We start from the raw sequence: 115,343 nt of genomic DNA, 5'->3' as shown, positions 1-115,343 counted from the left end.
AAAAACTGGTTGGAACACTGGCCTTATATGAGGTGGTGGAATGGTTTAAGGGTGCCACTGATCCGCGAAATTCATGGCAACATTATGTGAAACAGATCATGAGTCGTCGAGTTGTGAAAGTTGATCCATTACAACCGATTCAAGATCTTGTACCTTATTTTGTTGAAAAATCTTTTAATTATATTCCTGTGGTCGAAGAGCTACGTTTAATTGGAATTATTAGTCGGGCTGATATGATTGCGGCCTTGCATCAGCAAATCAAACAACAATCTTCAGTATTTTGAGCAAAAAAAAGCTACGGTTGTATTAGGGGTAAATCAACCGTAGCGACCAACAGAGGAAAGTGGGATTAGCGTTTTATGTGTTGATCTTCATCAACTGTCTTAACAGGTGGATGATAGCCTTGTACATGCTCAACCCGATTCGCCTGTCTTTTTGGAATGACTAACCACATGATTAAATACACCAAAATACCTGGGAAAGCGGCGCTCATAATTGAAATAATCACAAAGATTAAACGTAGTAAATTCGCATTCCAACCAAAACGTTCCGCAATACCGCCCATTACACCAGCGATCATGCTTTGTTGGTTTGAGCGGTATAAACCAGAATTGGCCATTTAATTTTTCTCCAAAAATATTTGATACAGCAACGGAATGAGACTTCATTCATGATAAATCGCTGTTAATAATGAGATAGGGATGAACTGGTTTTTTTAAAGTTTAAACAGATGGGAGAATCGTTACGGTGTGTAAAAGGCTGATGGAAAAAACGACAGTATCGCCTAAAATGCACCGACTTAAAGCATATGGCTTGGGTTAATCGAAATTTCGCTCTTATCAAAATACTCCACGAATGGACTTTTGGAGGCATATAACAAAACGGTTCAATCGTTTTGATCTTTCCAAAAAGTTTATTTATTGGAATGGTGAGGTGAAATGGTCACGATATCGATGTTAGAGATTTATGGATATGCAGTTCAGGTTATTCTTATCGTGGTTTAGCGTAGGTGCTCTCTTGAGCTTTGGGTTGAGCGCCTGTGATAGCCATCACCCTGAATCCGCTAAACAACAGGCCCAGACGCAACCGAGTCATGAAATCATGGAATCAGACCCGCAGCAGGGGATGTCATTAACCCAGGTTGCTGGACAGGCCACCCTGCCTCGTCCTGTGACACACAAGCATACACCGACTAAACTGTCTGAAACTGAACTGGCCTATGTGGGGCGTTATCATGCGCGTATTCCATGTACCGATGCTTTCGCGGGTTGTGTCAATAACGAGAAAGAAGCGGAATATATTATGAACTTGCTGGAGGATGGCTCTGTCTACTGGACCAATACCAGTTTCGGTCGTCTGGGTTCAGATTTATCGCGTAATGTTGCCAAAATTGAGCAAACCTGTAAGCAGGTGCAGTGGCATGTTGAGCCAGTGGAAAAAGAGATTGTGGTGCGCTGTGCTGCCGCTGACGTGAATTTATATTACCAGATCAATCAGGACCAGAATCTTGTGATGGATCTGGATAAAATCTGGAATGGGGATCAGGGCCGCAACCGCAAGTTCTTTAAAGAATATCCATTTCCCAAGAAAGCCTATGTTTTTGAAAAGTCGGAATAAAAAATTGAGAATAAAAAAAGAGCGCATCGAGCGCTCTTTTTTGTCAGTGCAGATTAGTAATCAAAGCTGAAGTGTTCTGGTACAAGTGAAGTCAAGGTACGAGAAGTCGAAACCATTGATTCTGCATGACCTTGCGCACGTGGCAACAAACGGTCAAAGTAGAATTCAGCAACCTTGATTTTTGCTTTATAGAATTCAGGAGTTTCAGCACCATTGCCTGCTTCCAGTTTTTCAGAAGCAACCACTGCCTGTTGAGCCCAGAAGTAAGCCATCATCACATAACCAGAGAACATCAAGAAATCATTAGAAGCAGAAGATACGATGTCACGGTCTTTACGTGCTGCAAGCATGATGCGAACAGTTAATGTGTTCCATTGAGCGCAAAGCTTCGTTAAGTCCCAAGCGAAGCGACGTAAGTATTTGTTACGAGCGTGAGTTGCACAGAACTTCAGGATTTCAGCAGTATAGTCACGAACAACTTTACCTTTTGAGCTTAAAAGAACTTTACGACCTAATAAGTCAAGTGCTTGGACACCCGTTGTACCTTCATACAATGTTGAGATACGTGCATCACGTGCGATTTGTTCCATGCCCCATTCTTTGATGTAACCATGACCGCCGTATACTTGGATACCATGGTTTGCAGCTTCCAAACCTAATTCAGTCAAGAAACCTTTAAGAATTGGAGTATAGAAACCAAGTTTGTCATCGGCAGCTTCATAAGCAGCCTGATCACCACTTGCCAGCGCATCAGCCATTTTATCTGCAAGTTTGGCAGCATGATAAATCATTGCACGACCACCTTCAGCTACAGCTTTTTGAGTTAAAAGCATGCGGCGAACGTCTGCGTGGTGAATGATTGCATCAGCAACACGCTCTGGCTCTTTTTTACCAGAAAGTGCGCGCATAGACATACGGTCTTTCGCATAAGGTAACGCACCTTGGAAAGAAAGTTCAGCATGTGCAATACCTTGAACCGCTGTACCAATACGTGCAGTGTTCATGAAAGTAAACATTGCATGCAAACCTTTGTTGATTTCACCAATGAGGTAACCAGTTGCGTTATCAAAGTTCAATACCGCAGTTGCTGATGCACGGATACCCATTTTGTGTTCGATTGAACCACAAGATACGGTATTACGCTCACCTACACCGCCGTCAGCAGTTGGGATGAGCTTAGGCACGATGAATAACGAGATACCACGGGTACCAGCAGGTGCGTCTGGAAGACGCGCAAGTACGATGTGGATAATGTTTTCAGTTAAATCATGCTCACCTGCAGAGATGAAGATTTTTGTACCAGAGATTTTATAAGTACCGTCAGCAGCAGGTTCAGCTTTAGTTTTAACTTGACCTAAGTCTGTACCACATTGAGGTTCAGTTAAGCACATTGTGCCAGACCAAGTACCTTCAACCAGTTTAGGCATATAGGTATTTTTTTGCTCATCAGTACCGAACTGGATGATGGTGTTCATACAACCTGTACTTAAACCTGGGTACATGGTGAATGACCAGTTTGCAGTACCCATCATTTCAGACTTGATGAGGTTTAAAGACATTGGCAGGCCTTGACCACCAAATTCTTCTGGGTAAGAAAGACCTTGCCAGCCACCCATGACGAACTGGTCATAAGCTTCCTTGAAGCCTTTAGGTGTTGTTACTTCGCCGTTGTTAAAGGTACAGCCTTCTTCATCACCTGACTGGTTCAGTGGAGAAAGTACGTTTTCGCAGTAATCTGCCGCACCTTCAAGAATCATATCAACTGTATCTTTATCAGCATTCTGTCCACTTGCCAAAGTTTGGTAATGGGCTGGATAATCTAACATTTCGTTCATTAAGAAACGAATATCGCGGAGCGGGGCTTTATAAGCTGGCATAATCTTAATCCTGTATTTGAATCATTTTGGATTATCTGTTTCGATACTTTGATTATTCACAATGGTGATAAAAATACATTGATAAACACTATGGAAAAGACTGTCAGAAAAGCGAATTAATCAGATGAGAGAGGTGTGCAAAAGTCAACTTTTCGCTGCTGTTTGAAACTCATTTTAAATATGAAAATGATTAAATTTACAGTTGTAAATATAATGATATAAAGGTGTTTGGTAAAACTATGCGTTTAAAATATTTAACTTTATGTGTATTGGGGTTTAGTCTTTCTGCATGTTCTCAGCATGTCATTAAAACCAATTTTGCTACTGCAAACCTTGAACAGAAAGCCATTAACAGCATCAATGCGAGGTATGAATATCCCAGCTATGACTACCGTGGAAAATTTAATGTCCATGTTGATCTGGACCAAAATAAAAGCGTAAGCAAAGATGACAAGGCGGCTCTGGATGCCAATGTGAAGCAAAAGGTTGATCAATATCTGCGCGACCAGAAAGTCAACCTGAACACCGCACAGAAGCAGGCTTGATATGAAACCCTTGCCCAACAGCCAAAACAGTTTGGCGGCAGCAAGGCGGACAAGTTTACCCGTGTCATGGCCAATGTTCTGAATGACATGCAGTTTGAATATGAGGGTTCAGTGCATTACCGACAGAAAATGGGATCATTCAACCTTTTGACGACAAGCTGGGGCGGGCAGTGGGCCGTATTGTCAACGATGCCATGCGTGGTGATCAGGATCGTCAGGCCCTGAAAAAATTAAAGGCGCAATATAAACAGCCACAGCAGATTTTTGCCAAACAGTATCAAATCCAGTTTGAACGTGAAAATGGCGCATATCCTGAGGAAAAAAACGTGCTGGAACAGACAGCCAATATTTTGGGACAGGTTTATGTGGATGCACGTCAAAACAAGCTGTCTGAGAAGTCAATCAAGAACTTAAAGGCTGAACATAATGAATTTATTGATTATGAAATCTTTAAGGATGTTTACCAGAAAATGCTGAGCAGCAAATAATTGAGTGCCAAAAAAAGAACCTGCTGATTGCGTAGGTTCTTTTTTGCCGAATTTTACTGAGCGACTATAAAAAATCCTTGAGTTCAGGTTTGACCCCATTCCAGATTGAAAAGGCTTCGATCGCCTGTCCAACCAACATGCCAAAGCCATCGGTGGATGGAACCTGACGTGCCTGAGCCTGATCCAGAAAGCTGGAGGATTTGCCATAGGCCATTTCATAGGCGTGATGGAAAACCAGTGTTTCAGGAAGTTGCAACACATCGCCAGTTAAACTTGCTGATGTTGCATTAATCACAAAATCAAATTCACCTGAAAGCTGATCTAAAGCAATTGTTTGTAATTCAGTTTCAGGGACAGCCGTTTTTAAATCGTCAACCAGTTGTTCCGCACGGGCGAGGGTACGGTTGGCAATCACGATTTGTTTTGCACCTGCCTGCATCAGTGGATAGATCACACCACGGGTCGCACCGCCAGCCCCTAAAATCAGGATACGGCTGTTTGCAAGATTCCAGCCCAGAGCCTGAATGGCGGCAACTAAACCCTGACCATCGGTATTATCTCCAAACAGTTTGCCATCCTGCATCCACAAGGTATTCACGGCTTTGGCAATCTTGGCGCGTTCAGTCAGTTGATCACATAAGGCAAAGGCCTGCTCTTTAAAAGGAACAGTCACATTCATACCCACACCACCTTGAACAAAGAAGTCTTTGGTGGTTTTTTCAAAGCCATCCAGTGGTGCAAGAATTTTTTTATAGTTTAAATCAACTCCTGTTTTTGCTGCAAAAGCATGATGCAATTCTGGTGAGCGGGATTGTTCAATTGGATTTCCAATGACAGCAAATTGTTTGGTCATGATTAAAATCTAAAATAAAGAAAATAAAGGCAGTGTATAAAGGTGTGATTTAGCCGACAAGAGCGAATCATGGCTGATTAACATCTCTCATAAAATACGGTATTAGTCAAAATCCTTTTTTGAATTTTGACTTTTTATTTTTACTTCTCTAAACCCAACCAGTCTCTTGGTTTTAAATAATAATCAGTGAGACGTTTTTCAGGTGAGTTTTCATCCCATTCAGGACGATACGACCAGCCTGCAAGATTAGGTAAACTGACCAAGATCGATTCAATTCGTCCACCTGTTTGTAAACCAAACAAGGTGCCACGATCATAAACCAGATTGTATTCAACATAACGACCACGACGATACAACTGGAACTCGCGCTGAGCTTCGGTATATGGCTGCTCACGATGCTTTTCAAAAATTGGCAGGATTGCTGCTAAATAACCATTACCAACAGCCTGCATATATTGAAAACAGGTTTCAAAATCCCATTGATTGAGATCATCAAAGAACAAACCACCCACGCCACGCTGTTCATCACGGTGTTTTAAATAGAAATAATCATCACACCATTGTTTATGCTCGGCATAAACATTTTCACCAAATGGCTGACATAAGTCATAGGCAGTTTGATGCCAGTCTAAAATATCCTGATCATCTGGATAGAACGGGGTTAAGTCAAAACCACCGCCAAACCACCACACTGGGTCCTGTCCCTCAGGTTCAGCCACAAATAAACGGACATTGGCATGGGAGGTTGGAATATTTGGATTTTTTGGATGAATGACCAGTGACACACCCAAAGCCTGAGCCTTTGCGCCCGCAATCTGCGGATGGCGTTCAGTTGCGGAAGCAGGCAGCTTGCTGATATTGATGTGGGAAAACATGACCCCACCTTTTTCAATCACTTCACCATTTTGCAGAACACGGGAACGACCACCACCGCCTTCGGTTCGTTGCCAATCATCAATGATAAACTCAGCGGTGCCACCGCCTGCACGTTCCTGTTGTTCTAATCCTGCACAAATCCGTGCCTGTAGGTCGAGTAAAAACTCACGAACACGGTGAATATCAGCTGAAGTTGGATGCTGCATGATGATCCTCTTGAGGTGATCTGGGAATTAGCTACATCAAAACATAAATCCATAAAAAAAGTAAGGAATTTAAATCATTTCTTTTTCAACAGCAGCTTTTAATTCGGTGATTACCTGATTACGTTTCTTTGTGTAGATGAATGCACCGATAATACCTAAAATAGGTAATAAAATAAGTTTAATCATAAAGCTAATGACGATAATTCCTGCGACACCAGCCCAAAAGGGTTTTATATAATGATCTGATGCAAGTTGTCCAATTACAGGATCATTTCGCTGGAATTTCTTTAAATTTAAGTTATTAACAACTACATAAGGACCTTCTTGCTTATTTTCTGGAATCACCCATATTATTTGAATGCGATGACCTGTGCGTAAGGTGACATTCCAGTTTGATAAGGTGACATCATGCTCCTGACCATTATCATCCATGAGAAAAAATTGATCATGAATCGTGGTACTTGAAGTTACAGGAGCTGTACCGCCTGTCCCATTATAGGTTGCACCACCACCGCCATGTACCCGAGTTTCTCGTTGTTTATTATTATCAACCACTTCACCTGTAAATTGATAGATGCCGTAAGTTTTCCCCTGAATAGAAACAGTGGTCATATTATCCCTCTTCGTATGTTAATTTTAAAAATATATACAGAAGAGTAATTATACTCAAAAATCATCCTTTTGATAAAGATGATCCATACGCTCACGTTTGGTCTTTAAATAATGTTCATTGAATGGATTACGACCTACAGTGAGCGGAACGCGCTCGACCACATTAATTCCAAGATCAGTGAGTGCTTTTAGTTTGAGTGGATTGTTCGTCAGCAATTTTACTTCTTTCACTTGCAGATGATCGAGCATAATGCTGCACATATCATAACGACGCGCATCAGCAGGTAGATTTAACAATAAGTTTGCATCAACGGTATCATGCCCCTGATCCTGTAGGGCATAGGCACGAATTTTATTGGTCAAGCCAATCCCACGACCTTCCTGACGCAAATATAAAATCACACCCTGAGCCGCTTCATTGATCATTCGTTGTGTGGCTTGTAACTGAGGTCCACAGTCGCACTTCAATGAGGCAAAGGCATCACCAGTCAAACATTCAGAATGGATACGCACGAGTACGGGCTGATTTGGTGCAGTTTCTAGTCCTTTGGAAAGCGCCACATGCTCTTCGCCCGTTGCTGGGTCTTGAAACACGGAAATATTGAAGTCACCAAAAGCAGTTGGTAGCCTTGATGTTGCAACAAATTCAATTGGCACAGAACGCTCACTATGATAATAAAAACAGTCAAAGTATAGCTGAATGTGTGAAGATTGCGTGAATTGGAATTTCTGATTTTTCACATAAGTTTTTCTTTTTCATACAAAGCACACAATAATGGTTGATAAACAGTGACATAATTCAGGATAATCTGCCAGCCAGTCCCCGAGACTGGCATGAGAATGTTTAGCACGACATCATTTGCCCATGTGGCTGATTGAAGGTAGATCATATTTAATTGTATGATTGCCCCCATTTAACCCAGCTTCGGATTTGCCAGGCTTAAAAAGGCTTCGCCACATTATGTTGTATACCGAAATTCCAACTCAACGTCCTGTTACGCCATTGTTAGATGGAATTGATCATCCACAACAGTTACGTCAGCTCGAACAAGGCCTGCTCCCACAAGTGGCGGATGAGTTGCGTCAATATATTTTGTATGCGGCAGGGCAAAGCGGTGGCCACTTTGGCGCAAATCTTGGTGTAATCGAATTAACGGTTGCGTTGCATTATTGTTTTAATACACCTCAGGACCGTCTGGTTTGGGATGTGGGTCATCAGGCTTATCCACACAAGGTGTTGACAGGTCGCCGTGACAGAATTACCACGATCCGTGCCAAAGATGGTTTGGCTGCATTTCCTGCCCGTGAAGAATCCGAGTTTGATACTTTTGGGGTAGGCCATTCATCAACAGCAATTTCTGCTGGTCTTGGTATGGCGTTGGCACGTCGCTACCAAAAAGACCCATGCGATGTGGTTGCCATTGTCGGTGATGGTGCAATGACCGCAGGTATGGCCTTTGAAGCCATGAATGATGCGGTTGCCCATGATGCCGACCTGATTGTGGTGCTGAATGACAATGATATGTCGATCTCCTGCAGTACAGGCGGCTTTGCCAAGCATTTGGCGGCGATTTGGGAAACAGGTCAGTTGATTAATGTCAATGAACAGGGTGAAGCCTATGTTCAGCCACATCCGAAGTGGACTTATAACTCAAGGTTACATCAGTCTGCAACAGATGCAGCGGATAACTTATTTAAAGCGATTGGTTTTGATTATTTTGGGCCATTTGATGGGCATGATGTTGAACAACTCACACAAGTTTTCCATGCGCTAAAAAAACGTAAAGGCCCTCGTTTAGTGCATATTTATACCAAAAAGGGTAAAGGATTTGCGCCAGCTGAAGCAGACCCGATTACCTATCATGCTATTACTAAAATTGTACCTACAGCATCTGCTCCTGCAAAAAAATCACCGCCTAAATACTCAGACGTGTTTGGACAATGGTTATGTGATGAAGCAGCGCAAGATGATCGTTTACTGGCGATTACTCCAGCGATGTGTGAAGGTTCAGGGATGGTTCAGTTTGCAAAGCAATACCCTGAACGTTTCTTTGACGTTGCGATTGCTGAACAACATGCAGTGACTTTAGCCGCGGGTATGGCGTGTGAAGGTTTAAAACCTGTTGTAGCAATCTATTCGACCTTTTTACAGCGTGGCTATGACCAGTTGATCCATGATGTTGCGTTACAGAATCTGGATGTGACTTTTGGAATTGATCGTGCTGGTTTAGTCGGTGAAGATGGTCCAACCCATGCAGGTGCCTATGATTATGCCTATATGCGTACTGTACCTAACATGGTGATCATGGCGCCAAAAGACGAAAATGAATGTCGTCAAATGCTACACACTGCATATCACTATAATGGACCAACTGCCGTACGTTATCCACGTGGTGTCGGTACAGGTGCTGAAATCCAACAACAGATGACTGCTTTAGAAATTGGTAAAGCTGAAATCGTTGCGCAATTTAATCAGGACGCAGATCAGCAGATCAGTATCCTTGCTTTTGGTAGCCGTGTTGCAGCATCAGTTGAAGCAGCAGAATTATTTGCAAGTAAATATTCGGTTGCTGTATCTGTGGTCAACATGCGGTTTGTAAAACCATTAGATGAGCAGATGCTTCGTGACTTAGCTACTGACACAAAATTTTTTGTGACTGTAGAGGAACATGCGGTTATGGCTGGTGCGGGAAGTGCAGTAAATGAATTTTTAGCATGCGCTAAAATCATTAAGCCAATTTTAAATCTAGGTTTGCCAGATGCATTTTTAAATCAAGCAACTCATCAGCAAATGCTCATTGACTGTGGCTTAGATGCCAAAGGTATTTTACTTTCAATAGAACAAGCTTGGTTATAGATCGCTAACGCTTTGTAAATTAGAAAATAATCTTTCGCAAACATTTTTTACCTAAAAGCCCTTATATTTGATAGAATATAGGGGCTTTTATGCATTATTCTTTGTCAAAATCTTCAAATTTGTAGTGGGTGTTCAATGGAACCTATGGTGGTTATGGCTGCGCGTGCGGCTCAAACAGTTGGTCAAGAGCTTTTAAAGGCACATCAAAATCGTCATAAACTCGATTTACAAGTTGAAGAAAAAGGCATTGATGGTCCAGTAACGCGTGTTGACCGTTATATCGAACAACTTACAATTGATACGCTTCGTAAAAGTTATAAAAACCATAGCTTCCTTGGTGAAGAGTTTGGCATGCAAGAAGGTAAAGGTCACGATGCAGATTGGTGCTGGGTGATTGATCCTTTAGATGGTACTCAAAACTTTATCAACGGTTTTCCTCATTTCTGTATTTCTATCGCTGTACAACATAAAGGCGTAACTCAGCACGGTGTGATCTACGATCCAGTGCGTGATGAATTATTCTCTGCAAGCCGTGGCCGTGGTGCAGTCATGAACCAGCGCCGTATTCGTGTCAATCTAAAAGATTCCTTGGAAAATACTTTCCTTGCGGTTGGGCATCCTTACCGCGCAAAGCGCAACGGTGAAATCGTATCTTATGCAGAACAGCATTTCGCTTCTTTGTTGGCTATAACTAAATCAGGCGCGCAAATCCGTCGTGGTGGCTCTGCTGCTTTAGATTTAGCTTATGTCGCTGCAGGTCGTTTTGATGGTTTCTTTGAACTTGGTTTAAAACCGTGGGATATTGCCGCGGGTGAGTTGATTGTAAAGGAAGCGGGCGGTGCAGTCGTTGATGCACGTGGTGGTAATGATTCATTTGACAATGGTCAGGTGATTGCCTGTTCACTCAAGATGTTAAAACCGTTGATGCAGGCGGTTGTTCCAGCTTGGGGCGAAGCTGCAAAATAATTTATAGATTACTAAAAAGACCCTCAATATTTGAGGGTTTTTTATGAGGACTTGAGAATAATTAAAGAGCTATCTTGGTCATGATTTCTTTAGTAATCGCTCAGATACAAATAATAAAGGTGATTCAATAGAAAAACCTATTAAAAAAGGTGACTTTTAAAATTATTCTGCTATAATCCGCCCACGCACTTAAATTCCAGTTCATTACCTGAACATTCAGTTCTATTCATATTATGCGCTCGCTGTCCATAGAGAGGACCACATCTTGCGCCCAAATCGCTTAGCGATTCTTCAGGTTGAGGCAGTAATCAAGCGTGCGTTTAGTCCACATCGTCGTTATTCGGATTGCCACTGAATTGTATTTATATTCAGCTTGAGTCGCTTTGCCGCTTGTTGCCGATGTCTATTTTTTGTATTTATTAAAATGGAGCACCCATTAGGGTGAAACTCTCTATGAGCAAAACTTTTGCCGAATTTTCTTTACACGAAACCTTACAACAAGCGCTTGAAGGTTTAGGTTTTACCACACCAACTCCTGTGCAAGAACAAGCGATTCCCGCTGCTTTAGCAGGTAAAGATTTATTAGTTTCAAGCCAGACTGGTTCTGGTAAAACAGCTGCATTCTTACTCCCTACATTGAATGCTTTAGCTGGCGAAGAAGCTTTTGTTTCGTTTAAAGACCGTATGAAAGCCGTAACACAACCCACTATTTTGGTTATTTCTCCTACACGTGAATTGGCTCAACAAGTTAGCCAAGATGCGATTGCATTTGTACGTCACATGAAAGGTGTTCGTATTGCTGCAATTATGGGTGGTATGCCTTTTGGTAAGCAAATTCAACAGCTTAAAGGCGCTCAGGTTGTTGTCGCGACTCCAGGTCGTTTACTTGACCTTGTAAACCGTCGTCAAATTAAACTTGATAAAGTTGAATCATTAATTGTTGATGAAGCTGACCGTATGCTTGATCTAGGTTTCTCTGAAGACTTAGAAGCAATTGGTGAATTAGCTGCAAACCGTAAACAAACATTGATGTTCTCTGCAACATTTGCAGATCGTATTATTCGTCTTGCTGAGCGTATGATGAATGATCCACAACGTATTGCAATCGAAACTGGTCACAGCACCAATACTGATGTAACGCAAACATTACATTGGACTGATGGTTTCGAACACAAGAAAAAATTACTTACGCATTGGTTATCTGACGAATCAGTAGATCAAGCTGTTGTATTCGCAAGCACGCAAGAAGATACAGATATGCTTGCTGAAGAATTGGCTGAAGCAGGTCACTCGGTTGTTGCGCTACATGGTGCAATGCCTCAAACCGTTCGTAACCGTCGTTTACGTAGTATTCGTGAAGGCCGTGCAAAAATCCTGGTGGCGACTGACGTTGCAGCGCGTGGTTTAGACGTACCAACAATTTCACACGTAATCAACTTCGGTTTACCGATGAAAAATGAAGACTATGTACACCGTATTGGTCGTACAGGTCGTGCGGGTCGTACAGGTCAAGCTGTTACTTTGGCAACTTACCGTGAGCGTGGCAAAATCCGTGCTTTAGAAGATTATTTAGATGCACGTTTAAATGTATCTGAAATCGAAGGTTTAGAGCCATCTCCACCTCCTGCTCGTTCAGGTCGTGATGGTGGTGGTCGTGGTCGTGATGGCGGTGGTCGTAGCCGTGGTGGTCGTGATGGCGGCGGTCGTGGTGGTTTTGGTGGTGGTCGTCGTTTTGAAGGTGAAAGTAACTTTAAGCGTCGTGAAGGCGGTGATGATCGTCCACGTCGTAGCTTTGATGACAAACCTCGTGGTGAGCGTCCAGCGTTTGCTGGTGAAGACCGCCCACGTCGCGAGTTTAATTCTGATCGCCCACGCCGTGAAGGCGGTTTTGAAGACCGTCCAAAGCGTAGCTTTGGTGGTGAAGAGCGTCCACGCCGCGAGTTCAATTCTGACCGTCCACGCCGTGAGGGTGGTTTTAACGATAAACCACGTTTTGACGCGAATGATGACAACCGTGGCAACCGCGTAGACTATAAACCACGCCGTGAGGGTGGTTTTAGCGACCGTCCAAAACGTGATTTTGGTGATCGTCCACAACGTGAGGGTGGTTTCGGTGACCGTCCAAAACGTGATTTTGGTGATCGTCCACAACGCGAGGGTGGCTTCGGCGACCGTCCAAAGCGCGATTTTGGTGATCGTCCACAACGTGAGGGTGGTTTCAGTGACCGTCCAAAACGTAGTTTCGGTGGTGAAGATCGCCCAAAACGTAGTTTCGGTGGTGAAGATCGCCCAAAACGTAGTTTCGGTGGTGAAGACCGTCCAAAGCGTAGTTTCGGTGGTGAAGACCGTCCAAAGCGTGATTTTGGTGATCGTCCAGCACGTGAAAGTGGCTTCGGTGGTGACCGTCGTCGCAAAAACGATTTTTAATCGTTAAAAACCGATGAAAAGAAGAAGCCAGTTGTAAAACTGGCTTTTTTGTTTGGGATTAGTCAGGTAAAATTGTTAAAATGTGTGCTAATTCAAATTTTGCATAAGAAATAAAAAAGGCTTAATCAAATCAAAAGTCTTTTGAGTCAAATGTGGTTTTTCATATGAAATGATGGACTGCCATTCCTTTTTGTCATTTTGATGCTGTGTAATGGCCTGTTTTTCGCCTATGCACTTTTTGATGCCAATCACGCCGATTCCGTAAATGTCAATTCCAGCCAAACCACCAGTCAGGTCGTCTCAAAAAATAACTACATAAATTAACAATCTTCATACGTCGCTCATCAAAATAAAAACAACGATTTAGTCTTTCAGTGTATAGTATGCGTGCATAAAAAGTGCAGGAATGAATGCCATTATGAATAACAAATCTCCTCTCGATAGCGAAGCCCTAATTGAAGTTAAAAACCTGAGCTTTAATCGAGGAGAACGCGTCATTTATGACGATATCAGCCTTAAAATTCGACGTGGTCAAATTACTGCCATTATGGGACCATCAGGTACAGGTAAGACCACTCTATTGCGTTTGATTGGTGGACAACTGAGCCCCGATCAGGGCGAAGTTTTGCTGGATGGCAAAAATATTGCTGCAATGTCACGTCATGAATTATTCGCTGCGCGTGCCCGTATGGGCATGTTATTCCAGAGTGGTGCGCTGTTTACCGATATGTCGGTCTATGAAAATGTGGCATTCCCGATTCGTGCACATACCAAATTGCCAGAACACCTCATCTCAGAACTGGTGGCATTAAAACTTGAATCCGTCGGTTTACGTGGGGCTGAGCAGTTGATGCCAACTGAGCTTTCGGGTGGTATGAACCGCCGTGTGGCTTTGGCACGTGCCATTGCACTTGATCCTGAACTGATCATGTATGACGAACCCTTTGCAGGACAGGACCCGATAGTGATGGGGGTGCTTACCCGTTTAATCCGTTCCCTGCGTGAAGCGTTGGATTTAACGACCATTGTTGTCTCACATGATGTCTCAGAGACACTGTCGATTGCTGACTATATTTATGTGGTGGCGGAAGGTAAAATTCAGGGTGAAGGTTCACCTGAACAATTAAAAAATCACGCATCACCATTTGTGCGCCAGTTTTTAACAGGTTCGGTTGAGGGACCTGTCGAATATCAATTTACTCACCAAGCATATTTAGATAACGAGGTTCGTCCATGAATGCGATTGCCTGGCTAGGTAGACTCGTTATTGAGCGAATAAAGGGAATTGGTGCTGCGGCACTGATGCTGCTGCAAGTTTTATTTTCCATGCCATCTAAAGGTGGCTTTCAGCGTTTTGTGTACCAGATGTATCGTGTTGGGGTGATGTCCCTGCTGATTATCGCAGTTTCAGGCTTGTTTATTGGTGCTGTTCTTGGCTTGCAGATGTATAGCATTCTGGTCACCTTTGGCAGTGAGGCGATGCTGGGTACAGCAATTTCACTGACACTATTACGTGAACTGGCATCTGTGGTGGCTGCCTTGCTGTTCGCAGGCCGTGCAGGTTCAGCATTGACCGCTGAAATTGGTTCCATGAAGCAGAGTGAACAGCTTGCCAGTATGGAAATGATCGGGGTTGATCCACTTCGTCAAATTGTTTCCCCACGTTTATGGGCAGGGATTGTCAGTCTGCCAATGCTCACCGTGATTTTTGCAACCATTGGCATTATTGGCGGCAAGATGGTGGGTGTTGATTTCTTGGGCGCTGATGAAGGTTCATTCTGGAGTGGTATGCAAAGCAGCGTGCAGTTCTGGCATGATATTTTCAATGGCACCATTATTAAAAGTATTGTATTTGCCCTGATTTGTACATGGGTAGCGGTCTATCAGGGCTATGCCTGTGACCCGACACCTGAAGGTATCGCGACTGCAATGACCAGAACGGTCGTATATTCTTCACTTTGTGTATTAGGTTTTGATTTCGTGTTGACTGCGGTCATGTTCGGAGGGATTTAATGAAATCACGTACTAGTGAGCTGGCCGTAGGTATTTTTGTCATTATCTTCGGTATCGCTCTATTTTTTCTTGCGATGAAGGTCAGTGGCTTGGTGGGTACCAATTTACGTGACAGCTACAGCATGACAGCGCAGTTTGATAATGTGAATGGTTTAAAACCACGTGCCAAGGTAACCATGAGTGGTGTCACCATTGGCCGTGTAGAATCCATTACCCTTGATCCAGTGTCACGTCTGGCAACAGTCAAGTTTGACCTTGATGGTAACTTGACCAGCTTTAGTCCAGAGCAACTCAAGGAAGTGCAAAAGAACGCACTTGAAGAGTTGCGCTACAGTGCTGACTATGAGCAGGCCGATGCCGCGAAACAAAAAGAAATGGAACAGCAACTCATCCGCAACATGACCTCCATCACCAGCCTGGATGAGGATGCTTATATTATGGTTGCAACCAATGGTCTTCTGGGTGAGAAATATTTGAAAGTGGTGCCAGGTGGTGGTGTGAACTACCTTAAACGTGGTGATGTAGTTTCAAATACCCAGGGTACAATGGATTTAGAAGATTTAATTAGCAAATTTATTACAGGTGGTGCTGGTAAAGCCACAGCTGGCTCAACCGCAACAGAGGATTCAACTTCGCAGCCAGCCGCTGCTGAAGCAGAACCATCTTTCGCTGAGTAATTTAGGTTAGGAGATTGTCCGTGAACACATTATTGAAACAAACGCTAACAACCAGCGTATTGTTGGCTATGCTTGCAACCACAGCATTTGCAGCACCAACAGAAACTCCACCTGATTTTGTCAAGCGTGTCGCTGATGGGTTGATTACCCGTTTAAAGGCAGATAATGCGAAATTACAAAATAACCCAGCTTTGGTAAGAACGATTATTCGTCAAAATCTCGACCCCTATGTAGACTCACAGGCGTTTACACGTATTGTGTTGGGTACTTATGCCAATAACCAATATACCAATGCTGCACAGCGCGCCCAGTTTGAGAAAAACTTCCGTGAAGTGATCATCGAAAACTATGGTGGTGCTTTTGCGAAATACACCAACGAAAGCTATACCATGCGCCCTTATAAAGCGTCAAACAGTAAAAACCCTGTGGTAACTTTAGACTTCCTGCACAATGGTGAAAAGATTCCTGTGTCGTTCCAGTTAACGGACAAGGGCGATCAGTGGAAAGTACGTAATATCAATGTATCTGGCGTTGACCTTGGTTTACAGTTCCGTAACCAATTTGCGGCAACGGTTCAGCGTAATGGTGGTGATATCAATAAAGCGATTGCAACTTTTAAACCTGATGCAGATGCTGCAGTCACTAAAAAATAAGTAGGTGAAGGGTGATTCAGTATATTGATCAGCAACTTATCGTTCCTAAGACGATCGATTTTGAAAATGCAGAGCAGATTTACCAATCAGGCTTAGCGCATATTCAACAACATCAGCATTTTCCTTTGATTGTTGATCTTGCTCAGCTTGAACAGGGCAGCACCTTGTCTCTCGCTGTATTAGTGCAATGGTTGCGTCAAACCCCTGAAAGTAAAGGGCTGCATTTTAAAAATGTCCCTGAGAAAATGCTGAAAATCATCCAAGCTTGTCATTTAGAAGATGACCTTATTTTGATTTGATATTGTATGAATCGAAAAAAGAGCTTTTTTATAAAGCTCTTTTTTTATATTTATGATTTTGGAAAGGCTGAAAAAAGAGCCTGACAAGTTGGATATTTTGTGTGTAATTTTTTGAGATAATAAGATTGATCGTATGCTAAAAAACCATCTAGTAATTTTATGGATGTGGTGTGGTCATCATGACAATTATTATTTTTTCGGTTCCACGCTAGGAACGGTACAATTGGCTGGTCTATAGATAGGATATTATTTTGACACTGTAACCGTGCTAAAGAAGCCACAGTATAGTTGTGTGGTTTAGCTTGATCAGGGGCGTAGGCTAAGCCAATGATTAAATCATTCTTCTTTATATTTTTAAGTGGGAACTGACTCTGCCATTGTTTCGGCTTTGAACGCATTATCCATGTTCTAAAGCCTTGGAAGATAAAATGGGAATTACTTATAGTTAAGTGGTAATGATCTGTAGATGCTATCTTCTGAACAGCTTGAAGACGTGCAATAAACACGTCATCTGGTGAATACGGTGCACAAGCAAAAGCAGTCGGAAGGAATAGAATCGATCCTAGAATAGGCATACTCAAAAAAAGAGAATTGCCTTTCATGCTAAATCCATTTCTTCCAGCGGAAATAAAGTGTTGGTCCAGTTAAAAATGTTAAAACCAATGTAATCACAATCCAAAAGCTCGTATCCCCTTGCGCAAAAGGCAAAACATCGGTGTTCATGCCATAAATACTGGCAATTAACATCGGTGGCGCAAGCATACTTGGTAAAATTGAGAAACGTTTAAAGGTCTCATTCATTTCAGTATTTGCAAAACCAGTGGTGATATCGAGTAAGAATTTAAGCTTTTGAAACAGGAACGCATTATGTTCTAGTAAAGAACGAACATCCTCACTCATTTCTCGAATATCTGCATCATATATATGGCTACCCAAGGCGCGTGGACGTGACAGAAAAGACAACACACGACGTAAGTCTGTAAGACAGAGTTGTGCTTTTCCCAACATATCTTCTTGATGCGCGAGGTTTGTGATCATGTCGTCAAGATCAAGAATTTGTTCACGGTGATGATCATTCAGGACTTCTGCGGAGTACTCTTCAAGATAACGGTGGGTGTCTTCTAAGATATCTGAAAGTTCATCTAGTTTAGCTTCCAATAAGCCTAATAAAATCCAAACTGGATCTTTATAGTCCATCTCATAATCATTACGTCTCGCTCTTGCTCGAAATGCTCGAAATGCGACTAATTTTTCACCACGGAGTGTGATGAGTCGGTTTTTCTCAAGCAAGAAAGCAACTGTATGTACGGTTGCTGCAAGGGTATTTTCAAGATCTTCTTGTTCTCGATCTGACTGGAAATTTTTGTTCTTGGTGAGAAAGTAAGTACTGATATGTAAAATACCTTCATCATCACGATAAAAACGTGCTGATGAGGAAATGTCTTCAAGTGATTTTAGGGTGGGTAGATTGCGATCGTAGGCCTCGAGAACCCATTGTTGTTCTTCTTGGGATGGCGCAATTAGGTCAATCCAAACCAACTCTGGGTGTAGATCAAATCCACCATTGATTGTTGCATCTTCTAGACTACCGCGCTCTGTGGCATAAAAGGCTTCAAGCATGTCTTTTTTCCTCGCGCAGTCAATATAAGGCCTTCTGCATTTTACAGAAAGTCAGCGTGTATTTTAGACAAGGATGGGCTGAAAAACACTTGCCTAAACGTTATTTTGTTAAAAATCTTGTTACATAGTCTACTTTAGCAGCATGACAGTTATATAAAACGGTTTTAATTGTATAAATTCTATTTGGATGATCAGTCCACAATATTGGCACCACTGACTAAAGAGGTGGTGATTCCATGGTGTCAGCAAAACCTTGTAAGCTAGACTCACGATGTTGTGCGGCCGCCAAACACACACTATAGATTTGTTGGCAGCCGATTTGTTCCAATGCCTGTGACAAGGCGGTAATGGAACTTCCCGTAGTCACCACATCATCCACAATCAGCACTTTTCGATAGCGGATTTTTCCTGATGGATTGCTAATAAATTGCTGCTCAATGTCTTCCAGCCTCTCCAGACGCGAAAAGCCTTTTTGTGAGTGTTGTGCCAGACGTTGTACAGGCTGCCAGACAGGAATATTCAGGTTATGTGCCAGTGCTTTGGCCAGTAACAGGGTTTGGTTAAAACCTCGCTCTACCAAACGATCTGTGGAAATTGGCATTGGCACAATGGCCTGAACTCTGGGAAGTTTGAGTTGTAGCAACAGGCCATTCAATAAACGTTGATGATGCAGTTTTTGCTCATATTTAAACTGTTGAATAATGCGGTCAATCGGATATTGATAGTGACAGGCAACAAATACCTGTTGCTGGTTACGGGTAATGTGCTGTTTCAACCACGGCAGTTGTTGCCAGCAATTGTGACAAACACCAAAATGCTGTTTGATCCCAATGTCACACAGGCTACATGGCGTGCAATAATCAAAAACCTGTTGGACGGATGTGCCAAGTAATTTAAACATAAGCGTATCTTGGAGCTTCAGGCAACCAGCGTTTGAGCAGGCCGTCAGCATGTTGTGGATAATCCTTGAGGATTTGTGCCGCCACATAATGTGCCTGGCTGAGTAAATGGTCATCACGTTCCAGACGCGCCACGCGAAAGCCGATATCGCCTGTCTGTTTGGTGCCCAGCAACTCACCTGGACCGCGAATTTCAAGATCCTTTTCAGCAATCACAAAGCCGTCATTGCTTTCCCGTAAAATTGAAAGGCGTTCCTGTCCATTCTGTGACAATGGAGTTTTATAGAGTAGGGCGCAGAAACTTGCGGTTGCGCCCCGACCTACCCGACCACGGAGCTGATGCAGTTGCGACAGCCCCAGCCGTTCTGCATTTTCAATCACCATGATGGATGCATTGGGTACATCCACGCCGACCTCAATCACCGTGGTGGCAATCAGTAATTGTAATTGATTGTCCTTAAAGGCCTGCATAACCGACTGTTTTTCATCTGCTTTCATTTTACCATGCACCAGCCCAATGTTGATGTCTGAAAAACGCTCTTTAATTTCCTGATAGGTGGCCTCGGCCGCCTGTGCATCCAGCGTTTCAGACTGTTCAACCAGCGTACAGACCCAATAGGCCTGCTTGCCCTCCCGACAATTGCTTGCGATACGTTGCAGAACCTGCTCGCGCCGATCCAGTGGAATGGTCACAGTTTGAATGGGGGTACGTCCTGGTGGCAGTTCATCAATAATGGAGGTGTCCAGATCACCATAGGCACTCATAGCCAGCGTGCGGGGAATTGGGGTTGCAGTCATCACCAACTGATGGGGTGTGAACTGGTCTGTACCTTTGTTGCGTAGGGCAAGCCGTTGATCAACCCCAAAACGGTGCTGCTCATCAATAATCACTAGACCGAGTCTGGAAAACTCGACATTGTCCTGAAACAGTGCATGAGTGCCCACAATCAACTGGGCATGACCCTGCTTGATCTGTTGTTCGGCCTGAGCGCGTGCCTTACCTTTCTGTTTGCCTGACAGCCATGCCACCTCAATGCCCAACGGTTCAAACCAGCGTTTAAAGTTTAAGTAGTGCTGCTCGGCAAGAATCTCCGTCGGTGCCATCAAGACCACCTGCCAGTCCGCTTCCAGCGCATGACAGGCAGCGACTGCAGCAACTAGGGTTTTACCTGCCCCGACATCACCCTGTACCAGACGCAACATTGGCTGATCCTGTTTAAGGTCGTGCAATATTTCCTTGGAAACCCGTTTCTGGGCGTTGGTCATCTGAAATGGTAGACCATCCAGTAAGTGCTTTGCCAAAACCTTGCTGCTGTTAAAACGCGGGGCGGCAATCTGGCGGATATAGGCACGGCGCGTCAACAAACTGACCTGATGGGCAACCAGCTCCTCAAAAATCAGCCGTTGCTGTGCAGGATGGGAACCCTGATTAAGCTGCAACATATTGGCATCGGTTGGCGGCTCATGGATGTAATGCAGAGCCTCTTTCAACTCATAGCCGTTACTGTATTTTTTAGGCAGTAGTTCAGCCAGCTCATCACTATGGTACTGTAAAGCCTGACGTACATATTCCCGTAGTTTGGGCTGGGTCAGGCCCTCGGTACTTGGGTAGATTGCGGTAAGCTGGGTTTTGGGTAAGGCAGTATGTTGCTGGATCACCTGAATTTCAGGGTGATACAGTTCCAGACCACGTGCACCGACCCGAACCTCGCCAAAAATCCGCAGGCGTTGCCCAATCTTGATACGGTCGGTCAGACCCTTGTAAATATGATAAAAACGTAAAGTGACCTTGCCAAAATCATCCTGTAGCAATGCCGCCAGTGACTTCTTTTTGCCAGGTGGAAAGTCAACAGACCTGACTTCACCCTCAAGCAGGTAACTGCGCCCAACCACCAACTGATTCATTGGAATAATCGTGCTACGATCTTCATAGTCACGCGGAAGATGAAACAGCAGGTCATCCGTGCTAAAAATATGAAGTTTTTCGAGCAGGGCCGCTGCGGCAGCACCAACGCCTTGTAATTGCTGGACTGAGGTCATCTTTGGTCAGGGATATGTATGCATATTTTATTTATTGGTTATGGTAAAACATCTCAACGTGTTGCTAAACACTTATTTGAGCAGGGTCACCACATTAGCACAATTAGTCGCAGTGCAAAAACAGATTGTTACGCGACACATGAGATACAGGATATTCACCAGCTCGACCTGACCGCATTTGCTCCGATTGATGTGGTCTATGTGTTGCTTGCTCCGTCACAAAAGGGAATCGAGGCCTACCAGCACACCTATGTGGACAGTGTTGAGCCAATCCTCAAGGCCTTAAAGTTACATCCTGTTCAGCGCATCATCATTGTTTCTTCGACACGAGTCTATGGTGAAAATGCAGGGGAGAGGATTGATGATGAGTCATTGATCCAGCCTGCCGATGAGCAGGGCAAGCTGTTACGGAAAATGGAGTTGTTGTGGCAGATGCATTATCCACAGCAGAGCATCATCGTTCGTCCAACAGGGATTTATGGAACATCAGTGGCCCGTCTGCAACGAATGGCTGAGCAAACATCAACCTACCCAGCCATTCATTTGAGTAACCGTATCCATATTAATGATTTGGCAAGGTTTTTGGCTCAACTTATGGATGTGGAGAATGCACAGCCCAGCTATATCGTCACCAATAACATGCCTTTACCCATGCATGAAATCCTGCTCTGGTTCCAGCAACAGCTTGATTTGCCTGCGTTGAGGTTGCTCTCTGAACAGCAGACAGGGAAACGCATTTATGCCACCAGACTGATGGAAATGGATTTTAAATTTGACCATTTGATTTGCTTTAATGACTATGCGGCGGCCTTGTCGGCACATGGCAATCCAGAATAATTCGATCAAACTGCAAGTGTTGTGATGCGGAATATGGCCTTTATTACCATTGGATGTCAGTGTATCTTCAAGATGGCTTGAATGATGCACAGAGTTTGCAGCAAAGTGGGCAAAGGTCAGCGATGAAAAAAATAATATATACAGTGCTTCTCGGATGGATTGCGACAAACAGTTGGGCGAGTGAACAGGTCTGCTGTGTATTTGACCCTGTGGGGACTCAGGGCGATATTAGCCGCAGGTTGCAGGATATTCACCTGTATGCACAGCAAAGTCAGGTCCAGTTGAAATTTAAAACCTTTCAAATCAGCAAGGTTTCCCCCGTTAAACAACAAGAGAATCGGGATTCTTGAAAACAATCCGCCACAACAGGCATTGGTGCAGAGGGCTATGAGGCATTGTTGGCAAAAATCCGTAACCGCTATGTCGATTCAGGTTACTACGATGCCTATTTTATTGACCTGATCAGATGACTGCGTTGTCTGGACGATCTGCAATATCTAAAGTGTCGGAAATAAAAATACCTCAAAGCGAAGTTGCTTTGAGGTATTAATTGCAATATTAAGCTTTTTTACGTTTCAAGCGGCGTTTGGCCTGTTGTGAAGCCATTGCCTCCAGCGCTGTCGCCAGTTCCTCATCACTGAATGTGGTGATGTGCTGCAACATCTGCAAGGTCGCTTCGTCAAGCACCAACTGGGCACCTGCTGCCATTTCACTAAAGTTGTCATCATATTCAATCAAGCCCTGTTCATTATTGCGAATATAATTCTGCTGAGTCAGCACTTTAATAAAGCTTTGGAACAGTGCCTTGTCAAAGAACTCTGGTGAGTTGAACTCGTACAGCACAGACAAACGTTGACCCAATAAATGGCTCAGCTCCTCAACCTGTTTAGTGGAGATATTGCCAGAACCACGCTGGGTAATCAGCGCAAGCGTCATGTAATAACGTTCCAGGCTCTGTTTCACAGGCAATCCCAAGGTCACAAGTTTCTGGTGTTCTTCGCTATTTGGTGTTGGGCTGAACAGGTTGCCATCATGGTCCTGAAAGATCAGGCCAATCTGTACCAGCGCATTGATGTAGCTATCAATATGCTGTTGCAGTTCAGCTGGCTGCCATTTCATGAACAGTTCAGCTTTCAGGAATGGATACAGGGTACGGATGACGTTGCTTAAATCGGTCTTGTTAATTTTACCGTTGTGCTCAACCAGTGACGCAACCAGTGATGGTAGTACGAAAGCATGCAGGATATTGTTGCGGAAATAGGTGAGCAAGACCGCCTGATTGTCCTCAATTGCAATAATATCGCCCAACACATGCTGTACGCGCTTGATCAGTTTGAGCTTCATGCCATAGGCAATGATTTCCTTGCCCGATAATGAGGTGACTTGAGTGCGCTCATCATAAGGTTGCTGGGTGGCCAGATCACGGTAAATGTCGAGCTGTTTTGCACAAATCTCCTCATCCAGCGTATGTTTTGGCGTTGCCAACAAGATCAGCGAAAGCAGGGAAACAGGGTTGATCACCACCGCACGGTTGATGTTTTCCAGAATCAGGTTGGCTGAGCTTGACACCACACTGGAAATTTCTGCTGGAATTGGCGCATCATTTTTTTCGATCTGAATTTTATCTGCATTATGCTGCTTTAAAATATCATCAAGGAAAACAGGTTCACCAAAATTGACGTGTACCTTGCCAAAAATTCTTTCAATTTTACGTAAAGTTTTGACGATGCCAAAAATTGATTCTGCTTCTTTTGGCTTACCCTGCATCTCACCGACATAAGTTGAACCTTCCATCAGGCGTTCGTAGCCGATATATGTTGGAACAAAAACAATTGGCTTGGCGCGACCGCGTAAATGACCATGAATGGTCATTGCAAGCATGCCTGTCTTCGGTGGTAGCAAGCGACCGGTACGTGAACGACCACCTTCAATGAAGTACTCGATAGGCGTATTGCGTGATAGAATGCTGTATAAATATTCTTTGAGTACAGATGTATATAGTGCATTTCCGCGGAAAGATCGGCGTATGAAAAATGCACCACCTCCACGTAATAACTGACCTACAAAAGGTAGGTTTAGGTTATCACCCGCAGCAATATATGGAATCATCAAGCCACGTTTATAAATCACATAGGACAATAATAAATAGTCAATATGGCTACGGTGGCATGGTGTGTAAATAATTTCATAATCTTTCGCAAGTTCGCGAACCGTACTGAAATTATGAACTTCAACGCCGTCATACAGTTGTGTCCATAATCGTGTTAAAGCCATATCTGCGAAGCGTACTGCTGACGCTGAATAATCAGAAACGATTTCATTGACATAGCCAATTGCGCGGCGTTCTGCCTCAAGCATGCTGATTTTATGCTGAATGCTTTCACGACGGATGGCATCCTGTACATCGGGTGCCTTAATGATAGACTGCATCACGTTGCGGCGGTCTGACAAGTCAGGACCCAGTACCACTTCGCGTTGCTGGTCTAGGTAGCGATCTAGTGAACTTGCGATATACGTGGCAGGAGAGATGTTTGGATGATGTCTCTTGGCATAATCTACCAGTTCACGCAAGGATTGCGGTGCATGGAACTCTAAATAAGACTCACGACCATGTAGACCAATATTGACCAGTTGTTTGACTGTCCCAGGCGTTGCCCAGGTATCGGAGAACAACAGTTTAAACCATGAATCCTCTTTATCTGGTGAACGTCCCCAAAGTACTGTAACGGGAACTAATTGAACATCTACTTCTTGATTTTGTTCTAATGCTTCGATCAACTGTAGAAGGCGTGGGGGATATGTTTGAGTATTAAAAAAGTTATTTTCATTTTGATGTAAAAATAGAATCGAGTTTTTTTCATGATAAGTTCCAAAACTCATGGCATCTAAAGCTGGCTTTAGATGAAGGCGACGCGTTTCACCATCAACTACCAAAGCATTACTACGTGAATAATTTTGTAGTACATAGCAAATCACTTTATTTGAATCTGGTGTGCTTTGCTCAGTTGTTGTTGATTCTGTAGGAACTTCACCAAGAACATGTGGGGTGACCACAAGGTCAAGTAACTTACTCGAAAGTTGGCGATACATTTGACCAAATCCAGTCTTGGACATTACAGACTCCTAAATCATAATCCTGACAGTAAGCCATGATGAGCACGACATTCTGCGTTATTCTGACATAAAACGATATGTTATTTTCTGACAAAATATAGCGTATTTGGTAGATTTTATCGTTAAAAATCGTATTTTTAGCGGTTATAAACAAGAACAATGTGACGGACAAATCATTTTATCCTGAGTATATTTATGGGAATTTATGGCACAATCAAGTCAGGCTGCTCATAACGATTGATCTGAATTGTCCTGACTTTGCCCTGTGCATGAGCTAGAAACAGTGTTTTATTGTGGCACTATAGCTGTCCTTATGCCTGGGTTGATTTCTCCTCATTGGTGTTGGAAGGTGGTTACATGAATGCTTTGACTCAAGAACTCGTTGAATTATTGACGCTGGAACGGATTGAAGAACATATTTTCCGAGGCAATAGTCGCAATCTGGTCGGTAAACGGGTATTTGGTGGGCAGGTGCTAGGGCAGGCGTTAAGGGCCGCATCCTATACTACAGATCGTCCAGCTCATTCGTTGCATGCTTATTTTTTATATGGTGGTGATGTCGATGCACCCATCATTTATGAAGTTGATCCATTGCGAGATGGTAAAAGTTTTGCAAGTCGACAAGTGCGTGCGATCCAGCATGGACGTACAATTTTCTCGGCCATGGTATCTTTTGCCAATCCAGAAGAAGGCTTAAATTATCAACATAAAGAACCAGAGTATCCGAGTCCTGAAGAGCTGAAGTCTGAGAAAGAATTAAAAGAAAGTATGCTCAATTTCGTTCCAGAAAATGCACGTACCAGTTTTATGCGCGAACGTCATGTGGAAATCAGACCAACTCGACCAGTTAATCCTTTTCAGCCGCAGCCTGAAGCACCATATTATGCGCACTACATTCGTACCCATGATCGTATTGCAGAAAATGTTGATGACGTGTCATTACATCAAGCCATCGTTGCATTTTATTCAGACTTTACTTTGATGACCACCGCACTGCGTCCACACGGGTTATCTTGGATTTCGCCAAATTTACAATGTGCAAGCATTGATCACACCATTTATTTCCATCGCCCGTTACGTGCTGATGATTGGATGCTTTACGATATGGAAGCAACGATTAGTGCTAGTTCACGTGGTCTTAATTTTGGACGCATGTGGCAGAATGGTCAGCTGGTATGTAGCACTGTACAAGAGGGGTTAATTCGATTGAGAGAAATTGAAACCCAGTAAATTAGAGCTGAAAAACTCAAATTAAAGCCATCGTTTAGATGGCTTTTTTGTCATAAGGTTGTGAGAAAAATTGCTCGATTCTTCAATATGAGCGTGCCATAGTATCCATAAGCTAAAATATTTTATTAATCAGCATGAATTTAAATACACAAATTCTAATCGCAGCCGTACTGGGTGTTATATATGGGTTCTTCTTAACTTTGTATCCGCAGACTAGTTTTGCTGAACATAGTTTGTATGGGCTAGGGATTTTAAGCAGTATTTTTATTGGTTTACTAAAAATGTTGCTTATCCCACTTATTTTTAGTTCGATCGTTGTGGGTGTTTCAAATTTACAGGCTGGTGGACAATTTGGACGAGTTTGGAAAATTACAGCATTAAGTTGTCTCACGACAACAACCTTAGCTTTGATTTTAGGAATCAGTTGCGCACATCTATTTGAAGTAGGCAAAGGCGTAGATATTCAAATCTTCCAAGAAGCCATGCAAAACCACCAGACGCCAGATACGCTGACGCCTTCAAGCTTTCTGACCAGTTTTATCCAAAATACTTTGATTAATCCTTTTAAAGCATTGAGTGAGGGTAATGTACTTGCAGTTGTGGTTTTTGCGTTATTCCTTGGAGTCGCATTAGTCAAAGGGGGTGAAAGCTTTAGCTTGGTTCGCAATACCTGCCAACAATTCTTTGTTATGATGATGATGCTTGTGGGTTGGGTGATGAAGCTAGCGCCAATCGGTATTTTTGCGCTGCTGGCTAAATTGATCGCGACCGAAGATCTTTCCGTATTAAGTCGTTTAGTGGAATTCGCAGTGGTTGTCACAGGAACAACGATTTTCCACGGTGCTGTTGTTTTGCCGGCATTACTTTGGATTTTTGGCAAAATGAATCCAATCACTTTCTTTAAAGGTGCACGTACTGCTTTGGTCACTGCATTTGCGACCAGTTCAAGTTCCGCGACGATGCCACTCAGTATGAAATGTGCACAAGAAAATTTAGGTGTGCGACCACAGACGGCAGGATTTGTGATTCCTTTAGGAACACAATTAAATATGGATGGTACTGCACTTTATGAGGCAGCTGCCGCTTTATTTATTGCAAATTTGATGGGCTTGGACTTGAGTTTAACACAGCAAATTATTGTATGTTTAACTGCCATGATTGCTTCATTGGGAGCACCAGGTATTCCCAGCGCAGGTATGGTGACCATGATTATGGTTTTACAATCAGTTGGTTTGCCTGCGGAAGCGATTGCGATTTTATTACCGATTGATCGAGTATTAGATACTGTACGAACAGTAGTGAATGTACAGGGGGATATGATGATCAGCGTTGTTGTTGATCGTTATGCTAAGCAAGCAGAAGTTGAATCAAGTTGATGCGATTTAAAAAATAAAAAGCAGGAGAAGACTCCTGCTTTTTTATTGCAATGCTTATGCAGCTTGTTGTAAAGCGCGTTTTGCTGCTGGTGAATTATTTAAATAATTCACCAGCATCTTGAGTATTAGCTTCTTTCACAGGATTATACCAAGGCATGAGATAGTCGATTTGTTGAGCGACTAACCAAATTGGATTTGGTAAAACCTGATTATCTTGACGACCAATTTTGTACCATTCCATCCAAACCCATGGTCTAAATAAGCTCGGTTTTTTGTCGGCAAAACGAGGGTCTTGCCCCATGATATGTGCCGCGCCATCAACCCATAAACCAAGTACACCCACGATTACAGCTACACTCATGTAATAACTTTGTTAGCGGCAAAACCAGAACTCACCAGCAGGCAAAATATTATTGATTTCGTTAATAAAATAACTGGCAAAAGGCTGGTTGGGAATCCAGTCTACGGGTGTGTTTTCCCAGTCAAATTTTACCTTGCGTGGGAGAATTTTATAGTTAATCGAAGAACCAAGGACTTTGTTCTTCACAAATGATAATAATTTCATCGTTTAGTCCTAATCGATAGTGCAATGAACCAACACTAAGCAGTATATGAAAACTACCTAGTGCTTGTGTTTAGCAATACAGGACAATTAAAAATCATTTTATGCATCAAGTTGCATAAAATGCATTATTTATTCTTCTACGTCTATTTCTGAAGCTTCTGGGATCTGATCAAGGTCAAATTCTGCTGGTTGATCAAGTGTGAAATTTAAACGACCACCCATGACGCTTGCCAATTCTTCTAAACCAATTCGATTGAGTGAAGAGAATAATTGAATTGAGAAATCAAGTTTCATTTTCTTCAACTGCTGCTTAATTTCTAATAGTACTTTATTGGCAGGGCCACGGTTTAATTTATCTGCTTTAGTAAGCAGGATATGCACAAACAAATGACGTGAATGTGCCCATTCCAGCATCATTAAGTCAAAGTGTTGTAATGGATGTCGGATGTCCATCAAAAGTACCAAGCCTTGTAAGCTTTTACGATGGATTAGATAGTTCTCAAGTTCTTTCTGCCATACGATTTTCATGGCTTCAGGGACGGCTGCATAACCATAACCTGGTAAATCGACCAAACGTTGATCTGGACTACCTAAGCTAAAAAAGTTGATCATTTGCGTGCGACCTGGTCTTTTTGAAGCGCGTGCGAGTTGCTTTTGATTAGTTAAAGCATTAATTGCACTCGATTTTCCTGCATTGGAACGACCTGCAAATGCGATTTCATAACCTGTATCTTCTACGCACAAATCCAGTTTAGGCGCACTCATCAAAAATTCAGCTTGGCGTAACCAAGTCAAAGACTGCACTGCATATGCGGTTACAGCAGGATCAGTCTTTTTTTCATAACTGATTTTTTGTTTAGGTGCGAGTTTGGCTTTGGTGTCTTTCGATTTTTCACTACGACGCATAGAAGCTTACTTTTTGAATTGAAATAGCAACAAGTATTATAAAGGATGTGAGAGATTCGTGCGAATCTTGATGTTTAGGCTTTTTGAACGAGTTGTAAAAAATCAATATTTGAATTTGTAGAAGAGGGAAGAATGCCATATTGCACCACTTCTCCAAGGGTATATTGATCAAGGCTTTGATAAAAACATTCTAAAGCTTGATCCAAAATACTTTTAAGTCCGCAATGAGAGCGCAAAACGCAAGGTGGCGTATTACATTCTACGATTTGATGATTGCCTTGTAAGATACGAACAATCTCACCTAATTTTAGACTTTTAGCCTCTGGATTTAAACGAAGTCCACCACCTTTGCCGCGAATCGTTACAATCCAATGCTGTTTTCCCATGAAGTGAACGATTTTCACTAAATGGTTTTGGGATACATGCAGGTCCCGTGCAATATCTGCAATCGTATACGGTACATCACTCGGACGAGCGACATACATTAAGATTCTGAGTGCATAATCAGTAAACTTATTGAGTTGCATGGGTTTTCACTCAATTTATTGCTTTAAACAGAAAGGGCTAGTCTAACATAGACTAGCCCTATGCAAAACGCAGCACCGATTAGCTGAGTTTTACGCCACCCGTACCGAATGCTTCGCTATGGATATTTTCAGCAGGGATGCCACGAGCAACTAAAGCTTTATGCTGCTCTGCCATAAATGGCATTGGACCACACAGATAATAGTCTGCATTGATTGGCAGTAAAGCGGCATCCATCGCTGCTAAATCCAGACGGCCAGCAACGTCATAATCTTCACCTAGCACATCACTTTCATGTGGGAACTCATAGGCAGTAAATGTGCTCAGGCGTGGATATTTTGCTTTTAGTTCATGGATATGCTTTTTCATGGCATGCACTTGGCTGCTGCGGCAAGCATGAATAAAGCTTACAGGTTGCGGCATATCTAAAGTCACCAATTGATTGAGCATTGCAATCATTGGCGTTAAACCTACACCACCACTAATAAATACATTACGTTTGCTGCTATCAATTAAATAGAAGTTACCTGTTGGTGCAGAAACTTCAATTTCTGAACCCTCAGCCAAACCATGCAACGTACTAGATACCCAGCCACCTGCTAACTCACCCTTTTCATCTTCACGTTTAACTGAAATACGTAAGTAATCTGCTTGAGGGCTGGTTGAAAGCGTATATTGACGTGGTTGTCTTAAATTGAGTTCAGGCACAAACACGCGAACTGAAATATATTGACCTGCTTCATATTTTGGTAATTCACCACCATCTACAGGAGCTAGATAGAATGAAGTAATTTCATCGCTTTCAACTACTTTTTTGGCAATTTTGAAATTACGCCAGCCTAACCAACTGCCTTTGGTTTGTTGATGTTGATCATAAATGGCTTTTTCAGTGCTAATAAATAAGTCAGCTAATTGACCATAAGCGGCAGCCCATGCATCAATCAATGGATCTTCCATCGAGATATTCAGTACTTCACTGATAGAGTGCAGTAGATTCTCACCCACAATACTGTAATCAGGTGATTGAATATTCAGGCTGACATGCTTATGGGCAATGAGTTCAACCACAGGCAACAGCACAGATGGGTCCTCAATATTTTCCGCATAAGCTAGTACAGCACCCGCAAGTGCTTGTGCTTGTGCACCACTACGTTGATGCCCCATATTGAAGGTTTCTTTTAATTCAGGGTTATTACCTAACATACGGTTGTAAAAGTAACCAGTGAGTGCCACACCATTTTCACGGAGTACAGGTACAGTTGCTTTTACAAGGTCAATTTGCTGCGGAGTCATGGGTGATCTCTCTTGGCTATCATTTATAAGATGTATTTAAAATATACCTTATAAAATTTATTTGCAAGATCTGTTTTGACTAAAACCATAAAAAAACTAGGGGATAACTGATTATCCCCTGATTTTTAAAATAATAAAGATTTTTATTTGCCAAATAATGAACCCAGTAAACCGCGAACGATCTTTTGACCTGTAGAGCCGCCTAAACTTCGTGCTGCGCTTTTGGCAAAGGTACCCACAATATCCTGAGTCAGTTTTTCACGCTGTTTGGCAATGCGTTCTGCTTCTTTTTGCTGTTCGCGGGCTAGACGCTCTTGCTCGCGCGCTTGTTGTTTGGCGAGTGCTTCGGCTTCTTTAGCCTCTTGCTTGGCGCGTACTTCAGCTTCCTTGGCTTCAATTTTAGCTTGTTCTGCTGCTGCCGCTTGTTGCTGACGTTGCTCAACTTTTTGTTGCAACATTTCATAGGCGCTGTCTCGATCCACTGCCTGATCATAAACCCCTGCGACAATACTTTGCCCAATAATCACTTGGCGTTCTTCTGGCGTGATTGGCGTAAATGAAGAGTAAGGTGGCATGACCCAAGCACGTTCTACAATTTGCGGTGTGCCTTGTTCATCTAAACAACTAATTAATGCTTCACCTACAGCAAGTTCGGTAATGGCTTGTTCAACTTTAAATTCGGGATTGGCTCGAAAGGTATCCGCTGCGGTTTTGACCGCCTTTTGATCTTTTGGGGTAAAGGCACGTAGCGCATGTTGCACACGGTTACCCAGTTGGCCCAAAACGCTTTCAGGCAAATCCAGTGGGTTTTGGGTAATAAAATAAATCCCCACACCTTTGGAGCGAATCAGGCGGACCACCTGTTCAATTTTTTCTTGTAAGGCTGGGCTGGCATTATCAAACAATAAATGCGCTTCATCAAAGAAGAACACCAGTTTAGGCTTGTCCATATCACCCACTTCAGGGAGCTGTTCAAACAGTTCAGAGAGCATCCATAACAGGAATGTGGCGTATAGTTTAGGGGTATTCATCAATTTATCCGCAGCGAGGATATTGATATAGCCCTGACCATTGCTGTCTGTCTGGATGAAATCCAGAATATTCAGGCTGGGTTCACCAAAAAATTGTTCTCCACCTTGATCACCTAACGCCAATAAATTACGTTGAATCGCCCCAAGACTAGCAGGAGAAAGATTGCCATATTCGGCTTTTAATTCGGCTGCATTTTCGCTGACATAGGTCAGCATTGCTTTAAGGTCTTTAAAATCAATCAGCAATAAACCCTGATCATCAGCAATACGGAAAACTGCCGAGAGCACACCCTCCTGGGTGTCATTCAGATTCAGCATCTGCGCCAACAATAACGGACCAATTTCCGAAATGGTGGTGCGAATTGGATGACCCTGCTGACCAAACAAATCCCAGAACATTACGGGTGATGCAGCAAAAGGCACCGATTCAATGTTTAGTGTTTTGAGACGTTCACCAAACTTGGGACTGCTTACACCTGCCTTGGCTAAACTGGAAACATCTCCTTTTGCATCAGCCAAAAACACAGGCACCCCGAGACGGGAGAAACTTTCGGCTAGCACCTTGAGGGTCACGGTTTTACCTGTGCCTGTTGCCCCTGCAATCAAACCGTGCCGATTGGCAAATTGCGAATGTAAAACAATATCTTGGGTGGTATCTGTGGTTTTTTTAGCAATAACGATGGGTGTACTCATTCTTCACCTATTCTTTATCTCACTCGAGCTGTTTTAATGCGTTTTGAATATCTTGGATTAAATCTTGTGGATGTTCTAGTCCTATGCAGAAGCGAACCAATAAACCTTGTTGTAAATGTGTATTTTCTAGTTCTCGCATCTGTTTTAAATCATAAAGCATAACAAGGCTGACAGGGCCGCCCCAACTAAATCCCAACTTGAATAAGTTTAAGCTATCGCAGAATTTTCGAATCGCAGTAATATCAAATTCAGGTTTAAAAATAACACTGACCAAGCCTGCACTTTTGCCTGTGGTGCAAACCTCTGTCCAGAATGAATGACCTGCGGAATCTGGATAGGCTGGATGCAGTACCTGAGTGAATTGGGGTTGGTGTTTTAACCAGTCTAATAAGGCCAAGGCACTTTTTGACTGCTGTTCATAACGCAGTGACATATGCGCCAGACTACGCTGGATTTGTGCGGTATCATCACCTGAAACGGAGATACCTTGAGTGGCATGCATGCGATAGAGCTTGTGATGTAACTGTTGATCACAGGTCACGACTGAACCCATGAGAATATCGCCGCCGCCACTTGGGTATTTGGTGAGTGCATGCACGGTGATATCGACCGCTAAATGTTCATCAGAAAAATCAAAGGCATTAAAAGCCAGTCCTGCACCCCATGTGTTATCCAAAACAGTCAAAACATTGGCTTGTTGCGCTTTTCTAACCAGATTTTTTAAATCGGGAAATTCCAGCGTGACTGAACCTGCTGCTTCAAGCCAGATCAGTTTACTTTTTTCTGTTGGCTGAAAGCTATTCGCATCAATTGGGTTGTAAATCTTGACCTGAATGCCATAGCGGTCTTGCAGATTCTTTAAGTGTTCCAGATTCGGGCCATAAATATTATCTGCAACCCAAACTTCATCACCTGAGCTTAAAAAAGCACTGTTTACCAAATTAATTGCAGATAATCCGCTTGGAGCAAGTAGGCAATATTTTCCACCCTCAATCTGGGCAATATTGTCGGCTAAGGTGAAAGTGGTTGGAGTACCATGTGTGCCATAACTATAGTCGTAGGGATCGGTCCAGTGACGGTCAAAAAGGTGCGCCGTGGTTTTAAAAATAATAGTAGATGCACGAAATAGGGGAGGCTGGATGGTTTCTATGTATTGGGGAGCTTGGCGTGGTGCATGGATAAGATCGGTCTGAGCATGATTATGTGTCGTCATGGGGCAAAATCTAGGCAATATAATGGTTTAGGTTAAGAGAAAATACACAATCCTGCCAGTGGTTTGCATATTTTGTACAGAATCGGTACAGAGTGGGGAGTTAGCACAAAACTGGCTTTATTTTTGCTAAGACTAATTATCATTCTAACGATAACAGGTTTTGGCGCATGAAGTCGCATTTAAGAGTGCATTATTTTCAGCACATTGCAGGTGAGGGTTTTGGAAGTTGCTATAGCTTCCTGAAAGCACATAAAGCAAAAATTACCGCTACAGAATTCTTTGCTTTGCCCGTCGATTTACCCCTTGAGTTGGAGGCATTGCCCCGTGTGGATGAGGTTGACCTGTTGATCATTATGGGTGGAACCATGAGTGTCAACGACGAGGCAAACTATCCGTGGCTCAGGCTGGAGAAACGCTGGCTGCGTCGCTATCTGGCCGCAGGCAAGCCTGCGATAGGGTTGTGTCTGGGTGGGCAGCTCATTGCCAATGCACTGGGCGCGGCGGTGAGTCGTAATCCTCAGCAGGAACTGGGCTGGATGGATGTAGGGAGGGCATCTTCCGTTCCAGAAGATTGCTTCCAAATTCCCGAGAAGATTAACATTATGCAATGGCATAGTGAAACCTTTGAAATTCCTAAAGGTGGTGTGCGTCTAGCGGAAAACAGGGTGTGTCGTAACCAGCTTTATCAAATAGGACGGAATGTTCTGGGTTTCCAGTTCCACCCAGAAATGACACCACATGCATTACAGCTATTGATTGAAAATGAGGAGGATATGGCAGTATTTAAGGGGGAGTATGTGCAATCCATTGCAGAGTTGAAAAAATCCAATCAAAGCAAATTTGAACAGGGCAATACCCTGCTGAATCAGGCGATTGACTATGTGGTGAGCGCATAGGCGGGCTTTAAAACCAAAAAAAGAAAAGAAGAATTGCATAAGACTTAAACAGTCGCTATAATGGGCGACCCTCAAATGGAGGGCGTTTTCTACGAAGAAAGTAGTCAACGCATTACAGTCGTGGCATCGATCACGACCTTAGTGAATTTCACTGCCCTTGACACTTGCCGAAAGGTGAGGTGCGTCATGGGTGATTCTTTATATATTTGGCTTGGAGTTTACTGGTATGTCTAACCAGAGAATTCGTATCCGTTTGAAGTCTTTTGATCATCGCCTGATTGATCAATCTGCTCAAGAGATCGTAGAAACCGCTAAGCGTACTGGCGCACAGGTGTGTGGTCCAATCCCGATGCCTACTCGCATCGAACGCTTCAACGTTCTTACTTCACCACACGTCAACAAAGACGCTCGTGATCAGTATGAAATCCGCACTTATAAACGCTTGATCGATATCGTTCAACCAACAGATAAAACTGTTGATGCATTGATGAAGTTGGATCTTGCTGCTGGTGTTGATGTTCAGATCGCTTTGGGTTAAGGCTTTCGGTTAATTAACTCTAAGTTAATTAGGCCGCTTTTTTAGAGGTTTATGCACATGGCTATTGGTTTAGTCGGTCGCAAATGTGGTATGACTCGCATCTTTACTGAAGCAGGTGTTTCTGTTCCAGTAACAGTGATCGAAGTCGATCCAAACCGCATTACGCAAATCAAAACACTTGAAACTGATGGTTATCAAGCAATTCAAGTAACTACTGGTGAACGTCGCGAATCGCGCGTAACGAACGCTCAGAAAGGCCACTTCGCGAAAGCGGGTGTTGCTGCTGGTCGTCTGGTTAAAGAGTTTCGTGTTACTGAAGCTGAGCTTGAAGGCCGTGAAGTTGGTGGTTCTATCGGTGTTGACTTGTTTACAGTGGGTCAAATTGTTGACGTAACTGGTCAGTCTAAAGGTAAAGGCTTCCAGGGTGGTGTTAAGCGTTGGAACTTCCGTACGCAAGACGCTACACATGGTAACTCTGTATCTCACCGTGTATTAGGTTCTACAGGTCAAAACCAGACTCCTGGTCGCGTGTTCAAAGGCAAGAAAATGGCTGGTCACCTAGGTGATGAACGCGTAACAGTTCAAGGTCTTGAAATTGTATCTATTGACGCTGAACGTTCTGTTTTAGTTGTTAAAGGTGCTGTTCCTGGTGCAACGAATGGTGACGTGATTGTACGTCCTACCATCAAAGCGTAAGGTGAAATAGAATGAATTTAAAAACTGTTTCTGGCGCTGCGGTTGAATTATCAGAAGTTGCTTTTGGTCGTGAATTTAACGAAGCTCTTGTACATCAGGTTGTTACAGCTTACCTAGCTGGTGGCCGTCAAGGTACTCGTGCTCACAAATCACGTGCAGATGTTTCTGGTGGTGGTAAAAAGCCATTTCGTCAAAAAGGTACTGGTCGCGCTCGTGCGGGTTCTATTCGTAGCCCAATCTGGGTTGGTGGTGGTAAAACTTTTGCTGCTCGCCCACAGGATTGGTCTCAAAAAGTAAACCGTAAGATGTATCGCGGTGCAATGCAATGTATTTTGGCTGAACTTGTTCGCCAGGATCGTCTTGTATTGGTTGAAGAGTTTGCTGTTGCTGCTCCTAAAACCAAAGACTTGCTTGCTAAATTGAACGACTTGAATGCAACTCGTGCATTGATCGTTACAGATGCTGTAGATGAGAACTTATATCTTGCAGCGCGCAACCTTCCACACGTTGATGTGGTAGATGCAACTGCAATTGATCCTGTTAGCTTGATCGCATTCGATAAAGTTGTCATGTCTGTAGCTGCTGCTAAGAAAATTGAGGTAGAACTCGGATGAACAACGAACGTCTATATCAAGTCCTACAAGGACCAGTATTCTCAGAAAAAGCACAAGTTTTAGGTGATACTGCTGGTGTTCAGGTGTTTAAGGTTGCATTAAATGCAAACAAGCTTGAAATCAAGAAAGCAGTTGAACAACTCTTTGGTGTTGAAGTTGTTAAAGTAAACACAACAATCACCAAGGGTAAAGCAAAACGCTTTGGTAAGACATTGGGACGCCGTTCTGATGTTAAAAAAGCATACGTCACCCTGAAAGCTGGCCAAGATGTTGAAATGGCTGACTTGGGCGATACCGCTGACAACGCAGCGGAATAAGGACGAAAATTATGCCAATTCAAAAATGTAAGCCAACGTCTCCAGGACGTCGCTTTGTAGAGAAAGTGGTTCATGACCATCTTCACAAAGGCGCGCCTTATGCACCGTTGGTAGAAGCTAAAAAACGTACTGGTGGTCGTAATAACAATGGTCACATCACTACACGTCATGTGGGTGGTGGTCATAAACAAAACTACCGTATTGTTGACTTTAAACGTAACAAAGATGGTATTCCAGCGACTGTAGAGCGCATCGAATACGATCCTAACCGTACAGCGCATATTGCTTTGTTGAAATATGCTGACGGTGAACGTCGTTACATCATTGCACCTAAAGGCTTACGTGCTGGTGATAAAGTTCAATCTGGTAACGATGCTCCAATTCGTCCAGGTAACTGCTTACCACTTCGCAACATGCCAATCGGTTCTACACTTCACAACCTTGAACTTAAAATCGGTAAAGGTGCTCAGTTAGCACGTTCTGCTGGTACTTCAGTTCAATTGTTGGGTCGTGATGGTTCTTACGCTATCGTTCGTTTACGTTCTGGTGAAATGCGTAAAATCCACGTTGAATGTCGCGCTGTCATTGGTGAAGTTTCTAACCAGGAAAGCAACCTACGTTCATTGGGTAAAGCTGGTGCTTCACGCTGGCGTGGTGTTCGTCCTACCGTACGTGGTATGGCAATGAACCCAGTTGACCACCCGCACGGTGGTGGTGAAGGGCGTAGCAAGGGTATTCAACCTGTAAGCCCATGGGGTCAAAAAGCGAAGGGGTACAAGACACGTACCAATAAGCGTACGACTAAGATGATTATTCGCGACCGTCGCGTCAAGTAAAGGAATCTGACTAATGCCTCGTTCATTAAAAAAAGGTCCATTCGTCGACGCGCACCTGTTCGCTAAAGTTGAAGCGGCAATTGCTGCAAACAACCGTAAGCCGATCAAAACTTGGTCACGTCGTTCAATGATCCTGCCAGACTTTGTTGGTTTAACAATTTCTGTTCACAATGGCCGTAACCACGTTCCAGTGATTATCACTGAACACATGGTTGGTCATAAACTAGGTGAATTCGCGCCAACTCGTACCTATCGTGGTCACGGTGTTGATAAGAAGTCTAAACGTTAATAGGTGCTATGATGGAAGTAACTGCAAAATTACGCGGTGCCGCTATCTCGGCACAGAAAGCACGTTTAGTTGCTGATTTGATCCGTGGTAAATCGGTTGCGCGCGCGCTAGATATTTTAAACTTCAGCAACAAGAAAGCGGCTGTGCTTGTGAAAAAGGCACTTGAGTCTGCAATCGCCAATGCTGAACACAACAACAGCTTAGATGTTGATGACCTTAAAGTAACTACGATCTACGTTGATGAAGGCATGAGCCTTAAACGTATCCTGCCACGTGCCAAAGGCCGTGCAGACCGTATTACTAAGCGTACTTGTCACATCACCGTTAAGGTAGGGGTTTGATATGGGTCAGAAGGTTCATCCAATCGGTATCCGCCTGGGTGTTGTGAAACGCCATAACGCTAACTGGTATGCGAGTCCGAAACAATACGCTGAATACTTGCTTAAAGATCTTCAGGTTCGTGAGTTTTTAACTAAAAAACTTAAGAACGCGATGATCAGCAATATTCTTATCGAACGCCCTACAGGCGCTGCTAAAGTAACAATTAGCACTGCTCGTCCTGGTATCGTGATCGGTAAAAAAGGCGAAGATATTGAGAAATTACAGCGCGAACTCACCAATATTATGGGTGTTCCAGCTCAAGTTAGCATCAATGAAATTGATCGCCCAGACTTGGACGCACGTCTAGTTGCTGAAGCTATCGCTTCTCAATTGGAAAAACGTGTAATGTTCCGTCGTGCTATGAAACGTGCGGTTCAAAACACCATGCGTGCTGGCGCAAAAGGTATCAAAGTTGAAGTTTCTGGCCGTTTAGGTGGTGCAGAGATCGCTCGTACCGAATGGTATCGTGAAGGTCGTGTACCTTTGCATACGCTTCGTGCGGACATCGACTATGCAACTATGCGTGCAGAAACAACTTACGGTACGATCGGCGTTAAAGTATGGATTTTCCGTGGTGAGATCCTGGGTGGCATGAAACAAGTCATGAACCCTGCTCCTGCTGAAGAACGTCCAGCTAAACGTGGTCGTGGTCGTGGTGAAGGTCAGGAACAACGTCGTGGACGTCGTAATGACCGTGCTGCTGACAAGGGAGAATAATCCATGTTGCAACCTAAACGTACCAAATTCCGTAAAATGCACAAAGGCCGTAACACTGGTCTAGCGCATCGTGGTAGTACAGTATCATTTGGTTCGATTGCAATTAAAGCAACTGAACGTGGTCGCATGACTGCGCGTCAGATTGAAGCTTGCCGTCGTACCATTAGCCGTCGTATTAAGCGTGGTGGTAAAATCTTCATCCGCGTATTCCCAGACAAACCAATTACCGAAAAACCATTAGAAGTTCGTATGGGTAAAGGTAAGGGTAGCGTGGAATACTGGGTGTGTCAGATTCAGCCAGGTAAGATCCTGTACGAAATTGAAGGTGTGAGCGACGAGTTGGCGCGTGAAGCTTTTGAATTGGCTGCCGCTAAACTCCCGTTTAAAACCACTATCGTGACTCGGACGGTGATGTAATGAAAACTAAAGATCTACGTGAAAAGTCGGTAGAAGAGTTGAAAGCGTTGCTTGATGAGCAACAGCTTAACCAATTCCGTCTTCGTATGGCGAAAGCAACTGGTCAACTAGGCAAATCGCACGAAGTGCAAATTGCTCGTAAAACAATTGCTCGTATTAAGACACTCCTTACCGAAAAACAGGGGAACGGACAATGAGTGAAAAAACAGTCCGCACGTTAACAGGCCGTGTTGTAAGCGACAAAATGGACAAGTCTATTGTTGTGCTTATTGAACGCCGTGTTCAACACCCGTTGTATGGCAAATCAATCCGCCGTTCAACTAAACTACACGCTCATGATGAGAACAATGTTGCTAAAACTGGCGACTTGGTGACCATCAAAGAAAGCCGCCCAATTTCTAAAACTAAAGCTTGGGCTTTAGTGGAAGTCGTTGAAGCAGCTGCTGAGTAATTAGACGTTCTTGTTGCATCATCGGACAATTTCGAGTACTCTTTGAGCCTTTCGAAATTGCGACCGGTGATGCTCGGTTTTGGAGTAGGGCAATGATTCAAACCGAAAGTATGCTCGACGTAGCAGACAACAGTGGTGCACGCCGCGTACAATGTATCAAAGTACTAGGTGGTTCACATCGTCGTTATGCTTCTGTTGGCGACATTATTAAAGTTACTGTAAAAGAAGCAATTCCACGCGCACGTGTTAAAAAAGGTGACGTGATGAATGCTGTAGTTGTTCGTACAAAATTTGGCATCCGTCGTCCAGACGGTTCAGTGATTCGTTTCGACGATAACGCTGCTGTTATTTTGAACAACAACAAAGCTCCGATTGCGACTCGTATCTTCGGACCAGTGACTCGTGAACTTCGTACTGAACAGTTCATGAAAATCATTTCATTGGCTCCTGAAGTTCTATAAGAGGCAATCATGGCTAAGATTAAAAAAGGCGATCAAGTAATTGTGATCGCAGGTAAAGAAAAAGGCAAACAGGGTACTGTTTTGTCTGTTTCTGAAGACCGAGTTAAGGTTGAAGGCCTTAACTTAGTGAAGAAGCATCAAAAACCAAACCGTGCTACTGGCGCTGAAGGCGGCATCGTAACACAAGAGGCGACGCTTCATATTTCAAACGTGGCAATTTTTAATGCTACAACCCAAAAGGCTGACCGTGTTGGTTACCAAGTGATTGATGGCACGAAAACTCGTGTTTATAAATCAAATGGTGAATCAGTGGCGGCAGCGAAGTAATAGGTTGAAAAGGCAATGGCCAGACTTAAAGCACGTTACAATGACGAACTTAAAGCGAAGTTAAAAGAAGAACTTGGCATTAAGAATGTGATGGAGATTCCTCGCATCACTAAAATCACCCTGAACATGGGTGTAGGCGCAGCTGCAACTGATAAGAAATTATTGGAAGGTGCTGTGGCTGATATGCAACTCATTGCTGGTCAAAAGCCAGTTGTGACCCTTGCGCGTAAATCAATCGCTGGTTTCAAAATCCGTGATGGTTGGCCAATTGGTTGTAAAGTTACTTTACGTGGCGACCAAATGTACGAATTCCTGGATCGTTTGATCTCGATCGCAATCCCTCGTATCCGTGACTTCCGTGGTTTCTCTTCGAAATCATTTGATGGTCGTGGTAACTACTCTATGGGTTTAAAAGAGCAGATCGTTTTCCCTGAAATCGATTTTGACAAAATTGATCGTATCCGTGGTTTAGACATCACGATTACGACCACTGCTCGTAGCGATGACGAAGGCCGTGCGCTTATGCGTGCATTCGGCTTCCCGTTCAAATAAGAGGTCGATATGGCTAAGAAAGGTATGATTAATCGCGAATTGAAACGCGAAAAGACAGTTGCTAAATACGCTGCAAAACGTGCTGAATTAAAAGCAACGATTGCAAACGTAAATGCAAGTGACGAAGAACGTTTCGAAGCGATGATGAAGTTACAAGCATTACCACGTAATGCATCTCCAGTACGTCTTCGTAACCGCTGTGGTTTAACTGGTCGTCCTCATGGTTACTTCCGTAAGTTCGGTTTAAGCCGTAACAAATTACGCGATACAGTAATGCAGGGTGATGTACCAGGCGTTGTTAAAGCAAGCTGGTAAGGAGCGACTAAATGAGTATGCAAGATACCGTTGCCGACATGCTAACCCGTGTTCGTAACGCACAAATGGCAAAGAAACAAACTGTTTCTATGCCTTCTTCTAAGTTGAAAGTTGCTATTGCAAACGTACTTCAACAAGAAGGTTATATTTCAAACGTAGAAGTGGCTCAAGAAGAGACAAAATCTACTTTGACTATTACGTTAAAATATTTCGAAGGCAAACCAGTTATCGAAGTGGTTAAGCGCGTAAGCCGTCCAGGTCTTCGCCAATACCGTGGTAAAGATAAACTTCCAAGCGTTAAGCAAGGTTTAGGTATTGCAATTGTTTCTACAAGCAAAGGCATCATGACTGATCGCGCTGCACGTGCTGCGGGCATTGGTGGTGAAGTTATTGCTTTTGTTTCTTAATAGGTGATTCCTCATGTCTCGTGTGGCTAAAGCCCCAGTAACTGTACCTAATAGTGTAACAGTTACTCAGAACGGCCGGCAGGTCGAAGTGAAAGGCAGCAAAGGTACATTGTCTTTCAACCTGCATGCGCTGGTCGAGCTTAAACAGGAAGAAGGTAAACTTCAACTTGCTCCAGTGAAAGAGTCGAAAGATGCCTGGATGCAGGCTGGTACTGCTCGCGCTGTATTGAATAACCTTGTAAAAGGTGTTAGCGAAGGCTTCGAACGTAAGTTACAGCTCGTTGGTGTTGGTTATAAAGCTGCGGTGAAAGGTGACGTTGTTAACCTGGCACTCGGTTACTCACACCCAATTGACTACGCTTTACCTGAAGGGGTAACAGCGGAAACTCCAACTGCGACTGAAATCATCCTGAAATCAGCAAACAAGCAGTTGTTAGGTCAAGTGGCAGCGGAAATCCGTGCGTACCGTTCTCCTGAACCATATAAAGGTAAAGGTGTTCGTTATTCGGATGAAGTTATTCTTCGTAAAGAAGCTAAGAAGAAATAAGGCGCGAGGTTCTTATGAACGAAAAGAAACAATCCCGTTTGCGTCGTGCGAAAAGCACACGCTTGCACATTCGTGCATTGGGTGCGACTCGTTTGTGTGTCAACCGCACGCCGCGTCACATCTATGCACAAGTTATCTCAGCAGATGGTGGCAAAGTTTTAGCGCAAGCTTCAACTTTGGATGCATCATTGCGTAGCGGTGCGACTGGTAACATCGATGCAGCAACAAAAGTTGGTGCTTTAATCGCAGAACGTGCGAAAGCAGCAGGTGTAACGAAAGTTGCATTTGATCGTTCTGGTTTTAAATATCATGGTCGTATCAAAGCCTTGGCTGATGCTGCTCGTGAAAACGGCTTGGAGTTCTAATCATGGCTAAAGTTGAACAAAACGAAGGTCTTGTTGAAAAGCTGGTTGCCGTTGATCGTGTAGCCAAAGTTGTTAAGGGTGGTCGTATCTTCTCTTTCACAGCATTAACTGTTGTGGGTGATGGTAATGGTCGCGTCGGTTTTGGTCGTGGTAAAGCGCGTGAAGTTCCAGCTGCTATTGCTAAAGCACTTGAAGCTGCGCGTCGTAACATGATTACTGTTGATCTTGTTAACGGTACTGTACAACACCCTATTAATGCTCGTCACGGTGCAAGCCGCGTTTACATGCAGCCTGCTTCTGAAGGTACTGGTGTAATTGCTGGTGGTGCTATGCGTGCAGTTCTAGAAGCTGTTGGCGTACATAACGTATTGACAAAATGCTATGGTTCTACAAACGCTGCTAACGTAGTTAACGCAACTTTTAAAGGTTTGCGTGATATGACTTCTCCTGAGAAAGTCGCTGCGAAACGTGGTCTTTCAGTAGAAGAAATTCAAGGGTAATCAATCATGAAAACGATTAAAGTTACCCAGACTAAATCTTCTTCGCATCGTTTAAAAAATCATAAACTTTGCTTACAAGGTCTAGGTCTGCGTCGTATTGGTCATACTGTGGAAGTGCAAGATACGCCTTCTAACCGTGGTATGATCAACAAAGTTTACTATATGGTTAGTGTAGAGGAATAAGCCATGACTCTGCGTTTAAATGAACTTGCGCCTGCTGAAGGTGCTAAGCGTGAAAATCGTCGTCTGGGTCGTGGTATCGGTTCTGGCGTTGGTAAGACTGGTGGTCGTGGTATCAAGGGTCAAAACTCACGTAAAAGTGGTGGTACTCGTCCAGGTTTTGAAGGCGGTCAAACAGCGTTATATCGTCGTTTACCAAAATTCGGTTTCACTAGCCAAATCGCTTTGAAAACTGCTGAAGTACGCTTGTCTGAGTTGAATAAGGTTGAAGGTGATGTTGTTAGCCTTGAAACTTTAAAAGCTGCGAATGTTGTTCGTCGTGACCAAATTCGTGCTCGCATCGTGCTTTCTGGTGAAATCACTCGCGCATTCACTGTACAAGGTGTTGTGTTGACTAAAGGCGCTAAAGCTGCTGTTGAAGCTGCTGGCGGTAAAGTCGAGGAGTAATCTCGAGTGTCTATGACTCCTAGTTCTTCAGGTCATGTAAACATGATGAAAGGCCAACCATTTCATGTGAAATACCGTGAAATTATTCGTCGATTAATGTTTTTGATTGGCGCGTTATTGGTCTTTCGACTAGGAGCGCATATTCCGTTGCCAGGTATTGATAACGTAGCGCTAGCACAGTTTTTTAAAGCTAATGAAGGTACTTTCTTAGGTTTATTTAACATGTTCTCTGGCGGTGCGTTGGAACGCATGTCAATTCTGGCGTTGGGAATCATGCCTTATATCTCTGCATCGATTATCGTGCAGTTGATGTCAACGGTGGTTCCTTCGCTGGAAGCTTTGAAAAAAGAAGGCGAACAGGGCAAGCGTAAGATCAATCAATATACGCGTTACGGCACCCTGCTGCTTGCACTTGTGCAAGGGGTGGGTATGTGTGCAGGGCTGATTAGTCAGGGAATTACCCTGACCTCAGGCCTGGCATTCTATGTTCCAGCAGTCACTTCGCTGGTTGCGGGAACAATGTTTTTGATGTGGCTGGGAGAACAAATTACCGAACGTGGTATTGGTAATGGCATCTCCATGATCATTTTTGCGGGTATTGTGGCAGGTTTGCCAAATCTCGTGATTCAGTCGTTTTCGTCTGTTCATAATGGTCAGGGTAGTTTAATTGGTTTAGCTGTATTCGGTTTATTATCGTTGGCAGTCCTCGCTGCGATTGTGTTTATTGAAAAGGCACAGCGTCGTATTCCAGTAAACTATGCTCAAAAACAACAGGGTCGTCGTGTATTTACTGCACAGCAAACACATTTACCATTAAAAATTAACATGGCAGGTGTAATTCCAGCAATTTTTGCAAGCTCATTGTTACTATTTCCAGCGAGCTTGGGACAGTGGTTGGGAAGTGCTGATCCAAATGCAGGGATTGTAAAACGTAGTCTGCAAGATCTGGCATTGGTGTTATCGCCTGGACAGCCGTTGTATTTAATGCTCTTTGGCGCGTTAATTATTTTCTTCTGTTATTTCTATACTGCGCTGGTGTTCAGCCCGAAAGAAGTTTCAGAAAACTTAAAGCGTAGCGGAGCATATGTGCCTGGTATCCGCCCAGGTGAGCAAACGGCTCGTTATTTAGATCATATTCTTAACCGTTTGACATTTATTGGTGCAATTTACATTACAGTCGTATGCTTGATGCCGATGGTGCTGCAAAGTTCATTTGGTATTCCATTCCATTTAGGTGGAACATCGTTGCTGATTGTGGTGGTCGTGGTAATGGACTTTATGGCGCAACTTCAGGCGCACCTTACTTCGCATCAATATGATGACCAAACGTTAATGAGAAAAACGACTGCTCATCCTAAGGGATAAGCGCACTTAGAGGTTTCATCATGAAAGTACAAGCTTCTGTAAAGAAAATTTGTGGTAGCTGCAAAGTTATCCGTCGTAATGGGGTTATTCGCGTGATTTGTAGCGCAGAACCTCGTCATAAGCAGCGTCAAGGTTAATTTAATTAAGACCTGTTGATTTCAGTAGGCTAATTAGGTTATTATCCGCCCCTCAAGATTTTTGTGGGGCGGTTGATTATCTTGACTGCCTTTTTGGAGAAAATTGAATGGCTCGTATTGCCGGTGTAAACATTCCGGATAACAAGCATGCTGTTATCTCTCTCACGTATATTTTTGGTATCGGTCGCCACACTGCTAAAAACATTTTAGCTGCTGCAGGCATTTCTACTACTACTAAAATTCGTGAATTAGATGATGCTCAGCTTGATGCGATTCGTGCAGAAGTTGCCAAGGTTCCGACCGAAGGTGATTTACGTCGCGAAATTTCCATGAACATCAAACGTTTAATGGATTTAGGCTGCTACCGCGGTCTTCGTCATCGTCGCAGCTTGCCTGTTCGCGGACAACGCACCAAAACTAACGCACGTACCCGTAAAGGTCCGCGCAAACCGATTAAAAAGTAAGATTTCTGGAAGCTAAAAGATGGCTAAAGATACTCGCACACGCAAGAAGGTCACTCGTACCGTCTCTGAAGGTGTTGCACACATTCACGCGTCTTTTAATAACACCATTGTAACGATTACCGATCGTCAAGGTAATGCATTGGCTTGGGCCACCTCAGGTGGACAAGGCTTCCGTGGTTCACGTAAATCAACTCCGTTCGCTGCCCAGGTAGCTGCTGAAGTTGCTGGTAAAGCAGCTTTGGATTACGGTTTGAAAAATCTGGATGTCCTTGTAAAAGGTCCTGGTCCAGGTCGTGAGTCTGCGGTTCGTGCATTAGGCGCAGTGGGTTATAAGATTAACAGCATTACCGATGTGACACCAATTCCTCACAACGGTTGCCGTCCACCTAAAAAACGTCGCGTGTAAGGAGAAACATTCATGGCTCGTTATATTGGTCCAAAATGCAAACTCTCTCGTCGCGAAGGGACAGACCTGCAACTTAAATCAGGCGTTAAACCGTTTGATGTAAAAACTAAAAAAGCGAACAAAGCACCTGGTCAACATGGTGCGGCTCGTGGTGGTAAACAATCTGAGTATTCACTACAATTACGTGAAAAACAAAAAGTACGTCGTATGTACGGTGTGTTAGAGCGTCAATTTAGTAACTACTATAAAGAAGCAGCTCGTGTTAAAGGTGCAACAGGTGAAAACTTGTTGAAATTGCTTGAAAGCCGTCTGGACAACGTTGTTTATCGCATGGGTTTTGGTTCTACACGTGCAGAAGCTCGTCAGTTAGTTAGTCACCGTTCTATTACTTTAAATGGCCGTCGTGTAAACATTGCGTCTATTCAAGTAAAAGCGGGTGATGTAATTGCTGTTCATGAGGGTGCTAAACAACAATTGCGTATCAAAAATGCAATTGAATTAGCTGCTCAACGTGGTCTCCCTGCTTGGATGGAAGTTGATCATTCTAAGTTAGAAGGTACGTTCAAAGCTGCACCTGATCGTTCTGATCTACCTGCTGAAATCAACGAAAGCTTGATTGTAGAATTGTATTCTAAATAATCCTTGAGGTAGCAATAAATGACGCGTACTGCAAACGAGTTTCTAACTCCGCAAGCGATCAAGGTCGAAGCGGTGAGCGGGACCTCGGCAAAAGTGATTCTGGAACCTTTGGAGCGTGGCTTTGGTCATACTCTAGGTAATGCTTTACGTCGCATTCTATTGTCTTCTTTGCCTGGCGCTGCTGTGGTTGAAGTAGAAATAGAAGGCGTCGAGCACGAGTACAGTACTTTAGAAGGCTTGCAGCAGGACATCGTCGAGCTCTTGCTGAACCTAAAAGGATTGTCTATTAAGCTGTTCGATCAAAACGAAGCATATTTAACATTGGAAAAGCAGGGTGCAGGTGACATAACAGCAGCTGACCTCCGTTTGCCTCACAATGTTGAAGTGGTTAACCCTGATCATTTAATCGGTACTTTGAGTTCTTCTGGTTCATTGAAAATGCGCCTTAAAGTGGCTCAAGGTCGTGGTTATGAGACATCTGACTCTCGTTTCCCAGAAGGTGAAACACGTCCTGTAGGTCGTTTACAGTTAGATGCTTCTTATAGCCCAATCAAGCGTGTTTCTTATACAGTAGAAAATGCGCGTGTAGAACAACGTACCGATCTTGATAAGTTAGTGATCGATCTTGAGACTAACGGAACGGTTGATCCTGAGGAAGCGATCCGCAAAGCGGCAACAATCTTGCAACAACAAATTGCAATTTTTGTTGATCTTCAGAAAGATCAAACCCCTGTTGCTCAAGAGCCTCGCGAAGAAGTTGACCCAATTTTGCTTCGTCCAGTAGATGATCTCGAGCTTACTGTTCGTTCTGCTAACTGTTTGAAGGCAGAAAATATTTACTACATTGGTGATCTTGTTCAACGTACTGAAGTTGAGTTGTTAAAAACTCCTAACTTAGGTAAAAAATCGTTAACAGAGATCAAAGATGTTTTGGCATCGAAAGGTTTACAACTCGGCATGCGTTTAGAGAACTGGCCACCAGCTAGTCTCCGTATGGATGACCGATTTGCCTATCGTAGCCGTTAATTAAGTAGGACTATCACCATGCGTCATCGTAATAGTGGTGTGAAATTAGGCCGTACAAGCAGCCACCGTAAGGCGTTGTTTCAAAACTTAACAAATGCTTTAGTAGAGCATGAGTTAATTAAGACAACTTTGCCTAAGGCGAAAGAACTTCGTCGTGTTGCTGAGCCTTTAATCACTTTAGCTAAAAACGATACTGTTGCAAACCGTCGTTTAGCGTTTGCTCGTACTCGTTCAGCAGCAACTGTTGGTAAATTATTTACCGTTCTTGGCCCTCGTTACAAAGAACGTAACGGCGGTTATCTTCGAGTTCTTAAAGCGGGCTTCCGTGCAGGTGATGCTGCACCGATGGCTTACGTTGAACTTGTAGACCGTGAAGTAAAATAATACTTCTACGTGTAGAACAGTCAGTTGTTCCAAAAAAGGTCGGTTTATTCCGACCTTTTTTATTATCTATCTTAAATGAGATTAAGCCATATTTTCTGGTTTATATAACGATTAGATCAGATTGAATGAACCATTTTTCTGTGATCGGACCGTATATTAAGTTAATTTTAGCTAAAAATGTTTCATTAGGCAGAGCTATGGTCATCTGTCCTCAGTATTATTTTATGGTTAAAAGAATGTGATGATAATGAAGCGTAGAAAGCAGATTTATTTTTAACCCTATAAACATGACCAAAAGCTAAACCCAAGCAAAAATCTCAGGATTTTTTTACCACTTTTTTTCTCAAAATGTCCCGAACTGATATAAAAAAACCGATGAATGATCAAACTTGACATTGTGTATTGTCAAATTTGTGCTTTAATAAAGACATGATTTACACAGGGTATAAAAAAAATGGAAAAGCAAGTTGATATATTAATTATTGGTGCAGGTATCTCTGGGATTGGATTGGCTGTGCATCTCTCTAAGAAGTGTCCACAGCGTAAATTCGAAATCTTAGAACGTCGTGATAGTTTTGGCGGAACATGGGATCTCTTTCGTTACCCTGGTATTCGTTCTGATTCGGATATGTCAACTTTTGGTTTTAACTTCAAGCCATGGGCAAAAGATAAAGTATTAGCTAGCGGCGCTGAGATCAAAGGTTATTTAAGTGATGTCATTAGTGAAAATCAGTTAAAAGATAAAATTCACTTTGGCCATCGTGTTCTTTCAGCAAACTATGATTCTACAAAGAAAAAATGGTTAGTTGAGATCGAAGATAACAACAAGAAAAAACAAATTTGGTCAGCCAACTTTGTCATGGGTTGTACAGGTTACTATAACTATGATCAAGGTTATGCACCTAAATTCCCTAAACAAGAAGATTTCAAAGGTCAGTTTATTCATCCGCAACACTGGCCAGAAAATTTAGATTACACGGGTAAGAAAGTTGTGATCATCGGCAGTGGTGCAACTGCAATTACCCTTGTACCTTCAATGGTCAAGGGTGGGGCGGGACACGTGACGATGTTACAACGTTCACCAACCTATATTGCAACAGTTCCTTCAATTGACTTTATTTATGAAAAAACACGTAAATTTATGTCTGAAGAAATGGCTTATAAATTTACGCGTGCGCGTAATATTGGTATGCAGCGTGGTATTTACGCATTGGCACAAAAATATCCGAAAACTGTGCGTCGTTTATTATTGAAAGGTATTGAATTGCAGCTCAAGGGTAAAGTGGATATGAAACACTTTACACCAAGCTATAATCCGTGGGATCAACGTTTATGTGTTGTACCTGATGGTGATTTATTCAAATCTTTACGTGAAGGCAAAGCAAGTGTTGAAACAGATCAAATTGAAAAATTCACTGCAAATGGTATCCAATTAAAATCTGGAAAACATTTAGAAGCGGATATTGTGATCTCGGCAACTGGTTTAGAAATTCAGATTCTAGGTGGGGTGCAAGGTTCAATTGATGGTAAACCAATGAATACATCTCAACATATGCTGTATCAAGGCATGATGGTGAGTGATGTCCCTAACATGGCGATGATCATTGGTTATATCAATGCTTCATGGACATTAAAGGTTGATATTGCAGCTGATTATATCTGCCGCTTAATCAATCATATGGATAAAAATGGTTTTGATGAAGTGATTGCACACGCTGATCCTTTACAGCGTGAAAATGACACGATCATGGGTAAAATGTCTTCTGGTTATATCGCACGTGCAGCTGATGTGATGCCTAAACAAGGTAAACAAGCACCGTGGAAGATCACCAATAATTACCTAGTTGATCGCAAAGAACTGAAAGATGCTAAGTTTGATGATGGAGTTTTAGAGTTCCATAAGCGTGGTGAACAGGCAGATCGTAAGCCAAAGCTAGTGTCATAATCTGACATAGGTGAAATTGAGAACCTCATGTAAATACATGGGGTTTTTTATTGATATGACTTTGGATATTCTTTCAATCAGAAAAATATCGCGTATATTTGATGACATTAAAAAAACTGAGAATCAGGGAAAGAGTAATGAAGCAATGGGTGGTTTTAGGGGCATTATTGTTCAGTACCGCTGTTTTGGCAGATGATATAAAACAAAAGGAAGTGATTGCACAGAAACTTGTTGAGGTAGATGGAACGGAGCAGGGGTTGGAAGCGACAGACAAGTTGATCCTGAATCAAATTAAAATGCGCTTACCTAAAGATATTCCAGCAGAGTTTTATGCAGACTTGACCAAGAATCTCAATTCTGAACAAAGAAAGCAGTTTATTGTGCAACGTTATGTAGAGGCGTTTAGCCAGAAAGAGTTACAGGCTGCACTCTCATTCTATCAATCTACAGAAGGGAAAGCCTGGGCCAAGAAAGCCAGTGAAATTGGCAGTGAAGTGGCACATTACACCACTCAAAATGCGCGTACCGCACTCAACACCACCATGCAGCAGCATGTGGAAAACCCAACAGTTAAACAATTGATGGCCCGCATGAATCCAGCACCTGTTCAGCAACCTGAAAAAACTGAACAGAAATAAATAAAAAAAGGGAATAGTGAATCAACACTATTCCCCTTTTGAATGTTTAAGCTTATAGGGTACGGGAAATCAACTCTTTCATGATTTCGTTGGTACCTGCATAAATACGGTTGGCGCGGTTGTCGATATAGGCACGGGCGATTGGATATTCCAACATATAACCATAGCCACCATGTAACTGTAAGCAATCATCCACAACTTTTGAGAACATATCTGAAATTTTGTATTTGGCTGCCGCTGCGGCATCTACACCTAAGCTTTCTTCGAGTTGTAATTCCATACAACGATCTAAATAAGTACGGCAGAAATCAATTTCAGTACGTAATTCAGCTAATTTAAACCGCGTATTTTGGAATGTACTAATTGCTTTGCCAAATGCTTTACGATCTTTGGTGTATTGAACAGTATGCGCAAATGCTGCTTCTGCACCTGCCTGGCAAATAATCGCAACCAACATGCGTTCCCATGCCAGTTCTTTCATCAACATGATGAAGCCCATACCTTGCATACCAAGTAGGTTTTCCTTAGGTACGCGTACATTGTCAAAGAACAATTCGCAAGTATCTTGCCCTTTCATTCCGATTTTATTCAAAGGTTTACCTTTACTAAAACCAGCGCGATCAGCTTCAACGATGATTAATGATAAATTTGCTGAGCCTTTTTCATTGTTGCCTGTCTTGCACACCACAATCGCCATATCGCAGAGATAGCCATTGGTGATGAAGATTTTAGAACCATTAATCACATATTCATCACCATCCAGTGCCGCAGTGGTGCGTACAGCCTGTAAATCTGAGCCTGTACCTGGTTCCGTCATTGCAATAGCGGTGACCGTTTCACCTGTCGCCATTTTAGGCAGCCATTTTTGTTTTTGCTCTTCATTGCCAAAGTTGTTGATATAGTTGGCAACGATGTCTGAATGTAAGGAAAATCCTGTGCTTGAGTCCATAGCATAGGCCTGCTCTTCAATCAGGATCATGCTGTATAGACGATCCACACCTGAACCACCATATTGTTCTGGCATGGTGGTACAGAGTAAGCCTAGTTCACCCGCCTTGTTCCATAAATCACGGTCAACATGCTGTTGTTTCTCATATTTCTCAATATTTGGAACAACTTCTTTCTCATAAAATTTACGGACTGTTTCGCGGAATGCTTCATGCTCAGAAGTAAATAGCTTACGCGGTAACATATTTGGAATTGGACGAATTGCACCTGATTGCATTTGTTATTTTTTCCTTGAGTATTGGATTTAAACATTCATTGCCACGATACAAGAAATTGAAAATAGTGGACAATGTGATCAATGCTCAATTTGATTGATGTATTTGGTCACTTGAGAAAAATCCCAGCGAAATTCTTGAGGGGATCGGGTAAACTAGGCCCAAATAGTTGCATAGGGGAATAAATGATGTCCGATGAAATGACACTTGAAGAACGTAAGGTGATTTATCGTTCACGGCGTGGTTTAAAAGAAATTGATGTGTATTTTGATCCCTACGTCAAAAACTATTATCTCAGTGCAGATCCTACAGAAAAGGCTTTGTTTGCGGAACTGGTTGATCAGGAAGATCCTGACCTGCTGGACTGGTTCATGGAAGTGGGTGAAGCGCCAAGAACTGAAATCAAGGAATTGATTGTAAAGTTAAAACAGTATGTCCATGGCTAATCGTGTTTTTGAGTTGCAATCCAGTCGATTTATGATTGTTTTGCAACTTTTAATTTTTATCTCTCTGGCAGTTTTACTTTATCACGTACTGCCTTTGGGGATTTGGCTGCTGTGTCTGGGAATCATGGCCATTGTCTGGTTCAGGTTTCTTCAGCAACCTCAGGTCAGGCGTTTTGAACATCTGCATGGTCAGGATTGGTCATTTGAGTTTGTCAATTCAGATTTTCCTGTACAGCGTTGGCAAATTGTGAAAATGATCGACCATCATTGCTATATTGTCCTGTATTTTTCTTCGTCCCAGAACAAAAAATGCATCATTTGGTGGGATCAATTGCCCGTTACACAGTGGAAAAACCTTAAACTACTGATAAAAATGCTCTAATTGTTCGACAATTATACGACTGTATAAAATTAGTAAAAATAAATATATCAATTATTTAATATACTTTTGAATAAAATTTACTGAAATTGTTAGATTAAATACGCTAAAAATTCATGAAAATTATGATTGTCAGACAATTTAGCCCTGAACTTGTATTCCTTTTCGTTAAAGTACAAACACCAACGTAAAGTATGGTGGAGGTCCAAAATGATGGAAATTCCAACATGGTCGTTTCTCGTGATTGCAGTGGTTTTCGCAATCATTATAGGAAGAGCAGGAACTTTACTCAGGGAACTTCTTGAATCACATCAACGTAAAATTGTAGTGACCAAGAGAAAGAGATTGAAAGTGTCATCAATATACACACTCCCAGTGAATAATGATGATGAACGCCAATCTAGTGTCCACCAAAAGTGGATACGCAAAGTGTAGGAGGTCTCTATGGAGATTTCAATGTGGATGTTTCTGGTAATTGCAGTCGTTATGTCGATTGTTGTAGGAAGAGCTGGAACATTACTCAAGGATTATGTTCAATAAAACTAGAATATAAAGAGTTTTAGGTTTTTACCAGTTAATAAGTAGCATGTGCTGAACCGTCGCAATGCTACTTTTTTTTGCCTAAAATTTTTGTATTACCAATCATCTGTCAATTTTTTTATTTGTGAAATGTGTCAAAATGTCCACGTTAAAATTAGAGCAACTACTCTTTAATTCGGGTATTGCATCTGATAAGGTACACCTAAAAGGAAAAAACAAATTAATTAGAGGACAGGAAGAATGTCTAAATTCCAAAAAATGGGACAGGGTGTGGCGGTTGCGTTACTCACAACATCAATATTATCAGGGTGTTCACAAATCATTAAAACAGGGGCTAATGTCGCATTAAGTTTTAGTGAAAATCATATTGTTCCACCAATTTTGGCGATGGATGACGCCGAAATGGTGTGTAATTCAGGTAATGCCTTAACTCCAGCGGTGATGTCAACCAAGGATATGGGTGCTGATCCAACACGTATGGCGGTGTTATTGTATACCTCAGCAGGTATTTGTGCTGAAAATAAAGCCTTAGAAGCGGAACTCCGCTATTTGCGTGCTTCGAAAGCAGGTCAAGTTTCTGAAGCTCAAGATGCTCGTATTGAACAAAAACGTTGGGCGGGGATTGCTGCTGAACGTCAATATGCAGGTTATCAACTTTTTGCAAATCGTTGGGAATCAAAATATAAATATAAATTGGGTGATTCATGCCCAACAATGCGCAATGATTTAGATCAGACAGTTTACCTTTTAGGGATGGTAAGTGGTCTGCAAGCGATGACCAATGATATTAACTCTGGTGGTGCAATCAATGTACCGAAAGATATTGCGGGTATTGTAGAACGTGGTATGGCATGTCTAGATAATGAAAAGTTCTGGGGCGCTCCAATGGCGACTCGTGCTGTGATTTGGACATTATTACCAGGTGCTGGTGATGGTAAACCTGAACCTTATGCAACGATGAAAGAATCGATGCAAATTGGTGAGAAAAAAGGTGTTCGCTTAGCACATGCACTTTATGCTGTTGCTGCACAAGCAAGTGGTGATGATGCAAAACTTAGAGATGCATTCCGTTCATATGCTGCTGCAACAGGGGAAGATAAACCTGCAAACCCTCAATTTAGATTAATTGACAAAATGGCAGGTCTAATGGTTCGTGGAATTGCGGATCGTTACTGGACAGAAAATACTGGCATACGTGCTACCGATGAAGGTCTATCAACATTCTGGGATGATAAACAAGAAAGTTCTTCAGAATTAGATGAGCTATTTGATGGTGGTGGGGATGGTGCGTCTGCTCCTGCAGAAGAGACCCCAGCTCAGTAACCTAGATTAAACGACCTTTTACATTATTTAAGTAGATTACTGGTTAATGTTGAATGTAAAAGGTTCGTTTTAAAAGAGGGGTACGTAAATGAAAGATCAAATATGGATACGGAAAGTCATATTGATCGCAGTATGTATTTCGATCTCTGCAAGTCTGCAAGTTTTTGCTGATCATTTCATCTATTGGAAGCCTAGTGTACTGGTCGAAGTCTGGCGTTTATGGACAGCCCATTGGGTACATGTTGGATGGATGCATTTCTTTTTGAATATGCTTGCATTTGCTTGTTTACCTTTTATTTTTCCACATGCACGTAATAGACATCTAGTTTGGTTGTTATTACTGTTACCACCATTTATCAGCCTCATTTTTTATTTTTACTTTCCTTATGTTGAAGCTTATGCAGGTTTGTCAGGCGTATTGCATGGTCTTTATACAGCGGTAAGTTTGGTTTATCTAAAATATCCAAAGGAAAGAACATTCGCAATTTTAGTTTTAGTGCTCATATTTGCCAAACTTGTTTGGGAAAATACCTTTGGTCAAACAGGTACAGCACAATTAATAGGAAGTCCTGTACTAACAGAAGCACATTTGATTGGAGCAATTGGAGGTGTATTTTGTGGACTTGGTTATTTGCTATTAAAAAGGATTAAGAAATAAAAACATTAAGTCACTTTCATACAAACTTATCAACAACTTAGACGGTTTAAATAGGGATTGGTTATCAAGAGGGTGTTATTTCTCTATCAACCATATACATCGCATGATTCAACATCTTTGGATGGATGTTGAGAACAATAAAGTGGAATAGACATGCAACATGATCAAGAGAAAAAATCTGGATTAGGTCTGCTCAGCCATATATGGACAGAGTGGATTTCGACCTTTGTCATACTTTTCTTGCTTCTAATGACATTGGTTATTGGAACAGGTGAGATGATTCATGGTCAGCTTTTACGTATGGGGGAGCGCCTTTATGGTGATCCTGATACAGGAATGCAATATTCATTTCTACGTGCTGAACCAGAGAAACCAACCTGTGACAGAAATCCAAATATAGATGCACAAGTTCAAGAGCAAATGAAAATCAATGCTGCTGATGAGTTTGCGAGTATGTTTGGTGTAGCTTCTGAGTCAGATGTTCGAGCTTCGCTGATAGCGGCTCAGCAACAATGTGATGAGAAATACCAATTCTACGATAAGGCAATGAAGCATATCGAAGCCAATCCTAGTGTTCGTACTTATCGGAAAATTGAAACTAGTTTCTTCGGTATCTTTAAATTAGGTGCAGAGAACCGCGCGTTATTCCTCGTTATTATGGTTGTATTTGCTGCAATCAGTGCAACATTGAAAGCGCATCACATTGGTTTACGTAGTCCTGCTACTAAAACTGATTTCCGTGTTTATGGTATTGCGATGTTGTTGGGTAATGCATTACTCACATCATCTGTGATTAGCCAATATAAATCGGTCATGAATTCAGGTGTTCCGATCACACCAGAAATGAACGTGATTTATTGGTTGTGGATGATATTGTTTGGTGTGCTGACACTCATCAGTTTATTTCAAATGATCAAACCACCAGCTGCAACTCGTGAAGGTGGTAATGTCGGTTTAGCCATCCTCAGTATTCCTTTATATGCCTATATGGCGATTATCACCGGGGTTGCATTTACTTTCTTCATGGATTATCCAATGGGGCAAGGTATTTATTTGGGACAGTTGGTTGAATTGTCGAATATTTTCTTGAATCTAGCCTTATTTATTTGGGCGGGTATGTTGCTCAAGCAAACACGTATTGTTGATTTATTCCTCAATATCTTACGTCCTTGGAATCTGGCTCCAGAGACTTTAACTTGGTTGATCCTTCTTGCAGCGGCATTACCAACAGCCTATACAGGTGCATCAGGTATTTTCGTTATCGCTGCGGGTGCGATTATTTATAAAGAAGTGTGGAATGCGGGTGGACGCCGTCAGTTTGCTTTAGCAGCAACGGCGCTGTCGGGTTCAATGGGTGTAGTTCTACGTCCATGTTTATTGATCGTAGTAGTCGCTTCACTGAACAAAGAAGTAACGACTGATTTGCTTTATAAATACGGGATGTACACATTCCTATTAACCTCAACGTTATTCTTGGTGATTGCATTATTCTTTGCGGAACAAAAATTCCGTATTGCACCATTTAAAGTTGCATTGCCTAAATCATTACGTGCATTCGTACCTGTATCACCATATATCGTGATCTTTGTTTTGATTTGGTTATTCTACAAACATGCATTAGCAACTGATCTCAATGAATTTACTGCACCTGTAATGATGCCTGTGATTCTATTGATGATGGTATTGTTTGATAAGTTACGTAAAGAACCTGCACCGTTGGCACCTGTTGGTCATTGGGACAGTACTTTAAATAGCTACACATTGCCTGCGGACGGTAGTCAACCTGCACCAAAAATTAATCCAGAAGATGACCCACGCAAACCAGAGCGTAACATCTCATTTGCTAAAGCATTACATGCTTCTTCAAGTGAAACAGTAGGCCATATTGGTGCACTTGTGATTCTGATGGCGCTTTCAGTGAGTGTCGGTGGTTTCCTTGAGCAAATTCATATCATGGAAGCATTCCCACAAGATATTAATAATATTGTTGTCGTGATTACGTTGATTGTATTATTGATGATCTTCGTAGGTATGATTATGGATCCATTTGGTGCTGTGATTCTGATCACGGCTACAGTCGCACCTGTTGCATATCAATATGGTATTGATCCTGTTCATTTCTGGATGATTGCGCTTATTGGTTTTGAGTTGGGTTATGTCACACCTCCAGTTGCATTAAACCATCTCTTAGCTCGACAATCGATTGGTGATGCAGAAGTGGCTGAAGCAGATGCAGAAGTTCGTCATTTGTCTTTCTACTATCGATATGAACGTTGGATATTGCCTTTATTGGTCATGGTACCTGCAATCTTAATTATTGCTTACGTTCCGTATTTCTTTAAATTGTTTGGTTGGTATAACTAAACTAACAATAAAAAAAGCACCTTCGGGTGCTTTTTTTATTTCTAAGCTTTAAAATGCTTTAGACATTGTCAATGTTGATAAGTTATTTTTAAAGATCAAATATTTTAGCGTTGAATCATTTTCCTTTGACGTTGAGTCAATGGACTACATAATAAAATTGCCAGCAAAATAATACAAAATCCAATCACACTGTATAAATCGGGTACTTCATTCCAAAGTAAGAAGCCCCATACACCTGCAAAAATAATTGCCATATAATTCACAGGTGCAATTTGTCCTGCTGGCGCAAGTCGATAAGCATGAGACATAAAAATTTGGCTGACATTAGCAAGTATCCCTGCGCCAATTAAAAACAATAATTCTTGTAAATGATAAGGTCGCCATACCCAAAACATTGGAATCACAGAAAGTGCTGATCCTATCAAGCAGAAATAAAATACGATGCGTTCAGGTGGTTCAGTTTGAGTTAATGCCCGAACAGTTACAAAAGCCATTGAGGCAAGTAAGCTTGATGCAATACCAATCACCGAAATCCAGTTCAGTAGACCTTGATCGGGTTTAGCAACGCAAAATACGCCAATAAATCCTAAAACAGCTGCACAAATCATAGCAATGGTGATTTTTTCTTTTAGAAATAGCCATGCAATAACTGGAATAAAAATTGGGGAAGAGTAGGTAAATACCATTGCATTTGATAACTTTAAATGCGCAATGGCGTAAAAGAAACCATACATGGCTGCAAGTCCAACAATACTACGCCATGTATGCATCCATAGTTTTTCTGTTTTTACAAAGCCAGTGCCTTGTTTAAAAATAAAAGGCAGAAATAGGATGAGTCCAACCACATTACGAAAAAATACAATGGTGTAGTTATCAACACTATGGGAAGCATATCGGATACAAATGCCCATCACTGAAAAGAGCAGTGCAGAAATGGTGAGACAACCAATCGCCAGAAACAGGTTGCGATCAGCTTGATGAGAGTTCATATCGAATGCTGGCTGGGAGAAACTGAACCTATTGTATGCTTCTCTGCAAGAGAAAGAAATGAGCTGTGGATTTCATTAAAGGCGGTCTAACATTGCTGGGAATCCTGATGGCCCACACCTTTCAAAAACCGATTCAATAATAAAAAGCCTTAACTGAGGTTAAAGCTTTTTGACCTTTTATTTCATGGGATTTATTTCTGCGCCGCGATTTGCGCTTCCAGTAGTTTGACCTGTTCCTCTTTAAGCTTAAGCAGTGCATCGACATCATCATGCTGCTGCTTGAGTTCCTGCTGTTGATCCTTAAGCTGCTGATGAATATCATCCAGTTTGGCAATTTCCTCTTTCGCCAAACTGTCATTTGCTGGAAGCGGCTCTTTAATAATTGATTCCTCAACCAACTGGATTGGTTTGGCAACTTCGCTGCTGGCTGCTGTTGGTTCAGCTGTAACAGCGGTTTGCTGTTTTACTGTCGCAGCTGGTTGTGTAGCTGTGGTTGTCGATTGCTGATCTTTTTGTGCCAAAAACCATTGCACAGCAAGAAACAAAACCACAACAACGCTAATTCCACCAATTATCATCCATAATAATTTGGAATTTTGAGTTTGGTATGTGGACATCATTTTTAACCTTCTAGTCAAAATGACGAGGTTTGAATTGTATCACTCCAATTTCATCTGGCTCAGCGGGTTGTTGCTCTTCCACGTGGGTCGGGCGTTTTTCACTATAAGCACATTCGATACATTCAATCCACTCGTCATCCACAGTGATGATCTTAACTACACGATCTAACGCGCCACATTTAGGGCATTTTGCACCCGCGATGAACTGTCTTTTCATGTCAGTTAATACCATGCTGTGAACAATAATGACGTAGTTTAAGCGGTTTTATCGGTGTTCGTCCAACCTTGATGGCGTAATAATGCATCTATTTTTGGTTCTCTTTTTCTGAAATTGCGAAATGCATCAAGTGCAGTATTTTTTCCGCCAACTGCTAGAATAAACTTTCTAAACTCTTTTCCAGTCTCGGTATTAAAAATACCTTCGCTTTCAAAGCGGTCAAAGGCATCACTGGCTAAGACCTCAGCCCATTTATAGGAATAATAGCCCGCAGCATAGCCACCCGCGAAAATATGGCTAAAACTATGCTGGAAACGGTTATAGGGAACCGTTGGCACCACTGCAAATTTGGCTCGAATATCGTTCAGCGTTTCCTGAATCTGCTGGCTGTTTAAAGCAGGTGTTTGGCGGTGAATTGTTAAATCAAACAGGGCAAATTCAATCTGACGTAGCGTTTGCATACCAGACTGGAAGAAACGTGCATTGAGCAGGGCAGATAGCAATTCTTGTGGCAATGTTTGCTTGGTCTCGGTATGTTCACTGAGCACATCAAGGCTTTCATTATCCCATGCCCAAAATTCCATAAACTGACTTGGCAACTCCACTGCATCCCACGCCACACCATGCGTCCCTGCCACTGAGATATTATCCACTTCGGTCAGCATGTGATGTAAACCATGACCAAACTCATGGAACAAGGTAATCACTTCATCATGGGTCAGCAAGGCAGGTTGATCGCCAATCGGTGGGGTAAAGTTGCAGACCATGTAGCAAATGGGTTTTTGTAGACCATTGGCCGTTTGCACACGAGAACGGAAACCACTCATCCATGCGCCACCACGTTTGCCATTGCGTGCATATAAATCAAAATAGAAACCGCCGACCACTTGACCTTGATCTTCAATTTCGAAATAACGTACATCATCCTGCCAAACAGGCGCCTGGCGTTCAACGATCTGGATACCGTAAAGGCGCTGCACAATCTGGAATAAACCTTGAACCACTTTTGGTGCAGGGAAATACGGTTTAAGCGCTTCCTGAGAAAGATTGAACTGTTGTTGTTTCAACTTCTCAGAATAATAGGTTGAATCCCAAGGTTTGAGTTCTTCAATTCCATCTTGTTGTGCAATACTTTTTAGTTCAGCAATTTCAGCAAGTGCAGGCGTACGCGCATGCTCTGCCAAATCTACTAAGAATTGATGAACAGTTTCAACATCAGGTGCCATTTTGCTGGCAAGGGAATATTCAGCAAAGTTGTTAAAGCCAAGTAGTTGTGCCATTTCCTGACGTAAGCTCAGGATTTCTTCCATCACAGGCGTGTTATCAAACTCGGTTTTATCCGATTGATCTGATGCACGGGTGACATAGGCTTTGTACAGCTCTTCTCGCAACTCACGATCATCAGCATAAGTCATGATCGCAAAATATGCAGGAAAGTCCAATGTCGCAACCGCTTGCTCAAGCTCACGTTGTTGTCCGTATTGTTTTAACAGTTCAACACTGCTTTGAGGTAAACCTTTAAGTTGTGCTTCCGTTAAAGGCTTGAAATAGGCTTGGGTTGCATCGAGCACATGGTTTGAGAAGTCTGAAGACAGCTGTGATAAACGTGCCGAGATTTCTGCATAACGCTTTTTAGCTTCGCCTTGGAGTGCAACACCAGACAGTTTAAAGTCACGTAGCGCGAGTTTAATGGCGCTTTGCTGTGCTTCGCTGAGGGTCTGGAAAATGCTACTGTCATGAATCTGTTGATAGGTTTGATACAGCGCCGTGTGTTGCCCCAGTTGTGTATAGTATTCACTGAGGCTTGGGAGTAGTGATTGGTAAACTTCACGGGTTTCGGCATTGTTCATCACGGCATTGAGGTGCGACAAAATGCCCCATGACTCACTCATGTTATTTTCAAGCTGATCAACTTCGGTCAAGGTTGCCAATTGTGCCTCGCTGTTTTGTGGCACTTCCTTGAGTTGATTTAAGAAGTTTTGACCGTTTTGAATGGTTTGTTCAATTTGTTGTTTTAGGTCAGCAAGTTGAATTTGATCAAATTGAGGAACGGGAAGTGTCGCTTGTTGGAGTGTCATTGTATTTTTGCCATATCATCTTTAAACATAGGTATAGATGTAGGGCTTAGAGGGGGAGAAATCAAGTAAGAGAGATGTTAAATCCAAATAAAATAGCCCTATTAAAATAGGGCTATTGTGGAACACGGAAAATATTGAGCTAAATTAGTCCTGCTTAGCTTTCGCATTGGACTTTTTCTTTTTTACTTTCTTCTTGGCTTTTTCTTTGCTTTCAGGCTTGGTTGAAGCTTTTTTAGCAGGCTTTTTGGTATAAGAACTTGGTTTGCTCTTATCCTTTTTCTTGCGTACAGGCTTCTCACCATCTTCACTGATTTGAGAAGTTGCGGATGGTTTACTAAAAACCTCTTCAGTAGCTAGAGCTTTGGTAGATGTGGTGCGGGGGGCTTTATGGCGAATCACACGCCCCAAATGCGTCAACTGTTGAACCAATTTGAAGTCAATTTTACGTTCTTCCAGATTGACGCCTGCAACCTGAATCTTGACTTCATCGCCGAGACTAAAGGATTGACCGCGATTCTGTCCAACTAAACTCTGACTTGCTTGATCATATAAGAAATAATCTTCACCCAGTTGGCTGACATGAATCATACCATCCACATATAAATCTTTGAGTGTAACGAATAGACCAAACTCAGTCACCGCACTAATAATACCAACAAACTCATCGCCTAAATGCTGTTGCATATAATGGCATTTCAACCATGTGGTGACGCTACGTGAAGCTTCATCGGCACGACGTTCAGTTTGTGAAAAATGCTCGCCAGCTTCATCTAAAGCGGCACCAGACAATGGATAAGCTTTCTTATCGAGATAGGCTTTAATTGCGCGGTGTAACAATAAATCTGGGTAACGACGAATTGGTGAGGTGAAATGCGTATAAGCTTCATAAGCAAGACCATAATGTCCTGCATTATTCGCACCATAATAGGCTTGCATCATTGAGCGTAACAACACCGCATGAATACTTGGTGCATCTAAACGATCTTTGGTTGCTTCAATGACTCGTTGATAATCGGCTTGTGTTGGTTGCTCTGGGAATGGCAAACCGAGTAATTTGACGAAATCACGGACTTTTTGAATACGTGAGAATTCTGGCGCTTCATGTACACGATACAACATCGGAATATCATGTTCTAATGAGTATTCAGCTGCGGCAACGTTCGCCAATAACATACATTCTTCAATCAGTTTATGCGCATCATTACGAGTACGTGGCAAGATTTCCTTGATTCCACCTAACTCATCAAAGGTCATATAGGTTTCAATGGTTTCAAATTCCATCGCATGACGTTTGGCACGTAGTTCTTTTAGTGTCTGATAAAGCTGGAATAGGGTATTTAACGATTTATGAACGCTTTTATCTTGCGGAATGGCATCGGTTGCACCGTCAAAATAAGCAGCCACCTGATTATAGGTCAAACGTGCTTTGGAATGCATCACCGCAGGGTAGAACTCATAACCTGTGACTTTACCTGCACGTGACAGTTTTAAATCGCAGACCATACACAGACGGTCAACATGCGGATTGAGAGAACACAATCCATTTGACAATGCTTCTGGCAACATTGGCAAAACAAAGTGTGGGAAATAAACCGATGTACCACGTTCTTCAGCTTCTTCATTTAAAGGTGAGTCTAAACGGACATAATGGCTCACGTCTGCAATTGCCACGACAACACGGTAACCACCGCCTGCACGCTTCTCTGCATACACGGCATCGTCAAAGTCACGTGCATCTTCACCATCAATCGTGACGAGTGGTAAATCGCGTAAATCAACACGACCTTTGCGATCTTGTTCTGAAGGTTCTTTAAAACTTTCAGCTTCTTTAATGACGGCCTCTGGAAATTCATAAGGCAAACCAAATTCTAAAATGGTTTGTGGAATAATAATTTCAGTGTCAGCTTTGTCCGCCATCGACTGTACAACATGACCTGTCGCTAATTCTTCACGAGTCGGGTAATCATCAATCGCAACTCGTAGCATATCGCCAACTTTGGCATTGGCATGTTCAATCAATTCTTTTTCTAAGGTAATTGGTTGGTGCTGATTTGGATTGCTTGGCTGAATAAAGTATTCACCTTCATGTTCAGCGACTTTACCAATAATTTGTTTGACACGACGTTGGACGACTTCGGTAATAAACCCCCAAGCTTTACCTTTACGGTCAACAGAAGTTTGGCGTACTTTAACGCGATCACCATTAAAGACTAGACGTAATTCACGTTCAGGTAATAGTACATCATCCTGACCTGCGATATTGGCCGTACCTAGACCTTTACTATTGATATAGACCGTTGCTTCATGGCTTGGTAAATCGGTTGCAGGTTGGTATTTAAAACCATCTTTCATTAACTGACCGTCACGAACCATTGCACTTAAGCGATGGTTCAAGGCATCAATACTTTTTTGATCTGGGATATTAAAGTGGTCAACCAGCTCTGCATGAGACTGTGCAGTTTTTAATTGTTCTAATGTACTTAGAATAAGAGTTCGGCTAGGAATAGGATTATCGTAACGTTGCGCTTCTGCTTTTGCTTCGGGATCAACCCAATTTGTAGTCATATCGTTTCATTTCACATCTGGCAGATCGGTTTAGCATAAGTCATTCAAACTCTAACTGCACGTCAAAGATTGCAAGATTCTGTTTATTGTGCCGATCTAAATAAAGGAGAGAACACTATATTAACAAGCGTAGCGCTAAAAATGACGAAAAAATATAAGAATTGATTAAAAAGTATTTGATTGAACTGAAAAAGAAGAAAAAAACAGGAACATCCCTTGTGTAATACGGTTTTAGTTTGTATTATTGCGCTCGTGTTACGGTGAGATGGGTGAGTGGCTGAAACCACATCCCTGCTAAGGATGCATACGGGTAACTGTATCGAGGGTTCGAATCCCTCTCTCACCGCCACTTTACTTAAAGCGCTCATAGCTCAGCTGGATAGAGCACTTGGCTACGAACTAAGGGGTCGGGAGTTCGAATCTCTCTGAGCGCACCAAGTAAAGATTAATGTAACACACGCCTGAATAGGCACATAAGTAATGCGCTCATAGCTCAGCTGGATAGAGCACTTGGCTACGAACTAAGGGGTCGGGAGTTCGAATCTCTCTGAGCGCACCAAGTAAAGATTAATGTAACACACGCCTGAATAGGCACATAAGTAATGCGCTCATAGCTCAGCTGGATAGAGCACTTGGCTACGAACTAAGGGGTCGGGAGTTCGAATCTCTCTGAGCGCACCAACTTAAATAAATTAACCGCTTAATTGCGGTTTTTTTTGTGCCTTATGCCTTTGCCTTAATTTTCTGTACAAACACTGCATTACCGCCAACTGCTGGCAATACGTCATGATATGGCAGGCTTCGCATTGCCCTGAGTAAAAAAGGTGCTTTTTCATCAATTTTCATGCTGGTGGTCATTTTCAATAAAGCACCCTGATTAAGCTCGGTAAATCCCATCTGGCCTTTAATAAAACGCAAGTCACCACCATTGGCATAAAAATTATTTTCGCTGGCATTTGGATAATTAAAATGCAGTTTAAAGGCAAATGGAATATTAATGACACCTAAGCCCACATTGACCTGAATATCTGCATCCTGTCCCTGATTCTGAATAGGGGTGGTCACCACCTTTTTGATTTGCCGAGGGAATAAATCCTTATAGGCCAATGGAGTGAGCCATTTCTGTAGCTGTTGTGGTGTCTGTTTATAAAACTGATAGGTGGTGGAAAACCGCATGGCTTCACGTCCATGCGTGTACATGATGCTGGTCGGGGCATGCAGAAAGCTAACGGGTTGCTGTGATGTCTGGCTGAGCTGGGCGATTTTTGTGAGCTGGGTTGCATTGAGTTGAGGGCTTGGCATTTGCCCGCCATCAAGTGGGGCAGTGTTTTTTCCAATAAAACGGGTTCTTAAAGCCTCTAAAACAAAGGCGTTGCTAGTGCTGGGAACTCCAAACTTGACCTCAGGAATTGCGTTTAAAATTTTCTTTAAAATAAATCCTTTCGGTTGGTTGAGGTCACCCCACTGGGTTAGTGTCACCAGGGTCCGATGCTCATCCAGTGCAAACCATTCCAGTTTTCCGACCCCATAGGGAATGGGAGCGTCAATGACCAGACTGGCGATGCTGTTCGGCTTGATCTGGTGTTGCAGCGTGACGTCCTCATTGAAATTGAGTACAGGAATTGGTGTTGGAATTGAGACCTTGTATTTCACCTGTACGATATTGCCCGACTGTTCAATGGTCTTGGCTGATTTTAGGGTTGGAAACAGTCCCACATAATGACTAAAGTCTGTCAGCGTTTTCGCCACCTGTTGTGTATTGGCAGGGACGATGATGGCAGCGGAAGTAAAGCTGACAGTGGGTTGAGGATTGCTTTTCAGGGTGGGTACTGAAGTTTTTACCGCAGGGTGACCATAAATAAAAATAGTGTCCTGAGTATAACTGGCCAAGAGCTGTGGATTGTTCTGAAAAGGCTGCAAGGCACTTGGGATATTGTCTGTCCATGTAATGATTTGAGTAAAACCAATTTGACTTATCCCGAATAAAATACCTGTACATAGCAGGCGGGTAAAATAAGACATAACATTCCTTTGATTTTTTATACGTGACTGAGCTGGAAATTCAGCATTTCAATCTTGATCAATGCCAGTAAATTGGAAAATAGTTATAAATTTTTTTGTGTGTAAAGAATAGCCATATTGTGTAAAACAACGTCTTAGCCACTAAACTGGTATAATATTTACGCCCATCCATGATGAAACAAATTGAAGTCGAGCATGTCTGAACAACGTCCAGCGCTATCCCTGCGTTATTACCTGAATTTAGAAGAATCCCAGGATGGTTTTGCTTTAGTGACCTTTGGTAAAAAGACCTTTACCCGTTTTTTAACCCCACTGATTAGTATCGCCATTATTGTATGGGGTATTTATCTTGGTTTTTCGGGTGTGGGGCGTTACTACGTTGCATTGGGGGCCTTTTTCCTGATCATGCAGGGGCTGATGCGCTATTGGTTGCTGCCGATGTTGTTTAAACGACAGTTTGTCCGTTATCAGTTTGGCAAGAGTGAACAGGGCATTGACCTGTATCAGGATCATTTTGAGCTTTATGCCACAGGTAAAAAGCAAAGTGCGCAATATGCCGAGGTGCAGTCTTTCGCCATTGGTAAACTGACCTATATGCTGGAACTGAAAAACCATACCGTGGTGATTGTGCCAAAACGGGCGTTTACGGATTCAGCAGCGCAAAGTAAATTTGAAAATAGCTTTAAAAAATAAATAATCTTGCTAATAAATAAGGAAATGCCATGAGCACCTCTCCATCAAAAATTGTGTGTGTCGGTCGGAACTATGCTGAGCATGCAAAAGAGCTTGGCAATGTGATTCCAGATCGCCCGATTTTATTTATGAAACCTGCAAGTAGTTTGGCGACTCTAGCGCAAGGCATTACATGGAACAAGGCCTTGGGTGAATGTCACTATGAATGTGAAATCTGCCTGCAAATTGCACATCCCCTGTCTGGCGAAACAGATCGGGAAAAAGTACTGGAGGCGGTGGGAGCACTGACACTGGGACTGGATTTAACCCTGCGTGATTTACAGGGTGAGCTAAAAGCCAAGGGGCATCCGTGGGAACGTGCCAAAGCATTCGATGGCGCATGTATTCTGGGGGAGTGGATTGAAACCGATGAGATTGGTGACCTACAGGAACTTGAACTGATCTTGACCATCAATGGTGCCGAACGCCAGCATGGTTTCACCAAAGATATGATATTTGATATTGCCGATTTACTGATTGATATTAATCAGGCATTTAGCCTACAGACAGGTGATGTGATCATGACGGGAACACCAGCGGGTGTAGGTGCTTTACAGCCAAATGATCAACTCACCCTAAAACTGATTACCCAGTCTGGGGAATACGACTGGAATACTTTTGTCCGACCATAATCATGCATTTACAACATGCTGCGGGTTAAGTCTGAAAGTAGCCAATGACTCGCCTGTTAAAGTCATTGGCTATGCAGATTTATTTCGGTTCTGTCGACATCTCAAAGATGGTTGAAAGAGGAATAGACAGTTTAGCCGCCAAATAGTCGTTGCTTTCAATCAGGGCTGGGCCAAGTCGCTCCATCCATTCATCATTCTGATGCACATTGAATACATCAGGGCGTAGAGGTAAAGGATAAGGAAGAGCGGTAAAGAAACTCCAGAAATCAATCTGCGCCAAATTCCGTACCAATACATATTCATCCTTATCTGTGCGCTTGATGAGATTTTGATTTTCAAGTTGCAGGATATAGGCAGGTAAACGCCCCAATTCACCACGACCAATAATATCCAGTAGTTCCGTTTCACTGACACTTTCACCGATTTGCTGTTTTTTATAAAACAGCTCCAGCATGTCGAGTAACATCAAAATTGGATGGCGCTTTTGCTCCTTGCCTAAATTAAATGCAGTGAGGGCATAGCTGACTTCCACACCCAGTAAAATGATGTTCCAGGACAAATAGATCCAGAGCAGGAAAATGGGAACGGCAGCGAATGCACCATAGACAATTTCATAGCTAGTGAAGTTGCTCATGATCCAGCCAAATAAACGTTTCAGGGTTTCAAAAACCGTTGCACTAAAACAGGCGGCAATCACTGCTGAAAAGATCGGGACAGTGCGGTTTGGAATGGTCCAATATAAAATGAAAAAGCCAGCAATCGTAAGTAGAAATGAAATCAACCATAAGATTAATGAACCATTGAGTTGATAGCCTGCAAAGTTGTTGCTGAGAATGTTCATTGAGGCGACAGTTGAGGAAAGTACAAACGCACTGCCTAAAATGATCGGGCCCAGTGAAATAATGGTCCAGTAACGCATAAAGCCAATCAGGCCTGTACGGGTTTCCTTGACCCGCCAGATACGATTGAAAACGGTTTCAATCGAAGACAGCATCAGTACGGTGGTGACAAAAAGAAATAACACCCCAATCACGGTGAGGTTACTGGATTTCTCGGTAAATGCGTTCAGTGCCTTGTCAAAGGCAATGGTAGTTTTAGGCAAAAAGTTGCTGTAGATCAGTTGTTGCAGTTGTTGTCGGGCAGGTTCCAGTGCCTTGATGGAGGAAATGATAACCAGAAAAACGGTCAGCATCGGGACAACGGCAAACAGGGTGGTATAGGTGAGGGAACCCGCCTGTTCCTGACAGCGATCGGCTTTAAAACGCCGTAACACAAATACAATAAATTGAAACCATGTTTTTTCTAAAAAAGGCAGTTTGTTTCGATATCGTTCGAAGATCATGGGTTCATCCTATTGTTTTAATCAAAATCCTATGCGTTTCACAGAACTTATTACCGCTAAAAATATAAAAAATATCGTATAGTGTTCTTTTTAACAAAATTATTGAAAGTAATGCAACCTTACGTCCTTGTTCTTTATTACAGTAAATATGGCTCAACCAAACAAATGGCGCATTTAATCGCCGATGGAATTGAATCATCTGGTGTGACTGCGCGTATTCGTACCGTACCGAATTTGGCCACTGTGGTGACTCAAGCCGAGCCGAGTATTCCTGCTGAGGGAGACATTTACTGTGCCCTGGATGATCTCACCCATTGTTCAGGTTTGGCGCTTGGTTCACCAACACGTTTTGGCAACATGGCCAGTGAGATGAAGTATTTCTGGGATCAAACCACCAGTTTGTGGCTGAATGGCGCATTGCACAATAAACCCGCCTGTGTGTTTACCTCATCGGGGTCCATGCATGGTGGACAGGAAAGTACCTTGCTGAGCATGTTACCGCCATTATTTCATCATGGCATGATGATACTGGGCTTACCCAATTCAATCCCTGCATTATCCAATACCAAAACAGGTGGCACGCCCTATGGTGCAAGCCATGTCAGTGGACCTCGCCATGACCAGGGCTTAAGTCCAGATGAAAAAACATTATGTGAGGCGCAAGGTAAGCGTTTAGGCGAAGTGGTCAAGGCGTTGGCTGCAAAGTGATAAAATAAAAGCCATAGCAGAATAGTTTTCCGCTATGGCTTTGGTTTTTATATCTCTACTAATACGGTGTCTATTTCTTGCATGATCCGATTTGTTTCGGTCAACGCCACAATAATTTTTTGATAATGCAAAATATCTTCAAAATCTAAAGCCCGATCTTTACGGTCTTTGAGCCATTTTTGAGCAGGTTGATAACCGCCAATATAAAAATGCCAAGCAATTTCGGGGACATGATTAAAATATTGTGTGTCATTAATCCAGACTTGACCATCTTTATATATTGGTTTAGTCACGATATTATCGCCATCTATTGGATATTGAGTAATATATTTTTCAACACTTGGACTTTCGAGCAAGTGAATGCGCCGTAGTTCGCCACCGAGTTTGACCAATTCAATAAAGGTTTTGGTATGCGTTGGATAGGGCACGCGTGGAAAGTCGATTTTTAGAAATTCTTTATAGGTTTCTCGGTAGTTGGGTGAATGCAGTACGGCGTAGATGTAGTCGAGAATATCGATTGGTGCGAATGTGCCTTGGATATCTTCTTTTTCATCGGTAAAGCTTAAGCCGATCTTGGATGCGATCTGTTCGACAATGTCTTGATTTAAATTAGGCGTGCGGATCGCTTGCTTGTCTAAAGTATTTTGGGTGGTGTCATTATAAAGATAGAGAGGAAAAATATAATTGTTATCCAGCGATGAGCTAATGCTTTTGTCGGTAATATTTTGTGTAATGAAATAACAGCTTGCATCATTTCTCCTACTTCGTGTAGAGCTGATTGCTAAATTTTCATGAATCATATGTCTCATGGTGTCATTTCTAGGACGTCCCATAAATCCACTAGAAAATCCAGTATATGCTGAAAATCTAATATCAAAAGGACGATATGAAATTTTTATGATTTCAGGTTTATTGTTTTGTATATCTATTTTCGCATTCTCATATGACCAGCCTTTTGAGTTTGGTCTTTGATATTTTTTTAATAGGTCTTGAGAGCTTAATTCTTGAAAATCTGAAAGAATATTTTTAACAGATGTTTTATTAAAAGATATAGCGATGTCGTCACATTTTGATTCAATACCTGTGCTAAAAATCTTGAAAAACTCCGCAACACTAAACCATTTTGAGTAATGATTGATAAGTTCTAGATCTTTTTTTACGAAAAAGTAATTTGGTGCATCTAGGTGTATGTTTTGCCAAGATATTTGGTTTATAGAAAATTGATTTAAGCTTTCATATTTGAATTGTCTTCTACCAAACAAATCGTGATGGAGAACTTTAGCAAGTTCATCTTTTTTCTTTTTACCTGTTTTAATAAAGATGTTGATCGATACGCCTTGCATGATGTCAAAGACATTTTCATCTTTATGACCATCAGGTGTGGTTTCTTTTTTCTTAGTATTTCCATGTAAATCAATAATGTAAATTTTATCAAAGGTTTCAAGTAAATTTTTACGCATTTGACGATGGGTAATCCCATCAATAAAGCTATTATTAGAAATGTAGGCTAAAACACCTTCACCATTTTTTTCAATAAAATATTGACCATAGCGAATAAATTTAATGTAATCATCATCAAGATTAATTTTTCGTTCGTTTAAATCCTTTTTATAATCTGCAATAAGGTTTTGAATCCATTCACCTTTATTGGTTGAACTTACAGAATACGGCGGATTCCCCAAAATACACATGACTGGGGTATCACGTTTTATATGGTTGGCTTCATTGGCTTCGCTACTTAACCAGTTGGCAAATAGTGTGCCTGTATCGGGGTGGCTTTCTTCTAAACTGTTGGTTAAATACACTCGTAAGCGTTGCGCTTGCTTGGGTTTATAACCTGTATCGGTTAGCAACAAATCAAGTTGCAAATGCGCCATCGCATAACTTGCCATGAGCAGCTCAAAACCATTTAAACGTGGTAATAAATGCTGTTCGACATAATTACTCCATATCCCTTGCTGTCCTGCAAATTTTTGATGAATATGTTTGACCACTTCGGCAAGAAACGTCCCTGTACCTGTGGCAGGGTCAAGAATTTGCACTTTATGCACTTCTTTGGTTTCGGTAATACGCTTGCCTTTGGCTTTACCTTTGGTAATGGCTGTACCTGTTGCTTCTACTTCAATCGTGGTTTTACTGGTATCGGCTAAACCTTGCGCTAAACCAAATTCGGTTTTTAAAATATCATCTACGGCACGCACAATAAAATTGACCACTGGGGCAGGGGTGTACCAAACGCCACGAGCTTTACGCAATTTGGGGTCATATTCACTCAAGAAAGTTTCGTAAAAGTGAATAATCGGGTCTTCCATTTTGGTGGAACGCCCATAATTTTTAAGGATTTCATGTACATTACAATGTAGAAAAACATCAACCAAGCTATCGACAATCCATTTAATACGGTCATCAATATCAGGGCCCGCAATATAGCCAAATAGTTTGCGTAAAAATGGATTGGTTTTAGGAATCAGTTCCGCCGCTTCCTGTCGGCTAAAAGTCGGTAAGGTCGGGTCATGTAAACGTGCGGCAAACATACCGTAAGCAATAGTTTGAGCATATACATCAGCAAAACCTTTCGGGGTAATGTCATGTATCAGGATTTGTTTAAAGGCTTGTTTTTGGTCTTTTAATGTACTGTCCTCAAAGCTATCTTCATCACTGGTTAAGGCTTTTTCAATCACATCAGAAAGTAGACGCGCTTTTGCTGCCATCATTTCTGCAAGTTTTTTAGGACTTTTAATGGTTTGTCCAATATGGGTACAAAAATTCTTGATGAGATTTTCAAAGACAGTAAAGTTCTCAGGAAGCGCTCGGATATGATTGCCAGTCACCTCAGCAATGGCGATTTTAGTGATAAATACGCCATCCTGATAAATATGAAAATTGAGATAGTCCGTAAAAATAAGATTGTTTAATGATGCTTTGTAACGATCAAATTGTTCTTTATTTCCTGTCTTTTTCAATCCGTCTAAGTCTTTATCACCGATATCTTTTGCTTCAATAAAGCCAATGGGAATATTTTTCTTTGTCAAAATATAGTCAGGTGCGCCACAAGATTGCCTTTTAGGTTCATTGGTCGCAGTAATATCTGGGACTATCGATTCAATCAGTTGGGCAAGATCGCCACGAAAGGTATGTTCTGTCGCATTGCCAAGTCGATAACGATGATTAATACGGTCTATATAGGTTGAAATAAAGTGACTCATATTGTTGTCTCATATTTGTTTAAGCTAACAATATAATTTATATAATAAAAAATCCATAAAAATGGGAGCATCAGCTCCCATCATTTTTATTTTGTTATTTGCCAGTCATAGGTTTTTCTACGGTAGGCATACCACATCATCCATAGTCCAATAATAATCATTGGGAAGCTGAGAATTTGCCCTTTGGTCATCCAGCCAAACAGGATAAAGCCCTGATCTGCATCGGGCTGGCGGAAGAATTCCATAAAGAAGCGTGCCACACCATAGCCCATCAGGAATAAAGCTGAAACTGCCATACGTGGACGGGGCTTTGAGCTAAACCACCACAACACCATAAACAGGATAAGGCCCTCACACAGTGCCTGATAAATCTGTGACGGGTGACGAACCAAGCCCAATGGGTCTGTTGGGAAAATCATGCCAAAAGGATAATCAGGATTGGCCACCTGACGGCCATATAGCTCACCACCAATAAAGTTGCCGATACGACCAAACATCAGGCCTGTGGGTACACAGGGGGCAATAAAGTCCAGTGTTTGAAACCATGTTTTTTGGTATTTCCGACACCAGAACAGCATGGCGACCATCACACCGAGGAAGCCACCGTGGAAGCTCATGCCCCCAGTCCAGACCTGAAATAGCCACAGTGGATTTTCTAGAAACTTGCCGAACTCGTAAAACAGGACATAGCCCACCCGACCACCCAGCACCACACCCAAAGCACCATAGAACACCAAGTCGGACACCATGTCGGCTGTCCAGCCATCGCGCTGTTTGGCTCGGTAAGATGCCAAGCCCCATGCACATAAAAATGCCAAGAGATACATCAATCCGTACCAGTGTACCTTGACTGGCCCTAAACTCAGTGCCACTGGATCAATATTTGGATAGGTCAGCATCGCTGTTCCTCAATTTAGAATTTGAAATTAAGTTTTGAGCAGATTGTAGCGGAATGATGTGAAAAATGTTGTACATTCAATGTGAAAGTCAACAGACGCTAAATGGGTGAAAACAGGATTAATGTGTATTGTCGCTTTTGCATGGCATGTGCTAGATGAGATGCCACTTTGTTTACTTTCAAATCGTGATGAATTTTACCATCGACCGAGTGCAATGCTGCATTCATGGGAGCATAGTTCGATCATTGCAGGAAAAGATTTGCAATCGGGTGGAACATGGATGGGGGTCACAGCTTCAGGTCGCTGGGCGATTGTGACTAATTTTCGTAATGGACGAGATCAAAATCATTACGAAACTTCACGTGGCAAACTCATTCAAGATTTTTTAGAAAGTGATTTAGCACCTATACGTTTTGCTCAACAATTGGAAGGCAAACAACAGGATTATGCAGGATTTAACCTATTTGTCGGGGATCGAGAACAAGCTGTTTACATGAGTAATCGGGGAGAAGCACCACAGGTTTTGGCAAATGGTGTATATGTCGTTTCAAACGGTCTAATGTCAGAGGACTGGGAGAAAACGAAGCATCTGCGTAAGCGGTTTACCCAAGAGTTCTTGCCGATGTTACAGCAGACTCAAATTCCTGAACATGATCTAAATTATGCTGCATGGGATATTTTGGAAGATGAGCGGAAAATTATCCCAGATTTATTACCCGATACGGGGATTAGTAAAGAAATGGAAGAGTTACTTTCTTCGACTTTTATTCAAAGCCCGATTTATGGCACACGATGTTCCAATTTTTTAAGAATGACGACTGATCAATGGCAATGGATTGAAAAAACACAACAAGGTGATGCGCAGGGCAAGGTGTTGGAACTGAAAATTGATTTGCTGAAATAAAAAGGCGCTATCGCAAAACGATAACGCCTTTTGAGTGTGGCGCTAGGATTAACCCAAAATCACACCACCATCTTTACGAGTGATCACAACAGTCGCTGAACGTGGACGTGCAGTTTTGTTGCTTGGGTTCGTTTGAGTTGCTGGCCAGTTACTTGAAGGGGATGCATAGTCTGCAGAGTCTTCACCTGGATGCTGAACATTAATAAAGATTGCTTTGTAATCAGGTGTCATTGTTACACCTGTAATTTCACACTCTTTAGGTCCTACAAGGAAGCGACGCAGGGTTTCATCTGTTACTTTCTTACCAACTAAGGTTTCAGTACCATTTGAAGTCGTTGCTTTTGCTCCATCTCCAACTTGACCTGGAAGTGCAGCTAGCATCATACAGTTCGTTACATCAGTATATGCACCATCGTCCGTTTGAATCCATAGAATGCCACGAGGGTCAAACCACATACCATCAGGGCTTGAAAGATCATTATTATCTGTCAAACCTGAAAGGTTGATGTTTGCAGCTCCAGATGCCTCAGCACCAAATAGATAGATATCCCAGTTGAAGCTTTCAGCAGTTGTTTTATCAGCTGTTTCACGCAAGCGAATAATATGACCGTTTACATTACCTTTATTGGTTTTTGTACCAGCATATTTGTCTTCATAATTACGTGGATTTGCTGCATCAGTTGGATAGCTAGTACCGCGGTTCGAGTTGTTGGTTAATGTAACGTAGACTTCACCATTGACTGGGTTAACCGCACACCACTCTGGACGATCCATTTTTGTTGCGCCAACTGCATCAGCTGCTAAACGGGCAAAAGTGACAACATCAGCTTGTGAGCTAAATGGATAGACTGAATTGCTTTGGTTCAAACCATTTTTACCAAAGGCTAACTCAATCCATTGACCCGTACCGTCATTATTGAATTTGGCAACATAAAGTTTACCTGCATTCATGTATTTATCACCAGCAGCATAGCCACCATTGATATCTTTTGGATCCCATTTTGCATCAGATACAAACTTGTAGATATATTCTCCACGAGAGTCGTCACCCATATAAAAAGCAAGATTTTCTCCTGCAATGACACGACTAGTACGACAATCTTCATGTGCAAAACGACCTAAAGATGTACGTTTAACAGGATTTTGACGACCATCGAATGGATCAATTTCTACAATCCAACCAAATGTATTTGGTGCATTACGGTAATCTTTTTCCGCTGTTTCAGCTTTTACATCTGCATTCCAGCGATCATAAAGATCTTGTGAAAGTACACCAGCCTTTACTGTTTCCCAGCCATAACGAGAGCTTGAACCTGCTTTTAAACCATAGCGTTTAAGCGCAATGATTTCTTCTGGGCGACGTAAAGTATCGTCAGTTGTGCTACGTGCGAAATAACCAATGAAGTTTTCTTCAGTCGTCAGGTAGGTTCCCCAAGGTGTGTAACCATTACCGCAGTTATTATGCGTACCGCGAGTTTGACGAGCTGCTGGAGAGTAGGTAGTAGCCAGAAGGGGTGAGCCCGCAGCAGCACCAGCAAAATCCATAACGGAAGAACCTGTAATACGGCGGTTAAATACAGAGTTTTTAACCACTTCTACTTTATTTGTTGTTTTATCTTTTTTGATTTCTATCACAGAAACACCGTGAGCATTCACTTCACGAATGACTTCATCTTCAGGTCGACGACCATCAACTTTCGTTGGTCCCTTAGGGTGAAGGAAGGTTGGATTGATATATTCATGGTTCATAACTAATAAACCACGTTCAGATACATTTGCATCGAAACGTTGAGTTGAGCTATTTAAACCAAAAAATGTCATACCATCATGGCAGTCACCAGAACGATATTCAAAACTTAAACCTGAAGGAATATTGTTATCATCCCACGCACCGTAAGCAGGATTGATTGAATCCCCTAAAGCATAAAGTACAGTTGCTTCATAACCTTCAGGCACTGTTACGATGTCATTTAAATTTTTAGCAACAGGAGAAAAGTTTAATTTTTCTGGTTTTTTATTTGGATCAACAGGTGTTGGCGATGTTCCACCGTTATTGCTCGAGTTATTATCGTCGTCGTTACAGCCAGTTAATGTCGATGCTAAAGTTAATGCAACAGCACCACTCGCAGTTTTAGTGATGAGACTACGGCGGCTAATGTGCTGTTCTAAAATGTCACGGAAATGAATATTATCCGATGTGTTGTTATCCAATTCTTGATCTTCATGATATGGCGATAGCTCGGTCATGGAATTTTTCCTAAAAAATAACGTTGTTCTAAAAGTTTGTCCTCCACAAACTTAGTGTTTTAATGTGACGGTGGATTTACACTGGTATGACAAATTTGTGAAAAATCAATTGATAAATAACCATAAAAAAACAGGTCTTAAGACCTGTTTCTCAATACTGTGGAAATTATGCCGTTTTTCTTTTTTCGATAATCTTGCCAAAAAATAATCCAATCTCAAACAATAACCACATCGGAACGGCTAACATGATCATAGAAATAGCATCAGGTGGTGTAACAAACATTGCTACGAAAAAACAACCAACAATGATAAATCTTCGTTTCTCAATCAGACTTTGTGTACTCACGACTCCAATCAGAATCAAAAGCAGTGTAATCACTGGAATTTCGAAGGTTAAACCAAATACGAGAAATAGTTTTAAACAGAACGCTAGATAGCTATTGATATCTGTCATTGGCGCTACAGTTTCAGGTGAAACACTGATGAAAAAATGTAAAATCGAAGGTAATGCAACAAAATATGCAAATGCAATTCCTGCATAAAACAGGGTAATGCTACTGATCAGCAATGGCAGTGCCAACGTTTTTTCCCGTTCATACAATGCAGGTTTGGCAAAAGCCCAAATCTGGTAAATGATAAAGGGCATTGCCAACATCAGCGCCACAAAAAAGTTCAGCTTAAAGGGCGCCATAAAGGTTGCAGTCACATCGGTTGCAATCATGGATGAGCTCATGGGAAGCTGTGCTCTCAATGGCTCCGAAAGAAGCTGATAGGTGCGGTTGGCAAAGGGTAACAGACAAAAAAACAGCAGCAGTAAAATGCCGACGATCTTAAATAAATGTCGCCGCAGAATCATTAAATGTCTGGTGATGGGCATCTCTTCAAGTGGAATTTCTTGCTGTTGATCAATCACGTCTGCTGGTGGTAGTTGATGTGTTGAAGATGAACTCATACAGCCACCTTGAATTCAGGTTGATGATCTGGTGCAGGAAAAATAGTGGTCTGAGCCTTTTGAATATTTTTTTCCACATATACATATGAAGAATGCTCTTTCATATAGTGATAAGTAGGATAACTAATGTTATCTGTTGTTTGTTCTTGTTTGCTTGGTTGAACAAACATTTCTCGTTTTTGTTGTTCGAGCTCAGACATTTGAGCTTGCATTTTTTGTTCTAGTTCAGCAATACGTTGCATTTCTTGCTGCATCTGCTCGCGTAGTTCAGATAAGCGCAGTTCCCGATCCAGATCATTTTGAACATTACTGACGATACGCTTGATTTTGCCATACCATTTACCCACAAACCGAGCAGCCTGTGGCAGCTTTTCTGGTCCAAGTACCAGCAAGGCAATAATGCCGAACACCAAAAGTTCGGACATCCCTACATCTAACATAGTGTCGCCTGCTTAGCTTTTCACTGAGCTTTCAGTATTTTTTACTTGTGCATCAATCGTACGGGGTTCATTTAGAGATGCTGCCGCTTCGTCATCTTTCATTGATTTTTTGAAATCTTTAACGGCACCACCGACATCTTTACCTAAGTTTTTAAGCTTTGATGTACCGAAAAGTAAAATAACTACGATTGCAAAAATGAGTACGTGCCAAATTGATAAACCAGCCATAATTTTATTCCTATCAAACTTTGTATATATCTCAACAGCTTGGCATGACAAATGTGTGACACTTATATTGCAATTTTGCGACAGAGGGATAAGTAGCTTTAAATAGTTGAATAGATAATTTTACTTTTTGGTTTGTAATCAAGGTTTAATACAAGGTTTTTGTTATTCTAAATTCAGCGTGCTTGATTTTTATTTTATCTAAAAGTGCTCTAGTTTTTATTAACTAGAGCACGCAGTGCGATTTATATTAAGCTAGCTTTGAAGAGCTGCATCGCTTTACCACGATGGCTAATTTTACTTTTCTCTTCCTTGCTGAGTTCCGCACTGGAAAGATTGAGCTCAGGCAGCCAAAATAGGGGATCATAGCCAAAACCATTTTCTCCACGAGCAGCTTGTAAAATTTCACCTTTCCAAATGCCCTGAAAGATTTGTGGCAGTGGGTCTTCTGCATGAGTCACCAGCGCCAGAACACAGACAAACATGCCCTCAATCGCTTCACCCTCTTTGCGGAATGGCACAAGGTCAGCCAAAAGTTTTTGATTATTGGCAGCGTCATTGCCATGTTCGCCTGCATAACGTGCGGAGTAAATGCCAGGTGCACCACCCAGAATTGGTACACAAAGTCCTGAGTCATCTGCGATCGCAGGTTTACCCGAAATTTTGGAAGCATGACGTGCCTTGATAATGGCATTTTCCACAAAGCTCAAACCATCTTCGATGGCATCTTCAATGTTGAGTTTTCCTTGGGGAATGATTTCAACAGGCAGATTGAGTTGCTGAAAAAGATGTTCAAATTCCGCAACTTTACCTTTGTTATTACTGGCGAGGACAAGGCTGCCTTGATTGAACCAGTGAGGAATGGGCATAGTAAATTCTCAGTTTTTCAGAAATATGATAAGTATTTTAACGGATTATTTATGATAGATTTTATTCATCGAAACAATTACACATTTAAGCTAAAATGATTCCATAGGTTTTAAGTCATCTAAGAATTTTCATCAAACTGATGTAATTGATGCACATAAATTTTCAAACTATCATCGGCATATTTTAAGAGATAGTGCATTTTGTGGCTGTTTTTATTGCTTGGATATTTTTGATTATAAAAATATCCAAGATTGGTGTGATGATGGAAATACGGCTTTATGTCCAAATTGTAGTATTGATGCCATCGTTAGCTTAAAGTCTGATGACTTAATAACACAAGAATTTTTAAAAGCGATGCAAAAGTATTGGTTCTAATCCAATTATGGAATGTATTCTAAAAAACAAAAACCGACTCTTACAAGTCGGTTTTTATATCATTCAATAGATCTAAAAAGATTATTGCGCTTGAATCCATTTATCTGCACGATCACGTGCAGTACGAATCTGATCTTGAGTTAAGTTTGCAGCCAACGCTGTTTTCTTACCTTCAGAAAGACTGATGACTTTAGTATCCAGCATACCGTCACGGGTTGAAAGCTCATACCATTGGTAAGCACCAACATAGTTTTTCTTTTGCTCTTCCATCATCGCGAGATTAAAGCTGGCACGGTTATCGCCATTACTCGCAGCTTTCTCGAAATATTTACGCGCCAAAGCTTCATCTTTCTTCGTACCGATGCCATCTGCATACATACGACCGACATTCAATTGCGCCGCAGATAAACCTTGATCTGCTGCTGCCTTGAATAAAGTGAAAGCTTGTTTTTCATCTTTAGCCACTTCTTTACCAAACTGGTAACGTGTTGCTAGATAAAATTGTGCCCCAGCTTGACCAGATTTTGCTGCGCTTTGTAACTCGCCAATACTCATCACAGAGTATCTAGCTGCTTGTGTTGCTACAGACTGTGGTTGAGCAACATATTCTGCATGCGTTTGAAAGCTGACTATGCCAAATAAAAACGTGCTGATTAATGTCTTTTTCATAGAGCACTCACTCGATAAATTGCGACTTCACCAAATAGGTTCGGCATATGCTTACTGAGCATACTACCTTGTTGGTCACCATTGACGGCAAGTCGATTAATAATTTTAATTCCGTTTTCTGCACATAAGGCTTCGAAATCACGGAAAGTACATAAATGAATATTTGGGGTGTTATACCACATATAGGGTAAAGCTTCAGAAACAGGCATTTTTCCTTTCAATGCAAGAAAAGAACGATTCTTCCAATACGCAAAGTTTGGAAAAGTAATAATTGCCTGTTTTCCGACACGCACCATATCACGAAGTAATACATCGGGCGCATCTACAGCTTGCAAAGCTTGTGCCATAACCACAGAGTCAAACGACTGGTCGGCAAAACGGCTTAACCCCAAGTTTAAATCCTGTTGGATAATATTTAACCCCCGACTGATGGCAATTGCAATCTTTTCTTGATCAATTTCTAATCCATAAGCACGAATATTATGCTGTTTGCTCATATGCGCCAGTAATTCACCATCACCACAGCCTAAATCCAGTACGTTGGAATCAGGTTTAATCCATCTTTCAGCCAGTCGTTGATCTATACGCATTAGATATTCTCCAAACGGGTCGATTGCAACTGTTGCGCTCCACCTAAAAATGCTCGAAGTGTTTTGACATAAAGCGGGATTGGGAATAAGAACGAGTCATGACCTTGTTCTGCATCAATATCTAAGTAACTGACGGGCTTATGATTATCAATTAGAGCATCAACTAATTCTTGTGAGCGACTCGGGCTAAAACGCCAGTCAGTCGTAAATGAAATCACCAAGAATTTGCATTTAGGCTTGCTCATTGCTTTAGTCAAGGAATGTTCATACTCACGAGATGGATCAAAATAATCCAAGGCCTTGGTCATAATCAAGTAAGTATTTGCATCAAAATTGCGACTAAATTGTTCGCCTTGATAACGTAAATAACTTTCAACTTGGAATTCGACATCAAAACCATACATAAATTTTCCAGATTTCAAATCACGACCAAATTTCTGTTTCATGGCTTCTTCAGACAAATACGTAATATGACCGACCATACGCGCCAAAATTAACCCACGTTTTGGATAACTGTCATTTTCCAAGTAACGCCCATGATGGAAATCTGGATCAGAGAGAATCGATTGGCGAGCAACTTCATTAAAGGCAATATTTTGTGCCGATAATTTTGGTGCACTGGCGATAATGACACATTTTTTTAAACGATCAGCATAGTCCAATGACCATTGTAGTGCTTGCATGCCACCTAACGAACCACCAATCACGGCAAACCAAACATCAATTCCGAGGCGATCAGATAGCATGGCTTGGGTCTTTACCCAGTCACGCACAGTGACTAATGGAAAATCTGGACCATAAGGACGATTTTCATTTTCAGGGTTTGGCGATGTTGGGCCTGTTGAACCATTACAACCACCAATATTATTTAAAGAAACAATAAAAAAATGATTGGTATCAATCGCTTTGCCAGGACCAATACAGCTATCCCACCAACCTGCTTTTTTATCATCTGCATGATGATAACCCGCAGCATGATGATGCCCAGATAATGCATGGCAAATTAAGATTGCATTGGATTTATCTGCATTAAGTGTTCCATAGGTTTCAACCATCAAATCAAAACGTGGCAGGATACGCCCACATTCAAGCTCTAATGGTTGCTCAAATTGAAATTTTTGTGGTGTGACTAAACCCACTGAATCCGATGGAAAAGACACTGGAATGATTCGCCTTGTATAAATCTTTGATCAATAATAAAAGGATACCAATTCAGGTATCCTTTCAAAAGTCATTTTTTCTGATATTACAACTCAGCTTTGCTTAAACTGCCGCAGCAGCAACTTGCTTAGTTGTAAGTACACCTTGTTCAATTAAACGATTGGTACATGCAATAATCGCTTCAATGGACGAGGTGACGATATTGTCATGAATCCCTGCACCAAATGCGCTCTTACCTGTGCCTTTGACCTGAAGCTCAATCAAGGCAAGGGCCTTGGCATTGGCACCTGAACCGATGCTGCGCTCTTCATAATTTACAACATCAATTGGCAATTGTAACGCATCGAGCATTGCCGAAATTGGGCCATTACCTTCACCGCGTAAACGTTGTACTTCACCATCAATTTCAATATCTAATTCAATGATTTGTGTACCATTAATATCAGACAATTGATAATGCTTGGTTTGGTAATGACGATTTTTCACATCCACATAGGTATTTTGGAATAAGGTCCAAATTTCATGTGCACTGATTTCTGTACCGTTTTCATCAGTATGTTGCTGTACGATTTGGCTGAACTCGATTTGTAGTCGGCGTGGTAAAGCAACGTTGTAGTTTGACTCTAACAAATAGGCAATACCACCTTTACCAGATTGGCTATTGACACGAATCACCGCATCATAGTCACGACCTAAATCTTTAGGATCGATTGGCAAGTATGGCATATCCCAGATCTCTTCATTTTTCTGGAATTCGAAGCCTTTTTTAATCGCATCCTGATGCGAACCAGAGAAAGCGGTAAAGACTAAATCACCTGCATATGGATGACGTGGGTGCACAGGTAAACCTGTACATTCTTCAACTGTTGCAATGATTTCGTTGATATTGGAGAAATCCAAGTTTGGTGCGACACCTTGGGTATACATGTTCAAGGCAATCGCAGCAATATCGACGTTACCTGTACGTTCACCATTACCAAACACGCAACCTTCAACACGATCAGCACCTGCCATAATCGCCAATTCAGAAGCAGCGATACCACAACCACGGTCATTGTGACAGTGAACTGAGATAATCACGCCATCACGACGCGCCAAGTTGCGGTGCATCCATTCGATTTGATCGGCATAGACATTTGGCGTTGAAACCTCAACCGTTGCAGGCAAGTTCAAGATCACCTTATTGGTTGGAGACGCTTCCCAAATTTCCGTGACCGCATCACAGACATCTTTGGCAACTTCCAATTCTGTTGCAGAAAAACACTCTGGACTATATTGGAAAATCCATTCAGTTGCAGGGTATTGTGCTGCGTATTCTTTGACTTTATTTGCTGCATTAATTGCAAGTTGCTTTGCGCCGTTTGCATCTACATTCAATACTTTCTTACGGAAAGTCGGAGAGTTTGAGTTGTAGATATGCACAATCGCACGTTTTGCACCGACCAAAGACTCAAAGGTACGTTCGATCAAATGGTCACGCGCCTGTACCAACACTTCAATATACACATCATCAGGAATCAAATTTTCCTGAATTAATTTTTGAGTAAAATCAAAATCAATTTGTGAAGCCGATGGAAAACCAATTTCAATATGTTTAAAACCAATTTTGACCAACATATGGAACATTTTTAATTTTTGATCCATGTTCATTGGTTCAAAAATGGCCTGATTACCATCACGAAGATCGGTACTCATCCAGATTGGCGCCTGATTGATTTCATTGTTCGGCCATTGACGATCTGGTAAATCCACACGTTGATACATACGGCGGTATTTTTTGCTTGGGTCAGCCAACATCATGAGATAACTCCTTGTTGTAGCATGGGTTGCCGCTTCAAAATAAATGCAACGTGCTACGAATATATATGGTGTCTATAACAATTAATTTAAAGAGAATATGTTTTAAATACCTGAAACCAGACAGAAAAATTTATACGCACGCGAGGCGCGGCACCAGCAGGGCAGCGAGGTTTTTTATATAAGACGGATGGATAAAGTCATCACTTGTTTTCATCATCTACCATTCAAAATTATGATTCGGTTTTGCAGCTATATTAATCATCTAATAAAAATCAGTCTAGGTTAAAATAAGCTAGCTGCAAAGGTCTATAACAGCATTCTAGCTCTTAATTGTGGAAAATGTTTTCCTGTTTTTTGCAAGAATTGATAGTTGAGTGGGATATTTTTTCTAAATGAGTCTATTTTTTAATAAAAAATTACAGAATTTATTCAGCATGGTGAAAAATGAAGTGGTCAGAGTTCTGACCACATACGAATGAGATTATGATAAATATTGGTGAGTTTCATTACTTCTGGATATGCATCACCATGATCTATGCGAAGTTGACGAATACTTTCATCCAAATTAAAGAGCATATGACGCTTTTGATCATCTCTAATCAAACTTTGTACCCAAAAAAATGAAGCAAATCGGGTACCACGCGTAATACTACTGACTTCATGCAAGCTTGTTGAAGGGTAGAGTACGACATCACCTGCTGGTAATTTCACTTCATGGTAGCCATAAGTATCTTCAATAACGAGATCACCACCATCATATTCTTCAGGTTCACTCAAAAATAAAGTACACGATAAATCTGTGCGAAGTTGTTGATGAGTCCCTCTCACTAAACGAATTGAATTATCGACATGAAAACCAAAACTTTCGTGTTCATCGTAGCGATTAAACAAAGGTGGAATCATTTGCTTGGGGAGTGCAGCTGCTTGGAAAGTTGGATTTTTCCAAATTGCATCCATCACAAGTGCACTAAGTTGGTGGGTTAAAGGGTCACTCTCTGAAAGTTGTTGATTACGTTTTACGGAAGCTGAGAGTGTGCCAGCTGTAATTTTTCCACCGACCCAATCTGCTGCTTCCATTAATTTACGGAATTCGGCGACTTGTTCTTTTGTCAAAACATTCGGAATGTGATGGATCACTGAGCATATCCCTTTCAATTGATTATTATAAAAAATAGCCTCATAGAGAGGCTATTTTAAATGAGTTTAAGTAAATACCCTAATTTTTTTAAGGGATTTAGTACTTAAAGTTGATCGCAAGAACTGCGTTGCGGCCATCACCTTCGTTTGCATAGTGTGAAGCATGAGCACTTGTAAAATAACGCTTATCTGAAATGTTATTTACATTCAACTGTAAGTTTACATTCTTGTTTACATCATACTTTGCCATCGCATTGTAGATAGTAAACGTTGGTAAAATTTTCGTTGAAGTGGTGGCTGTGTTTGGATTGGTATTCGCAAAAACTTGATCGCGATATTGAACGCCTGCACCGAGTGTTAATTTTGGAAGTACTTGGTATGTACTCCACAAGTTAGCACTCTGTTTAGCAACGAATGGAAGAGGGCGACCTTCTTGAGCAACTAAGTTATAAGCTGCTTTGGTTAATTCGCTATCTAAGTAGCTATAGCCAAGTGCCATTTCCCATTTATCAGTAATGTGACCTGTCAAAGCAAGTTCAAAACCATCAACTTTACTTTCACCAGCATTAGTTACTGTATTCGCATCTATATTAATACGTGTATTTTGCTTCTCAGTACGGAAGATTGCAGCTGTCGCATTGGCACGGTTGTTCCAAAGGCTCCATTTCGTTCCGATCTCAAATGTACGAGCTTTTTCTGGTTCTAAGTCTTTATTTGAAGCACTAAGTGAATCAAGATCAGGATCGATACCTACAGGGTTGGCAGCAGTTGCGAAACTTGCATAGATACTACCATGCTCTGTTGGGCGGAATACTACACCTGCTTGATAAGAGAAGTAGTCTGTATCATTTGAATACACAGTACCTGCTGGCGTTGTCACACCACGAGCTGTTACATCTTTGTTATATTTTAATTCTGTATCAAATTGATCCCAACGTACGCCAAGATTTAATAACCAATATTTATTGAATTCAATACTGTCTAATGCATATACAGATACTGTTTCATTGGTCATTGTAGTCTGTTTAGTATTTGGTGTTAGTGTGCCTAACCATGGATCATTCGGACTTGGATTATTGAGATCCGTGCACCAGCCATTGTTATCATTACATTTATCATTGAAACCAGCAGTCGTTGTACCTGTATATCCAGGATAACTAATATTATAGTTACCGCGATTGGTTTCTTCGCGATTATATTCAGCACCAACATTGAAGCTATGTGCTAATGCTCCAGTTTTGAATTTCCCAGCTAAAGAAAGTTGGTCGGTAAATGCATCGGTGTCACGAATGGTCTGTGTTGCACGACGGTAGACTTTACCTTTGTAGATATTGCTTTTTGAATCATCTGGATTTGTATACATATAGCTTGCTTTAGAATGGCTATATGTTGCAGTGTTTGAAACTGTTAAGTCATCATTAAAATCATGTTCAAGCTTCAATGAGCCAATGTGGTTTTCACGCTTATCAAAATCACGATCCTTCCAGCCATAGTAAGAACCTTGTTTTACATTTGCTGGGCGACCATCAGCTTTGATCGAGCCTGGAGGTGGATTGTTAGGGTTGTTAAATGGAATGCCTGAATCTGGCTCATCATTACTTTTGATAAAGTAGTAACTTAAGGTCGCACGGTTTTCAGTTCCTAAACCGAAAGCTAGACTAGGCGCAATACCAACACGAGCGTATTCTGCACCATTGTGCTGTCCTGGTTTCTCATTTTCATGCCCCATCGCAATAACACGACCTGCGATTCCATTACCAAAGTCTTTGTTTGCGTCAAGTACGATATGCTTATAGTTATCTGTGCCGCCTGCAACACTTCCTTGATATTCATCACCTTCATGCGCAACTTTTGGAATCATGTTGATACTGCCACCAACACCACTTCCGCCAGTTAAAGCAGAGCTTGAGCCTTTAGTTACTTCGACTTGTTCAATCGCAAACATATCACGTGTTTGAGTTGTTGAGTTGCGCACACCATCTACATAGATCGCGCTTTGTCCGTTATAACCACGAATATAAGGAATATCTGTATACGGAATGCCGCCTTCACCAGCACCTAGTGTGATACCAGGCTCATTACGAAGTGCTTCTAATAAAGTATTTGAATTTGTTTCTTTCAATAACTTTTGAGATAAGACTGACACTGTCTTTGGTGTGTCTTTTAATGGCGCAACATATTTCTTGTTTGCAGATACATCAACTTTTAATTGTTCAGCAGTTGCTTCTGCATGAATCGTTGGGAGTTGAACCACATTTTCTTTATCTTGCGCGATTGCTGCAGTTGCAATCATAGAAAGAGATGATGCAATCGCAGATGAAACAAACTTCTTACGTGTTCTGATAAAAGAAGACATATCGTATCCATGTAAACCTTAAAATTCATGCAAATAATAATTATTCTTATTCTTATATGCAATTTTTCTCGATTGGATTTAACGATGCTCAGATCATATAAATTTGGAAAAAGAAATAGAATAGTAGTGAAATGTAAGATTATGTTGTAATTGATTGGGTGAAAATTAAGCATATATTGATCTAATAGAATTCTTCACGAAATTACCCAAGAACAACCGAGTTTATTCATAAACTATGAAAAATAATAAATCGTGGATGACTTGCTGATATGTTCAGATCAACTTTTACTGCTAGAATGCTTGTCGAATTTTGTATATCTGCAAAGTTGTCATATAATGTGGCACTTTAAAAATTGTTACTACTAACTATATATCGAGGAAGCCATGCAAGTAACGACTGAAGCGGTTTCGGGCGTTGCCCGTCGTTTAAATGTTTCTGTACCGACGAGCCGTGTTAACGAGCAATTTGAAGCTCGCTTAAAACGCACTGCCAAAACTGTGAAGATCAACGGCTTCCGTCCAGGTAAGGTGCCTTTAAACGTTGTTCGCCGTGAATATGGTGCGGGCATTTATCAGGAAGTGGTGAATGAAATCATTCGCGACACTGTGTTCGAAGCAATTCAACAAGAAAAAATCAATGCGGTAGGTATGCCGAACATTGAGAAAGTTGAAAACAAAGATGGCGCTTTAGTGTATGAAGCAATTGTTGAAGTTTATCCAGAAGTGGAAGTGAAGACTTTTGCCGATTTGGAAGTTGAACGCAAGGCTTCAGAAATCAACGACAAAGATGTTGATACCATGATTGAGAACCTGCAAAAGCAACGCGCTTCTTGGACTGAAACCAAGGGTATGGCGAAGAAAGACATGCAGGTGACTTTCGACTTCGAAGGTACTGTTGATGGTGAGAAGTTTGAGGGCGGTTCTGCTGAAGACTTTAAACTGGTTCTTGGTTCAGGTCGTATGATCCCTGGCTTTGAAGACGGTATCGTTGGCATGAAGAAAGGCGAAGAGAAAGTGATTGATGTGACTTTCCCTGAAGACTATCAGGCTGAAAACCTGGCGGGTAAAGCTGCCCAGTTCAAGATCACTCTGAAGCTTGTTGAAAAACAGAAACTTCCAGAAATCGATGCTGAATTCCTAAAAATCTTTGGCTTGACTGAAGAAGAAGGCTTGGACAAGTTAAAGGCTGATGTTCGTAAGAACATGGAACGTGAAGTTCGCAACGGTCTGCGTAACCAGGTTAAACAAGCTGCGTTTGATGCCCTTGTTGCTGCAAACGAAATCGAAGTTCCAGCTTCTATGGTTGCCCAGGAAATTGACCGTCAACGTCAACAAATGATCCAGCAGTTCACTCAACAATTTGGTGGTCAGGGTGCAGGCGCATTTGACAGCAGCATGCTTCCAGATGAGTTGTTCAAGGAGCAAGCTGAAAAATCAGTGAAACTTGGTGTGTTGGTGAGCAAAGTATTGGCTGATGCTAAACTTGAAGTTGATCAGGCACGTGTTGATGCTTATATCGACGATATGGCTTCTTCTTATGAAGACCCAGCAGAAGTGGTTGAATACTTCAAAAATGACAAGCAGCAACGCGCTCAAATTGAAGCTGTTGTGCTGGAAGATCAGGTTGTTGACCACATCCTGGCTTCTGCTAAAGTAAATGATGTAAATATAAGTTATGAAGACTTGTTAAAAGAGCAACAGGCACGCCGTGGCTAATCTTTTAAAAGTTTAGAAGAAAGGCGCTTGATGCGCCTTTTTTTATGCGTGTTATGAAAGTGTTAATTTGTCGAAAAATGACTCGGTTTTGCCATAAATAATCGAATATTTCAGGCTGAACCTTTTGCAATTTCATCGATTATCCCTCATATTGTTGGCATAGATCGAGCCAGAATAATTTAGGAATAAATAAACCTATGTATGTTCCAACAATTGAAAATGCTTTAGTTCCTGTTGTCGTTGAACAATCCTCTCGTGGTGAGCGTTCTTTTGATATTTATTCACGCCTGTTACGTGAGCGTGTGATTTTTTTAACAGGTGAAGTTGAAGACAACATGGCCAATTTAATCGTTGCGCAGATGTTGTTTCTGGAAGCTGAAAATCCAGAGAAAGATATCCATCTTTATATTAACTCACCAGGCGGTTCAGTGACTGCGGGTATGGCAATTTATGACACCATGCAGTTCATCAAGCCAGATGTGGTGACCTACTGTATGGGGCAGGCGGCATCGATGGGTGCATTCCTGTTGAATGCGGGTGCCAAGGGCAAGCGTTATTGTCTTGAAAATGCCCGTGTCATGATTCACCAGCCGTTGGGTGGTTTCCGTGGTCAGGCTTCTGACATTGAAATTCACGCGCGTGAGATTCTCTTTATCAAAGAACGTTTAAACCGTTTGATGGCTGAGCATAGTGGTCAGAACTATGAAACTGTCGCACGTGATACAGACCGTGACAACTTTATGACTGCACAGGCGGCAAAAGAATATGGTTTGGTTGATCAGGTCCTGAGCAAGCGTCCTTGATTTTTGAAAACTAGGTTTAAGATTTAAGTTGTGGAGTAAATATGTCCGAACATCCTCAAGGACAAAAACATTGTTCATTTTGTGGTAAGACGCAATCGGAAGTTGGAAAATTGATTGCTGGTGAGGACGCATATATTTGTAATGAGTGTGTGGATGTCTGTTTGGACCTGGTACAAACCAGCCAACAGGTTGAAGCGGGGGATTGGGCAAGCAAGGCATTGCCTAAGCCACATGAAATACGTGCTGCCCTTGACCAATATGTCATTGGACAGGATATTGCGAAAAAAACCCTGTCTGTTGCTGTGTATAACCACTACAAACGGTTGAAAGTTGGGCAATCCCACCATAAACATCAGGATGTTGAAATCGCAAAAAGTAACATCCTACTGATTGGTCCAACGGGATCAGGTAAAACCTTGCTGGCGCAAACACTTGCCCGCTTGCTGGATGTTCCATTTGCCATGGCAGATGCGACTACACTCACGGAAGCAGGTTATGTGGGTGAAGATGTTGAAAACATCGTGCAGAAGCTATTGCAGAAAGCAGACTATGATGTAGAGAAAGCCCAGAAAGGCATTATCTATATTGATGAGATCGACAAGATCACCCGTAAGTCTGAAAATCCATCCATTACCCGTGATGTTTCGGGTGAGGGTGTACAGCAGGCACTGTTGAAAATGATTGAGGGTACTGTTGCCTCAATTCCACCTCAAGGTGGACGTAAGCATCCTCAACAGGAATTTATCCAGATTGATACCTCAAATATCCTGTTTATTTGTGGTGGCGCATTCTCTGGTCTGGAAAAAATTGTCCAGCAGCGTCAGGAAAAGGGCGGGATCGGCTTTACCGCTGATGTGAAGAACAAGGATGATCGTAAGAAAATCTCTGAATTGTTCCGTCAGGTCGAGGCAACTGATCTGGTCAAGTTTGGCTTGATTCCTGAATTCATTGGCCGTTTGCCTGTGATTGCCACTTTGGAGGAGCTGGATGAAGAAGCGCTGATGCAGATTCTGACAGAACCGAAGAATGCATTGACACGCCAATATCAATACCTGTTCACAATGGAAGATGTGGATCTGGTGTTTGATGAGTCTGCATTGCGTGCGGTGGCGAAGAAAGCGCTGGAACGCAATACGGGTGCACGTGGTCTACGTTCAATTCTGGAAAATGTTTTGCTTGAAACCATGTACGATTTACCAAGCCGTACAGACGTTGGTACAGTGATTGTGGATGAAGCCGTGATCAATGGCACCGCAAAACCAACCTATAAGGCTGAGCGTTTGCCGCAGGTGACCACGCCTGAACTGGTGGAAAAAAAAGACCTGAAAGTGATTGATTCCAAATCGGCCTAACTGCAACGGTTTATCACTCATCTAAAAAAGCATGAAAGGTTTAGCTTTTCATGCTTTTTTTATTTGCAATTGGTCAGTGAGGTGTTAATCTTAAAAATTGGAAAATCCGCATAGTTTTGCGCTGTTAACAATAAATTCAAGAAAACGCCTTGAGGGATGTCATGCGTTATTTAATATTGTCATTATGTTGTGCTGGGGTATTGGCTGGCTGTCAAAGCCACAAGGCCGTTGAGGAAAAACCAGCAGCACTGACTGCAACGCTACCACCAGTGGATACTGAAAAAGAACCAGGCTTGTTTGATCAATACCATATGGGTGGCTTCACTGTAGGCGGTTGGGTCAATCAAAAGTTGGGTCAATACTTCACACCAGTTAAACCACAAAATGAACAGGCGGCTGTTGTGTATCTGTATCGACCAGATTCGCGCTGGAACCGTCAGGAAATTGCGGCGGTCAACCTGTTTATCAATGGTCATCGTATTCCAAGCCTGTTACATAATCATTATTACTGGGTTGAACTCCCTGCGGGAACTTATCGTTTCAGTGCAAGCCGTCCTTTAGCAGGATTACATTTTCAGAAACCGAAATATCTGGACCTGACAGTGGATGCCGCGCAAACCTATTTCATCAAATATGATGAGGAAAACAAGATTTCCCGCAGTGAGTATACGGGTCCGTGGATGGTGGTGCCTGACAAGGTCGCCCGTCAGGAAATCGCGTTTACCCGTTTAAAATCTTCGAGCTACAACTTTGTTGCACAGGATGAATCGGGAGAGGTTCGTGCCAAGCCTCAGGAGCTCAAGCCCGTTAAATATGATGAAAAGTCTGAAGTGCTTTTGGTCAAGCCATTTAAAATCTGGAATCCCTTAACCTGGTAAACTGACACAGAACAGGGACTATTCAGGTTGAACCAGTGGTTTGATGATGGTTAGGAACTGTTCCTTTAGTTGTGAGCTTTGCTCTGGATCATTCAGGCTTTGCTGGCTCAAATGACTCATATACTGAAAAACATTGGTGCTGATTTTCAATGTTTTTTGATTAATGGATCTACCCTCAGGCGTTTTTAGGAATTTTAAATAAGCCTGTACTTCTTCCTCACTTAATGTCTCGGCATAAATTTTTTCTATGGCCTGTAAGGTTTCGGGTCGGGCAAACACTTTTGAACTGGTGTCTTTCAACAATTGGCTGAGTTCGAGTACAGCCAGCTGTTCCTGTGTGGTGGTTAATTTATCCTTGTTTAACACCCTTAGCAGGATGTTTTCAGCTTCTGAATCCAATGTCGGCTGCATTTCATCCAAAGAGGTATATAGGATATTTTCAAACTCACTCAGTTTGATCAGCTCTTTTACAGACTGGGTTCGTGCTGGTGTGGCAAAGACACTTTGCATGGTGCTGATCAGGCATAAACCAACCAGCACGCTCGATATATTTCTATTCATGTTTTTGTCCTTATTGTTGTTTTGTTTTTTATAATCTAACAGAAGCACTGGGCAAAAAAATAGCCGAATACAATGATTCGGCTATTTTTCTGATAAAGGCGTTATTGAGCAGCATCAACCACTGGAATTTTACCAATTTTTGCTTGCCAGATTTTTGGAGCAGTTGCGTGGATAGACGTACCATTCACATCAACGGCAACAGAAACAGGCATATCTTCAACCACAAATTTGTAGATTGCTTCCATACCTAGGTCAGCAAATGCAACAACTTCAGCTTCACGTACAGCTTTAGAAACGAGGTAAGCAGCGCCACCCACAGCCATTAAGTAAGTTGCTTTATTGTCTTTGATTGCTTCAACAGCCGCTGGACCACGATCCGCTTTACCGATCATGCCGAACAAGCCAGTTGCTTCTAAGACTTGACGGGTAAATTTATCCATACGCGTTGCAGTTGTAGGACCAGCAGGACCAACGACTTCATCACGAACAGGATCAACAGGACCAACGTAGTAAATGAATTTACCTTTTAAGTCGACTGGAAGTTCTTCACCATTATTTAACATGTCGACCATGCGCTTATGTGCAGCATCACGACCTGTATAAATTGTACCGTTAAGAAGTAAAGTATCGCCTGGTTTCCAAGAATTCATTTCTTCTTGTGTGATCGTATCTAGATTCACACGTTTTGATTGAGATGAATCCCAAGTTACGGCAGGGTAGTCTTCAAGTTTAGGTGCTTGGATGTGTGCTACGCCTGTACCATCTAACTGGAAGTGTGCGTGGCGTGTGGCCGCACAGTTCGGAATCATACCCACTGGTTTACCCGCAGCGTGACATGGGTAATCCTTGATTTTAATATCAAGAACAGTCGTCAAACCACCAAGACCTTGAGCACCAATACCCAATGCATTTACTTTTTCGAAGATCTCGATACGGAGTTCTTCCATCTTGCTTTGTGGACCACGACGAAGTAATTCGTCCATGTTGATTTCTTCCATGAGTGCTTCTTTTGCAAGCATCATGGCTTTTTCTGCAGTACCACCGATACCAATACCGAGCATACCTGGTGGACACCAGCCTGCACCCATTGTTGGTACAGTTTTAAGTACCCAATCTACGATTGAATCAGATGGGTTTAGCATCGCAAGTTTGGATTTATTTTCTGAACCACCACCTTTAGCTGCAACGGTAATATCAACTTTATTACCTGGTACGAGTTTGTAGTGGATGACAGCAGGTGTATTGTCTTTAGTATTCTTACGACCAAAAGCTGGATCAGCAAGCACTGAAGCACGAAGTACGTTTGAGTTTTCTAAGTAACCTTGGCGTACACCTTCGTTCACTGCATCGTCTAAGCTCATGGTTAAATCAAATTTAACATCTAAGCCGACTTCAAGGAAAACGTTGACGATCCCTGTATCTTGACAGATTGGTCGATGACCTTCAGCACACATACGTGAGTTGATGAGGATTTGAGCAATTGCATCTTTTGCAGCTTTGTTTTCTTCACGATCATAAGCACGGCTCATCGCTTGGATGAAGTCTTGTGGGTGATAGTAGGAAATAAACTGCAGGGCATCCTTGATTGATGTAATCAAGTCATCTTGTTTGATGATCGTTGTCATATCAAATTTCTCTTGAGCGGGCGATTAGCTGGCGGGCTAAATTATATGACAAAAAGGAATGAATGTGGGAGTTTTAGCTTAGATTTGGCTAAAGGTCTAAAGCGAAGCTTTGATCTAAATTGCATCAACAAAAGATGCGCTTTGGATTTTAGTTTTTTCTCAGTTGAGATGGACTATAGCCAAAATGCTTTTTAAAGCGATGGCTAAAATGGCTGCTTGAACTGAAACCGTAATTTGTAGTAATTTCGGTCAAATTTGCTGTGGTCAACTCTAGTGCCTGATGAGACAGCTCAAGTCGGCGTTGCATCACATATTGATGCGGTGGCATGTGCATGGATTGCTTGAAAAGAGGTGGTCCCGCTTGTTTGATATACAAGAGGTCTCGATGCTTCTTATTTTACTTCATGAGCATTTGCTCTCGTGATAGGTGGCATGGATGCTACCTTGTTAGACTGTGGTTTACAGGGATGTACCATCAGTCTAACAGAGGGGTTTTGTTACTTTTGCCCAGTCAAAAGTAAGGCAAATGTCTATACAAAAAACTTATGATGACTCATGGTACTATGAGTACTTCATTCAAAACAAAAAGATTTGATTCAACGGGTAAAACTTATCTGCTTAAACATTTTTATGTAAAGCAGATAGTTATCGCAAGTTGTTTAATCTTGCTGTTTTGCCTGAATTGCCGTCAATGCAATGGTAAACACAATATCATCGACCAAAGCACCGCGAGACAAGTCGTTCACTGGCTTGTTCAAACCTTGCAGCATTGGGCCAACACTAACGACATTAGCCGCACGCTGTACTGCTTTATAGGTGGTGTTCCCTGTATTTAGGTCAGGGAAAATAAACACATTGGCACGACCTGCAACTTGCGAGTCAGGTGCTTTCTGGCGGCCAACACTTTCAACCGAAGCTGCATCGTATTGCAACGGGCCATCAATCAATAAATCTGGACGGCGTTGTTGTGCGATTTTGGTTGCTTCAGCGACTTTCTCAACATCTGCACCTGTACCAGATGTCCCTGTTGAATAACTGATCATGGCGATGCGTGGGTCAAGACCAAAGGCTTTGGCTGAGTCTGCGGATTGAATCGCAATTTCGGCAAGCTGTTCCGCATTTGGATCAGGGTTGATCGCACAGTCACCATAGACACACACTTCATCAGGCAATAGCATAAAGAAAATCGATGATACCAGTGAGTAATTCGGTGCGGTCTTAATGAGTTGGAATGCAGGTCGCACCGTATTGGCTGTGGTATGAATCGCTCCCGAAACCAGACCATCTACCTGATCCAAGGCCAACATCATGGTGCCAAGTACAACAGTATCTTGCAATTGTGCTTTGGCTTGCAACGCATCCAGCTTGCCTCTGCGTAACTCAACCATTGGCTCGATATATTGATCACGGATAGTGTCTGGGTCAATAATCTGTAGATCAGCAGGGAGCTGAATCCCACGTGCCTTGGCAACCTCGGCAACAGACTCTGGTTTTGCCAAAAGGATACATTGGGCAATGCCACGTGTCTGGCAAATCACGGCAGCCTGTACAGTACGTGGTTCATCACCCTCTGGGAGTACAATACGTTTTTTCGCTGCAATCGCTTTCTGTACCAGCTCATAACGGAAAGCTGATGGAGAGAGGCGAGGATGTAGGTTGTTCTGGGTATGTTGATCCAGCCAGTTATTGTCAATATGACTTGAAACAAAACGGGTAACCTGCTCAGCGCGTTCAATATCATCAATTGGAATTTCATTGCCAAAACGATTTAAGCGTTGTGCTGTTTCAAGTGTATCAAGTGAAGTATGCAGAATTGGCAAACCTTGCTTAATTGCACTTTGGCAAAACTCTAAAACATTGTCTGAGGGTGGCGCCTGTTCAGTTAAAACCAATCCTGCCAATGGTGTACCATTGCTACTGGCGAGACTGGCTGCAAGCAGGGTGTCGGTACGCTGTGAGGCGCTGATGATCAGTTCACCTGCAACAAACTTGTGTAGTTCAGATTCAATATTTGAGGCAATCAGGCTGGTGTGTAAAATGCGGCGTTGCTTTGCCTCGCCCTGATGCAGCCATGTTCCGTTAACAATTTGGGCAATGTCCAGACTGCGCGGCACACTCAGGATATTGCTGAATGGAACCAGACCAATAATTGGCAACTCATCTGTTCCTATAAAGCGGTTATAGCGTTGCAGCTCTAATGAAAATTCGGCAATTTGCTGGTCCAGACGTAGGCTTGGGTCAAGTGTGACAGGAATTTCAGCCGTGCCGTCTGGAAGCCCCTTGGTTCGCATGAACAGAACCCCTGTAGTGCGGGGTGAGGCTGCACCGCCAAACGGACGTAGATGGGCATCCACTTTTTCGGCTGTTTTGCGTGGATCAGCCAGATCGGCAGTACTGACCAAAACCACCTGTGCATCGAGTGCTTGTGCGAGTGCGGCATTAATTTCACTGGCAAAGTGATCTTGTCCATTGGGTACAAGACCTTCGACAATAATCACATCATGATTAACCGCAATCTGGCGATGCAAGGCAACCGCCTCTTCAAGCAATTCATCTGTCTCACCTAATGCAATCAGTTGAGTCAATCTTTCATAAGCAATCGGTTCAACCGAATGACGCTGGAATAGATGACGATACAGGGTGGTGGTGCGGTCAACCGTTGCATCTGCAATTTGTGAAAATGGCTTGAGAAAACCTGCATTGATGCCTTTGCAGTCCAGGGCGTAGATCATGCCTAAACAGGCAGAGGTAAGACCAACCCCTTCACCTGTTGGAATCAGTAAAATTGTATTCATAATGACCTTGGTATTATCTAAATATGATTGTTTAAGCTATTTGTGCAAGCACCTGACGGGTCTCTTTGGCGATACGACCTTCTTCATCAGTTGGAATCACCCAGATTTGTGGACCAGTTCCTCCATCAATGCGTCCCTCTGTGCCACGAGTCAAAGTATCATTATTTTCCTTGCTGAATTGCAGGCCAAAATGAGGCAGGTAAGCGAGCGTTTTTTCACGCACATAGGCAGAATTTTCACCAATGCCGCCAGTGAACACCAATCCATCTAAACGCGGCAAACCACAGCTCAAAGCAGATAATGATTTTGCTAAACGATAACAGAATACTTCAATCGCCAGTGTTGCCCCTTCATGGCCATTACCCGAAGCTTCAACTAAAGTACGCATGTCGTTTGACAGGCCAGATAAGCCAAGCAAGCCACTTTCTTTATTCAGCATACTGTCAATTTTCTGGATACTCCAGCCTAAATTACTTGCAAGGAATAAATGTAGGCTTGGGTCAACATCACCGCTACGCGTACCCATGACCACACCTTCAAGTGGGGTCATCCCCATCGACGTATCTAAACTTTCACCATTCCAAACAGCACAGGTTGAACTGCCATTACCCAAATGAGCACTGAGCCAGCCCCCTTGATTTTTTGCTCCTGCCAATTCGCTCGCGCGTTCAGTCACATAAGCATGACTTGTGCCGTGGAAACCATAACGACGAACTTGATGTTCTGTATATAAGTTTTGCGGTAGGGCATAACGGTATGCACGTTCAGGCATCGTTTGATGGAACGCTGTATCGAAAACTGCAACTTGAGGTAATTCAGGAAATAAGCGCATGGTTGCTTCAATCCCAATTAAATGAGCAGGATTATGCAATGGCGCAAGCGGTGTCGCTGCTTCAATACGTTTTACAATCTCTGGTGTTAAAAGTTCAGCTTTGGTTAAGTTTCCACCGTGTACTACTCGATGACCAATCGCCTGAGGATTGTAATTTGCTAAACGAGCTAAAAGGGTTTCGAGCGCTTTAGCATGATCTGCGTGAGGGATTGAAAGCTCCAATGGTTCGCCACCCACTGTTACCCCTTTAATACGTGCATTAGCAGAACCTAAATTTTCTGCCAAACCATAGATACGATCTTCACGGCGTTCAGAGATCAGTGCGTATTTGATGGATGACGAACCACAGTTAATTACAAGAATAGATATAGCCACGTTTGAACCCCTAACAGGTTTTAAATTTTATAAACCAATACTTTTGATTTTGCCACAATGCATGGGGCATTAGAATCAAGCGCAATGTTTTAACATGGGTTGTCATATTGGCGAAGATAGACTTTAGCCTATACGACTGATTTATAAGTGAAACAAATTTATATTTCAGTATAGTGTGTAAATAAAAGATTATTTTGGGTGATCTGTTCGTTTTGCTACAGTTTTTTGTATGAAAATATGTAAAAACACGATAAAGATCAAATAAATGAGCTTTATCGTGCCAAAAAGCAAACCAATAGAACCAGTTACTGGCGAATCTGCCCGTCACCAAAAACAATCCATTTATGTGAAGTCAGGCCTTCCAGACCGACTGGACCACGGGCATGGATTTTATCGGTTGAAATCCCGATTTCTGCACCGAGACCATATTCAAAGCCATCGGCAAAACGGGTTGAGGCATTGATCATCACCGAGCTGGAGTCAACACGTGCCAGAAACTCACGTGCCAGACTAAAGTTTTCGGTAATAATCGCATCGGTATGGTGTGAGCCATATTGGTTGATATGGTCAATCGCCTCATCCATACCACTCACCACCTTAACTGCAAGGATCGGCCCCAGATACTCTGTATACCAGTCTTCCTCGGTCGCAGTTTTGACAGATTCACCCAGAATGCGCTGGGTTTCTGGACAGCCACGAAGCTCAACCTGTTTTTCCGCATAAAGTTCAGCAATGCGGGGCAGGAATTCTTCAGCAATCGTTTCATCAACCAAGAGGCTTTCCATGGCATTACACACTCCATAACGGTGTGTTTTTGCATTCAATGCGATTGGCAAGGCTTTTTGGAGGTCAGCCTGTGCCTCAACAAAGATATGGCAATTGCCATCCAGATGCTTGATCACAGGAATACGCGCTTCATTGCTGATGCGTTCAATCAGGCTTTTTCCACCACGCGGCACAATCACGTCAACATATTCAGTCATGGTGATCAGATGTCCAACAGCAGCACGGTCAGGTGTGTCAATCACCTGCACGGCATGTTCAGGCAGGCCTGAAACCTGTAGCCCATGTTGAATGGCGGCTGCAATTGCCTTGTTCGATTCCAGCGCCTCAGAACCCCCACGCAGGATAATCGCGTTACCCGATTTCAACGCCAGCGATGCCGCCTCAAGTGTCACATTGGGACGTGACTCATAAATCATTCCAATCACGCCAAGCGGCACGCGCATTTTACCCAACTGGATACCAGACGGACGGTAGGTCATATCAGTGATTTCGCCAATCGGGTCAACCAATGCGATGACATCTTTCAAGCCCTGTAGCATGCCCTTGAAACGGGCAGGGGTCAGTTCCAGACGGTCAAGCAGGGCACTGTCCAGTTGGCGTTGACGGCCATTTTCCATATCAATTTGATTGGCTGCTAAAATTTGTGCCTGATTATTTTCCAGGGCAGTATAAATTGCAGACAAGGCATGATTTTTCAAATGTGTCGATGCACTGACTAAAACACGAGACGCTTTACGCGCCTGTATCCCGACCTGTTGCATATAAGTTTGAATAGAGTCTTGCATAGCATTTTGATGATTGCATGTATTTATAAAGATAGTAACAGTCAAATGCGGAACAATGAATAGCCTGAACTGACTAATTCACAAATTGTAAACTGTTATGTTGCGTGGGTGTTTTTGCTGAAATGCAATGAATCTGTTGAATTTAAAGACATAACTACATATTTTGCAAAAGATTGTTGAACTAAACAAGATAAATGGTTAAGGAAATCGTTGCGTATAAAACATGCATTTGTATAGAATGAAAATGTATAGGACAAATGTAATACAAATTTTGTAAATTTGTTAACTTGCAAGTTGAAATCGTAAAAAATGAGACTCTTGCATCAAAAAAATAAACAAGGATGGAGGAAGGATATGAATTCCATTATCCAAATGGACTCGGATTTAAACCACACCTACACTGGGTTTGGTTTTTTCGACATTTACAATAAAAACAGTTTTAAACAACCAGCGCGTACTACATGGATAGATGGTTGGAAAATTGAATATATGGCAATTGCTGATCCCAAAACGATCTACAACACGCCAATTGTAATTGTCGGAGGCGCATTTCAGAACTTTAACTCTTATAAGTATTGTGTTGAGCAACTCTTTGAGAGTGGTCCTGTCATTTTGATTGATTTACCTTCAATGGGCGCAAATCAACAGATTCGCAATGTGGATACTGGTGAATCCGCAGCAGTGCTGGAATTGCCTGATTTATCAAAAATGCTGGGTCAATGGCTTGATATTGTTGGAATCGACAAGGTTTCAGTGATGGGAATGTCATTGGGTTCAGTGGTCGCTTCTTCATTTGCATATCAACGTCCAGAACTGGTGGACCGTATGGTGCTGATGGGTGTGATGCAAAAGACCCGTAAAAGCTGGCGCATGCTGCTTGAGGAGTCACTACACCTGATGCGTGAAGACCGCATGGAGGAGTTTGGGCAGGCGGTTATTTTGTATCTGGTCAACCACGCCAAGCTGGACAAGACACGTATGTCACCCACAGCCAAGCGTCTGTTTTTTAGACAGATGGCTGATTTCACCACAACTGAGCGTGAGCGCTATGAAATCAATTGCAACCGTTTACTGCGCCTAAGTGATGTACCTGTCGCACAGTGTAAGACATTGGTTGCTGCTGGGCAGTATGACAGTTTCACCCTGCCGCATGAAAACGCCGACTTTGCCTTGCAGTGTGAAGACATGCAGTTTGCCTTGATCGCCAATGCCGATCATGTGCCACAGCTGCAGCGCCGTAAAGAAACCATGAATCTGTTTACGACATTCCTGAAAGGTGAATCCATCGATAACCTTGATGGCATCATTAGCATGACGCGCGAGCAAATGAAGCAGATCGAACGCCGTGGTGAAGAGCGTATTCCTGTTTTACAGCCAGAAAGCAAGCTTAGCCACCGTCATCTGGATGGCGAAGTGTCAGTCACGATTGTTGATATCACGTTCTTTGGAGTGTACCTGAAACTTCACCAACTTGAGCAGCTTGATTTTGTTAGCCAGCATCCACGTGATTTAGCCTTGCATTTGGTTGATGAAGAGGGCGAATTTAAAATTGAATGTTTAATCTTTGATGCCACCGAGCAAGGTCTACGTATCTTGTTTAAACATGGTAGTTTTGAGATTGCTGACCGTTTAACCCGTTTTATTGAGCGTCAGAAACTGGCTAATTAATTCGTAAAAACGTGTAGGAAAGTTAAAAAAGAGAAGTGGTGTATGACCACCTCTCTTTTTTTGTAGGGATTATTTATTGCTTGCCTGGATTGTCCAGACCAGATCACCCAAGTGCTGATGTCTGTTTTGCAGGGAAATTTGATCGAAAAACTGTTTGGGCTGTAGAACCTCTACCTGTTTAAAGCCAGCTTCATGAAAAAACTGTTCGACTTCAACAGGAGTCTGAAAGTGGAAACTAAAGGCACTACGGGACATCCACTTCAATAAACGGCTGCTGTTCCAGATGATGGTGGCGAGTTTATTTTGGGTCGGTTCTGGATAAAGGTCAGTTAAATAATGCAGTTCTTTAAAGTCTTTACCATAGGTAGCAATGGCTTTAATCAGTTGTTGCAATAATGGTTTCTCAAAATAGTTAATCAAGCCTTCGCTAATCACCACCAATGGACGTTGAGGATCAAATACCTCAAAGGCAGAAGCAAAAGCGTCCGTGAATAAATCGACTGAAAGCACCTCATCAGTTTCGCTTTCAATTTGTTGTAGTGCCGCCTGTTTGGTCGCAGCCATATCAGGTAAGTCAAGTTCACGGTAAGTGATGTCTGGATAATGCTGTCTAAACCACCATCCACGCGGGGAGAGTCCACAGGCAATCTCAAGCACCTGTAAATCAGGATGCTGTTGAATTAATGTCTGTAAGTGAGTGTCAAGCATAGTGTGGCGCTGTTTTAGCGTGGTGCGCATACTGCCACCCACATATTTTTCTGCCCAGCTTTCAATCGGATGAACTAGGGCGGCAAGCGTTTTCCCTTTTGCCGTTGCCAATGCTGGATGAGAAATTCCCATTTGATACCAGATATAGCCTGTGTAATGTGCAGTAAATGAAATATGGCGATGTTTTGAAAGTTGTTGTGTCATCTGTCCTAGACTCTGTTTTTATCTTATTTTAGCGAAATGAAATAAATCTTTTTTTAAATTGAAGATTCCTTTCATTTAAATAAGACTTTAAGTTTGTTATTTACTCTCATGAAGCGACATGGATGCCCTAATTGACCAGTCTGAACTGTTTTAAAAACAACACAAAGCTGATCAAAAAAGGATTTTCGTTACTTTTCATCCCTGAAAAGCAAGGCATTACCTATAATAAAAAGTATCTGATTAGATATAGCTTCTAAGGCAGCGCCAACTTATTCGTAGATACAACTTAAAACGAATTCTTAAAGTCTTCAATGACTTTTCTGACGTTTTGCCAAGTTTCGTCCAAAGTGAGGGTAGTGCCGATCTGAATCTCTGGAATTTTACCGCGCATACGCTCCAATCGTTGCTGGTTTGGCAAGGCAAGGTTTTGAATGCCATCCAGCGCGGTACATGCGGCTGCACGGTCATTGCAGACCAAGCCCATATCACATCCCGCGTTTAATGCAGCCTGAATCCTCGCATCCGCACCGCCTGCCACACATGCAGCCTGCATACTCAGGTCATCCGAAAACAAAACCCCATCAAACCTGAGCTGCTGGCGTAAGACATTTTGCAGCCAGAAAGGAGAGAATCCTGCTGGGTTGGGATCAACCTGATCATAGATCACATGGGCTGGCATCAGTGCATCCAACTGAGGCATCAACTGGATAAAGCTTTGCATATCCTTATCATAAATTTCCTGATAGCGACGGCTGTCAATTGCCGCCGCCACATGCGAGTCTGCCTTGACTGAACCATGACCTGGAAAATGCTTGCCAGTGGTTGCCATGCCTGCTTTTTTCATGCCCTGCATAAATGCACCTGCCAGTGGTACGATGTCCTGCATATTTTTGGCAAAACCACGGTCACCAATCACATCGCTAATATCATTCAAGTCCAAAACAGGCGCAAAGCTAAAATCAATCCCCACCGCAAGTACTTCAGTTGCCATTAACCAGCCACATTGTTCAGCCAGTTCAATTGCCTGCTGCGGGCTGTGCAGATAATGCTCTCCAAGTCGTCCCATCGCTGGAAGCAAGGTAAAACCCTGTCTTAAACGCTGTACACGACCACCTTCCTGATCAACAGCAATCAGGATGTCAGGGCGCACCTGCCGCATATGGTCTGTCAATGCACGGACCTGTTGAGGGGATTCAATATTGCGGGCAAATAAAATCATGCCGCCGACTTGCGGAGCCTGTAATAGTTCAATATCTTCTTGAGTAAGTTCTGTGCCAGCAATATCCAGCATCAATGCGCCGATCATAGTGATTCCGTTTGAATTTTGATAAAAAATTTGATGAAAAAAACGATAGATAAATTGTGCAATGATTTGCTACATTTTGTCAGTACAGAATATGATAAAACGACATGATATTGATGAATAAGTTATACGGGTTGCCAAGATGCTGAATGCATGGCATTCATATTGACATTGTGCCTGTATAATAATTGCCATATCCAAGGAAGCACCAAAATTTTATGAAACTTCAAACGATAGCGTGTGCGGTTGCAATTGCGACTGGTGGTTTATTTTTCTCTCATACCATAAATGAGGCATTTGCGGCGACAGAAGCGCCAGTCGTTTCAACAGCGATCAAGCCATCACAGGAACAAGCATTGGTCTCGCGTCAACTGGCAACATTGGTTGACCGTCAGCATTACCTGAACATGCGTCTGGATGCGGCCACCTCAAACCGTATTCTGGATATGTATCTGGATAGCCTTGATCCAGACCATTCGCTGTTTCTTAGTAGTGAGGTTGAAGAATATAAGAATAAGTACGGCTCAACTTTTGGCAGCTCATTGAAAGCGGGCAACTTAACTGGGCCTTTTGCCATTCATGCGCAATATCGTGAGCGTTTGAAACAGTTTTACGAATACATGCTAGCTGAACTCAAGAAACCACAGAATCTGCATCAGAAAGATGTGTATCTTGATATTGACCGCGAAAAGGCACCTTATTTCAAAACGACTGCCGAGCAACGGCGTCATTGGCAGAACATGCTAGTGTCACAGTTGATTAATCTAACCATCAGCAAGGAAGAGGAGCAGGCCAAGCAAAAGGCGTTAAAGGCCAATCCATCGCTTGCCAATGGACAGGACCTGACAGGGCCTGAAGACTTAACGCCTGTTCAGACACTGACCAAGCGCTATACACGTCAGCTCGAGCGTATTGGTCGGGTAAAAAGTGATGATGTGCTGGATAAAACATTGAATGCAATGTTGGCAACCTATGATCCACACAGTAATTATTATCCACCAATTGATGCGATGGAGCTGAACCGTCAGACCACCTTGCAGCTTGAAGGGATTGGCGTTTCAATTCGTCCTGAACGTGGCAATGAGGACTACACCAAGATCGAAACCATCGTTGAGGGTGGTCCAGCCAGTAAATCTGGTCAAGTGAAGTCGGGAGATCGCATTATTGGGGTTGCCCAGGATGGCGATAAAATGATTGATGTGATCGGCTGGCCTAGTTCTGAGATTGTGGGGCTGATTCGTGGTAAACGTGGTACCAAAGTCACGGTACGCTTGCTGGGTGCTGGCGCAGCCATGAGTCAGGCGCGTAATGTCACACTGACACGCGATGTGATTCAGGAAGAGGATGCGGGTGTTCGTTCACGTACCGTTGAAATCACGCGTGATGGCAAGAAGCATGTCTTCGGTGTGATTGAGATTCCATCATTCTACTTTGATTATCGTTCACGCCGTGCTGGTACTGAGTACCGTTCAGTGTCTGAAGACACTGCAAAAGCATTTGCAGAACTGAAAGCCAAGAAAGTCGAAGGCATTATGGTTGATTTGCGTAATAACCCAGGTGGCTCTCTGGAAGAGGTTGCCCGTATGCTGGGGCAGGTGATTAAGTCAGGCCCAGTGGTTCAGATCCGTGATGGCAATGGTAATGTCAATGTGTTTGAAGACACCGATGGCGGTGAACAGATTTATGCTGGGCCAATGGCGGTATTGGTGAACCTGGCTTCTGCTTCGGCAAGTGAAATCTATTCTGCCGCAATTCAGGACTATGAACGTGGTATCATCATTGGCAGTACCACCACAGGCAAGGGAACCGCTCAGGTTCAACTGGATTCTTTGGCACATGGTCAGGCAACGCTGACCCAGCGTAAGTTCTATCGTGTTACAGGCGGCAGTACCCAGAATAAAGGCGTAATTCCCGACATTAGACTGGTGGATATCTACAATGAGGAGTTTGGTGAGCGTAAGGCTAAAAATGCATTGAAGTGGGACACCATTCCAACAGCGCCATTCAAACGTGAAGGTTCAGTACAGCCATATCTGGCTAAACTGAACCAGACCTCTGAACAGCGTGTTGCGACAGACCCGCAGTTTAAGTATTTGGAGACACGCAAAACACTTGCCAAGAAAAGCGCTGATGAGAAGAAAGTGGTACTGGATATCGACCAGCGTCGTGCTGAACTGATTGATCTGGAAAAGCAAACGCTGGATGCTGAAAATCAACGCCGAGCTGCAACAGGCCAGCCGCCTTATGCAAACTGGGAAAGCTACCAGGCTTCTATTGACGCTCTAGTTGAGTCACGTGCCAAGATGAAAGCTCATCTGCGTCCACCTTTACCAGAGGAAGAGGCATTTATTACCGAAGCGGCAAATGTGCTACTGGACTATGCAGCATTGCAAGGCCGTTAAATTTTAGATTTTGCCGTTAAAAAAAATAGCCCTGTCATGCAGGGCTATTTTTTATTGTCCAAGTCTTTATTGTTCAAGGTTTAATTGACTCGAATCCAGATCTGGCTGCGTCCCAATACAGAAACCCCGACATAGCCCCGTAGATGTAGGCGTTGTCCATTTGAGCTGAGTTTTGCTGCCAGACTATATACACGGCCAGTATTGGGGTCGAGAATTCGTCCACCTGTATAGGTGAGGTCTCTCTTTTGCTTAAGCTTGGTAATTACATTTAAACCGACAATCGGTTTGTTGGTATAAGGGGCAGGGCAGCCCGTACAGAACTCTTTCGGTGTGTAACCTGTACGTGGGGTGATTTTGGTTATTTTGCCTGTATAGGTGCCATCCGCTTCCTGGGTAATTTCGACCTGGCCTTTAGGTGCACCTGTGACGTCATCAATACTTTGCCAAATACCCGTAATATCTTGAGCAAAGGTCAGTTGGCCAAGACCAAATAACACAAAAAAGGTAATGAGTTTTGAGTACATGCTTAAGCCTCCTTGCTGCCTATCATTGTTTTTCTATTATTTCGGATTTCTAATAATAGATTCAATCATTATTTTACAATTGTTTGCTTTTTTAATATAGTCAAGTCATTATAAAACTAATACAACTAAGTCGATGAATTATTTCGAGTTTTTTTCGAATCCTGTATGGATAATAAAGTAGTTTGACTATAATTGAAATTTCAATGAATTTTTGAGGATTTAAGAAAAAACCACTTCGCTTTGAATGAAAACGAAGTGGGTTTTTTTGATGAAACCGTGATCAAGATGATCAAGTATAAGATGGTGGGTGCATACAGCATTATTGCTTATTCAGCGCGAATCCAGATCTGGTTACGACCTAATGCAGATATACCCAGATAGCCGCGCAAGTGCAGGCGTTTACCATTTGAGCTTAACTTGGCTTTCATGTTGTACACTTTGCCTGTATTTGGATCAAGAATACGGCCACTAGTATAGTTAAGGCCATCTGTGGACTTTAGGCCTGTCACCACATCCAGACCAATAATAGGTTTGTTGGTATAAGGGGCTGGGCAGTCTACACAGGTTTCCTTTGGAGTATAGCCCGCACGAGGAGTAAGTTTGACTACTTTTCCTGCATAAGTATTGTCAGCTTCTTTACGAATCTCGACTAACGCCTTAGGTGCACCCGTTTTGTCATCAATCGTCTGCCAAAGACCTATAATGCCTTCCGCAAAAGAAAAACTGCTGACTGCTGATAAGAGTAATACACCTATGAGTTGTTTGGCCATCATTAAAATCCTTTTAACGTTTGAAACTCCATTATGTAGGATATTTGACAACTAGTTCAATCTTTATGTGATATTTGCTGCAAATTTTAAGACAAAGATAAAATAAAAGTGGGTAGCCAGATGGCTGTGAACACCCCATTCACCGCCATGCCAAATGCGGCATAACGACCCGTGACAGGACCACGCTGCCATGCCTGTGCCGTGCCAATGGCATGGGCCGCCAGACCCAGCGCCAGGCCAGAGGCACGTTCATCATGGATATGTTTTAAGATCCACGGTGAAAAGGCCGCTCCAATCACACCTGATAAGATCACAATTAGAGAAACCATCATCAACGGGGCATGTAGCAGTGTGGCAATGTTAAGTGCAATCGGTGTGGTCACCGCACGTGTGGCAAAGGCCATGATGGTCGGTTCAGACATGTGCAATAAATAAGCAAGTCCCATAGGCAGGGCAACCGCACTGATGCTGGCAAAACATAAAATTCCAATCATGGACTTGATGGGCAAGTCATCGTAGCGCATCGCTGCGAGGGGAATGGCCAGCGCAACCGTGACATAACCAAGTAGATGGTTAAACACATCATTGACGTTGTTCATGTAGTGTTCATACGGAATGCCGAGGATTGCCAGCAATCCAATCACGATAAACATGGCAAACACAATCAGCGGAATCTGAGGAACCTTTTTATTCAAAGGTTTTGCAAGCAGATAGCTGATCAGGGTGATCACAAAGCCATAAATAACCATCAACATAAATAAAGGCCTCTATAACCAGCGTTTTGCCATTTTGGCGTAAATCCATAAGGGCAATAAGGTACTTAGGGTGAGCACAAACAGAAACACAGGAATTTCCTTGCCCAGATGAACCAGCATGATCAGCGAGCCTGCACAAATCGGCAGAAACGCAAATGCGCTTTCTTTCATGATTTTATTGTTGGTATCAATCAGGCGGTTGGAGATTTTTTTAAACCGCCTCCAGATCAGCAGGGTGGTGAGTAGCGCAATCAACCCCACCAGATTACCCAGTTCAGGGTGATGAAAGGCTTTGGTGATCAGGACGGCACCCTCACGAAATACGACAATCAATAAAATCGTGCAAAACCAGGCTGACCAATCAATATCTTTCATGTGCTTTTTTACTCTCGTCTATCTGAACGATGTGTAATCATCATTATAGTGATGAATTGTCATTCCGTTCGAATTCTTCCAAAGCCCGCTCGAATAAGGAAGCTTTTTTTCCAAGAATTTCGTCTAATGGTAAATGTGCCTGTTTAATGAGTTGCTCCAGTTTATGAGGGGCGATACAGACCGACAGGTGCAGGTCACCATGATCATCATGGTGTTCAGACTGAATCACGTTCAGGGTATAAAGCTGGGTACGAAGCTTACCGTAGGCAGGTTTCAGCACTAAATCAAAGTGTTGTAACTGGCCCATCAGACATTGTTGTACCGCCTGACTGAGCAGTTCCAGACCCTGCCCAGAATGTGCCGAAACATAGACACGGTCAGGCTGGTCAGGTGTCTTATAAATGATTTTTGCGGCATCGCCACTCAGGTCGATTTTATTGTAGACATGCAAAACTGGGGCGTCGGCACCAATTTCCTTGAGCACTGACTCCACCGCTTCAATCTGCTCAGTCATGTTGGGACTGCTGCTGTCAATCACATGCAGCAGCAAGGTTGCTTCCAGCGTTTCTTCCAAAGTGGCCTTGAATGACTCGACTAGATCGTGCTGCAAGTTTCGAACGAATCCAACCGTATCCGCCAGCACAACTGTGCCTATGCCATCCCAGTCCAAACGCCGTAAGGTGGGGTCTAGGGTTGCGAACAGTTGGTCGGCCGCATAAACATCACTTTTTGCCAAGATGTTAAATAAGGTTGATTTTCCTGCATTGGTATATCCCACCAGTGAAATGGTTGGAATCGCTGCTTTTTGACGCGCGGCGCGGCCTTGGAGACGGGTTTGCTGAACTTTGACCAATTTTTCCTTGAGTTGGGTAATGCGTACCCGAATCAGTCGGCGGTCTGTTTCCAGTTGTGATTCACCTGGCCCGCGTAGGCCAATACCGCCCTTTTGCTGTTCCAGATTACCCGTAAAGCCACGAATCAGACGGGTGGACAAATGTTTAAGCTGTGCCAGTTCGACCTGTAGCTTCCCCTCATGGGTGCGGGCACGTAAGGCGAAAATATCCAAAATCAAACCTGTACGGTCAATCACCCGACATTTCAGTACTTTCTCCAGGTTGCGTTCCTGGGCAGGGGAGAGTGAGTGGTCAAAAATCACCAGTTCCGCTTCAAGGTCTTTGACCTGTTCGGCAATTTCATCAACCTTGCCTGAGCCAATAAAGAACTTTGGATCAGGCTTGTTGCGTTGCACAGAAATATGTTCAAGGATTTCAGCACCAGCAGATTGAGCGAGCAATCGGAACTCTTCAGCATCCAGATCGTCAAGCAGTTGTACAGCCACACTGACTAAAATTGCCCGTTCACCACCTTGATGCTGCTCAAAATTTTCCACGCGATCTCATATGTTCGTTGTTGAAGCCTTATTCTAGAATAAACTTAAAGCAAAGGGCAAAGACTAAGTGTCGCTAGGTGATATTTCGGCGCAAAAGATCAATAAAACCAATCAATGTTGCCAGATACAGGATTGACCAGCCTAAAAAACATTCTGAGCGCATAGCCATAAGGAAGAGTGGTCTGTGATTCTGATGTGTTGGCATGTGGATTCATCTTATCACCTATAAATCTGTAAATTCGATTTATTTATGGTAATTGATCTGATAAATCATTTAAAATTGAAAAAATTTATCCTTACATTCGTTTTTTAATATCAATGCTACATTTATAAGTGGATATGGGCATGATATAACTTTGCTAATTTAATGCATACATGCATACGGTTTTGATGATTTATGACACAAGAAACACCAGCGCTAAACAACCCGCCATTTAGTTTATTCTCTAAGTTCAGTCTATATAGCAAGAAATTGGCCGCAGGCCTGGAAACGATTGGTGAAGGCTTTTATCTCATCTATCGTCATGGCCTCTATAAAGATCCCAATAATCCTGTAAATACCCGTTATGTGCAGTATTTTTGCCGTCGTTTATGTGAAGTCTTCAATATTGAGGTACAGGTTCATGGTGCCATTCCCCGTGAACCTGCACTTTGGGTCAGCAATCATATTTCATGGCTGGATGTGGCGGTACTGGGTTCAGGTGCACGTATTTTCTTTCTGGCGAAAGCCGAAGTGGAAAAATGGCCCATTTTGGGAAATCTGGCAAAGGGCGGTGGAACCCTGTTCATTAAACGTGGTTCAGGTGACTCCATTCGGATTCGTGAGCAAATTACCGAGTTTTTAAAACAGGATATTCCCGTGCTGTTTTTCCCTGAGGCCACCACCACAGATGGCACAAGGGTTAAAAAGGTACATGGCAGATTGCTTGGAGCCGCTATTGAGGCCCAGCGACCCGTCCAGATCTGCGTGATTTGCTATGTCAACCAGAATGGTGAGCTGGACATGGTGGCCCCATTTATTGGTGAAATGTCCTTTGCGGAGCATGTGCAGCGTGTTCTGGAAATGCCCAAGGTCACGGCCCACCTACTGACATTGCCCGCAGTTCCTGTAACAGGGCATACCGTGGAGACCTTAACCGGGGAAGTTGAGCAGCAAATGCGTGCAGGTTTGCTGGAGTTGCAGCGTAAGGTACTTAAGGTGATGCCAGATGGCACAGAGGCTACATAAATCCCTCGATTGGTAGCCATGAAAGCATCTTGATGCCAGCCCTTTGCCACCATTTCATGCGTGGTTCTTTGGTATAAATAACAGGGCCTTGAGGTGTCTGACGCTGCCAGGTAATTTTCTTGTTGGCATCCAGCACCAGTTTATAGGCATATTTGCTGAGGTTCTCATCCATTGTGGTGTGAACCGCCTGGGCAAGTGGTGGGCTGTTGAGCAGTACACCAATCTCAGTATTGAGATAGGCCGAGCGTGGGTCAAAATTAAACGAACCAATAAAAACCTGTTTTTCATCCAGTGCCATCAATTTGGCATGCAGGCTTGAACGGCTTAAGCCCTTTATGCTGACCTTGGCCTTTTTCGCCAAATCCTCGGTGTTTTTGTCCAGATCATTTTTATTCAGCGCAGGTAAAAATTCATAGAGCTGTACACCATGTTCCAATAAGTTCTGCCGATACTTGCCATAAAACGCATGGACCACCGCGACATCATTGGCCTTGAACGAGTTGGTCAGAACCCGTACCTTAACGCCATCCTTTGCCAAATCGGTCAGCATTTTTGCCCCTTTTTTTTCAGGAACAAAATAGGCTGAAATCAGGTCAACGTTTTTTTCAGGTTGTTCGAGATGCTGAATAAGCTGGAAATTGAGGTGTTCTTTCTTTTTTGCCTTAGACTTGATCTTGTCGGGTGAATCCTTGACCACTTCCGCCTTGACCCAATCCAATTGAATATCCCGACTCATCAGTGAGTCAATGGCCTGAGAGTTGCTGGTTAAATCCAGATAGTTTTGTACGGTAACCCGCTTGTAGTGCTCATCAAGCTGCCGTTTTAAACTTTCATAGCTGAGATGATGGGCACTTTGCTTGACCACTTCCTGCACCTTGTAGGCATATTCATGGTTCCAGTATTCATCAAAAGAATGTGAAATATCTTTCACCGCCGTGCCGAGCAGCATCACATCAACATCAGAGAACTGGTAGTTGTCACTGACATTGTAATATTGATTGGTCATGTTGCGCCCGCCAATTAGGGCAACCTGGTGGTCTGCGATGAAGCTCTTGTTGTGCATGCGTCGGTTGATGCGCTTCAGGTCCAGAATCATGTCGAACGCACGATATTTCCGAAAGCGATAGGGGTTAAACAGCTTGACTTCAATATTGGGGTGCTGTGCCAATGCCAGAAAAATTCCCTCGGTTGATTTGGCATTGTTATCATCAATCAGCAGGCGAATCTTGACGCCACGGTCTGCGGCACGGATCAGCGCATGCAGGGCCAGTGAGCCAACCTTGTCGTTATCCCAGATGTAATACTGTAAATCCAGCCTTTTCTCCGCCTTGTCAATCAGGCTTAGGCGGGTCGCCAGGGCCTCCAGCGGCTCAAACAGCACCAGATAACCTGTCAGCTCAGGGTGCTGTTCTTGTAAGGGTTGAATGATTTGTGCCAGTGTGGTCTGGGCGGTGTCAACCTGCAAGGCGGTTTCAGGAATGGATTCTATTGTATGTTTGGGTAAGGTGCTGCAACCTGTTACAGTGATCGCAATACTGCAATAAATCGCAAGCATACTTTTATTGTAAGTAGTTGTACTTATTTTTGTATGTTTGTTATTTATACGGGCAGATTGCGTCATAATTATTACTGATTAAAAGTTCGGCTTGAGTATAGCATTTCATCGAAAAATATAAATATGAGATGTGATAACTGCCCCTGAGGTGAGGTGAATGAGCTCTGCACTGTTAAATTCAGATATAGTTATTTTAGTTTTCTATCTCCTGTTTGCGGTACTGGCACTGTGGGCACTGATTCAGGCCTGGATACATCAGGCTCGCACCGAAACCATCCATCCGTTTAAGGCGTTCGTGCATTTGCTGGCTTTTTATCTGTCTTATTTGCTAGTGCCCCTTTGGTTTTTTAGCCTCTATGCAGGTTGGTCAGGTTACTACACCCCCCACCAAACCATTTTTGTATTCCTGTTAAGCAGTGTGTTGGTCTATGCACGTTTTATTGAGCCACACCAAATTCATGTGAAATACCATCAATATCGTTTAAATCCACAGCGTGAATTTACCAAACCTGTAAAAGTGGCATTGGTTGCAGACATGCATGTAGGGTTATTTTCAGGACATGAACGCCAACTCAAAACCATTGTCAAAAAATTAAATCAGGAGCAGCCCGATTTTGTTGTGGTGGCTGGAGACTGGACCTATGAACCTGAAAATCGTTTGGTGCAGGAACTGGCAGTATTAAGGGAAATACAAATGCCAGTTTATTCTGTGTCAGGTAACCATGATGAACAGTATCCAGGACCACCAATTCAGGAACTATTGGCAAAAGCGCTGTCTGAAAACAATGTGATGGATATTGAGGGCAAGATTATTGAATTTGATGAGTTCCGTCTGGTTGGCATCGGGGATTTGTGGGCAGGAAAAGCCAATATGCGTTTTTTACCCGAGTTGCCACAGGATAAGCCGTGGCTGATTTTATCCCATAATCCTGATACGGTGGATATGGTGCCAGAATTGCCAAGCCATCCTCTGATGCTATCTGGACATACACATGGCGGACAAATTGAACTGCCGTGGGTCACCAGCTACATTATGAAACGGGTTTCGATTTTGGGGCACAAAAAAGGCTTTTACTCACATGAACATGCAGATGTATTTGTGACGGTGGGGACGGGGATGGTGGGTGTTCCATTTCGGTTTCGTGTGCCACCCACCATTGATATTATTGAATTATGCTAAAAAATATGTGAAAATGACAGGAAGTGGCTTAAAAATAGCCAATTAAATATTAAAACCCAAAAACCGCTTGCGTGGGAAATAAAACTGCCTATAATGCGACTCCATCGTCGGTGTTGTTGATTGAAAGTTTTTTTAAATCAGTTGCTTAAAGTGGTTTAAAATAAAGTTGAAATTACCTGTTGACTTTAAAGAGATTTAGGGTAACATAGCCGACCTAGCTTGATGATGACGAATCATCGAGAAGATCATTAAGAGAATAGAAGAACAACTTGTGTGGATTTTTACTGATTGATTGATCGATATATTATCATTGATTGAATGGTAGAAATTTCTCGAAGTTTATTTGAGCGAATTTTTAGTCAGAAAATTGATGAGCCAAGATTTGTAGCCATAAGCTACTAATGATATTAAACTGAAGAGTTTGATCATGGCTCAGATTGAACGCTGGCGGCAGGCTTAACACATGCAAGTCGAGCGGGGATTGGGTGCTTGCACCTAATCTTAGCGGCGGACGGGTGAGTAATGCTTAGGAATCTGCC

General features: G+C 42.5%; 112 protein-coding genes, 4 tRNA genes and 6 pseudogenes (1 of these 122 cut by a window edge). 69 read left to right on the top strand and 53 right to left on the bottom strand.

Features of this window, described 5'->3' with window-relative positions:
• Positions 1-284 (top strand): annotated as a pseudogene (locus F988_RS12310) (HPP family protein) (it extends 826 nt beyond the left edge of the window).
• Positions 285-349: 65 nt separating this feature from the next.
• On the opposite strand, the gene F988_RS12305 reads toward F988_RS12310, so the two are convergent.
• Complete coding sequence (locus tag F988_RS12305; RefSeq protein ID WP_004683315.1) at positions 350-619, bottom strand: PspC domain-containing protein; 270 nt, start codon at positions 617-619, stop codon at positions 350-352.
• Between the two features lie 353 nt (positions 620-972).
• Between F988_RS12305 and F988_RS12300 the strand changes: the two genes are divergently transcribed.
• A complete protein-coding gene (locus F988_RS12300; RefSeq protein ID WP_004683314.1) occupies positions 973-1,617 on the top strand; it encodes a hypothetical protein in 645 nt (214 codons plus the stop codon).
• A 53-nt stretch (positions 1,618-1,670) separates the two neighbouring features.
• On the opposite strand, the gene F988_RS12295 is transcribed toward F988_RS12300, so the two are convergent.
• Positions 1,671-3,494: an acyl-CoA dehydrogenase C-terminal domain-containing protein gene (locus F988_RS12295; RefSeq protein WP_004683312.1), complete on the bottom strand. Its 1,824-nt coding sequence runs from the start codon at positions 3,492-3,494 to the stop codon at positions 1,671-1,673.
• Positions 3,495-3,733: 239 nt separating this feature from the next.
• Between F988_RS12295 and F988_RS12290 the strand changes: the two are divergent.
• Together F988_RS12290 and F988_RS12285 are read left to right on the top strand one after the other, a co-directional pair.
• Positions 3,734-4,186 (top strand): annotated as a pseudogene (locus F988_RS12290) (hypothetical protein); the annotation flags it as partial.
• Positions 4,187-4,209: 23 nt separating this feature from the next.
• Complete coding sequence (locus F988_RS12285) at positions 4,210-4,527, top strand: hypothetical protein (RefSeq protein WP_004678652.1); 318 nt, start codon at positions 4,210-4,212, stop codon at positions 4,525-4,527.
• A 64-nt stretch (positions 4,528-4,591) separates the two neighbouring features.
• On the opposite strand, the gene aroE is transcribed toward F988_RS12285, so the two are convergent.
• From aroE to ribA, 4 genes are all read right to left on the bottom strand, one after another.
• Positions 4,592-5,380, bottom strand: a complete 789-nt coding sequence (gene aroE, locus F988_RS12280) for a shikimate dehydrogenase (RefSeq protein WP_004683310.1) — start codon at positions 5,378-5,380, stop codon at positions 4,592-4,594.
• A gap of 140 nt (positions 5,381-5,520) precedes the next feature.
• Entirely contained in the window at positions 5,521-6,462 is a 942-nt protein-coding gene (gene hemF / locus F988_RS12275; RefSeq protein WP_004683308.1) for an oxygen-dependent coproporphyrinogen oxidase, read from the bottom strand.
• Between the two features lie 69 nt (positions 6,463-6,531).
• The gene (locus F988_RS12270) at positions 6,532-7,074 is read right to left on the bottom strand and encodes a hypothetical protein (RefSeq protein ID WP_004683306.1); all 543 of its coding nucleotides are present in this window, start codon (positions 7,072-7,074) and stop codon (positions 6,532-6,534) included.
• 54 nt (positions 7,075-7,128) lie between these two features.
• Complete coding sequence (ribA, locus tag F988_RS12265) at positions 7,129-7,731, bottom strand: GTP cyclohydrolase II (protein ID WP_004683304.1); 603 nt, start codon at positions 7,729-7,731, stop codon at positions 7,129-7,131.
• Positions 7,732-8,035: 304 nt separating this feature from the next.
• On the opposite strand from ribA, the gene dxs reads away from it, so the two are divergent.
• The 3 genes from dxs to F988_RS12250 all read left to right on the top strand — a co-directional run bounded on the left by dxs (position 8,036) and on the right by F988_RS12250 (position 13,324).
• Positions 8,036-9,931, top strand: coding sequence for a 1-deoxy-D-xylulose-5-phosphate synthase (gene dxs / locus F988_RS12260; protein ID WP_004683303.1), 1,896 nt, complete (start codon positions 8,036-8,038; stop codon positions 9,929-9,931).
• A gap of 135 nt (positions 9,932-10,066) precedes the next feature.
• Positions 10,067-10,897 carry an inositol monophosphatase family protein gene (locus tag F988_RS12255; RefSeq protein ID WP_004683302.1) on the top strand — a complete coding sequence of 277 codons (831 nt, stop codon included), beginning with the start codon at positions 10,067-10,069 and terminating at the stop codon, positions 10,895-10,897.
• Between the two features lie 453 nt (positions 10,898-11,350).
• On the top strand, positions 11,351-13,324 hold the full coding sequence (locus tag F988_RS12250) for a DEAD/DEAH box helicase (protein WP_004683299.1): 1,974 nt from the start codon (positions 11,351-11,353) through the stop codon (positions 13,322-13,324).
• 87 nt (positions 13,325-13,411) lie between these two features.
• Here F988_RS12250 and F988_RS15135 read toward each other — a convergent pair whose 3' ends face one another.
• Positions 13,412-13,606 carry a hypothetical protein gene (locus tag F988_RS15135; RefSeq protein WP_026040011.1) on the bottom strand — a complete coding sequence of 65 codons (195 nt, stop codon included), beginning with the start codon at positions 13,604-13,606 and terminating at the stop codon, positions 13,412-13,414.
• Positions 13,607-13,742: 136 nt separating this feature from the next.
• Between F988_RS15135 and F988_RS12240 the strand changes: the two genes are divergently transcribed.
• The 5 genes from F988_RS12240 to F988_RS12220 are packed head-to-tail and all read left to right on the top strand — an operon-like array spanning position 13,743 to position 16,966.
• On the top strand, positions 13,743-14,561 hold the full coding sequence (locus tag F988_RS12240; RefSeq protein ID WP_004683298.1) for an ABC transporter ATP-binding protein: 819 nt from the start codon (positions 13,743-13,745) through the stop codon (positions 14,559-14,561).
• Positions 14,558-15,337, top strand: a complete 780-nt coding sequence (gene mlaE / locus F988_RS12235; RefSeq protein WP_004678635.1) for a lipid asymmetry maintenance ABC transporter permease subunit MlaE — start codon at positions 14,558-14,560, stop codon at positions 15,335-15,337. Before F988_RS12240 ends, mlaE begins: the two co-directional genes overlap by 4 nt.
• On the top strand, positions 15,337-16,014 hold the full coding sequence (gene mlaD, locus F988_RS12230) for an outer membrane lipid asymmetry maintenance protein MlaD (RefSeq protein WP_004683297.1): 678 nt from the start codon (positions 15,337-15,339) through the stop codon (positions 16,012-16,014). Before mlaE ends, mlaD begins: the two co-directional genes overlap by 1 nt.
• A gap of 20 nt (positions 16,015-16,034) precedes the next feature.
• Complete coding sequence (locus tag F988_RS12225) at positions 16,035-16,667, top strand: MlaC/ttg2D family ABC transporter substrate-binding protein (protein ID WP_004683296.1); 633 nt, start codon at positions 16,035-16,037, stop codon at positions 16,665-16,667.
• Between the two features lie 11 nt (positions 16,668-16,678).
• Positions 16,679-16,966 carry an STAS domain-containing protein gene (locus F988_RS12220; RefSeq protein ID WP_004683295.1) on the top strand — a complete coding sequence of 96 codons (288 nt, stop codon included), beginning with the start codon at positions 16,679-16,681 and terminating at the stop codon, positions 16,964-16,966.
• A 50-nt stretch (positions 16,967-17,016) separates the two neighbouring features.
• Here F988_RS12220 and F988_RS12215 read toward each other — a convergent pair whose 3' ends face one another.
• The 4 genes from F988_RS12215 to recG all read right to left on the bottom strand — a co-directional run bounded on the left by F988_RS12215 (position 17,017) and on the right by recG (position 21,525).
• A complete protein-coding gene (locus F988_RS12215; protein WP_004683293.1) occupies positions 17,017-17,568 on the bottom strand; it encodes a hypothetical protein in 552 nt (183 codons plus the stop codon).
• A 1-nt stretch (position 17,569) separates the two neighbouring features.
• The gene (locus tag F988_RS12210) at positions 17,570-18,586 is read right to left on the bottom strand and encodes a CorA family divalent cation transporter (protein WP_004673037.1); all 1,017 of its coding nucleotides are present in this window, start codon (positions 18,584-18,586) and stop codon (positions 17,570-17,572) included.
• A gap of 217 nt (positions 18,587-18,803) precedes the next feature.
• A complete protein-coding gene (locus tag F988_RS12205; protein ID WP_010589144.1) occupies positions 18,804-19,487 on the bottom strand; it encodes an amidophosphoribosyltransferase in 684 nt (227 codons plus the stop codon).
• Positions 19,480-21,525, bottom strand: coding sequence for an ATP-dependent DNA helicase RecG (recG, locus tag F988_RS12200; protein ID WP_004683292.1), 2,046 nt, complete (start codon positions 21,523-21,525; stop codon positions 19,480-19,482). Before recG ends, F988_RS12205 begins: the two co-directional genes overlap by 8 nt.
• Before the next feature lie 18 nt (positions 21,526-21,543).
• Between recG and F988_RS12195 the strand changes: the two genes are divergently transcribed.
• Both F988_RS12195 and F988_RS15760 read left to right on the top strand, forming a co-directional pair.
• Entirely contained in the window at positions 21,544-22,362 is an 819-nt protein-coding gene (locus F988_RS12195) for an NAD(P)H-binding protein (RefSeq protein WP_004683291.1), read from the top strand.
• Positions 22,363-22,484: 122 nt separating this feature from the next.
• A pseudogene (locus F988_RS15760) lies at positions 22,485-22,673 on the top strand (hypothetical protein); the annotation flags it as partial.
• 247 nt (positions 22,674-22,920) lie between these two features.
• On the opposite strand, the gene plsB reads toward F988_RS15760, so the two are convergent.
• On the bottom strand, positions 22,921-25,476 hold the full coding sequence (plsB, locus tag F988_RS12185; protein ID WP_004683289.1) for a glycerol-3-phosphate 1-O-acyltransferase PlsB: 2,556 nt from the start codon (positions 25,474-25,476) through the stop codon (positions 22,921-22,923).
• 357 nt (positions 25,477-25,833) lie between these two features.
• Here plsB and F988_RS12180 point away from each other — a divergent pair, with 357 nt between their 5' ends.
• A complete protein-coding gene (locus F988_RS12180) occupies positions 25,834-26,706 on the top strand; it encodes an acyl-CoA thioesterase (protein ID WP_004683288.1) in 873 nt (290 codons plus the stop codon).
• Positions 26,707-26,840: 134 nt separating this feature from the next.
• Positions 26,841-28,082 carry a dicarboxylate/amino acid:cation symporter gene (locus tag F988_RS12175; RefSeq protein WP_004683286.1) on the top strand — a complete coding sequence of 414 codons (1,242 nt, stop codon included), beginning with the start codon at positions 26,841-26,843 and terminating at the stop codon, positions 28,080-28,082.
• A 54-nt stretch (positions 28,083-28,136) separates the two neighbouring features.
• On the opposite strand, the pseudogene F988_RS15490 reads toward F988_RS12175, so the two are convergent.
• The 6 genes and pseudogenes from F988_RS15490 to F988_RS12140 all read right to left on the bottom strand — a co-directional run bounded on the left by F988_RS15490 (position 28,137) and on the right by F988_RS12140 (position 34,308).
• Positions 28,137-28,647: pseudogene (locus F988_RS15490) on the bottom strand (metal-dependent hydrolase).
• 129 nt (positions 28,648-28,776) lie between these two features.
• A complete protein-coding gene (gene yihA / locus F988_RS12160; RefSeq protein WP_004683281.1) occupies positions 28,777-29,553 on the bottom strand; it encodes a ribosome biogenesis GTP-binding protein YihA/YsxC in 777 nt (258 codons plus the stop codon).
• A gap of 74 nt (positions 29,554-29,627) precedes the next feature.
• On the bottom strand, positions 29,628-30,080 hold the full coding sequence (locus F988_RS12155; protein WP_004660334.1) for an RrF2 family transcriptional regulator: 453 nt from the start codon (positions 30,078-30,080) through the stop codon (positions 29,628-29,630).
• A 79-nt stretch (positions 30,081-30,159) separates the two neighbouring features.
• Complete coding sequence (hmpA, locus tag F988_RS12150) at positions 30,160-31,371, bottom strand: NO-inducible flavohemoprotein (protein WP_004683279.1); 1,212 nt, start codon at positions 31,369-31,371, stop codon at positions 30,160-30,162.
• Between the two features lie 143 nt (positions 31,372-31,514).
• Positions 31,515-33,095, bottom strand: a complete 1,581-nt coding sequence (locus F988_RS12145; protein ID WP_004683278.1) for a helicase HerA-like domain-containing protein — start codon at positions 33,093-33,095, stop codon at positions 31,515-31,517.
• Between the two features lie 19 nt (positions 33,096-33,114).
• Entirely contained in the window at positions 33,115-34,308 is a 1,194-nt protein-coding gene (locus F988_RS12140) for a PLP-dependent transferase (RefSeq protein ID WP_004683277.1), read from the bottom strand.
• Between the two features lie 167 nt (positions 34,309-34,475).
• Here F988_RS12140 and F988_RS12135 point away from each other — a divergent pair, with 167 nt between their 5' ends.
• From F988_RS12135 to F988_RS11990, 31 genes and pseudogenes are all read left to right on the top strand, one after another.
• Positions 34,476-35,204 carry a type 1 glutamine amidotransferase gene (locus F988_RS12135; protein ID WP_004678598.1) on the top strand — a complete coding sequence of 243 codons (729 nt, stop codon included), beginning with the start codon at positions 34,476-34,478 and terminating at the stop codon, positions 35,202-35,204.
• Positions 35,205-35,430: 226 nt separating this feature from the next.
• Complete coding sequence (gene rpsJ / locus F988_RS12130; protein WP_000070912.1) at positions 35,431-35,742, top strand: 30S ribosomal protein S10; 312 nt, start codon at positions 35,431-35,433, stop codon at positions 35,740-35,742.
• Between the two features lie 57 nt (positions 35,743-35,799).
• Complete coding sequence (gene rplC, locus F988_RS12125) at positions 35,800-36,438, top strand: 50S ribosomal protein L3 (protein WP_004683276.1); 639 nt, start codon at positions 35,800-35,802, stop codon at positions 36,436-36,438.
• 11 nt (positions 36,439-36,449) lie between these two features.
• Positions 36,450-37,052, top strand: coding sequence for a 50S ribosomal protein L4 (rplD, locus tag F988_RS12120; protein ID WP_004683274.1), 603 nt, complete (start codon positions 36,450-36,452; stop codon positions 37,050-37,052).
• Positions 37,049-37,369, top strand: a complete 321-nt coding sequence (gene rplW, locus F988_RS12115) for a 50S ribosomal protein L23 (protein ID WP_004678592.1) — start codon at positions 37,049-37,051, stop codon at positions 37,367-37,369. Before rplD ends, rplW begins: the two co-directional genes overlap by 4 nt.
• 11 nt (positions 37,370-37,380) lie before the next feature.
• Positions 37,381-38,205 (top strand): 50S ribosomal protein L2, encoded by an 825-nt coding sequence (gene rplB, locus F988_RS12110; protein WP_004678591.1) that lies wholly within the window; start codon positions 37,381-37,383, stop codon positions 38,203-38,205.
• A 13-nt stretch (positions 38,206-38,218) separates the two neighbouring features.
• Positions 38,219-38,494: a 30S ribosomal protein S19 gene (gene rpsS / locus F988_RS12105; protein WP_004678590.1), complete on the top strand. Its 276-nt coding sequence runs from the start codon at positions 38,219-38,221 to the stop codon at positions 38,492-38,494.
• An 11-nt stretch (positions 38,495-38,505) separates the two neighbouring features.
• Entirely contained in the window at positions 38,506-38,835 is a 330-nt protein-coding gene (gene rplV, locus F988_RS12100) for a 50S ribosomal protein L22 (protein ID WP_004683272.1), read from the top strand.
• Between the two features lies 1 nt (position 38,836).
• Positions 38,837-39,656, top strand: a pseudogene (gene rpsC / locus F988_RS12095) (30S ribosomal protein S3).
• Positions 39,596-40,009: a 50S ribosomal protein L16 gene (gene rplP / locus F988_RS12090; RefSeq protein ID WP_004683271.1), complete on the top strand. Its 414-nt coding sequence runs from the start codon at positions 39,596-39,598 to the stop codon at positions 40,007-40,009. Before rpsC ends, rplP begins: the two are co-directional and overlap by 61 nt.
• The gene (gene rpmC, locus F988_RS12085) at positions 40,009-40,206 is read left to right on the top strand and encodes a 50S ribosomal protein L29 (protein ID WP_000849927.1); all 198 of its coding nucleotides are present in this window, start codon (positions 40,009-40,011) and stop codon (positions 40,204-40,206) included. Before rplP ends, rpmC begins: the two co-directional genes overlap by 1 nt.
• Positions 40,203-40,460 carry a 30S ribosomal protein S17 gene (rpsQ, locus tag F988_RS12080; protein ID WP_004678586.1) on the top strand — a complete coding sequence of 86 codons (258 nt, stop codon included), beginning with the start codon at positions 40,203-40,205 and terminating at the stop codon, positions 40,458-40,460. Before rpmC ends, rpsQ begins: the two co-directional genes overlap by 4 nt.
• Before the next feature lie 92 nt (positions 40,461-40,552).
• A complete protein-coding gene (gene rplN / locus F988_RS12075; protein ID WP_004657680.1) occupies positions 40,553-40,921 on the top strand; it encodes a 50S ribosomal protein L14 in 369 nt (122 codons plus the stop codon).
• Between the two features lie 9 nt (positions 40,922-40,930).
• Positions 40,931-41,248 (top strand): 50S ribosomal protein L24, encoded by a 318-nt coding sequence (rplX, locus tag F988_RS12070; RefSeq protein WP_004678584.1) that lies wholly within the window; start codon positions 40,931-40,933, stop codon positions 41,246-41,248.
• 15 nt (positions 41,249-41,263) lie between these two features.
• Positions 41,264-41,800, top strand: a complete 537-nt coding sequence (gene rplE / locus F988_RS12065) for a 50S ribosomal protein L5 (RefSeq protein ID WP_004678582.1) — start codon at positions 41,264-41,266, stop codon at positions 41,798-41,800.
• Positions 41,801-41,809: 9 nt separating this feature from the next.
• Positions 41,810-42,115 (top strand): 30S ribosomal protein S14, encoded by a 306-nt coding sequence (gene rpsN, locus F988_RS12060; RefSeq protein ID WP_004660360.1) that lies wholly within the window; start codon positions 41,810-41,812, stop codon positions 42,113-42,115.
• A gap of 11 nt (positions 42,116-42,126) precedes the next feature.
• Entirely contained in the window at positions 42,127-42,522 is a 396-nt protein-coding gene (gene rpsH / locus F988_RS12055; protein ID WP_004678580.1) for a 30S ribosomal protein S8, read from the top strand.
• A gap of 13 nt (positions 42,523-42,535) precedes the next feature.
• Entirely contained in the window at positions 42,536-43,069 is a 534-nt protein-coding gene (gene rplF, locus F988_RS12050; RefSeq protein WP_004678579.1) for a 50S ribosomal protein L6, read from the top strand.
• Between the two features lie 14 nt (positions 43,070-43,083).
• Entirely contained in the window at positions 43,084-43,434 is a 351-nt protein-coding gene (gene rplR / locus F988_RS12045; protein ID WP_004683268.1) for a 50S ribosomal protein L18, read from the top strand.
• A 2-nt stretch (positions 43,435-43,436) separates the two neighbouring features.
• On the top strand, positions 43,437-43,934 hold the full coding sequence (gene rpsE / locus F988_RS12040) for a 30S ribosomal protein S5 (protein WP_004678577.1): 498 nt from the start codon (positions 43,437-43,439) through the stop codon (positions 43,932-43,934).
• Positions 43,935-43,940: 6 nt separating this feature from the next.
• A complete protein-coding gene (gene rpmD / locus F988_RS12035; protein ID WP_000849088.1) occupies positions 43,941-44,117 on the top strand; it encodes a 50S ribosomal protein L30 in 177 nt (58 codons plus the stop codon).
• Positions 44,118-44,120: 3 nt separating this feature from the next.
• Positions 44,121-44,561 carry a 50S ribosomal protein L15 gene (gene rplO, locus F988_RS12030; protein WP_004683267.1) on the top strand — a complete coding sequence of 147 codons (441 nt, stop codon included), beginning with the start codon at positions 44,121-44,123 and terminating at the stop codon, positions 44,559-44,561.
• Between the two features lie 45 nt (positions 44,562-44,606).
• Positions 44,607-45,926 (top strand): preprotein translocase subunit SecY, encoded by a 1,320-nt coding sequence (gene secY, locus F988_RS12025; protein WP_171055675.1) that lies wholly within the window; start codon positions 44,607-44,609, stop codon positions 45,924-45,926.
• Positions 45,927-45,946: 20 nt separating this feature from the next.
• Positions 45,947-46,063 (top strand): 50S ribosomal protein L36, encoded by a 117-nt coding sequence (rpmJ, locus tag F988_RS14820; RefSeq protein WP_000867907.1) that lies wholly within the window; start codon positions 45,947-45,949, stop codon positions 46,061-46,063.
• 107 nt (positions 46,064-46,170) lie between these two features.
• Entirely contained in the window at positions 46,171-46,527 is a 357-nt protein-coding gene (gene rpsM / locus F988_RS12020) for a 30S ribosomal protein S13 (protein ID WP_004678572.1), read from the top strand.
• 19 nt (positions 46,528-46,546) lie between these two features.
• Positions 46,547-46,933 (top strand): 30S ribosomal protein S11, encoded by a 387-nt coding sequence (gene rpsK / locus F988_RS12015; RefSeq protein ID WP_001040166.1) that lies wholly within the window; start codon positions 46,547-46,549, stop codon positions 46,931-46,933.
• A 12-nt stretch (positions 46,934-46,945) separates the two neighbouring features.
• On the top strand, positions 46,946-47,572 hold the full coding sequence (gene rpsD / locus F988_RS12010; RefSeq protein ID WP_004678568.1) for a 30S ribosomal protein S4: 627 nt from the start codon (positions 46,946-46,948) through the stop codon (positions 47,570-47,572).
• Between the two features lie 18 nt (positions 47,573-47,590).
• Entirely contained in the window at positions 47,591-48,598 is a 1,008-nt protein-coding gene (locus F988_RS12005; RefSeq protein ID WP_004683263.1) for a DNA-directed RNA polymerase subunit alpha, read from the top strand.
• Positions 48,599-48,616: 18 nt separating this feature from the next.
• Positions 48,617-48,982 (top strand): 50S ribosomal protein L17, encoded by a 366-nt coding sequence (gene rplQ / locus F988_RS12000; protein ID WP_004641032.1) that lies wholly within the window; start codon positions 48,617-48,619, stop codon positions 48,980-48,982.
• A 454-nt stretch (positions 48,983-49,436) separates the two neighbouring features.
• Positions 49,437-50,927, top strand: a complete 1,491-nt coding sequence (locus tag F988_RS11995; RefSeq protein WP_004683262.1) for a flavin-containing monooxygenase — start codon at positions 49,437-49,439, stop codon at positions 50,925-50,927.
• 137 nt (positions 50,928-51,064) lie between these two features.
• Positions 51,065-51,565, top strand: coding sequence for a DUF2059 domain-containing protein (locus tag F988_RS11990; protein WP_004683260.1), 501 nt, complete (start codon positions 51,065-51,067; stop codon positions 51,563-51,565).
• Positions 51,566-51,617: 52 nt separating this feature from the next.
• Here F988_RS11990 and F988_RS11985 read toward each other — a convergent pair whose 3' ends face one another.
• On the bottom strand, positions 51,618-52,790 hold the full coding sequence (locus tag F988_RS11985) for an acyl-CoA dehydrogenase family protein (protein WP_004683259.1): 1,173 nt from the start codon (positions 52,788-52,790) through the stop codon (positions 51,618-51,620).
• A gap of 186 nt (positions 52,791-52,976) precedes the next feature.
• Here F988_RS11985 and F988_RS11980 point away from each other — a divergent pair, with 186 nt between their 5' ends.
• The 6 genes from F988_RS11980 to F988_RS11955 all read left to right on the top strand — a co-directional run bounded on the left by F988_RS11980 (position 52,977) and on the right by F988_RS11955 (position 58,498).
• Positions 52,977-53,234 (top strand): FAD assembly factor SdhE, encoded by a 258-nt coding sequence (locus F988_RS11980; protein ID WP_010589142.1) that lies wholly within the window; start codon positions 52,977-52,979, stop codon positions 53,232-53,234.
• Positions 53,221-53,616, top strand: a complete 396-nt coding sequence (locus F988_RS11975; RefSeq protein WP_004683257.1) for a protein YgfX — start codon at positions 53,221-53,223, stop codon at positions 53,614-53,616. The genes F988_RS11980 and F988_RS11975 overlap by 14 nt, the downstream gene beginning before the upstream one ends.
• Positions 53,617-53,823: 207 nt before the next feature.
• On the top strand, positions 53,824-54,048 hold the full coding sequence (locus F988_RS11970) for a hypothetical protein (protein WP_004678560.1): 225 nt from the start codon (positions 53,824-53,826) through the stop codon (positions 54,046-54,048).
• Between the two features lie 345 nt (positions 54,049-54,393).
• Positions 54,394-55,476, top strand: coding sequence for a hypothetical protein (locus F988_RS11965; RefSeq protein WP_004683255.1), 1,083 nt, complete (start codon positions 54,394-54,396; stop codon positions 55,474-55,476).
• A gap of 88 nt (positions 55,477-55,564) precedes the next feature.
• Positions 55,565-56,134, top strand: a complete 570-nt coding sequence (gene rrtA / locus F988_RS11960) for a rhombosortase (protein WP_004683254.1) — start codon at positions 55,565-55,567, stop codon at positions 56,132-56,134.
• 153 nt (positions 56,135-56,287) lie between these two features.
• A complete protein-coding gene (locus tag F988_RS11955; protein ID WP_004683251.1) occupies positions 56,288-58,498 on the top strand; it encodes a TRAP transporter large permease subunit in 2,211 nt (736 codons plus the stop codon).
• 104 nt (positions 58,499-58,602) lie between these two features.
• Here F988_RS11955 and F988_RS11950 read toward each other — a convergent pair whose 3' ends face one another.
• The 5 genes from F988_RS11950 to rnr form a co-directional block, all read right to left on the bottom strand.
• Positions 58,603-59,487 (bottom strand): DMT family transporter, encoded by an 885-nt coding sequence (locus F988_RS11950; RefSeq protein WP_004683250.1) that lies wholly within the window; start codon positions 59,485-59,487, stop codon positions 58,603-58,605.
• Between the two features lie 191 nt (positions 59,488-59,678).
• Positions 59,679-60,107, bottom strand: a complete 429-nt coding sequence (locus F988_RS11945; RefSeq protein WP_004683248.1) for a hypothetical protein — start codon at positions 60,105-60,107, stop codon at positions 59,679-59,681.
• Positions 60,108-60,117: 10 nt separating this feature from the next.
• Positions 60,118-60,324, bottom strand: coding sequence for a YheV family putative metal-binding protein (locus F988_RS11940; protein ID WP_004660391.1), 207 nt, complete (start codon positions 60,322-60,324; stop codon positions 60,118-60,120).
• A 38-nt stretch (positions 60,325-60,362) separates the two neighbouring features.
• Positions 60,363-62,402, bottom strand: a complete 2,040-nt coding sequence (locus F988_RS11935; RefSeq protein ID WP_004683246.1) for a M3 family metallopeptidase — start codon at positions 62,400-62,402, stop codon at positions 60,363-60,365.
• Positions 62,403-62,546: 144 nt separating this feature from the next.
• Positions 62,547-64,967 (bottom strand): ribonuclease R, encoded by a 2,421-nt coding sequence (rnr, locus tag F988_RS11930; protein ID WP_004683245.1) that lies wholly within the window; start codon positions 64,965-64,967, stop codon positions 62,547-62,549.
• 259 nt (positions 64,968-65,226) lie between these two features.
• Here rnr and F988_RS11925 point away from each other — a divergent pair.
• The 4 genes from F988_RS11925 to F988_RS11910 all read left to right on the top strand — a co-directional run bounded on the left by F988_RS11925 (position 65,227) and on the right by F988_RS11910 (position 65,648).
• Positions 65,227-65,316 (top strand) — tRNA-Ser (locus tag F988_RS11925).
• A gap of 11 nt (positions 65,317-65,327) precedes the next feature.
• A tRNA-Arg gene (locus F988_RS11920) sits at positions 65,328-65,404 on the top strand.
• Positions 65,405-65,449: 45 nt separating this feature from the next.
• Positions 65,450-65,526: transfer RNA gene (locus tag F988_RS11915), tRNA-Arg, on the top strand.
• 45 nt (positions 65,527-65,571) lie between these two features.
• A tRNA-Arg gene (locus F988_RS11910) sits at positions 65,572-65,648 on the top strand.
• Positions 65,649-65,690: 42 nt separating this feature from the next.
• Here the strand turns inward: F988_RS11910 and F988_RS11905 are convergent.
• On the bottom strand, positions 65,691-66,989 hold the full coding sequence (locus F988_RS11905) for an SRPBCC family protein (protein ID WP_004683243.1): 1,299 nt from the start codon (positions 66,987-66,989) through the stop codon (positions 65,691-65,693).
• 195 nt (positions 66,990-67,184) lie between these two features.
• On the opposite strand from F988_RS11905, the gene F988_RS11900 reads away from it, so the two are divergent.
• The gene (locus F988_RS11900; RefSeq protein WP_004678548.1) at positions 67,185-67,682 is read left to right on the top strand and encodes a YcxB family protein; all 498 of its coding nucleotides are present in this window, start codon (positions 67,185-67,187) and stop codon (positions 67,680-67,682) included.
• 29 nt (positions 67,683-67,711) lie between these two features.
• Positions 67,712-68,353, top strand: coding sequence for a fumarylacetoacetate hydrolase family protein (locus tag F988_RS11895; RefSeq protein ID WP_004678545.1), 642 nt, complete (start codon positions 67,712-67,714; stop codon positions 68,351-68,353).
• A gap of 79 nt (positions 68,354-68,432) precedes the next feature.
• On the opposite strand, the gene F988_RS11890 is transcribed toward F988_RS11895, so the two are convergent.
• Positions 68,433-69,695, bottom strand: a complete 1,263-nt coding sequence (locus tag F988_RS11890; protein ID WP_004683242.1) for a YihY family inner membrane protein — start codon at positions 69,693-69,695, stop codon at positions 68,433-68,435.
• Between the two features lie 111 nt (positions 69,696-69,806).
• Between F988_RS11890 and wrbA the strand changes: the two genes are divergently transcribed.
• Entirely contained in the window at positions 69,807-70,403 is a 597-nt protein-coding gene (gene wrbA / locus F988_RS11885; RefSeq protein WP_004683240.1) for an NAD(P)H:quinone oxidoreductase, read from the top strand.
• Positions 70,404-70,450: 47 nt separating this feature from the next.
• Here the strand turns inward: wrbA and F988_RS11880 are convergent, their stop codons facing one another.
• Both F988_RS11880 and lgt read right to left on the bottom strand, forming a co-directional pair.
• Positions 70,451-73,609 (bottom strand): type ISP restriction/modification enzyme, encoded by a 3,159-nt coding sequence (locus F988_RS11880; RefSeq protein ID WP_004683238.1) that lies wholly within the window; start codon positions 73,607-73,609, stop codon positions 70,451-70,453.
• 86 nt (positions 73,610-73,695) lie between these two features.
• Positions 73,696-74,508: a prolipoprotein diacylglyceryl transferase gene (gene lgt / locus F988_RS11875; RefSeq protein ID WP_004683236.1), complete on the bottom strand. Its 813-nt coding sequence runs from the start codon at positions 74,506-74,508 to the stop codon at positions 73,696-73,698.
• Positions 74,509-74,629: 121 nt separating this feature from the next.
• On the opposite strand from lgt, the gene F988_RS11870 reads away from it, so the two are divergent.
• Positions 74,630-75,412 carry an NRDE family protein gene (locus F988_RS11870; RefSeq protein ID WP_004683234.1) on the top strand — a complete coding sequence of 261 codons (783 nt, stop codon included), beginning with the start codon at positions 74,630-74,632 and terminating at the stop codon, positions 75,410-75,412.
• Between the two features lie 48 nt (positions 75,413-75,460).
• On the opposite strand, the gene F988_RS11865 is transcribed toward F988_RS11870, so the two are convergent.
• From F988_RS11865 to F988_RS11815, 11 genes are all read right to left on the bottom strand, one after another.
• Positions 75,461-77,659, bottom strand: coding sequence for a PhoX family protein (locus F988_RS11865; RefSeq protein WP_004683232.1), 2,199 nt, complete (start codon positions 77,657-77,659; stop codon positions 75,461-75,463).
• A 166-nt stretch (positions 77,660-77,825) separates the two neighbouring features.
• A complete protein-coding gene (tatC, locus tag F988_RS11860; RefSeq protein ID WP_004683231.1) occupies positions 77,826-78,611 on the bottom strand; it encodes a twin-arginine translocase subunit TatC in 786 nt (261 codons plus the stop codon).
• Complete coding sequence (tatB, locus tag F988_RS11855) at positions 78,608-79,051, bottom strand: Sec-independent protein translocase protein TatB (RefSeq protein WP_004683230.1); 444 nt, start codon at positions 79,049-79,051, stop codon at positions 78,608-78,610. Before tatB ends, tatC begins: the two co-directional genes overlap by 4 nt.
• 12 nt (positions 79,052-79,063) lie before the next feature.
• Positions 79,064-79,279 carry a Sec-independent protein translocase subunit TatA gene (gene tatA / locus F988_RS11850; protein WP_004683229.1) on the bottom strand — a complete coding sequence of 72 codons (216 nt, stop codon included), beginning with the start codon at positions 79,277-79,279 and terminating at the stop codon, positions 79,064-79,066.
• A 242-nt stretch (positions 79,280-79,521) separates the two neighbouring features.
• Entirely contained in the window at positions 79,522-80,145 is a 624-nt protein-coding gene (rdgB, locus tag F988_RS11845) for an RdgB/HAM1 family non-canonical purine NTP pyrophosphatase (RefSeq protein ID WP_004683227.1), read from the bottom strand.
• Between the two features lie 457 nt (positions 80,146-80,602).
• The gene (locus F988_RS11840) at positions 80,603-81,190 is read right to left on the bottom strand and encodes a tetratricopeptide repeat protein (RefSeq protein ID WP_004683226.1); all 588 of its coding nucleotides are present in this window, start codon (positions 81,188-81,190) and stop codon (positions 80,603-80,605) included.
• A complete protein-coding gene (metW, locus tag F988_RS11835; protein WP_004683224.1) occupies positions 81,187-81,780 on the bottom strand; it encodes a methionine biosynthesis protein MetW in 594 nt (197 codons plus the stop codon). Before metW ends, F988_RS11840 begins: the two co-directional genes overlap by 4 nt.
• Positions 81,780-82,940 carry a homoserine O-succinyltransferase MetX gene (gene metX, locus F988_RS11830; RefSeq protein WP_004683221.1) on the bottom strand — a complete coding sequence of 387 codons (1,161 nt, stop codon included), beginning with the start codon at positions 82,938-82,940 and terminating at the stop codon, positions 81,780-81,782. Before metX ends, metW begins: the two co-directional genes overlap by 1 nt.
• 103 nt (positions 82,941-83,043) lie before the next feature.
• Complete coding sequence (gene leuA / locus F988_RS11825; protein WP_004683220.1) at positions 83,044-84,741, bottom strand: 2-isopropylmalate synthase; 1,698 nt, start codon at positions 84,739-84,741, stop codon at positions 83,044-83,046.
• Between the two features lie 453 nt (positions 84,742-85,194).
• On the bottom strand, positions 85,195-85,878 hold the full coding sequence (locus tag F988_RS11820; protein ID WP_004678505.1) for a Fe2+-dependent dioxygenase: 684 nt from the start codon (positions 85,876-85,878) through the stop codon (positions 85,195-85,197).
• A gap of 97 nt (positions 85,879-85,975) precedes the next feature.
• Positions 85,976-88,234: a TonB-dependent receptor gene (locus F988_RS11815; RefSeq protein ID WP_004678502.1), complete on the bottom strand. Its 2,259-nt coding sequence runs from the start codon at positions 88,232-88,234 to the stop codon at positions 85,976-85,978.
• A 384-nt stretch (positions 88,235-88,618) separates the two neighbouring features.
• On the opposite strand from F988_RS11815, the gene tig reads away from it, so the two are divergent.
• The 4 genes from tig (at position 88,619) to F988_RS11795 (ending at position 92,983) form a co-directional block, all read left to right on the top strand.
• Positions 88,619-89,950, top strand: coding sequence for a trigger factor (gene tig, locus F988_RS11810; protein WP_004683219.1), 1,332 nt, complete (start codon positions 88,619-88,621; stop codon positions 89,948-89,950).
• 197 nt (positions 89,951-90,147) lie between these two features.
• Complete coding sequence (clpP, locus tag F988_RS11805) at positions 90,148-90,753, top strand: ATP-dependent Clp endopeptidase proteolytic subunit ClpP (protein WP_004678498.1); 606 nt, start codon at positions 90,148-90,150, stop codon at positions 90,751-90,753.
• Positions 90,754-90,794: 41 nt separating this feature from the next.
• Positions 90,795-92,105 carry an ATP-dependent Clp protease ATP-binding subunit ClpX gene (gene clpX / locus F988_RS11800; protein ID WP_004683218.1) on the top strand — a complete coding sequence of 437 codons (1,311 nt, stop codon included), beginning with the start codon at positions 90,795-90,797 and terminating at the stop codon, positions 92,103-92,105.
• A gap of 161 nt (positions 92,106-92,266) precedes the next feature.
• On the top strand, positions 92,267-92,983 hold the full coding sequence (locus tag F988_RS11795; protein WP_004683217.1) for a DUF2846 domain-containing protein: 717 nt from the start codon (positions 92,267-92,269) through the stop codon (positions 92,981-92,983).
• Between the two features lie 18 nt (positions 92,984-93,001).
• On the opposite strand, the gene F988_RS11790 is transcribed toward F988_RS11795, so the two are convergent.
• The 6 genes and pseudogenes from F988_RS11790 to F988_RS11770 form a co-directional block, all read right to left on the bottom strand.
• A complete protein-coding gene (locus F988_RS11790; protein WP_004678494.1) occupies positions 93,002-93,544 on the bottom strand; it encodes a DUF2059 domain-containing protein in 543 nt (180 codons plus the stop codon).
• Positions 93,545-93,645: 101 nt separating this feature from the next.
• Positions 93,646-95,169, bottom strand: coding sequence for a fumarate hydratase (locus F988_RS11785; protein WP_004683216.1), 1,524 nt, complete (start codon positions 95,167-95,169; stop codon positions 93,646-93,648).
• A 148-nt stretch (positions 95,170-95,317) separates the two neighbouring features.
• A pseudogene (locus F988_RS14810) lies at positions 95,318-95,518 on the bottom strand (helix-turn-helix domain-containing protein); the annotation flags it as partial.
• A gap of 310 nt (positions 95,519-95,828) precedes the next feature.
• A complete protein-coding gene (gene pta / locus F988_RS11780; protein ID WP_004683215.1) occupies positions 95,829-97,964 on the bottom strand; it encodes a phosphate acetyltransferase in 2,136 nt (711 codons plus the stop codon).
• A gap of 31 nt (positions 97,965-97,995) precedes the next feature.
• Complete coding sequence (locus tag F988_RS11775; RefSeq protein WP_004683214.1) at positions 97,996-99,171, bottom strand: acetate/propionate family kinase; 1,176 nt, start codon at positions 99,169-99,171, stop codon at positions 97,996-97,998.
• Between the two features lie 305 nt (positions 99,172-99,476).
• Entirely contained in the window at positions 99,477-100,742 is a 1,266-nt protein-coding gene (locus tag F988_RS11770; RefSeq protein WP_004683213.1) for a glutamate-5-semialdehyde dehydrogenase, read from the bottom strand.
• A 354-nt stretch (positions 100,743-101,096) separates the two neighbouring features.
• Between F988_RS11770 and F988_RS11765 the strand changes: the two genes are divergently transcribed.
• Complete coding sequence (locus F988_RS11765) at positions 101,097-102,410, top strand: alpha/beta fold hydrolase (RefSeq protein ID WP_004683212.1); 1,314 nt, start codon at positions 101,097-101,099, stop codon at positions 102,408-102,410.
• Positions 102,411-102,479: 69 nt separating this feature from the next.
• Here the strand turns inward: F988_RS11765 and F988_RS11760 are convergent, their stop codons facing one another.
• Both F988_RS11760 and nagZ read right to left on the bottom strand, forming a co-directional pair.
• Positions 102,480-103,322 carry a class I SAM-dependent methyltransferase gene (locus tag F988_RS11760; protein ID WP_004678487.1) on the bottom strand — a complete coding sequence of 281 codons (843 nt, stop codon included), beginning with the start codon at positions 103,320-103,322 and terminating at the stop codon, positions 102,480-102,482.
• Between the two features lie 286 nt (positions 103,323-103,608).
• The gene (gene nagZ, locus F988_RS11755; RefSeq protein WP_004683210.1) at positions 103,609-104,628 is read right to left on the bottom strand and encodes a beta-N-acetylhexosaminidase; all 1,020 of its coding nucleotides are present in this window, start codon (positions 104,626-104,628) and stop codon (positions 103,609-103,611) included.
• 215 nt (positions 104,629-104,843) lie between these two features.
• Here nagZ and F988_RS11750 point away from each other — a divergent pair, with 215 nt between their 5' ends.
• Positions 104,844-107,027, top strand: a complete 2,184-nt coding sequence (locus F988_RS11750) for a carboxy terminal-processing peptidase (RefSeq protein WP_004683209.1) — start codon at positions 104,844-104,846, stop codon at positions 107,025-107,027.
• Positions 107,028-107,107: 80 nt separating this feature from the next.
• Here the strand turns inward: F988_RS11750 and F988_RS11745 are convergent, their stop codons facing one another.
• From F988_RS11745 to hflX, 5 genes are all read right to left on the bottom strand, one after another.
• On the bottom strand, positions 107,108-107,551 hold the full coding sequence (locus tag F988_RS11745) for a DUF2147 domain-containing protein (protein WP_004683208.1): 444 nt from the start codon (positions 107,549-107,551) through the stop codon (positions 107,108-107,110).
• Positions 107,552-107,877: 326 nt separating this feature from the next.
• Positions 107,878-108,324 (bottom strand): DUF2147 domain-containing protein, encoded by a 447-nt coding sequence (locus tag F988_RS11740; RefSeq protein WP_004683207.1) that lies wholly within the window; start codon positions 108,322-108,324, stop codon positions 107,878-107,880.
• A gap of 83 nt (positions 108,325-108,407) precedes the next feature.
• A complete protein-coding gene (locus tag F988_RS11735) occupies positions 108,408-109,076 on the bottom strand; it encodes an LrgB family protein (protein ID WP_004683206.1) in 669 nt (222 codons plus the stop codon).
• Positions 109,077-109,088: 12 nt separating this feature from the next.
• Complete coding sequence (locus F988_RS11730; protein ID WP_004683205.1) at positions 109,089-109,451, bottom strand: hypothetical protein; 363 nt, start codon at positions 109,449-109,451, stop codon at positions 109,089-109,091.
• Between the two features lie 43 nt (positions 109,452-109,494).
• On the bottom strand, positions 109,495-110,841 hold the full coding sequence (hflX, locus tag F988_RS11725; protein ID WP_004683204.1) for a ribosome rescue GTPase HflX: 1,347 nt from the start codon (positions 110,839-110,841) through the stop codon (positions 109,495-109,497).
• 397 nt (positions 110,842-111,238) lie between these two features.
• Between hflX and F988_RS11720 the strand changes: the two genes are divergently transcribed.
• The gene (locus F988_RS11720) at positions 111,239-112,069 is read left to right on the top strand and encodes a lysophospholipid acyltransferase family protein (protein WP_004683202.1); all 831 of its coding nucleotides are present in this window, start codon (positions 111,239-111,241) and stop codon (positions 112,067-112,069) included.
• On the opposite strand, the gene F988_RS11715 is transcribed toward F988_RS11720, so the two are convergent.
• On the bottom strand, positions 112,062-113,624 hold the full coding sequence (locus F988_RS11715) for a phospholipase D family protein (protein ID WP_010589135.1): 1,563 nt from the start codon (positions 113,622-113,624) through the stop codon (positions 112,062-112,064). The two genes, F988_RS11720 and F988_RS11715, sit on opposite strands and share 8 nt — an antisense overlap.
• 157 nt (positions 113,625-113,781) lie before the next feature.
• Between F988_RS11715 and F988_RS11710 the strand changes: the two genes are divergently transcribed.
• A complete protein-coding gene (locus F988_RS11710) occupies positions 113,782-114,804 on the top strand; it encodes a metallophosphoesterase (RefSeq protein WP_004683199.1) in 1,023 nt (340 codons plus the stop codon).
• The last annotated feature ends 539 nt before the right edge of the window (positions 114,805-115,343 follow it).

The sequence above is a fragment of the Acinetobacter parvus DSM 16617 = CIP 108168 genome (genome assembly GCF_000368025.1).
Taxonomy (GTDB): Bacteria; Pseudomonadota; Gammaproteobacteria; order Pseudomonadales; family Moraxellaceae; genus Acinetobacter; species Acinetobacter parvus.
The sequence above is the reverse complement of the archived record's forward strand: the minus strand, read 5'-3'. Positions and strand labels throughout refer to the sequence as shown.

What these genes read in the sequence shown, in the direction of transcription:
- F988_RS12305 (WP_004683315.1), bottom strand. Translation starts at nt 619, where the DNA reads ATGGCCAATTCTGGTTTATACCGCTCAAACCAACAAAGCATGATCGCT.
- F988_RS12300 (WP_004683314.1), top strand. Translation starts at nt 973, where the DNA reads ATGCAGTTCAGGTTATTCTTATCGTGGTTTAGCGTAGGTGCTCTCTTG.
- F988_RS12295 (WP_004683312.1), bottom strand. Translation starts at nt 3,494, where the DNA reads ATGCCAGCTTATAAAGCCCCGCTCCGCGATATTCGTTTCTTAATGAAC.
- aroE (WP_004683310.1), bottom strand. Translation starts at nt 5,380, where the DNA reads ATGACCAAACAATTTGCTGTCATTGGAAATCCAATTGAACAATCCCGC.
- hemF (WP_004683308.1), bottom strand. Translation starts at nt 6,462, where the DNA reads ATGCAGCATCCAACTTCAGCTGATATTCACCGTGTTCGTGAGTTTTTA.
- F988_RS12270 (WP_004683306.1), bottom strand. Translation starts at nt 7,074, where the DNA reads ATGACCACTGTTTCTATTCAGGGGAAAACTTACGGCATCTATCAATTT.
- dxs (WP_004683303.1), top strand. Translation starts at nt 8,036, where the DNA reads ATGTTGTATACCGAAATTCCAACTCAACGTCCTGTTACGCCATTGTTA.
- F988_RS12255 (WP_004683302.1), top strand. Translation starts at nt 10,067, where the DNA reads ATGGAACCTATGGTGGTTATGGCTGCGCGTGCGGCTCAAACAGTTGGT.
- F988_RS12250 (WP_004683299.1), top strand. Translation starts at nt 11,351, where the DNA reads ATGAGCAAAACTTTTGCCGAATTTTCTTTACACGAAACCTTACAACAA.
- F988_RS12240 (WP_004683298.1), top strand. Translation starts at nt 13,743, where the DNA reads ATGAATAACAAATCTCCTCTCGATAGCGAAGCCCTAATTGAAGTTAAA.
- mlaE (WP_004678635.1), top strand. Translation starts at nt 14,558, where the DNA reads ATGAATGCGATTGCCTGGCTAGGTAGACTCGTTATTGAGCGAATAAAG.
- mlaD (WP_004683297.1), top strand. Translation starts at nt 15,337, where the DNA reads ATGAAATCACGTACTAGTGAGCTGGCCGTAGGTATTTTTGTCATTATC.
- F988_RS12215 (WP_004683293.1), bottom strand. Translation starts at nt 17,568, where the DNA reads ATGAAAGGCAATTCTCTTTTTTTGAGTATGCCTATTCTAGGATCGATT.
- F988_RS12210 (WP_004673037.1), bottom strand. Translation starts at nt 18,586, where the DNA reads ATGCTTGAAGCCTTTTATGCCACAGAGCGCGGTAGTCTAGAAGATGCA.
- F988_RS12205 (WP_010589144.1), bottom strand. Translation starts at nt 19,487, where the DNA reads ATGTTTAAATTACTTGGCACATCCGTCCAACAGGTTTTTGATTATTGC.
- recG (WP_004683292.1), bottom strand. Translation starts at nt 21,525, where the DNA reads ATGACCTCAGTCCAGCAATTACAAGGCGTTGGTGCTGCCGCAGCGGCC.
- F988_RS12195 (WP_004683291.1), top strand. Translation starts at nt 21,544, where the DNA reads ATGCATATTTTATTTATTGGTTATGGTAAAACATCTCAACGTGTTGCT.
- plsB (WP_004683289.1), bottom strand. Translation starts at nt 25,476, where the DNA reads ATGTCCAAGACTGGATTTGGTCAAATGTATCGCCAACTTTCGAGTAAG.
- F988_RS12180 (WP_004683288.1), top strand. Translation starts at nt 25,834, where the DNA reads ATGAATGCTTTGACTCAAGAACTCGTTGAATTATTGACGCTGGAACGG.
- F988_RS12175 (WP_004683286.1), top strand. Translation starts at nt 26,841, where the DNA reads ATGAATTTAAATACACAAATTCTAATCGCAGCCGTACTGGGTGTTATA.
- yihA (WP_004683281.1), bottom strand. Translation starts at nt 29,553, where the DNA reads ATGCGTCGTAGTGAAAAATCGAAAGACACCAAAGCCAAACTCGCACCT.
- F988_RS12155 (WP_004660334.1), bottom strand. Translation starts at nt 30,080, where the DNA reads ATGCAACTCAATAAGTTTACTGATTATGCACTCAGAATCTTAATGTAT.
- hmpA (WP_004683279.1), bottom strand. Translation starts at nt 31,371, where the DNA reads ATGACTCCGCAGCAAATTGACCTTGTAAAAGCAACTGTACCTGTACTC.
- F988_RS12145 (WP_004683278.1), bottom strand. Translation starts at nt 33,095, where the DNA reads ATGAGTACACCCATCGTTATTGCTAAAAAAACCACAGATACCACCCAA.
- F988_RS12140 (WP_004683277.1), bottom strand. Translation starts at nt 34,308, where the DNA reads ATGACGACACATAATCATGCTCAGACCGATCTTATCCATGCACCACGC.
- F988_RS12135 (WP_004678598.1), top strand. Translation starts at nt 34,476, where the DNA reads ATGAAGTCGCATTTAAGAGTGCATTATTTTCAGCACATTGCAGGTGAG.
- rpsJ (WP_000070912.1), top strand. Translation starts at nt 35,431, where the DNA reads ATGTCTAACCAGAGAATTCGTATCCGTTTGAAGTCTTTTGATCATCGC.
- rplC (WP_004683276.1), top strand. Translation starts at nt 35,800, where the DNA reads ATGGCTATTGGTTTAGTCGGTCGCAAATGTGGTATGACTCGCATCTTT.
- rplD (WP_004683274.1), top strand. Translation starts at nt 36,450, where the DNA reads ATGAATTTAAAAACTGTTTCTGGCGCTGCGGTTGAATTATCAGAAGTT.
- rplW (WP_004678592.1), top strand. Translation starts at nt 37,049, where the DNA reads ATGAACAACGAACGTCTATATCAAGTCCTACAAGGACCAGTATTCTCA.
- rplB (WP_004678591.1), top strand. Translation starts at nt 37,381, where the DNA reads ATGCCAATTCAAAAATGTAAGCCAACGTCTCCAGGACGTCGCTTTGTA.
- rpsS (WP_004678590.1), top strand. Translation starts at nt 38,219, where the DNA reads ATGCCTCGTTCATTAAAAAAAGGTCCATTCGTCGACGCGCACCTGTTC.
- rplV (WP_004683272.1), top strand. Translation starts at nt 38,506, where the DNA reads ATGGAAGTAACTGCAAAATTACGCGGTGCCGCTATCTCGGCACAGAAA.
- rplP (WP_004683271.1), top strand. Translation starts at nt 39,596, where the DNA reads ATGTTGCAACCTAAACGTACCAAATTCCGTAAAATGCACAAAGGCCGT.
- rpmC (WP_000849927.1), top strand. Translation starts at nt 40,009, where the DNA reads ATGAAAACTAAAGATCTACGTGAAAAGTCGGTAGAAGAGTTGAAAGCG.
- rpsQ (WP_004678586.1), top strand. Translation starts at nt 40,203, where the DNA reads ATGAGTGAAAAAACAGTCCGCACGTTAACAGGCCGTGTTGTAAGCGAC.
- rplN (WP_004657680.1), top strand. Translation starts at nt 40,553, where the DNA reads ATGATTCAAACCGAAAGTATGCTCGACGTAGCAGACAACAGTGGTGCA.
- rplX (WP_004678584.1), top strand. Translation starts at nt 40,931, where the DNA reads ATGGCTAAGATTAAAAAAGGCGATCAAGTAATTGTGATCGCAGGTAAA.
- rplE (WP_004678582.1), top strand. Translation starts at nt 41,264, where the DNA reads ATGGCCAGACTTAAAGCACGTTACAATGACGAACTTAAAGCGAAGTTA.
- rpsN (WP_004660360.1), top strand. Translation starts at nt 41,810, where the DNA reads ATGGCTAAGAAAGGTATGATTAATCGCGAATTGAAACGCGAAAAGACA.
- rpsH (WP_004678580.1), top strand. Translation starts at nt 42,127, where the DNA reads ATGAGTATGCAAGATACCGTTGCCGACATGCTAACCCGTGTTCGTAAC.
- rplF (WP_004678579.1), top strand. Translation starts at nt 42,536, where the DNA reads ATGTCTCGTGTGGCTAAAGCCCCAGTAACTGTACCTAATAGTGTAACA.
- rplR (WP_004683268.1), top strand. Translation starts at nt 43,084, where the DNA reads ATGAACGAAAAGAAACAATCCCGTTTGCGTCGTGCGAAAAGCACACGC.
- rpsE (WP_004678577.1), top strand. Translation starts at nt 43,437, where the DNA reads ATGGCTAAAGTTGAACAAAACGAAGGTCTTGTTGAAAAGCTGGTTGCC.
- rpmD (WP_000849088.1), top strand. Translation starts at nt 43,941, where the DNA reads ATGAAAACGATTAAAGTTACCCAGACTAAATCTTCTTCGCATCGTTTA.
- rplO (WP_004683267.1), top strand. Translation starts at nt 44,121, where the DNA reads ATGACTCTGCGTTTAAATGAACTTGCGCCTGCTGAAGGTGCTAAGCGT.
- secY (WP_171055675.1), top strand. Translation starts at nt 44,607, where the DNA reads ATGAAAGGCCAACCATTTCATGTGAAATACCGTGAAATTATTCGTCGA.
- rpmJ (WP_000867907.1), top strand. Translation starts at nt 45,947, where the DNA reads ATGAAAGTACAAGCTTCTGTAAAGAAAATTTGTGGTAGCTGCAAAGTT.
- rpsM (WP_004678572.1), top strand. Translation starts at nt 46,171, where the DNA reads ATGGCTCGTATTGCCGGTGTAAACATTCCGGATAACAAGCATGCTGTT.
- rpsK (WP_001040166.1), top strand. Translation starts at nt 46,547, where the DNA reads ATGGCTAAAGATACTCGCACACGCAAGAAGGTCACTCGTACCGTCTCT.
- rpsD (WP_004678568.1), top strand. Translation starts at nt 46,946, where the DNA reads ATGGCTCGTTATATTGGTCCAAAATGCAAACTCTCTCGTCGCGAAGGG.
- F988_RS12005 (WP_004683263.1), top strand. Translation starts at nt 47,591, where the DNA reads ATGACGCGTACTGCAAACGAGTTTCTAACTCCGCAAGCGATCAAGGTC.
- rplQ (WP_004641032.1), top strand. Translation starts at nt 48,617, where the DNA reads ATGCGTCATCGTAATAGTGGTGTGAAATTAGGCCGTACAAGCAGCCAC.
- F988_RS11995 (WP_004683262.1), top strand. Translation starts at nt 49,437, where the DNA reads ATGGAAAAGCAAGTTGATATATTAATTATTGGTGCAGGTATCTCTGGG.
- F988_RS11990 (WP_004683260.1), top strand. Translation starts at nt 51,065, where the DNA reads ATGAAGCAATGGGTGGTTTTAGGGGCATTATTGTTCAGTACCGCTGTT.
- F988_RS11985 (WP_004683259.1), bottom strand. Translation starts at nt 52,790, where the DNA reads ATGCAATCAGGTGCAATTCGTCCAATTCCAAATATGTTACCGCGTAAG.
- F988_RS11980 (WP_010589142.1), top strand. Translation starts at nt 52,977, where the DNA reads ATGTCCGATGAAATGACACTTGAAGAACGTAAGGTGATTTATCGTTCA.
- F988_RS11975 (WP_004683257.1), top strand. Translation starts at nt 53,221, where the DNA reads ATGTCCATGGCTAATCGTGTTTTTGAGTTGCAATCCAGTCGATTTATG.
- F988_RS11970 (WP_004678560.1), top strand. Translation starts at nt 53,824, where the DNA reads ATGATGGAAATTCCAACATGGTCGTTTCTCGTGATTGCAGTGGTTTTC.
- F988_RS11965 (WP_004683255.1), top strand. Translation starts at nt 54,394, where the DNA reads ATGTCTAAATTCCAAAAAATGGGACAGGGTGTGGCGGTTGCGTTACTC.
- rrtA (WP_004683254.1), top strand. Translation starts at nt 55,565, where the DNA reads ATGAAAGATCAAATATGGATACGGAAAGTCATATTGATCGCAGTATGT.
- F988_RS11955 (WP_004683251.1), top strand. Translation starts at nt 56,288, where the DNA reads ATGCAACATGATCAAGAGAAAAAATCTGGATTAGGTCTGCTCAGCCAT.
- F988_RS11950 (WP_004683250.1), bottom strand. Translation starts at nt 59,487, where the DNA reads ATGAACTCTCATCAAGCTGATCGCAACCTGTTTCTGGCGATTGGTTGT.
- F988_RS11945 (WP_004683248.1), bottom strand. Translation starts at nt 60,107, where the DNA reads ATGATGTCCACATACCAAACTCAAAATTCCAAATTATTATGGATGATA.
- F988_RS11940 (WP_004660391.1), bottom strand. Translation starts at nt 60,324, where the DNA reads ATGAAAAGACAGTTCATCGCGGGTGCAAAATGCCCTAAATGTGGCGCG.
- F988_RS11935 (WP_004683246.1), bottom strand. Translation starts at nt 62,402, where the DNA reads ATGACACTCCAACAAGCGACACTTCCCGTTCCTCAATTTGATCAAATT.
- rnr (WP_004683245.1), bottom strand. Translation starts at nt 64,967, where the DNA reads ATGACTACAAATTGGGTTGATCCCGAAGCAAAAGCAGAAGCGCAACGT.
- F988_RS11905 (WP_004683243.1), bottom strand. Translation starts at nt 66,989, where the DNA reads ATGTCTTATTTTACCCGCCTGCTATGTACAGGTATTTTATTCGGGATA.
- F988_RS11900 (WP_004678548.1), top strand. Translation starts at nt 67,185, where the DNA reads ATGTCTGAACAACGTCCAGCGCTATCCCTGCGTTATTACCTGAATTTA.
- F988_RS11895 (WP_004678545.1), top strand. Translation starts at nt 67,712, where the DNA reads ATGAGCACCTCTCCATCAAAAATTGTGTGTGTCGGTCGGAACTATGCT.
- F988_RS11890 (WP_004683242.1), bottom strand. Translation starts at nt 69,695, where the DNA reads ATGATCTTCGAACGATATCGAAACAAACTGCCTTTTTTAGAAAAAACA.
- wrbA (WP_004683240.1), top strand. Translation starts at nt 69,807, where the DNA reads ATGCAACCTTACGTCCTTGTTCTTTATTACAGTAAATATGGCTCAACC.
- F988_RS11880 (WP_004683238.1), bottom strand. Translation starts at nt 73,609, where the DNA reads ATGAGTCACTTTATTTCAACCTATATAGACCGTATTAATCATCGTTAT.
- lgt (WP_004683236.1), bottom strand. Translation starts at nt 74,508, where the DNA reads ATGCTGACCTATCCAAATATTGATCCAGTGGCACTGAGTTTAGGGCCA.
- F988_RS11870 (WP_004683234.1), top strand. Translation starts at nt 74,630, where the DNA reads ATGTGTATTGTCGCTTTTGCATGGCATGTGCTAGATGAGATGCCACTT.
- F988_RS11865 (WP_004683232.1), bottom strand. Translation starts at nt 77,659, where the DNA reads ATGACCGAGCTATCGCCATATCATGAAGATCAAGAATTGGATAACAAC.
- tatC (WP_004683231.1), bottom strand. Translation starts at nt 78,611, where the DNA reads ATGAGTTCATCTTCAACACATCAACTACCACCAGCAGACGTGATTGAT.
- tatB (WP_004683230.1), bottom strand. Translation starts at nt 79,051, where the DNA reads ATGTTAGATGTAGGGATGTCCGAACTTTTGGTGTTCGGCATTATTGCC.
- tatA (WP_004683229.1), bottom strand. Translation starts at nt 79,279, where the DNA reads ATGGCTGGTTTATCAATTTGGCACGTACTCATTTTTGCAATCGTAGTT.
- rdgB (WP_004683227.1), bottom strand. Translation starts at nt 80,145, where the DNA reads ATGCCCATTCCTCACTGGTTCAATCAAGGCAGCCTTGTCCTCGCCAGT.
- F988_RS11840 (WP_004683226.1), bottom strand. Translation starts at nt 81,190, where the DNA reads ATGAAAAAGACATTAATCAGCACGTTTTTATTTGGCATAGTCAGCTTT.
- metW (WP_004683224.1), bottom strand. Translation starts at nt 81,780, where the DNA reads ATGCGTATAGATCAACGACTGGCTGAAAGATGGATTAAACCTGATTCC.
- leuA (WP_004683220.1), bottom strand. Translation starts at nt 84,741, where the DNA reads ATGATGTTGGCTGACCCAAGCAAAAAATACCGCCGTATGTATCAACGT.
- F988_RS11815 (WP_004678502.1), bottom strand. Translation starts at nt 88,234, where the DNA reads ATGTCTTCTTTTATCAGAACACGTAAGAAGTTTGTTTCATCTGCGATT.
- tig (WP_004683219.1), top strand. Translation starts at nt 88,619, where the DNA reads ATGCAAGTAACGACTGAAGCGGTTTCGGGCGTTGCCCGTCGTTTAAAT.
- clpP (WP_004678498.1), top strand. Translation starts at nt 90,148, where the DNA reads ATGTATGTTCCAACAATTGAAAATGCTTTAGTTCCTGTTGTCGTTGAA.
- clpX (WP_004683218.1), top strand. Translation starts at nt 90,795, where the DNA reads ATGTCCGAACATCCTCAAGGACAAAAACATTGTTCATTTTGTGGTAAG.
- F988_RS11795 (WP_004683217.1), top strand. Translation starts at nt 92,267, where the DNA reads ATGCGTTATTTAATATTGTCATTATGTTGTGCTGGGGTATTGGCTGGC.
- F988_RS11790 (WP_004678494.1), bottom strand. Translation starts at nt 93,544, where the DNA reads ATGAATAGAAATATATCGAGCGTGCTGGTTGGTTTATGCCTGATCAGC.
- F988_RS11785 (WP_004683216.1), bottom strand. Translation starts at nt 95,169, where the DNA reads ATGACAACGATCATCAAACAAGATGACTTGATTACATCAATCAAGGAT.
- pta (WP_004683215.1), bottom strand. Translation starts at nt 97,964, where the DNA reads ATGAATACAATTTTACTGATTCCAACAGGTGAAGGGGTTGGTCTTACC.
- F988_RS11770 (WP_004683213.1), bottom strand. Translation starts at nt 100,742, where the DNA reads ATGCAAGACTCTATTCAAACTTATATGCAACAGGTCGGGATACAGGCG.
- F988_RS11765 (WP_004683212.1), top strand. Translation starts at nt 101,097, where the DNA reads ATGAATTCCATTATCCAAATGGACTCGGATTTAAACCACACCTACACT.
- F988_RS11760 (WP_004678487.1), bottom strand. Translation starts at nt 103,322, where the DNA reads ATGACACAACAACTTTCAAAACATCGCCATATTTCATTTACTGCACAT.
- nagZ (WP_004683210.1), bottom strand. Translation starts at nt 104,628, where the DNA reads ATGATCGGCGCATTGATGCTGGATATTGCTGGCACAGAACTTACTCAA.
- F988_RS11750 (WP_004683209.1), top strand. Translation starts at nt 104,844, where the DNA reads ATGAAACTTCAAACGATAGCGTGTGCGGTTGCAATTGCGACTGGTGGT.
- F988_RS11745 (WP_004683208.1), bottom strand. Translation starts at nt 107,551, where the DNA reads ATGTACTCAAAACTCATTACCTTTTTTGTGTTATTTGGTCTTGGCCAA.
- F988_RS11740 (WP_004683207.1), bottom strand. Translation starts at nt 108,324, where the DNA reads ATGATGGCCAAACAACTCATAGGTGTATTACTCTTATCAGCAGTCAGC.
- F988_RS11735 (WP_004683206.1), bottom strand. Translation starts at nt 109,076, where the DNA reads ATGTTGATGGTTATTTATGGCTTTGTGATCACCCTGATCAGCTATCTG.
- F988_RS11730 (WP_004683205.1), bottom strand. Translation starts at nt 109,451, where the DNA reads ATGAAAGATATTGATTGGTCAGCCTGGTTTTGCACGATTTTATTGATT.
- F988_RS11720 (WP_004683202.1), top strand. Translation starts at nt 111,239, where the DNA reads ATGACACAAGAAACACCAGCGCTAAACAACCCGCCATTTAGTTTATTC.
- F988_RS11715 (WP_010589135.1), bottom strand. Translation starts at nt 113,624, where the DNA reads ATGCTTGCGATTTATTGCAGTATTGCGATCACTGTAACAGGTTGCAGC.
- F988_RS11710 (WP_004683199.1), top strand. Translation starts at nt 113,782, where the DNA reads ATGAGCTCTGCACTGTTAAATTCAGATATAGTTATTTTAGTTTTCTAT.